The sequence below is a fragment of the Sporosarcina sp. P12(2017) genome (assembly GCF_002743035.1).
In the GTDB taxonomy this organism is placed as follows: domain Bacteria; phylum Bacillota; class Bacilli; order Bacillales_A; family Planococcaceae; genus Sporosarcina; species Sporosarcina ureae.
Map to the genome: position 1 here is coordinate 1 of NZ_PDYL01000007.1, position 115,343 is coordinate 115,343.

The window sequence follows — 115,343 nt, forward strand, 5'->3', positions numbered from 1 at the left end:
CGTTTCCCTGCACTCCGAAAGGCACGCTTTCCGAGGGGCGTGGCTTGAGCCAAGCGAACAACGAAGGGTTCGCTTTGCCGTATTTCTGTGTACTTTGCAGAAATTAAGGCACCTGTCCAGGGTCTCAAGACGCACGCTGATCCCTCAGGAGTCGGCCTTTCTCCGTTTCGGTACACTCTGATACTCTAAAAAATATTTACTGATAAGAACAGAAAAAAGCGTAAAGGACTCATTCCCCTTACGTTTTTTCTGTTCTGTCCCAACCTCTTTCTTTTGCTTCTTTATGGTTAATTCATCTATAAAACATGTGCTGAATCGGTTGTTATTTGACTTGTTAGTATCGTTTCTCTCTCCATCAACCGAACCGGTTAGTCGTTTAAAGCGATCTTTATTGTTCAGCATCAGGCGTTAATTTCACACTAGAAGGTTTGTAAAACTGATCGACTAAGTTATAAATAGTGATCAGTTCATAGAGAACGACAAACTCGGGTGGGAATTGGCTTGGATGTCTTTCCTCACTAGTTGTGATTTCCTTATTGTCATCCCAGAAAAGGTCCGTAACGTTTTTTAATTGTGACGCATGCTTCTTCGGATTGTAGTCAATGGAATGCTTCAAGTCGTTCGCAAGCTCGGTTACAGCGTGCATGATCCGATCGCGTTCTGCCGGCGTCCAGGAAATGCACTGTTCTGGTATGTTCAATAAAGCACCCAAATGATATTCGAGATTATGTAAAAATAACAACTGCTTTTCAGCCATGAGTAGTTCTTTTTCTTTTCCTCTGACCCACGGATACAATTTCGATTCATTACGTTGAAAATGAATCAATGTTTCGGTTTTCCTAATTTCCTTCGTAAGTTGCTTGGTGGTCTCTAGCTCATCTCGACGGTTTGTGTGCACGTCATATAAGATGGTTTGGAATGTTCGTTCCAAAATAGTTCCTGCTCGCTCACTAATATGTTGGATGTTTTCTACAATATCTCTCCTGTAGTTTGGTGGGAAGACCAACATATTCACAGCAGTAGACACTAGCAAACCAATGGTGGTCGTACCGAGTCGAATGAAAAAAGCGATTAAGTAGTTGCTGTGGATGACTTCGACCATGGCGACCGCTGTCAATGTGGCAACGAGTAGACCGGCATGCAAGTTTAGTCGGTAACAGACTAAAATGGTGGCAACCGCTGCTAATGTATAGGTAATCGGGGAATTCCCGAAGAGCGTGATAAAGAATACAGCAAATGCAGAACCGATAGCAGATGCAGGAAATCGAATCATTCCTTTCTTAATGGAATCACTGACAGTGGGCTCAATCGTGACAATTGCCGTGATTACAGCAAATACTGGGGGCCAATTAAACCATTCACAAATAATAGCTGTTAAAAAGATCGCTATGCCTGTTTTCACTATTCGACTGCCGTTAAAATGAAAGGATCGCATACGGTTATAACCTCCAGTTCTTATTACGTATGTTTAGTACTGTAGTACATTATATCATCCGCTACCATCGGAACGTATGAGCGGTACTTTTCGCATAAATATACCTACACAGATTTATATTTGGCGAATACTATGCTGTAACAAGGAATAGATTGCTAATAAGATGTCACTCGATTACTTCATTATCCTGTTCCCAACTTGAGTACTAAATACGTTTGAAAATAGGAGAAGGGGTGTGTGAAATGAGTATCCTTTTATATTTAATAATTGGCGGTGTCATTGGCTGGTTTGCTAGTCTGATCATCGGCAAAAGTGTCCCAGGCGGTATCGTCGGCAATATTATTACGGGAATCATAGGTGCGTGGATTGGCGGGAGTTTATTCGGCAGTTGGGGACCGCGCTTAGGAGAATTTTATGTTGTACCTTCTATTGTAGGTGCGCTGATTTTTGTCATAGTTGTCAGTTACATTATGAAGGCGGCGCGGAAAAGACGATAACTAGATAGGTAAGGGGTTCCTACATTGTCAATATGACGAGAGGGGGCCTTTTTTCATTGATTGGAATACATAAAACGATGAGAGCTGTACTTATTATTCTGCTTGCGTATATAAGCATATCATTATATGCTAGTAGGGAAGTGGAGGGATGGACTATGAATACACTTGTTACGGTTGATCTACAACGCGCATCACGACTATTAAAATTGCTAGGAGACCCCACACGGTTGACGATGATGAAGTTACTCAAGTCACATGAATGCTGTGTTTGTGAATTTGTTGCGATTTTTAAAATGAGTCAGCCAGCGATTAGCCAGCACTTACGTAAACTTCGAGATATTGAGTTGGTTAAAGAAGAACGTAGAGGTCAATGGGTTTTCTTCTCGATCAATGAAGATCATGAAGATTACCCGTTTATTCAAAGCATCCTTGAACATCTTCCAGAACAGAATGAATCTATCGCTGAATTGGAAGCACAAGGGCTTCGAATTTGTTGTGAATAAGGAGGAGAAAGTACGTTGGCTATAACTGCATCATTGATTTTCATCATCACACTTATTTTTGTCATTTGGCAGCCTAGAAACTTATCGATCGGATGGTCTGCCTGTATTGGTGCAATCATCGCATTATTAGTTGGGGTAGTTAACTTCCAAGATGTTATGGATGTAACTGGGATTGTATGGAATGCTACGCTTGCTTTCATCGCGATCATCATTATTTCATTAATCTTAGATGAAATTGGTTTTTTCGAGTGGTCGGCCCTACATATGGCTAGATTAGCCAAAGGCAGTGGTATTCGCATGTTTATTTATGTCACTCTTCTAGGTGCAGTCGTTGCCGCTCTGTTCGCAAACGATGGGGCGGCCCTTATATTAACGCCCATTGTACTTTCAATGGTACGAAATTTGAATTTCAATGAAAAAATGATTTTTCCATTTATTATTGCCAGCGGTTTTATCGCTGACACTACTTCATTACCATTAGTCGTAAGTAACTTAGTGAATATTGTTTCAGCAGATTTTTTTGATATTGGATTTGTTGAATATGCATCTAGGATGATCGTCCCGAATTTATTTGCATTAGTTGCCAGTATTTTAGTGTTGTTGTTATTCTTCCGTAAAAGTATTCCGAAAGACTATGAAGTATCAGATTTAAAAAAACCGAAAGATGCAATCAAAGACCTCAAGTTGTTTCGACTTGCTTGGGTAATTTTAGGTGTATTACTTATAGGATATTTCTCAAGTGGGTTTACGGGATTGCCTGTATCTATTATTGCGGGGCTTACGGCCATATTCTTTATGGCTATGGCGCAAAAAAGTCCAGCCGTTCATACGAAACAAGTGCTTAAAGGTGCACCTTGGGCGATCGTATTCTTCTCTGTCGGGATGTATGTTGTAGTATACGGATTGCGTAATGTCGGTCTAACGGGTGTATTGGCGGATGTCATTCAAACGGCAGCCGATCAAGGACTCTTTGTCGCAACGATTTCGATGGGCTTTATTGCAGCGATACTGTCATCACTTATGAATAATATGCCTACGGTCATGATTAACGCGTTAGCAATATCGGACACAACTACGACAGGTCCTATTCGCGAAGCGTTGATTTACGCAAATATTATTGGATCTGATTTAGGTCCCAAAATCACACCAATCGGTTCATTGGCCACCTTATTATGGTTGCATGTACTATCTCAAAAAGGTGTGAAGATTTCTTGGGGTAGCTATTTTAAAATTGGTATTATTCTAACAGTCCCTACACTCCTGATTACGCTAAGCGGACTGTATCTATGGCTGTCAATTATACAATAAGAAGGAGATTTCATTATGTCTAAAAAAACACTGTATTTCTTATGTACAGGCAACTCATGCCGTAGCCAAATGGCAGAAGGGTGGGGCAAAAAGTATCTAGGGGAAGAATGGCAAGTTCTTAGTGCGGGAATTGAAGCGCATGGTGTGAACCCAAATGCTGTAAAAGCCATGAATGAAGTTGGCATCGACATTTCGAATCAAACTTCGGATATCATTGATCCGCAAATCTTAAACAATGCAGATGTTGTCATCACTCTTTGTGGGGATGCCGCCGACAAGTGTCCGATATCACCGCCTCATGTAAAACGTGATCATTGGGGATTTGATGATCCTGCAAAAGCACAAGGAACAGATGAAGAAAAATGGGAATTCTTCCAGCGTGTACGCGACGAAATAGGTACAAGGATTGCTGATTTTTCTAAAACAGGTCAATAAATATAAGACGCTGTAGATGTCTATCCGGGCTATCCATTGACATGTGCAGCGCTCCTTTTACATATTGTCTTGTCTTGTAAATAGAATAATCAGATAGTTTATGAGATAATAAGATAATGAAAAGGGGGATTCGTCATGGATAGTCGATTTCCGATCGGGGAATTACACGTTCCGGAGCATGTCACGTTGGCAGATATTCAAAAGTGGTTACAAGAAATTGAAACCTACACTACTCGATTGAGAGAAATTGTAGATTCATTGAATGAGGAAGAGTTAAACAAAACGTATCGCGAAGGTGCGTGGACTGTTCGTCAATTGGTGCATCATATTGCAGACTCGCAGTTGACTATGTATCAACGATTAAAGGTTGCGTTAACAGACGACAACCCCATAGCACCTGCTTTTGATCAAGAGAAGTGGGCTGTATTACCTGACACGGAACTACCGGTTGAGCCTTCGATTAAAATGCTCGAAGGGATCAATGAGCGTGTTGTAGCGTTAGGCAATAGTCTGACGGAAGCGCAACTGGATCGAACATTTATACATCAAGTAAACGGCGAGATCGCAGTAGCGAATAAAGTAGCGAAGTTAGCTTGGCATGAAGAACATCATTTAGCGCATATTGAGTTGGCTTTGGCGGAATAAGCGTGTCTTATATCGTATGGACCCCGCCACTTCTTCACTTGAGGAAGTGGCGGGGTTTTATTAATGTCCCGGGGTATCTCTTGAGCGCTTGATTGCACGAACCAATGCCAATTCTGACTGGTGATTGGCATAATCAACCAACTGTGGCACACGAAATAGATCAAGCAATAGCCAAAGGTACGGAATGAGTGGAAGAATGATAAAGTGCGGATGCATGAGTAAAAATAAGATGTAATCGAACGTCATTTGATTGATATATGCATCTCTGATGAAATAGATGATTACACCATTTAGTAATAACGTATAAATTGCACCGAAAATCGCATATGGCGTAATACCGAGATAAAATCTGTGAAGAAAGTAATTGCCAAAGAAAATCAGAAGTACATACGTGATGGCATTTGTTTTCTTGCGGTTATTGTATTCATACTGTAATTGCATTACTTCTTCGTGTGTCATGCCTTTCTTACTTATGTAGTCCATTGTACTGTCATCTCCTATAGTTCTTTATGTTATTTAAACCACTATATCATAAATTTCTTTGGTATAATGAGACTAATTAGGGGATTGTGAGAAAGGTGGCATAAATATATGAAATGTACAAGATGTGGCCGTCATTTGCAGCCTAGACATGAAGACTGTCCGAATTGTGGCGAGCCGATTGTCTATAAATTAGAGAAAAGTCATAATGTAGCGAAGATGCTTTTTTTCGCAGTGTTGACGATTGGTGCCTTAGTAGCAGTAGTTGTTATACTATACAGTGATCATGATTTTACGTTGAAAAAAAAGAGTGTAAAACAGGCGACAGAATCTGTCTTAGGTGGATCAACAACTAATCCAAATTACGATGATGAGTGGGTGGAAGAAGAATACGAACTGGTGGCTGATGATCCTGGGGTGACATCTGAAAGTGTATCCGTACAATCTGATCCGGTTAGAGAGAATACGCAAGAATATGAGGTTGATGAACCGTTACCGATGCGTGAGCTAGTGGAAGAATTCTATCAAGACTATCGCTTGATGTATAGTGAGTCATTGAACAATCTGGATTTCAGTATAGTAGCATCACTTTTAACTCCAAATAGTTCTGCGTACAGTGAGATGTATAAGTACATAGATGATATCAAAAACTCAGGATACTATTTCAACTTCTATGATAACGAGATATTGGACTATTACAGGGACAAAGGGATGCTGTATTTGAAAACATATGAAGCATTCGATTTAATTGATCAGAATGGAATAGTAACTTCTCATCGGCGGAATAAAACCTATGCAATAGTTTTGAATTACAATAATGTACCTGTTCAAATAGATGCAATCGAGATTACAAATTATTATCGATAAACCATATATAATTTTGAGCATGTTTGTCTTTATAAAATACAGACTTATTGAGTATTGGGAAGTCTTTTTTACATTTATCTCCTTCTAACATTTAATAAACCACTCAATGCGTAGAAAACAGTAACTTATGGACGTGGGAGAGATGAAAGTGAAGATGCAAAGAATAGTTGTGCTCGTATCATGGCTAGTAGTCAGTATTCTATTTGGCGTATTGACCAAGATGCTGGATTCTGTCCCTTTCCTTGGAGATGTCTTCACTAGAATGGGCATTTGGGTATTAATTGCGACGAGCATTGCGGCATACAGCCAAACTGCTTTGCGGGCAGCGATTCATACGTTGCTATTTTTTTTAGGAAAGTTGACCGGCTATTATCTATACTCCGCCCATTTATTCGGTGTGTATTCGACGAATGATATGAAGTACTGGGGCATTGTAGCGGTCGTTACGCCATTTCTTGCGTTGGCCGTCTGGTATGCGAAACATGGTAGATGTTTGGCTTGTTTTTTACCCGCGTTAACAATGGGATTGATGTTAAGTCTCTCACTAGGAATCGGATTGTTTTATTTGGATGTGAATTATTTAGAAGAATTTATTATGTACATCATTTTGTGCGTGATCTTCTACCGAAACTCTAAACAACTAACTATCGTGATTGTTCTTTCTGTTATGGTCATAAGTGTAATTGAATTGACGCCGTTGTTTTGGTTCTTTATATTTTGATTTATACTACTTTACGGACCCTTTCCTATCTATGAAGAGGGTCTTTTATTGTAGATCTGCAATCATTGAAAGCTGAATCTTCCATTTTAATTAACTCCACACCAAGTCATCTGTTCAAAATGTAAACAACCTCATATTTAAATTATTAGAATTATGATATGGTGAGTACTAGTTTTCAAGAAAAGATCTTATATAATCCATTTGGTGTGTGCACATTACATGGCTAGGAGCAGTAGTTCGGGCTAGATTATCCGAAGTGAGTAAATGGAGGTTTACTGATGTTGAAGGTTGTGGTGATATTTTTGCTGGCCGGCTTGGCTGAAATCGGCGGAGGTTATTTGATTTGGCAATGGTTGCGCGAAGGGAAATCTGCACTGTTCGGATTATTCGGCGGCATTGCCTTAATTTTATATGGCGTAGTGGTCACATTTCAGACTTTTCCAACCTTTGGCAGAGTCTATGCGGCTTATGGAGGCGTGTTCGTCTTTCTATCCGTATTATGGGGATGGGGAATTGATAAAAAGACTCCTGATTTGTACGATTTCCTAGGGGCAGGTATTTGTCTGCTTGGTGTGTCCGTCATATTGTTTGCACCGAGATCGTAACAGTGAATGGTGGGTTTAAGGGCAGAGTATGAAAATGAAGGACCTCATTAGATAACGGGAGGACGATCACATGACGCAAAATGAAATCTTTCATATTGGCAAACAAGCACTAGAAGCTCAATCTTTCAGTAAACTATTGGGAACAAAATTGATGGAGTTTACTGCGGGGGAAGTAGTTCTGGAAGTTCCCATCACGGAACACGTATTACAACAACATGGCTTTGTACACGGTGGGGTCATTGGCTATGCGGCGGATAACGCATTGACGTTTGTAGGCGGTTCCGTTCTAGGTCCGAACGTATTGACGGCAGAATACAAAATCAACTATGTACGGCCCGCAGTAGGTGAAAAACTCATTGCCCGAGCGACAGTTATTTCAGCTGGCAAGCGACAAGCTGTGTGTCGCTGCCCAAGGAACCATTATGACAGTTATATCAGACTAATGAAATGATAGAAAATACAAAACGCACCCATTAGCCAGCGGGTGCGTTTTGTGTCGTTTCATTCATATACACATGACCGTCTGAAGTGGACGGAATGTGGGTCTGTTGACGTTTCGCCGAGTGATACCAGCTCCTGAACAAAAGGATGATCAACACAAGATCCACCGCATCGCCTCCGTAATACATAAGCATGGCTCCTACCCGCGCCTCTTCAATGGGTACACCGGCAGGCGGATAGGCGTATAGGAATTTGGATAGAATCCCGTGTCCCGCCAGAGCTACAATAAAGACCGCAGTACGATAACGGTAACTGTAGCGGCGAGATACGGGATCGATGTATAAAAGAGAAATGGTAAATAGATATCCCGCAACAAACACATGAATATGGATTAAAATATGCAGCCAGAGATGATGGTGCATGGCCGCAAACAAGCCTGTCGTGTATAACAACCAAAGTCCGCCAATGTTCAAAATAGAAGCAATGATGGGATGTGTAGAGAACCCAGCGAGTCGACTTTTTAGCAATCGGCTTACCTTTCTAGCCTGCCGAACGGGAAGTGTCCGCAGCACCAACGTCATAGGAGCAGCGAGCGCTAATAGAAGGGGCCCGAGCATGCCGAGCAAAAGGTGGCCGAACATATGCCAGGTGAACTGATCATGTGACAGTTCGGCAAGCGGTCCGACAACAGTGCTTACTGAAGCGAGTACGCCTGCTACCCACAACACAATCCGTCTACGTGGCCATTTTCGTAAACGTTTTTGCCGATTGGAATGAAATATTCCGACCCCGTATAACAGGATGGCGAGCAACGCAAGCGTCCCAAACAGCCAATCGGTCGCACTGATATATGCATCATGTGGCATGAAGCACCAGCCTTTCCGCCGAGCGTGCATTCTGTCGCGCTGACTTGATTAGCAACAGGCCTGCCGCAATCATCACAATCGCAGAACCGTTCCAAACGACGTCATATGGAACGATGTCTACATGATAACGAATCTGATGAATACGCATGACCTTGTGTTGAATGGTTCCATCATACAATTGGAACGCTCCACCCCCGAGCAACTTGCCACCCCAGAACATCTTATGCCATAACGCATTCCTCCTACGTAAATCCGCCACCAAAAACAATCCACCGACCGTCGCAAACCAGCTAAACGCATGAAATAAACCATCCGACACTAATCCGACCGCCACTGTAGATTTATCATAAAACTTGTGCCAATGCAGCAACTGATGAAACAGTGTCTCGTCCAAAAACGCCACAAACCCGAGTCCGAATAATATACCCGCCCAGAGATTTCTCTTCTGATAACTTTTTCGATTCGTCCAATTTATCACTTGCGACTCAGCCATTTATTACTGCTCCTTTCCTTACGTAGGTAGTGTTCCCTGAGGGTGCGGTGTTTAATACATGGCGCGTGCTGGTAGATGGGCGAATAGAGCGGCGTGGAACGGGGGTGGGGTCGGGCTCATTGAGCGGTTACGTGGCTTGATAGAGCGCATTACTTCGAAGTATGAGCGGATACAGGTTAACATTGAGCGGATCTACATCGACATAGAGCGCTTTATTGCCAACTATGAGCGGATACGCGACCTGATAGAGCGGATACGCGGCTCGGAGTGAATACTCGGGTTTATAGAGCGGAACCACGTTGTCTTTGAGCGATTTCGTATTCAGATAGAGCGCTTTACCTCGAAGTATGAGCGGATACAGATTAACATTGAGCGGATCCACATCGACATAGAGCGCTTTATTGCCAATTATGAGCGGATCTGCGACCTGATAGAGCGGACGCGCGGCTCGGAGTGAATACTCGGGTTTATAGAGCGGAACCGCGTTATCTTTGAGCGATTTCGTATTCAGATAGAGCGCTTTACCTCGAAGTATGATCGGAACCACGTTGTTAATGAGCGGATCCACGCTCACATAGAGCGCTATACCGCAAACTATGAGCGGATATGTGACTTGATAGAGCGGATGCAAGACTTCATAGAGCGAATAAGCACCTTCATTGAGCAAATACACCTAGCAAAACTATTACCCTGTCCGTCTGCAGAGAAATCTGAAAGCCTTCATTATAAAAATATATGAACCATCCGATATTTTACGGTAACTTTTCCCACATAATCTGCTAGAATACGATTAAAGGGAGTGTGAGCGATGAAAATTGTCATTGCGCCTGATGCATTTAAGGGGAGTTTGCATGCGGAAGAAGCGGCCGACGCTATATGTAGTGGAGTGAAAAAAGTCTATCCACACGCAGAAATAGTACGTTTGCCGGTTGCGGATGGTGGCGAGGGGACGCTTGCTGTTCTCGTTTCATCAACTGGTGGGACGTTGCGAACGGTGTCTGTTCAAGATCCGCTGGGTCGCGCAATCGATGCGTGTTTTGGTGTGCTTGGTGACGGCAAGACAGCGGTCATTGAAATGGCGCAGGCGTCCGGTTTGCTGTTGCTTGAGGATCATGAACTGGATCCAATGAAAGCGTCAACATTTGGCACGGGACAATTAATTCGTCATGCGCTGGATGCGGGGTACAGGAAAATGATTATTGGACTTGGCGGCAGTGCGACGAATGACGGGGGAACAGGTTTGCTCGAAGCGCTGGGTGTACGTTTCCTTGCTGACGGACAGTTGTTGCAGATAAATGGGGAAGCGCTTTCGTTCATCAATGAAATCGATATCTCGCAACTAGATAAGCGTTTGCTGGAGACGGACATTCGCATTGCGTCCGACGTGGACAATCCATTTGTCGGTGAGCAAGGTGCGTCGTTTGTTTTCGGTCCGCAAAAAGGGGCGAATGCGGAAATGGTTCTGCGTTTGGATGAAGGGTTACGTCATCTGGCAGACGAGACGGAAAAGCGGACAGGCGTGAGATTGCATGAGTTACGGGGTGCAGGTGCGGCTGGGGGAAGTGCAGGTGCATTAATTGCCTACTGTGGGGCGCGTCTTGAAAGTGGCATTGATGTCGTGCTCGAGGCGATGAATTTCGCAAAGCATCTATCTTCAGCAGATTTCATTGTGACGGGTGAAGGTAAGACAGATCGGCAGACGCTTGCAGGCAAGGCATTAATGGGGATTGCAAAGCTTGCAAAAGAAGAGGGGGTTCCGGTCATAGTCATTTCGGGGGCTATTGAAGAAGCGGCGCGTCAAGAGCTTCTCGGGTGGTTCTCCGAATTACATTCATTAGATGACGGGAAGATGTCGTTGGCTGAATTGATGGCATATGCAGCAGTGTTGTTGGAGAATAAAGCGTCAACCGTCATGCAAAGTAGAAAATAGTTTTTTATGCCAAGCATAGTAACTAGACAAGTAGGGTATAGCATACACAAGGAGGTGGTCAGATGTTTCAAGATGCGATCGACTGGCTTGTAGGGCCGGCGAATAATTTCATTTGGACATATGTTTTAATTGGACTTTTATTGGCAACAGGTTTATATTTCACGGTTCGCACGAAATTTGTGCAAGTACGCTTATTTCGCGAGATGTTCCGTCTGATTGTAGAGAAGAAAGATAGCAATGACGGGGTGTCTCCGTTTCAGGCATTCACGATCAGTGCCGCATCACGTGTAGGAACAGGTAACGTAGCGGGGGTAGCCCTTGCGATCGGAATCGGTGGTCCGGGTGCGGTATTCTGGATGTGGGTGATTGCTGTTATCGGCATGGCGACCGCGTTCATCGAAAGTACATTGGCGCAAGTGTATAAAGTGAAAGACGGCGATACATTCCGTGGAGGGCCAGCGTATTATATGCAAAAAGCGCTTGGTTGGCGGAAACTCGGAGTGGTCTTTGCGGTTTTATTGACGATGTCTTTCGGATTCATATTTAACGCAGTACAATCTAACACGATCAGTCAATCCTTCACTGACGTATTTGGCATTCCGACCTGGGGTGTTGGAGTTGGCTTAATACTAGTGACAGGGATCATCGTCTTCGGCGGTGTCAAACGTATTGTCAAAGTAACACAGACCATCGTACCCGTCATGGCAACCTTCTATATTTTAGTAGCATTATATATCGTGATTATAAATATCGCGGAAGTTCCAGGCTTGATTGTCTTAATTTTCGAACATGCTTTTGGAATTAAAGAAGTCATGGGTGGCGGAATTGGGATGGCGATGATGCAAGGTGTACGTCGCGGTCTCTTCTCCAATGAAGCAGGTATGGGTAGTGTACCAAACGCAGCCGCTACAGCGAACGTATCGCATCCGGCCAAACAAGGATTGGTACAAAGTCTAGGTGTGTTTTTCGATACAATCATTATCTGTTCTGCCACAGCATTCATTATTTTGCTCGGCGGTTTGTATCAATCAGGTGAAACAAACGGGATCATCTTGACACAAAACTCCATGGCCGTACAAGTCGGCGCATGGGCACCATACTTCATCGCCGTTGCGATCATGTTCTTCGCCTTCAGTTCCATCATCGGAAACTATTACTATGGCGAAACGAATATTGAATTCATCAATGCTAACGTCGTATGGAAACGAATCTACCAAGTTCTTGTACTTGCTATGGTATATTTCGGAGCCATCGCAAAAGTACAAGTAGTATGGGACATGGCCGACCTTTTCATGGGACTAATGGCTATCATTAACCTAATCGTCATTCTACTACTCGGCAAAATCGCCTTCAAAGTACTTGACGACTTCACTAAACAACGAAGAGCCGGCAGAAACCCCGTCTTCAAATCAGCCAGCATTCCTGACCTAAAAGGCGCAGAATGTTGGGAAGAAACAGCTGAAAGAGCGGAAGATCGCTTGTGATATTGAGAGATAATCTAGGGCTTTTTATGTTTTGATCTTAAGACTTTGAATTGGTACTAAAAATACAGTGAATTTTCTAGGTGGTCTACGTTAGAAAGTAGGATTGTAGCGGAAGCAGTTCACTCCGGGAGGATCAGCGTGAGTCTGAGACCCTGGACAGGTGCCTTAATTTCTGCGAAGTACACAGAAATACGGCAAAGCGAACCCTTCGCCGTTCGCTTGGCTCAGGCCACGCCCTCCGGAAAGCGTCCCCCTGCTGAAGCGGAAATCCCTTCCCCTCACTAATTTCACTATCTAATTAAAAACGTTCAGACAAACAATTTAGTCAAGAAGTAAAAAGTTTGATATACTATAAAATATTGAATATAAAAAATCGGATCGTAGTTCAGAAGAAGGATTCTGGACCTCGGTTCGATTTTTGTTTTGCATGTTTGAACACAACATGTTAGGGTTATATATGAATTAACACACTATATATAGTGTTTAACAGCAATTAGATGAATTGGTACCCACGAAGTTTAAAAGGGAATCCGCCACTAACGGAGCTGCCCCCGCAACTGAGGGCACGGACGACTATCTTATGAAAACCACTGCCACGGCGGGAAGGAAAGATGGAAGAACGATGTGCCAGCCAGTAGACCTGCCAGTCATCTCAGCAAAACATTCTTCGGGGTTGGAGAGTGAAAGCACAAAGCAGTCTTTTTTCAGTCTGCCTAAAACTTTCCGCAATCTACTAAGCGTCAATCGACGACTCCCGATTTTTATTGGGAGTTTTTTTAGTACATAACCGAATTAATTCACTAAAGGGAGCGGATATAATGGCTATTATTCAAGAATCTGTGGGACTTAATTTATTGATGGAAAACTTACAAGAGGAATTCGGCAAGAAGCAAATCGAGCCGTTGATCGAAGCGAGTGAGAAATTCCAGGAGCGTCACCCGGCGAGCTCGGCAACTGAGTGGACGAACGCGATGGTGCTAGAGTCTTTAAGCCGTATTGATGAAGCAAATGCGTACTGGACGTTTGTAGCGGCGCGTATTTATTTATTCGACGTCTATGCAAATCAAAAAGCATTGCGTGGAGCGGATGTCTATACCGATTTTGCGAAAAATGTAGAACGCTTGGTGGAAGAGGGTTTATATACACCCGTTCTAACAGAGAAATACAGCCAGGACGAGCTTCAGGAAATCGGTAAGCTACTCGATCCTTCTCGTGACCTATTATTCACATATATTGGATTAAAAACATTAGTAGACCGCTATGTAACGGTAAACTTTAAGAAACAGTCAGTGGAGCTTCCGCAAGAGCGCTGGTTGATCATTGCAATGACGTTAATGCAGGACGAAACAGTAGACCGCATTCATAAAGTTGGCGAAGCGTACTGGGCAATGAGCAATTTGTACATGACGGTTGCGACACCTACATTATCGAACGCAGGCAAGATGCACGGTCAGCTATCGAGTTGCTTTATCGATACAGTGGATGATTCATTACAAGGGATCTATAACAGCAACACGGATATCGCGAACTTGTCGAAATTCGGTGGCGGTATCGGTGTCTATATGGGGAAAGTTCGTTCTCGCGGTGCATCGATTCGTGGATTTGAAGGCGCATCAAGCGGTGTTCTTCCATGGATCAAACAGCTGAACAACACAGCAGTCAGCGTCGATCAACTCGGTCAACGTCAAGGTGCCGTCGCGGTGTATCTCGACGTATGGCATCGAGATATCTTCACATTCCTCGACCTCAAGCTCAATAACGGTGATGACCGTTTGCGTGCACATGACATTTTCACAGGCGTTTGCTTGCCGGACTTGTTCATGGAGAAAGTCGAGTCCCGGGAAGACTGGCATTTATTCGATCCACATGAAGTCCGCACGAAAATGGGCTATTCATTGGAAGATTTCTATGATGAAACAAAAGGCCAAGGAACATTCCGCGAGAAGTATGAAGAATGTGTCCGCAATGAAGATTTATCAAGAGAGACGGTTTCAGCGATTGAAATCATGAAACGGATCCTACGTAGCCAGCTCGAGACAGGAACACCATTCATGTTCTACCGCGACGAAGTAAATCGTATGAATCCAAATAAACATGAAGGTATGATTTATTCTAGTAATTTGTGTTCAGAAATACTGCAAAATATGTCAGCAAGTACACATGAATCGGTCACGCTTGAAGACGATATGGTCGTCACACGCACGAAGCCAGGCGATTTCGTTGTATGTAATCTGTCATCGATTAACCTTGGAAAAGCTGTTACAGCAGACGCGCTAGACCGTTTAATCAAAATTCAAGTACGTATGCTCGACAACGTCATCGATCAGAACCAAATCCCAGTTGTACAAGCGCAACGCACAAATGCACGCTACCGTGGAATTGGACTCGGCACATTCGGCTGGCACCATTTACTCGCATTGAAAAACATTCAGTGGGAATCGGACGAAGCAGTGGATTTCGCAGACGAGCTATATGAAAACATTGCGTATTTAACAATTAAAGCCTCGATGGAATTATCAAAAGAAAAAGGCGCGTATCCATTATTTGATGGATCGGACTGGCAAACAGGCGAATACTTCGAGCAACGCGAATACGATTCAAATAAATGGCGTGAACTGCGCATGGATGTGGCAATGAACGGTATGCGTAACGGCTACTTGATGGCAGTCGCACCGAACAGTTCGACATCGGTTATCGCAGGCTCCACAGCGTCAATCGACCCAGTGTTCAAGCCGTTCTACCATGAAGAGAAGAAAGACTATAAATTACCGGTCATCGCACCGGATTTGAACCACAACACGTATGACATCTACCGTCGTTCCGCTTACATCGTGGATCAGCGCTGGTCTATTAAGCAAAACGCCGCTCGTCAGCAGCACATCGATCAGTCGATTTCATTCAACATCTATGTACCAAACTCCATCCGCGCATCCGTTATTTTGGACTTGCACTTGCAGGCATGGAAGTCAGGAATGAAAACAACGTACTATATGCGTTCAACCGCAGCTGAGATTGAGGAGTGCGAGTGGTGTCATTCTTAATCGCCTATGCATCCTGGAGTGGCAACACGCAGGAAGTAGCGGAATTGATTACGGAAAGTCTACAAAGTGAAGGCGTCGAAGTCGATACTTATCGTATCGGCATCGGTGTCATCCCGAACGTTAAAGAATACGACGCGTTGTGCATCGGTTCATTCACATGGGAAAAAGGGGCAACGCCGGATGAAGTCAAAGATTTCGTGGCGGACGTCGGCTATAAACCCGATCTCGTCTACGTTTTTGGCACAGGGGATACACAGTTTGGCGGCGATGATCTATTTTGCAAGGCAGCAGACAAGCTCGCGAAATTCTATCATTCCCCTTTTGAACCATTGAAGATTGAGCAAAGCCCACGCGGCATGCAAGAACAAAGCGTTACGAATTGGACGAAAGGAGTGCTCGAACATTGGCGACACTTACAAGAGTAAAAGTACTGAATCCTGCAAACCCGAATAAGGCAACAGCTATTTTCGGTGGGGAAGCAAGCGGCATCCTGAATTGGAACGACATCGCGCACCCTCATTTCTATACATTGCGTCAGCGAATCCGTTCTCTTTTCTGGACGGCGAATGAAGTTGATATGACACAAGACGTCAAGCAATTCGCAAGCCTGACAAAAGAAGAGCAATCCGCATTCCTAAAGATTATTGGCTTACTGGCTACACTCGATGGTCCACAAACGGTCATCGCAATGAAAATCGCAGACTTTACAACGGATCCTTCCGTCAAGTCAATTATGGCGACAATTGCAGACCAGGAAAGCGAACATAATCACAGCTACGCATACGTACTTTCATCTGTCACGAACTTGGACAAGCAAATGGAAGCCTTCGAAATGGGCCGTACAGACGAAGTACTAATGAAGCGAAATGAACGAATCGTAGACGTTTACAATGAGTTTGCGGAAAACCCAACAATCGAAACGGTTCTAAAAGCAATGGTGTACACGACATTATTAGAAGGTTTATTCTTCTACAGCGGCTTCGCATTTTTCTATAACTTAGCGCGCCATCAGAAAATGGTTGGTACATCCACGATGATCTCATACATCAACCGCGACGAACTGCAGCATGGTAAAGCAATCAGCGACATCTTCCGTGCAGCGTTGGCTGAAAACCCAGAGTACAACACAGACGAGTTCACGGAATGGATCTATGACCAATTCCGCCACTCCGTCGAGCAAGAAGTCATTTGGAGTCGCTATGTATTAGCAGGAATCGATGGACTGGAGCTGGATGAGATGGAAGGCTACGTCAAGTATCGCGCGAACAAAATGTTGCGCATGCTCGGACTGAGCGAAATCTATCCAGAATTCACCGATAATCCAATGAAGTGGATCCGCGCCTACGTCGATAACTTCGACGACACGAAGACAGACTTCTTCGAACAAACGAGCCGTCAGTATGTGAAGACTAGCGATTTGAATGGCTTTGATGACTTGTAATAAGTAAGGGAGGGGAATCCATGATGGGTTCCTCTTTTTTTTTATGTGTGGGAAGGGGGGCTGTTGATCGACGCTCTTCGTTTACGATCAACTAATGTGTGGTTTTGTTTAAGTGGAGTCGCTCGGACATCTGGCCAAGCGCTCATACTTCCACGTTATCCGCTCATACATCTTCACAATCGCTCAATGAATCCCTAAAAGCGCTCAATCCTCCTAGTTAACCGCTCAATGTCCATCCTGGCGATCAGCTCTATCAATCTTCGGACGGGAGCCGCTCGGACATCTGGCCAAGCGCTCATACTTCCGCGTTAACCGCTCATACATCTGCCCAACCGCTCAATAAATCCCCAAAAGCGCTCTAACCATCCATTTAACCGCTCAATGAACTCTGGCATCCGCTCAATCCCCCCACAAAACCGCTCAATCCCCGCCAGAAAGCACCCACCTAACACCTCAATCAACATAGCCATCCACACACCCCAGCCTCTCCAAGCAAGGAACACAAGAAACACAAAAAAACACAAAAAAACCAAGCAGATCGAAGTCCGCTTGGTCATGTCATTCCTATAAAATTACTTCTGAGCTTCTGCAACCTTGTGCATAGTCTTGTTCTTCGCAAGATTCACGTGCCAAGATAGAGCCTCTTCCAAGATGTGTGGAGTTTGTCCGCCCACTTGTTCGCATGCTCTGTTGTAGTAATCGCGAAGCTCTTCCTTGAAATCAGGGTGAGCACAGTTCTCGATCAACAACTCCGCTTTTTGTCTTGGAGCCAAGCCGCGAAGATCCGCGTAGCCTTGTTCCGTAACAATTACGTCTACGTCGTGCTCTGTGTGGTCCACGTGAGAAGAGAAAGGTACGATAGATGACACGTCTCCGCCTTTTGCGTAAGACTTTGTAACGAAAATCGCGATGCGTGCGTTACGAGCGAAGTCACCAGATCCACCGATACCGTTCATCATACGTGTACCGCTAACATGTGTAGAGTTCACGTTTCCGTAGATGTCTAGCTCAAGCGCTGTGTTGAATGAAATGATACCCAAACGACGGATTACTTCCGGGTGGTTTGAGATTTCTTGTGGACGGAATACAAGCTTATCGCGGTATTTAGCGATATCGTCTTTGAAGCTGTCCAAACGTTTCTTAGATAGAGTCAATGAAGTAGCAGAAGCAAATTTCACTACGCCGTCATCGATCAAGTCGAAGATTGCGTCTTGAAGTACTTCAGAATATACTTCGATATCTTTAAACTCGGAAGTTCTCATACCGTCAAGTACTGCGTTCGCAACTGAACCAACACCTGATTGAAGAGGCATTAGCGTTTCATCCATACGGCCCAATTTGATCTCGTCACGGAAGAAGTTCAACAAGTTGTTTGCGATCTCTTGTGTCTCTTCGTCTGGAGGAACGATCGGGGAAGGGATATCACCTTTCTCTGTAAGTACGATTCCGACAACTTTTTCAGGGTCTACTTTGATTCCAGGAGTACCGATTTTATCTGTAGCGCTGTAGACAGGGATTTCTTTACGTTGGTTTTGAGCATCTGGGATGTAGATGTCATGTAAGCCTTCAAACTCCATAGGCGCGTTGACGTTCAATTCGATGATGACATGCTTCGCTTCTTGAACGAAAATGGGAGAGTTACCAACAGAACCGGTCGGAATAATTGAACCGTCTTCTGTAATAGCTGCTGCCTCGATGATTGCATAGTCAACGGGTCCAATTACGCCTTGGCGAATCCATTCAGATGTATGGGAAAGGTGCTGGTCGATGTAGAATGAGTCACCTGAGTTGATTTTGCCTCGCATTGCCGGGTTGCCTTGATAAGGTACACGTAGATTGATTATATCTGCATTGGCCATCAATTCATCAACGTTCGGGCCCATAGAAGCGCCAGTGAAAACGTTTACTTTAAAGTCCTCAGTTTTTCCTCGTTCTGCTAATGCCAATGGTACGGCTTTCGCGTCTCCGGACAAAGTAAATCCGCTCAGACCTAGAGACATTCCATCCTCGATCCAAGACGCTGCTTCTTCTGCTGTAACAATTTTGTCTTTCAGTGCTTCACAACGAAGTACCTTATTTAATTCGTTTGCCACGGTATCATCCACCTTACCTTTCATTTTGTATATAATTCTATCATTTATATAAATAAAATCAACTTAATATTATGAGAACTATACTAATTTTTCCACTCATTCAAGAAAAAACTTAAAATTATGAAAACTACAGATTAAATACATTAGCCGTCATAGAATGTTTTCCCTACACAGAAATTAAGACAAGGGATCTGTGAAATGAGAATAGGGAATTCCCCCATAGGAATTACTAAGAAAACACCTATACTTGTATAGTATATAGATATTTTATGAGAGTTAGTCGAAAAGTCCTGCAATACACAGTAATTAATAGGGAATTCCCTTAGTTTAAATTCAGACTACTTAGTCTATTTGAGGGTAGAAGAGTAATAAGTCTGATTCATTTACTGCTACATTCTGAGAAGGAGTGGAAATGTTCGATGAAAAAGAGATTCGGATTGAATTATTTTAAACCCGTTGAGAGTTATTCTGGAAGTTGGTCAGTGCTAGAAGAGAAAAATCGTGATTGGGAAAACATGTACCGTCAACGCTGGTCGCATGACAAAGTGGTCCGTACGACGCATGGTGTAAACTGTACAGGCTCTTGTAGTTGGAAAGTTTTTGTCAAGAACGGCATCATCACATGGGAAAATCAGCAAATCGATTATCCTTCCTGTGGTCCGGATATGCCTGAATTCGAACCGCGTGGTTGTCCACGTGGCGCATCATTTTCTTGGTATGAATACAGCCCATTGCGCGTGAAGTATCCGTATATACGCGGCAAACTGTGGCGCATGTGGAACGAAGCGTTGGAGGAAACGAAAGATCCTGTAAAAGCATGGACAGCGATTGTTGAAGATCCTGAGAAATCCAATGAATACAAAAAAGCCCGCGGTAAAGGCGGTCACGTTCGGATTCATTGGCGTGATGCGACGATGCTGATTGCGGCACAACTCATCTATACGGTACAAAAATACGGTCCGGATCGCGTGGCAGGATTCACACCGATTCCTGCGATGTCGATGGTCAGTTATGCATCGGGCGCGCGCTTCATTTCATTGCTCGGTGGCGAAATGCTCAGTTTCTACGACTGGTATGCAGATCTACCGCCATCCTCTCCGCAAATCTGGGGTGAGCAGACGGACGTTCCGGAATCGAGTGACTGGTTCAACGCAGGCTATATCATTATGTGGGGCTCTAATGTTCCGCTTACACGGACGCCAGACGCGCACTTCATGACGGAAGTTCGCTATAAAGGGACGAAAGTTGTCTCGGTTGCACCGGATTATGCGGAAAGCGTAGTGCATGCCGACGACTGGATTGGAGCGAACCCTGGAACGGACGCGGCAGTTGCTCAAGCTATGACGCACGTTATTTTGGATGAATTCTATCAGAAACGCAAAGAACCGACATTTATAAACTACGCAAAACAATACACGGACATGCCATTCTTGATTCTGCTGGATCCGCATGAAGATTCATATAAAGCCGGACGTTTCTTGCGTGCAAGCGATCTTGGACAGCAGTCGGCACACGCCGAATGGAAACCCGTACTATTTGATGAAGCGAAAGATGAAATCATAGTTCCAAACGGCACGATGGGGCAGCGCTGGGAAGAAGAAGTCAAGTGGAATCTGCAACTAGAAAACGCAGATGGCACACGCGTTGAGCCTGCATTATCTATTGAAAAGCAAGCAGAGCAATGGCAAGAAATTCATTTCCCTTACTTCGATAACCGAGGAAATGGCACATTCAAGCGCCCGATCCCCGCGATGAAAGTACAATTTGCAGACGGCACAGAGCGTTTAGTTGCGACAACGTACGATGTCATGCTGAGTCAGTACGGTGTCAACCGGATCGGCAGTGAGCAAGAGGCGACAGGTTATGACGATGTGACTTCTATCTATACACCGGCTTGGCAAGAAGCCATCACGAACGTCAAACCGGAACTCGTTACGCAAATCGCCATGGAGTTTGCACAAAACGCCATCGACACAGGCGGACGTTCAATGATTATTATGGGCGCAGGAATCAATCACTGGTTCAACAGTGATACGATCTACCGTGCGATTCTCAACCTCGTTACGTTGACGGCTTCCCAAGGAGTGAACGGCGGAGGTTGGGCGCATTACGTAGGACAAGAGAAATGTCGTCCAATCGAAGGATGGAGCACGATTGCCTTCGCAAAAGACTGGCAAGGTCCACCACGTCTGCAAAACGCCACATCATTCTTCTACTTTGCGACGGACCAATGGAAGTACGAAGAAGCGGGGACAGATACACTTATGTCGCCACTTGGTGGAGAAGCGAGATACCAGCATCCGGCAGACTATAACGTACTCGCGGCGCGACTCGGCTGGTTGCCATCTTATCCTCAGTTCAATAAAAATAGTTTATTGCTCGTGGAAGAAGCGGCGAAGCTTGGGAAGACGGATACAAAAGAAGTCGTTTCGCATGTCGTGGATCAATTGAAATCCGGTGAATTACAATTCGCAGCAGAAGATCCAGGAGCACCGGAAAATTTCCCGCGTTCATTATTTGTTTGGCGTTCGAATTTGATCTCCAGTTCTGCAAAAGGACAAGAGTACTTCATGCGGCACTTACTCGGTGCTTCAGACGGCTTGCTTGCGACACCGAACGAAGAGATGAAACCGAAAGAAATGGTCTGGCGCGATGATGTAGAAGGCAAGCTCGATCTATTAGTAGCGCTCGATTTCCGTATGACCGCGACGCCACTTTATGCAGATCTCGTGCTCCCAGCTGCGACATGGTATGAAAAAGTGGATTTATCTTCAACCGATATGCATCCATTTGTCCATCCATTTAATCCGGCAGTTAACCCATTATGGGAATCCAAATCAGACTGGGACATTTATCGCGAAATCGCAAAAACGTTCTCGACACTGGCGGAAACGCATTTGCCAGGCGTCTATAAAGACTTAGTCACATCTCCGTTAGCGCATGACTCGGTTCAGGAAATTGCTCAGCCGATGGGCGAGGTGCATGACTGGAGTAAAGGTGAAATCGAAGCCATTCCGGGCAAAACGATGCCGGGTATGACAATCGTAGAGCGTGACTTTACGAAGATCTATGATAAATACATTACGCTCGGGCCTTTATTATCCACAGGGAAAACGGGCGCACACGGTGTCAGTTTCTCAGTAGCGGATGAATATGAAATGATGAAAGGGATCAACGGTATTTATGATGATGATACCGTGAAAGACGGCTTGCCTAAATTGTATACAGCGAAACATGCAGCAGAAGCGATGTTAACATTGTCTTCCGCAACAAACGGCCGCGTGTCACAACGTGCATTTGAAGCAGCAGAACACGACACGGGCGTGGAATTGAAAGATATTTCGGCAGACCGCGCAGCCGAGCGATTCACATTTGCAGGTATTACCGCGCAGCCGCGTGAAGTCATTCCAACACCGGTCTTCAGTGGTTCGAATAAACTCGGTAGACGCTACTCGCCATTCACGACGAATATCGAACGTCTCGTACCATTCCGAACATTGACGGGCAGGCAGCATTTCTACGTCGATCACGAATTATTCCTTGGGTTCGGCGAAGCATTGCCGGTCTATAAACCAACGCTTCCGCCATTCGTCTTTGCGGACCGCGATGCAGAAGTTAAAGGCGGACAAGATGCACTCGTTCTTCGTTATTTAACGCCCCACGGCAAATGGAATATTCACTCGACATACCAGGACAATCAGCATATGCTGACGTTGTTCCGTGGTGGTCCGACTGTATGGTTATCGAATCTCGATGCAGAAGAGCACGGAATCGACGACAATGCTTGGCTCGAAGTGTATAACCGAAACGGTGTCGTCAATGCACGTGCCGTTGTCAGTCACAGAATGCCTAAAGGTACGATGTTTATGTACCACGCACAGGATAAGCATATTCAGATGCCAGGTTCGGAAATCACCGAGCAACGCGGAGGAAGCCATAATGCGCCAACGCGAATTCACATGAAGCCGACTCAAATGGTGGGTGGCTATGCCCAACTCAGTTATGGATTCAACTACTACGGACCGATCGGTAATCAACGTGATGTCTACGTCGCAGTCCGTAAGATGAAGGAGGTCAACTGGCTTGAAAATTAAAGCGCAAGTTGCAATGGTAATGAACTTAGACAAGTGTATTGGGTGTCATACGTGTAGTGTGACGTGTAAAACGACATGGACGAACCGCGAAGGTGCCGAGTATATGTGGTTCAATAACGTAGAAACGAAACCGGGGATTGGTTACCCGAAACGCTGGGAAGACCAGGAACTTTACAAGGGTGGCTGGCAGTTGCGAAAGGGTAAGTTGGAATTGAAATCTGGTTCTAAACTGTCGAAAGTCGCACTGGGTAAAATCTTTTATAATCCGGATATGCCTGAAATGAAAGATTACTATGAGCCATGGACGTACGACTATGAAAAACTGACGTCCGCACCGGATCGAGAACATACACCGGTTGCACGTGCAAAGTCTGTAGTCACAGGCGAATACATGGATCCAGAGTGGGGTCCGAACTGGGAAGATCAGTTAGCTGGTGCACATATTACAGGACCGACTGATCCAAATATTGAGAAAATCGAAGAAGAAATAAAATTCAACTTTGAGCAAGCGTTCATGATGTACTTGCCACGACTATGTGAACACTGTTTGAACCCGAGTTGTGTAGCCTCTTGTCCGTCAGGCGCAATGTACAAGCGTGACGAAGATGGAATCGTTCTTGTCGACCAAGAAGCATGTCGCGGATGGCGTTACTGCATGACGGGTTGTCCGTACAAGAAAGTGTACTTCAACTGGAAAACGAATAAAGCGGAAAAATGTACATTCTGTTTTCCGCGCGTGGAATCCGGTTTGCCGACAGTTTGTTCCGAGACATGCACAGGTCGAATCCGCTACCTAGGTGTCTTGCTTTACGATGCAGACCGCGTGCAAGAAGCCGCATCTACACCGGATCCGAAAGACTTGTACCAAGCACAATGTGATTTGTTCCTAGATCCACATGATCCGGAAATTATCGAACAAGCAATCAAAGACGGTATTTCTGAAGACTGGATCGAAGCCGCACAAAATTCACCGGTGTATAAGTTAGCGATTGAGTATAAACTGGCCTTCCCATTGCACCCGGAATACCGGACATTGCCAATGGTATGGTACGTTCCGCCGCTTAGCCCGATCATGAACTACTTTGAAGGGAAAGATTCCATCAAAAATCCGGACATGATTTTCCCAGCTATTGAAGAAATGCGAATTCCGCTTCAGTATTTGGCGAATATGCTAACGGCTGGAGATGTGGATATCGTTAAAGGAGGCTTGCAGCGTATGGCTATGATGCGTTCGTATATGCGTGCGGTTTCTTCAGGCAAGGACTTCGACGAATCCAAACTAGAGCGTGTCGGATTGACTGCCAAACAGACGAAGCAGATGTATCGCTTGCTTGCTATTGCCAAATACGAAGATCGTTTCGTGATCCCCACATCTCATAAGGAAAGTCAGATGAACGTCTACCGCTCACAAGGTTCAGCAGGTTATGACGGCATGGGCACATACGGCGAACAAGCACCTGCCCAAAATCCGTATTCCTCATTCTCCGTAATGGGGTCAGACGGAGGGTGTGACGGGTGCGGACCTGTAACACCGGGAGCAGCACCAGTGAAAACGGGCAAGCAAATCTACGAAGAGAATTTCTATGGGGGGATCTGGCGTGATTAATCTTGATCTCTTATATGAGAAGAAGCATATCTTCGGCTTTTTCTCCCATCAACTGAACTACCCGGAAAAGCTGACATTCCATCCAGATATGTGGAATGAGTATGTAACAGAAGATGCTGCAGGTTATGAAGACCTGCAGCTGTATTGGCAAACGATGCAAACGTACAGTTTGGATGAAATACAAGAGATGTACACCTACACATTCGATTTCCAAAAAGACGCTACGCTGTTCATGACCTATGTGAAGTTTGCGGACTCGAAGGAGCGTGGTCAGACGCTAGCACAGTTAAAAGTGTTATACGAAATGTTCGGGCTCGAAATGCCGGATGAAGAACTATCTGACTTGCTTCCGTTAATGTGTGAATTTATTTATGCAGCTGAATGGAAGGGAGATCCGCGAGCGCAACAGAGCTTTTCGATGTTGCTCGCAGTCATCGAGGACGGTTCGTACTTTCTAATGAAAGCACTTGAAAAGTATGAAAGTCCGTGGCTACATTTGATCCGTGCACTGCGTGAAACATGTAAATCATGTATTCAACGGGAGGTTTCCGCTAATGACTAGTCAATTTCTATGGGTCATTTTTCCTTACATCTGTATCGCAGTATTTATTGTAGGACATATTTTCCGCTATAAGAGCGATCAATTCGGCTGGACCGCGAAGTCGAGTGAATTTATTGAAAAGAAGCAATTGATGATTGGGAGTTTGTTGTTCCACATCGGAATCTTTCCTGTGATTTTAGGTCATGTGGCGGGACTTGGAATTCCGAAAGAGTGGACGCGGGCAATGGGTATTAGCGATCACATGTACCACATCGGCGCCGTGTGGGGTGGCGGATTCTTTGGTGTGATGACGCTAGCCGGAATGATTATTCTGACGTCACGTCGCTTCACAAAGAAAAATGTTCGCAAGTTATCTTCGAGATCGGATTTAATCGTCAATACCTTTTTGCTGTTTATCGTGTTCATTGGGGTATACAGCTCATTGATCACGAACACGATGACGCCAGGATTTGATTACCGTGATACGATTTCGGTCTGGTTCAGATCCTTGCTACTTTTCCAGCCAGAAGCTGCCTATATGGCATCTGTTCCAATTGCGTTCAAGCTTCATGTTGTAACTGGCTTCCTGATTTTTGCAATGTGGCCATTTACGCGACTCGTTCACGTCTGGAGTGTGCCATTGAATTATGTAGGTAGAAGTTATATCCTATATAGAAAACATCAGCCCACCAAACAATCACCTCGGTAAGCGAATGATGAATAATAGGAGATTAAGCTATGACGGGACAAGCAAATAGTAATTTCCAACTGGCGATCGACAATTTGAAAGAAACGCTTCATGCGGATTTCATTGGCTTAGCGTTAGTGGATTTGAAGAAATATCATCACGACTTTAGATGGCGATATGTAACGGGGAATATAAGTTTACGCTATCGTAGAATCGTCCTTCAATCAGGAAAAGGTGTGGCAGGAATTGTTTTCAAGACAGGAAAGCCAATGAATATCGAGAACGTAGACGTAAGTGTGATGGATGGAGATCTCTATAACTATCCAATTGTCGTATTTGAAAAGCTGAGAAGTTTTGGTGCGATACCATTATTCCTTGATGATCATGTGCAAGGCGTGCTTTTGATTGGCTATCGTGAAGCGGACCGGTTAACGGCTGACAAGTTTGAGCAATTCAAGCATGCGGTAGGACCTCAATTCGGACCGTTTCACATGAAGGAGCGATTGAAAGATGACTTTATTGGACAATGACCAACTAACCACTATGCTGCACAAACTATATGATCGTACGACAGAAGCGATGTTCTTTTTCGGCGCGAACGGCGAGATTCTATCGATGAATGAAGCGGCGAAAGAAATTATAGAACCCGCTCTCTATGAAAAGATGCTGCAAGGCGAGGCTGACGCGATGTGTCTCACATGCCGCGGCTTCACGAGTGAAGACGAACAGATGACGTGTGTCTCGTGTTTCATGGAGAAACCACAACAAACCTTATCTTCATTCCAACTCTATTTGGAGACGAAAGATCTTGGCTTGCAACCATACAGCGCAACGTATCAGGTGTTGGATAAAGACAACCACGTGTCCATGTTGATGTTGCGTAATTTAACACGGCAAACCGAGACGTCCGAAATTCTCCACCAAAAATTGCGCATGCAACAAGTCATTTTGGCGCAGGAAAATGAACGCAAAAGAATTTCACGCGAGTTGCATGACAGTGTAGCGCAGGAGATGCTCAGTTCACTCGTCGATCTGCGCGTATTGAAATATATGGGTATGAACGATAAGGCGCTTGAGAAGTTGCGTCAAACTGAAGGTTCGTTGATGCGCTTACTTGATGAGATCCGTCATCTATCTGTCGAACTGCGACCGGCTGTACTCGATGATTTCGGATTAGAAGCTGCTTTCCGAACGCACATCAAGAATCTTGAAAAGAATTACGGACTGTATGTTCATTTCGAATCCGATTTGAGGGAACGTCGTTATGAAGGCGCAATTGAAACGGTTGCGTATCGTATTGGCCAGGAAGCAATTCTCAACTCCATGAAATATGCCCAAGTAGAAGATGTCTTTTTAACATTGAGCGAAGCAGATGGCCAGCTGCAAATAGAAGTATTTGATGAAGGTGTTGGCTTTGATGTCAATGACTTCACACCGCAAGGCACGGGCCTCGGTCTCTATGGTATGAAAGAACGAGTGGAACTAGTAGATGGTAATTTGACGATCAATTCTAGTCGGCAAGAAGGCACGACAGTCCAAGCAACTATTCCACTGAAGAAGGAGAGAGCAACAAGTGAAAATCATAATAGCTGATGATCATGCAGTCGTCCGCACAGGATTCATGCATATATTGAATTTCCAAGACGATATGGAAGTCGTAGCAACAGCGGCAGATGGATTGGAAGCGTATGAACTAGTTGCGAAGCACAGACCGGATATTATTTTACTGGATCTTAGCATGCCTCCTGGCCAAAGTGGATTGATTACGACAGGCAAAATTCATGAAGATTTCCCAGAAACAAAAATCGTCATTTTAACGATGTACGATGACGAGGAGTATATGTTTCATGTACTAAAAAACGGTGCAGCGGGTTATATTTTGAAAAATGCTCCTGATGAAGAATTGCTACACGCCATTCGTGAAGTATACGACGGCGGGACGTATGTTCACCCGTCCATGGCTACGTCGCTTGTCAGGGAGTTTGTGAAGAAAGGAACGAAAGAGGCAGATGAAGATGATCCGTTCAAGATTTTATCTAAACGCGAAATCGAGATTCTGCCGCTTGTTGCTAAAGGTTACGGTAATAAGGAAATTGCAGAAATGCTTTATATTTCCGTCAAGACTGTAGAAGCGCATAAAGCGAAAATGATGGACAAGTTGCAATTGAAGAGTCGTCCGGAACTCGTCGAATACGCGCTGCGCAAGAAATTTTTAAATTTCTAAATGAAGGGGTGAAGGATGTTGGTCAATACAGGACTTACGCATACGCTACCTGCATTACGCGTGCTCGAAAATGAACATCGTTTCCTGACATCTTTAATGGAGCAGTGGCATGCGATCGTACTGGATTTTGAGAATGATAGATTCACGCGTGACGAAGGCCTCGAAGCGCTCAAGCGATTGCGCGTGCTAGTCGTCGAATTCATTGATCCGCTAAAGAATCATACGGAAAAGGAAGAAGCATTCCTGTTTCCAATGCTCGCGAAATATGTGGGCAGTGATCAAGGACCGGTTCAAGCTGTGCAAGAAGAACACGACGAGATCGATGCGTTTATCGGACATTTCCTTCATCACACAAGAGGGGATCTATCGGAATTTACACTCGCTATGATGCAAGACGTCGTAAAAGACGCAGGCGAGGCGTTTGAAGTGATCATGATTCACTTTGTAAAAGAAGAAAACGTCATTTTTCCAATGGTTCTATCGGTCTTACTTGCCAAAGAGCAAGATGAATTATTCGACCAATTATACACGTCAATTCTACCGGATTAACAAACAATGAAAGAAATGGGTTAGCATTGCTACTAATTTCAGATTGGATGGATTCCTATGACACAAAAGATTCAGTTGCCTCTACAAACGGCAAATCTAGTTGTCGGCTTCATGGTGTGGGTACTGATTTCTTCCTTGCTACCATTTATTAGCGAAGATATCAACATTCCACCAGAGCGTGTGGCCATCATCACAGCAATCCCTGTAGTACTCGGTTCAATTTTGCGAATTCCACTCGGCTACTACGCCAATGTTTATGGCGCACGTATGATGTTTTTCATCAGTTTCATCGTATTGCTATTTCCTGTCTACTACATAAGCGAAACATCAACAGTGACAGGGCTTTTGATTGGCGGTACGTTACTTGGGATAGGGGGCGCGATTTTCTCTGTTGGTGTTACGTCGCTACCGAAGTATTATCCTAAAGAAAAGCACGGACTGGTCAATGGTATTTACGGAATGGGGAACATCGGGACAGCAATCACGACGTTTGCAGCACCCGTACTCGCTATGAAGTTTGGTTGGTCGTTGACTGTCAAAATGTACTTAATTTTACTGCTTGCGTTCATCGCAATGAACTTCTTCTTCGGTGACCGTAAAGAAGTAAAAGTGAAAGCACCCATTGTCGAGCAAATTAAAGGCGTTTATAAGAATGAGAAACTTTGGTTCTTCTCGTTGTTTTATTTCATCACATTCGGATCATTCGTTGCGTTTACCGTGTTCTTGCCGAGTTTTCTCGTCAATTACTTTGAACTAGAAAAGGTCGACGCAGGACTTCGTACAGCCGGCTTCATCATCGTCGCGACGTTATTGCGTCCAGTCGGTGGTTGGTTAGGCGATAAATTCCAGCCGTTATTCTTATTAATGGGTTGTTTCGCAGGTTTGACAATTTCGTCTATCGTCCTGGCATTTTCACCGGGTATCGAACTGTACACAGTCGGCAGTATTATGATTGCAGCAGCTGCGGGACTCGGAAATGGTGTTATTTTTAAACTAGTACCGATGTATTTCAGTAAGCAAGCAGGTACAGTGAACGGTATTGTATCGATGATGGGTGGTCTTGGTGGATTTTTCCCTCCATTATTACTCGCAACGATCTTCTCCATGACAGGTTCTTATTCAATTGGCTTCATGGCGTTTTCACAAGTATCATTAGCCAGTCTTGTGTTGGCTTTCTGGCTCTACTATATGGATCGTACGAGCTTGTCTAAAGAAGTATTTGATTCGACTGGGCAAGGTATTCTCGTGACCAATTCAAAGGGGCTAATTGTTTCGGTCAATCCGGCATTTACGAAACTAACAGGTTATAGTGAAGAGGAAGTACTCGGTAAGAGTCCGAACATCTTAAGTTCAGGCAGACATGCCCGAGATTACTACAATGATATGTGGCGCACTATTAATGAACAAGGCGAATGGCAAGGTGAAATTTGGAATAAGAAAAAGAACGGCGAAGAGTATCTGGAGTTCCTTTCCATCAGTTCAGTAAAAGATGGAACAGGCGATGTCGTTCGCTATGTTGGTTCATTCAGTGATATTAGTCCAGACGTAAACGTAGGCAATCGGTCTTAACCGATTGCCTCGCTTGTGGTTTAATGAAAGGAAGTAGATCCAGTGGAGAATCGTTATTCAAGGCAAACATTATTTCAACCTATTGGCACGTCGGGACAGCGGCAACTATCAAACGCACATGCGGTAATTATAGGCTGTGGCGCACTCGGTTCTTCGATTTCCGAAACGCTCGTACGCGCGGGAATCGGCAAAATAACGCTCGCAGACCGCGATTATGTTGAAGCATCCAATTTGCAGAGGCAACAATTATTTGTCGAAGCAGATGCGAAAAATAGTGTGCCAAAAGTGGTGGCAGCAGCGCGCCGCTTGCATGCTATTCGTGAAGACGTGGACATTACAACTGTGCTCGATCATATCGACGGACCGTTGCTCGAAGAAATGGCGGTCGGCGCGGATATCCTACTCGATGCAACTGATAATTTTGAAACGCGTTTGCTAATCAATGACGTCGCATGGAAACTGAATATCCCTTGGGTCTACGGCGCAGTCGTGAGCAGTTCAGGCAGCGTCTTTCCTTTCATTCCAAGCAAGACCCCGTGTTTCCGCTGTCTACTACCGGTCATGCCGGCAGTCAATGAAACATGTGATACAGTAGGGGTAATTGCGCCCGCTGTACAGATTTCGGCTGCACATCAAAGTGCGGAAGCGATGAAATGGCTAACAGGGAATGAAGAGGCCATGCGCACAAAACTTCTGCATTTTGATGTGTGGAATAATACATCAGTGGAAGCAGGAATTAGTCGGATGAAGAACCCGCAATGCGAAACATGTGGTGAACATCCGACGTACCCTGCGTTGCATCAAGCAGCGGGAACGCAATACGCCGTGCTATGCGGACGCGATACTGTGCAAATCATACCGGATGCAGGACGTAAATTGACGGTGACAGACGGTGTGAAAGTCGCGCAACAACTAGGGTCGAAGTACCGGGAAACGCCGTTTTTCGTAGAGTTTCAAGCGGAAGGCTATCGCTGTATTTTATTCGGCAACGGCAGACTATTAATTCATGGACTGAAAGATATGCGAGAAGGACGAAAAATCTATCATTCATTATTCGGCTAGGAGGAATAGCAAATGGAAGAAGCTCATTTACCAAAGAAAGCGCGAGACAAATCGATTGCGGTCGCTGTGCTGACCATCAGTGATACGCGGACGAAAGCGGACGACAAGAGCGGCAAGGTGATTTGCGACAAGCTGGTTGAAGCTGGCCATACTGTGAAGGCGTATAAAATTTGCTCGGATGAAGCGGCACACATTGTAGAGCAATTGTCCGCTTGGTCGTCCGATTCATCCATTCAGGCAATGATTTTCACAGGCGGAACGGGGATTGGCGCACGGGATATTACAGTGGAAACCGTGTCACCTTATTTCACGAAGCCGTTAGACGGTTTTGGCGAACTGTTTCGCTTTTTGAGTTATACCGAAGACGTGGGATCGAAAGCATTGCTCAGTCGCGCGGCGGCTGGCGGAGTTGGCTTACAGGCCGTGTTTTTATTGCCGGGCTCTTCGAAGGCAGTGACGCTGGCAATGGATAAGCTGATCGTGCCGGAGTTGCCGCATATTGTGCATGAGTTGGGGAAGCATTTGGAGTGAGAGTATGAGCGGCTGCGTGTGTTGATAGAGCGGTTGGCGTGGGGGAATGAGCGTTTGCGTGTGTTGATAGAGCGGTTAGGTTGGAAGTATGAGCGGCTACGCGTGCTGATAGAGCGGTTAGCGTGAGAGTATGAGCGTTTGCGTGTGTTGAGCGGTTGGCGTGGGAGTATGAGCGCTTACGCGTGCTGATAGAGCGCCTAGCGTGATAGTATGAGCGCTTACGCGGCCTGATAGAGCGGATAGCATGAAAGTATGAGCGCTTACGCAGTCCAATAGAGCGCTCAAGCCACTTCATTGAGCGCCACACCACGCCACTCCAATCAGCACTACACCCACCAAACCCAATTAAAAAAACGCGCGACATTTAGTCCGCGCGTTGATAATCTCCATTCTTTCCACCTGATTTATGCTGTAGCATCGTCGGTCCGATGACCATATCTTTGCCGGCAGCTTTACACATATCGTAAATTGTCAATGCGGCGGCAGAAGCGGCAGTCAAAGCTTCCATTTCGACGCCGGTTACGCCTTTCGTTTTGACTTCGGCTTGGATGAGCACGTTATAATGGGAAGATTCTTCATCGATCTCCCAATCAAATCGGACATCAACACCCGTTAAAGGGAGTGGATGGCACATTGGAATGATAGTGGACGTATTTTTCGCGGCCATAATGGCGGCGACTTGCGCGACGGCGAAGACGTCTCCTTTTTTATTTGTGCCATGCGTAATTTGCTCGTGAATCGATTGGTTGACGAGGATGGACGTTGTTGCGATCGCTGTACGTAGTGTAGTTTCTTTTTCGGACACGTCGACCATTTTGGCGCGACCTTGTTCATTGAAGTGTGTAAGTTCGGACATGATGATCACCCTTTCGTTTCATTTCATTGTACTAGTTAGTATAACAAAAGAAAGTAGGAGATGTGCGTGGTAGAAATTCGAAAACCGATTCAAGTGGCGGAAGCTGTGGAGCGTGTGATGAAACATGTACATAAGCTTCGGACGGAAGTTCTTCCGTTAGAAGATACATATGGTCGAGTGCTGGCAGAGCCGATCGTAGCGAAGCATGATGTGCCGCCTTTTGATCGTTCGCCGTATGATGGATTTGCGATCCGTGCGGAAGATTCGACGGGTGCTTCGGGTGATACAAGAAAAGCCTTCCGTGTGATTGGGGAAATTGGTGCAGGGCATGTAGCGGATCGTCCGATTGAGTCAGGCGAATCGTTCCGTATTATGACAGGCGCATTGATTCCGGAACAGGCAGACGCAGTCGTCATGCTGGAGCAAACGATGGAAAACGACGATGGATTTACGCTGCGAAAGTCATTTGAAGCGGGCGAAAATATTTCGCGTCAAGGAGAAGATGCCAAACAAGGTGAGGTATTGATCGAAGCAGGAACGGTTATTCATCCAGGAACAATTGCGCTGCTTGCGACATTTGGCTATGCGGAAGTGCGTGTCGCGAAACGGCCGATTGCTGGGGTGCTGTCGACAGGAACTGAATTGCTAGATGTCGCTGATGAACTTGAGCCAGGGAAGATCCGCAATTCAAATGGGCCGATGATTCGTGCGCAGTTGAAGCGAATGGGGATTACATATACGTCGTACGGCATGATGGAAGACGATTTGGATGCATGTACTGAAATCGTCGAGAAAGCACTTCAAGAGACAGACTTACTTATTACGACGGGCGGTGTGTCGGTCGGAGATTATGATTATCTGCCGGTAATCTATGAACGTCTCGGTGCGGAAGTATTGTTCAATAAAGTGGCGATGCGCCCGGGCAGTGTGACGACGGTGGCGGTTTTAGGGGATAAATTATTATTCGGTCTATCAGGTAATCCTTCTGCTTGCTTCACAGGATTTGAATTGTTCGCGCGTCCTGCCATTTACTCGATGATGGGCTGTACAGCGCCTTATATGCCGCGTATTCAAGCGGTTCTGGGTGAAGACTTCAAGAAAGCGAACCCTTTCATGCGTTTCGTTCGTGCTAGCTGGTCGATGACAAATGAAGGCATCGTTGCAACGCCTGCAGGTTTCAATAAATCTAGCGCCGTGTCTTCTATTGCGCGGGGGAACTGTATCATCGTCTTGCCAAGCGGAACGCGCGGCTTTGAAAAAGGGATGGTAGTGGACGTATTATTGCTAGGAACGGAACAAGGTGTGGAGCGTTGGGAACTGTGAAGACGCTACATGTTGTCGGCTTCAAAAACAGTGGGAAAACGACGCTTGTTTCGCATTGGATTACCGTGCTGAAACGTCTTGGTTGCGAAGTTGCCGTGCTAAAACATCATGGACATGGCGGCGCGCCTGAACTGCCGCCAGCGCATACCGATACGGTGCAATTCTTAGAATTTGGAGCTGTCTCTACTCTTGTGGCAGGCGGCGATATGATACAATTGATACAAAATAAAGAACGTTCATTTGAACAACTAAAGGCATTGGCCGCATCTAGTGAGCCAGATGTTTTATTAATAGAAGGATATAAACAAGAAGCTGGTGAAAAAGTGGTTCTCATCCGAAATGAAGAGGAACGGCAAGAGTTGGAGTCGTTGCCTGGAATTATTCGGACGGTGAAAACAGCCGAGTTGTTCGAAGACATCACACGGCTCGACGACTGGCTGCAAGAATGGGTGGAGGCGAGACAATGAAACGTTATGAAATCATAGACACACCGATTGATGTGCAGAAATACAGTGATCTGGTCTTGCATCCGGCAGCGGGTGCAGTGACGGTATTCACGGGACATGTACGCGAGTGGACGCATGGTGTTCGCACATTGTATCTCGCGTATGAAGCCTACGTACCGATGGCGGAAAAGAAACTTGCTGAAATCGGTGCCGAGATGGAAGCGAAGTGGCCGGGAGTCGAGGTCGCTATGGCGCATCGGATTGGTGAGTTGAAAATATCGGACATTGCTGTAGTGATTGCGGTATCGTCACCTCACAGAAAAGAAGCGTATGAAGCGAATGAATATGCAATCGAGCGTATTAAAGAAGTCGTACCAATTTGGAAGAAGGAAATCTGGGAAGATGGCGAAGAATGGATCGGTGCACAGAAGAAATATCCAGAGAAAGGGAGCGAATCACAATGATTACAGTTCATTACTTTGCGAGGCTACGGGAGTTGACAGGTAAAGGTGAAGAGTCTTTGGATCGTGCGCCTTTGACGGTGGAAGAATTGCTGAACTGGGCGGAAGAAACGTATCCGGGTTTCGGTAAAGAGACGATCCATGTGGCGGTGAATGAAGAGTATGCCTTAAAAGATGATGTCATTCAAGCAGGGGATGTCTGCGCGTTCATTCCACCAGTGAGTGGCGGATGAAGACGGTCGGTGTGTTACTGGCAGGTGGCCAATCGCGACGTTTCGGCTCACCGAAAGCATTCGCGACGCATGAAGGCCACTCGTTCTATCATTATTCATTAGAAGCATTGCGGCCGATTTGCGATAAGATCGTCGTCGTGACGCGTCCTGAATTTCAAGAACAGTTTCCGGACAGCGTTCATGTGACGACGGATCTTGCGTCGTATGCGGGAATGGGGCCTCTTGCAGGGATTTTATCCGCAATGGAATTAATGGAAGCAGACCGCTACGTCGTGTTGCCTTGTGACATGCCGTTTATAGAAGCGGATATCATGGAAAGATTGCTTGAATTGCATGATGGGGATATTTCATCTGTCACGGTAGAAGGCAAGCGACATCCACTCGTTTCGGTTTGGAATGCGACTGTCAAACCGACGATCAAACAAGCGTTACGCGATGGCAATCGTCGGGTGATGCATGTGCAAGGCCAACATAAGGGTCAGTGGATTGAAGGTGCTTTATTAACCAATACGCCCGAAATAGCTTTTAAAAATGTCAACACGCCATGTGAACTGGAAAGGGGTTGAAGAAGATGAATGCCATTGTAGATCAACTCGGACGCCCGATTCGGGATTTGCGGATTTCTGTAACGGACCGCTGTAATTTCCGCTGTACGTACTGCATGCCGAAAGAAGTATTTGGTGATGATTTTGTATTTTTAGCCAAAAATGAATTGCTATCGTTTGAGGAATTGGAACGCTTGGCTCGAATATTTGCTCAGTTAGGAGTTAAGAAACTGCGTTTGACAGGCGGTGAACCGCTAATGCGTCGCAATTTACCCGAGTTGATACAGAAGCTTCACGACATCGAAGGGATCGAAGACATCGGACTGACAACCAATGCAGTGCTGCTCGGTCAATACGCGCAACCGCTTTACGACGCTGGATTGCGCCGTCTGAACATCAGTTTAGATGCACTTGACCCAGAACTGTTCGGCCAGATCAACGGCCGTGGCATTTCACCTGCACTCGTTCTCAAAAATATTCAAAAGGCACAAGACATCGGTTTTACGATTAAAGTGAATATGGTCGTCCAAAAAGGTGTCAATGAAAGCGAAATACTCCCAATGGCTACGTATTTCAAAGAACGCGGCATCACATTGCGCTACATCGAGTTCATGGATGTCGGCAATGACAATGGCTGGAGCTTCAAAAAAGTGGTCACGAAGAAAGAAATCTATGACATGCTAGCTGCTGAATTTGACATGGAGCCTGCGGAAGAAGACTATTATGGAGAAGTCGCAAAACGCTATCGCTATATAGGAACGAATGCACAAGTCGGCTTCATTACATCGGTTTCAGAGTCGTTTTGTTCAACGTGTACACGTTCTCGTCTATCATCCGAAGGGAAACTATACACGTGTCTCTTCGCGTCTGACGGCTTTGATCTACGGGAATTAATTCGTTCGGGTAAAACCGACGAAGAATTATACGAAGTGATTGCCAACGTGTGGAGAGGTAGAAAAGACCGCTATTCCGATGAACGTACGGAGCAAACTGTGAAGAACCGTAAGAAAATTAATATGAACTATATCGGTGGCTAAAGGAGTGTTGTACATGAAACCAACAGTATATATTTGTCGAGAGATGCCGGAAGAAATGATCGCACCAGTACGCGAGCACTACGAAGTACGTATGTGGGAATCAACGAGTGAAGCTGTTCCTCGTGATGTGTTGCTAAAAGAAGTGGCTGATGCGGATGCACTATGGACCGTCATCTCCGATCAAATCGATGAAGAAGTGCTTAACGCAGCTCCTAAATTACAATTAATCGTCAATATGGCAGTGGGCTATAACAATATCGATGTCAAAGCTGCGGTGGCACGGAATATTATCGTAACGAATACACCGGATGTACTATCAGAAACGACGGCAGATTTGGCGTTTGCTTTATTGATGGCAACGGCCCGTGATTTGATTGGCGCAGAGAACACGTTGCGCGAAGGGCGTTGGACGTCATGGGAGCCGCTTGGTTTTACAGGAACGGATGTGTACGGGGCTACACTTGGTATCGTCGGAATGGGCCGGATCGGTGAAGCGGTGATGAAACGTGCGAAAGGGTTCGATATGGACGTGCTGTATCATAATCGTAACCGCAAGTCCGAAATGGAAGACATGTATGGCTGTCGTTATGCCGAGCTTCCGGATTTGCTGGCGTCGTCCGATTTTGTACTGATTTTGGTGCCGTATAGTGAAGAGACAAAGGGAATGATCGGTGCGGAGCAGTTGTCTCAGATGAAAGAGACGGGTATTTTGATCAATGTTGCGCGTGGCGGGATTGTGGATGAAGACGCGTTGTTTGATGCGCTACGCACGAAGAAGATTCATGCGGCAGGGCTAGATGTGTTTGAGACGGAGCCTGTTCCGCTCGATCATCCGTTGTTGACGTTGCCGAATTTGACGGTGTTGCCGCATATTGGCAGTGCTTCGGTGAAGACGCGCAAGGCGATGATGAAGCTGAACGTGGACGCGTTGCTTGCGTTTGCGCTAGGGGAAGAGCCTAATCATCAGGTTCGTGGTTAGTTATTATTGATTGGATAGTACTGAGGTGGGGGCACCGTTGATCGACGTTCCAGGCGGACGTTCCGGAGGGCCCGCGGTGAGCCCACTAGTCGCTGTGCTCCTTTAGTGGTCTCACCTGATCGGGCTGATCCTCCCGGAGTCGCCGCCTTCCACTTACGATCAACTAGTTTATTCCATTATCTATACCGACGTGTAAAGGTTTCCCCACACTACACGAGCGACAATAACCTCCAGTGCTGAAGTAGGTTTCAATATGTAATACACACAAATCTCTAAATTACTTGCACCTATTTTCAACAATTAAAAAAGAGACTAGCAAAGTCATGCTTGGCGACTTTGCTAGTCTCTTTTTGTTCTTATTGAGATTTATTGATGAACAACCAAACCGCTGCGGATAGTTCGATTGCTCGTAGCTGCAGTTCGGAGCCTTCGAAGGCTTCGCGGAATGAGCGTACGACGGATTCAAGTAAATAGAGTCGAGGTTGATCAGATGATAACTCGTCTAATAAAAAATGGCTGTATAACGTTCGTTGACTTTCTTCTTCTGGTAACTGGCTGATGAATTTTTGCAAACTCTCGATCAGTACTTCGCGTGTCATAGGGTAAAAATCTGCAGCCGTTAACATGTCTTCTAGCAAGTTTTGCGACAGGAAGTGTGCGTCTCGTTTTATGATGTCTGGCACGATAACTTCCATTCGTTGCATGACGAACTCGACTAGTTTCATCGTATCGATGCGCTCTGTAGTGGAACTTTTCCAGACGTTGAGTGCGTGTTGGATGAAGCCGAAAAGCAGCGATGCGCAATCATAGGAGTAAGGTTTTATTTCTTCGCCGTAGACGTTAACAAGTCGTTTCGCGATCCATGCCAGTTCCCGGAAATGCATCTGTTTGACGAATTGACGTAGCTCGTCATCGGGGGAATGAACGATAGTTTCAAACAACGGTAGCAAGTTTTGTTCCCGGTTCATCGTTAAACGAATTTCAATTTGTGCAGAAAGCAGGGCGGGGTCTGTAAGATCTTTACCGATCGCCAGCTCATTTCTTCGTAAGTAACTTATATAATAGGCGTCGCGCAAGATTGCCATTAGACATTCGTTTTTAGAAGAAAAGTAATTATAGAACGTTCCCTTTGAAATTTGCGCTGCATCCAAAATGTCTTGAATGGATGTCGAGTGAAAGCCTTTGTCGATGAATAATTTTTTTGCGATAAGTAATACGTGCTTTTTACGGTCGTTCATAGATAATCACCTGTTATTTGAATTTTTTATACTGCATGTATACTTCATATACTATTCTTAAAACATTGTTATATCAAGCTTTTAATTCTCTCGAAATTTATTAGTTGTAATAAATGTACTAGCGGTATAAAATATAAATCTGACATATTTTATACATGTTATAGGAGGATAAAATGGTGGAATCAGTAGAAATTAAAAAAATGCATGAGAAACCGCCTTATGGCATCATTGCTATATTGTTCATTGGTGCATTTGTTGCGATCTTGAATAATACTTTGTTGAATATCGCATTACCGGTCATTATGGAAGAGTTTTCGATTACGCCATCGGCCGTTCAGTGGTTGACGACCGGTTATATGCTGGTCAACGGGATTATGATTCCGGCAAGTGCGTTTTTCATACAGAAGTTTACCAATAGAAGGATCTTCATTACAGCGATGGTGCTTTTCTCGTTAGGGACGTTTATTGCGATCATCGCGCCGACATTCTCTTTACTAGTAGTCGCACGTATGATTCAAGCATCTGGCTCAGCACTGATGATGCCGTTGTTAATGAATGTTATGTTGACAGCATTCCCAATCGAAAAACGGGGAGCGGCACTTGGTATGTTCGGTCTGGTAATGTTCACGGCACCAGCGATCGGACCCACGTTGTCTGGCTGGGTAGTTGAACATTATTCGTGGCGTACATTGTTTGAGATTGTCTTGCCGATTTCATTGCTGACACTGATTCTTGCTATTTTCAAACTCAAGAATATTACGCCGAATCGTGATGTACGCATTAATTTCTTCTCGTTAGTCTTATCGACGATTGGTTTCGGCGGTTTGCTATACGGCTTCAGTTCTGCAGGTGAAAAGGGTTGGAGTTCTCCAATTGTCTATGGCATGATTGCGCTAGGTACCGTTTCGCTCGTATGGTTTATTCTAAGACAATTACGTATGAAAGAGCCGTTGCTTGATTTTCGAATTTACAAGTACCCGATGTTTGCACTCGCTTCCGTCATATCCATGGTGATAGCAGTAGCGATGTTTTCCGGAATGATTTTGACACCGTTATATGTACAAAATGTTCGGGGTATTTCACCGCTAGATGCAGGATTGCTGATGTTGCCAGGTGCAGTGTTAATGGGTATCATGTCGCCGATTACAGGTCGCTTATTCGATAAATACGGTCCGCGTGCCCTAGTCTATACGGGACTGACTATTTCGGTATTCACGACGTATTTACTGAGCCAATTGCAGATGGATACAGGTTATTATTATTTGATGGGCGTATATACATTCCGGATGTTTGGCTTGTCGATGGTCATGATGCCGGTTATGACAAACGGAATGAACTCGTTGCCGATGATCTCGAATCCACATGGTACCGCAATGAATAACACATTGCAGCAAGTATCTGGTGCTATTGGTTCGGCATTGTTATTGACACTCATGACAAAACGGTTGGATGCATCGGCAGTGGCACAAGCAAAGGATTTGGCCGCGTCTGGAGTCGATGTGTCCACTATGACAGAAGAGATTGGACGTTTGGCGATGCTCGACGGTGTCAACCACGCGTTCTTCATCTCAACGATTATTACAGCCATTGCATTGATTCTATCGTTATTCATTAAACGGGTCATGCCGCCGACTTCGCCAACTATTGATGAAGTGAAGGAACAGTCTGAAAAGTGAAATAAGGGGTTTCGTATGCTGCTATGCATGCGGAGCTTCTTTTTAGTATGGTATAGTAAAAAGAAAAGGTTGTGTTCGATGTGATAGGGAATAAAGAGAAATGCCCATGCGGAAGCGGGGAAATTGTAGAGAACTGCTGCGGCAAAACAGATATGCCGGGCACAAATACAGTCCAGGAAGAACTGAAGAAAGTATTAAACAGCTACTATGAAACTTCATTGTCTCCTGCTGAGATTCAATCATTGGAAGGATTATTGAAAGAGTGGGCTGGGCGTCTAGGTGAGTGGATGGAAGAAGAGGAACTTGTGACGAATGTCAGCGATTATTATTTCTTCATCGTCCGCAAAGATCTTTGGAGACGCCACCTCGTAAAAGCGCTGAATCGTACGCAAAATAGAGCGGTACGAGCTATTTTGAAGAGCTGGCAGAATGTTTTCATCACGTTCGCGGAAGTGACGAAGGCGGATAAAGAAGTCTACCATATGAAAGAGATTCTTGGGAGTGGCGAATATTTATTGGCGAGAGAAGCAGGCGAGCCTGAAGATGTACGCGCCATCGTTGCCATCGTCCTGGAAGAGATGCGCAATGAAGAGCGCTGGGTCATGCCGATTTCTGCCATCGCAGTGAATGAGCATATGAGCGATGAACTATTGACGCGTGTGCAGGAACTAGCTGAAACGAGTGAAGAAAAGAATAGCTTCGATTTCTTCACGAAGCATCTAGTCGATATTTACGAAGTCGTTTGCAAACTCGACGTTCAGACGTTATCTGACGTAGTCGAGCAGAACTTCACACCATTACAGCGCGAAGTGATAGAAATTCTGGATGCTCAACTCGAAAAGGAAGAGCTATACCCGGGCGCATATGAAATGGTACTGTCCTTGATGGCGTATTACTTTACCGATCAAGATCCGAAGTTCCGTAAGCCGGAAGTACTCGCCGCAGCAGCTTTCCAATTGGCAGTGGACACGAACATGATGCCGAATACGTACACACAAGCGGAAGTAGGGAAACTGTTCGACGTTTCTGTATCTTCATTCCGAAAGCATACGGATATTTTGCTAGAGAAGATTGAAGAACTCGAGAAGATGATGGAGGAAGGGAAGAAGGATGCTGCGTATCCTATTGGAACCAATCCACTTCCATCTGAGCAAATGAATTGGCAAGTGCATATGTTGACGCAAAAGCATAACTTCGATTCGTTTGAAGAAGCACAAGCATACATTCAAGAAGCAATCCAGCAACCGTTCGAGCCGGAAAATCAGCAACAAGAAGCACAGATGCTTTGTTATATGGCATACAATGCCGAAACGATTGAACAGCGACATGACTTCGCAGTAGGTGCGTATGGCGCTGATTCGACGAACGTCGATGCGTTGTTACTTCAGACGGAGCTGACAGATTCGAAGGACGAGCAGGAGAAATTCTTTAAACAAGCTATATTCTCCGGTGAAAAACAGTTTGACAATCGTGCGGAAGATGCGTGGAAGTTCGCACCGAATCGTCCGTATTTACGTAGTTTGCTGCAGTACGGCGTGTGGTTCTATGAGCAAGGCCGTTTTGTTGAAGCGAGTGAGATGTTTATCCGTCTGCTGTCGCTCGACCTCTTCGACCATCAACGTGTACGGTACTTGGCGATTTCTTCGTTGATTCATCAAGGAGAAATTGATCAGGCGGCGCGGGTGTTGGAGGCGACTGAAGAAGTTTCTGAAGGCGATGCAGTGTATTGGTATTTGTCGTGGTTGGTGGAGATGGAGCGTGCGCAAGGTAAGTCTTCGGAGCGTGCTTTGGAGTTGTATGCTAAGGCGGAGCAATTGAATCCACATGTTAGTAAGTTGATGGAGATGGCTGTGGAGAAGATGAGCTATCCGAAGAGTGTTGCGCTAATACCGGGTAGTCATGAGGAAGCGCATTATATTTGGTATTTGTTGTAATGAATGCAGGCCGTCATGGCGAGTTGGAGTTTCCGACTTGCTGTGGCGGTTTTTTTGCGTGATGAAGCTGGTCGTAGTGTTGAGGAGGGGGCTGTGTATCAATACTCCGAGTTTCCGCTCATACTTTCAGCTAAAGCGCTCATACTTCCACGACATCCGCTCATAAATCTTTATAGGTGCTCTATGATCCCTCTAGAGCGCTCTATCTACCCATTTAACCGCTCTATGAAATGAAGCAAGCGCTCTATACCCGTTACCAATTCTTATCCTTCAAGTTAATTTATCCTGAATATGTCTAGCTTTAAAGGAATAGGATGATATATTGTCGAACAATTCTAATAGGGACAACTTACGAAAACGATATGGAGTAGAGAGGGGTAGTATGGATGAAGCTAACTAATTACATCGATGGTGTTTGGCAGGGGGAAGCTGCTAGTTATGCTGCTGTGCTCAATCCAGCAAATGGGGAAGAGTTGGCGCAGGTGCCTTTGTCGACGGAGGAAGAGGTGCAGCAGGCGGTGGCTGCAGCGAAGAAGGCGCAGAAGAAGTGGGCTTTGGTGCCGGCACCGAAACGTGCGGATTATCTCTATGAAATTGGCCGTATGATGAAAGATAAAAAAGAGCATCTAGCGCAAGTACTGACGAAGGAAATGGGTAAAGTAATAGAAGAGGCACGTGGAGAGGTGCAAGAGGGAATCGACATGGCGTTCTACATGGCCGGAGAAGGTCGACGCTTGATTGGTGAAACGGTTCCGTCTGAGTTGCAGGATAAGTTCGCGATGAGCGTACGTGCACCGATTGGCGTGGTCGGTCTGATCACGCCGTGGAATTTCCCAATTGCGATTGCTACGTGGAAATCGTTTCCGGCAATTGTGGCGGGCAATACATTCATTTGGAAACCGGCGACGGAAACGCCGTTGATGGCGTATGAAATGGCAATGATTTTTGAAGAAGCTGGTTTGCCGCATGGTGTGGCGAATATCGTCTTCGGTTCCGGATCAGATGTTGGTACTGCGCTGATCGAACATCCCGACGTACGCGTTATTTCGTTTACGGGCTCGACGGAAACAGGTCGCCATGTTGCGGAATTAGGCGGTCGTCACTTGAAGAAAATGTCTCTTGAAATGGGCGGCAAGAATGCGGTGATCGTGCTGGAAGATGCAGATATCGAGCTAGCGGTAGAAGGAATTTTATGGAGCGCATTTGGAACGGCAGGACAACGCTGTACAGCTTGCAGTCGGGTAATCGTTCATAAAGACGTCAAAGAAGAGTTGCAGAAGCGTCTGCTAGAGAGCATGAAAGACCTAACGATGGGTGACGGATTGGATGAAACAGTGAAAGTCGGTCCTGTGATCAATGAAAAAGCGCTGGAGAAAATCCAAAGCTATATCGAAATCGGCAAAAGCGAAGGTGCGAATCTAGTGGCAGGTGGACATGTGCTGAATGAAGGCAAATTCGCTACTGGACATTATTTTGAACCTACATTGTTTGCGGATGTCGCATGGGATAGCCGACTCGCGCAGGAAGAAATTTTCGGCCCAGTTGTTTCATTGATTACGGTCAGCAGTCTGGATGAAGCGATCGAAGTGAATAACAGCGTTGCATATGGCTTGTCCAGTTCCATTTTCTCGCAAGATGTCAATAAAGTATTCCGCGCTCAACGCGACCTCGATACGGGTATTGTTTATATCAACGCAGGCACAACGGGAGCGGAAATTCATTTGCCGTTTGGTGGAACGAAGGGGACGGGGAACGGTCATCGTGACTCTGGAGTTGCGGCCCTCGATGTCTTTACGGAATGGAAGAGCATTTATATCGATTACAGCGGCAAGTTGCAACGCGCACAAATCGATACGGAATGAACTCACAGGAAGAAGGGATGAGCAGATGAAAGTTGTTGTATTAGGTGCAGGATTAATGGGAAAAGAAGTCGTTCGTGATTTAGTCAAGCAGGACGAAGTGAGAAAAGTGTATCTCGCGGACCGCGCAATTCGGCAAGCGGAAGATTTCGCCGAAGAACTACTGAATGAAAAGCTCGACATTCTATTGCTCGATGCTACGAATGAAGAGCAACTGAGCGACGTCATCGGGCTTGGGGATATTGTTGTCAACGCCCTGTTTTATACATTCAATGAAGCGGTCGCCCGTTGTGCAGTAGAACGTGGCGTACATGTTGTCGACCTGGGCGGACATATCGGTGGAGCAACGGAAAAAGTGCTCGCGCTAAGTGAACAGGCTGCTGCAAAAGGCGTGACGTTAATTCCAGACCTTGGTGTAGCGCCCGGTATGATTAATATTCTGTCAGGATATGGCGCGTCGTTACTAGATGAAATCAAGTCGATCAAACTGTACGTAGGCGGAGTTCCGGTCAAATCCGAACCGCCACTGAACTATAATGTTGTCTTTTCATTGGAAGGATTATTCGATCATTATACCGATTCATCTCGCGTTATGCGAAATGGTGAAGTGAAGGAGTTACCTTCATTATCGGAAATCGAAACGCTAGAATTCGATGGCTATGGCGAAATGGAAGCCTTCCATACATCAGGCGGTACGTCGACGATGCTTGAATCATTCCCTAACATCGAAACACTAGAATATAAGACAATCCGCTACCCGGGTCATGCAGAAAAGGCGCAGCTATTAGTTGATCTTGGCTTGCTATCTAGAGATTCTACAATTCAAGTAGATGGTAGACCTTTACGTGTGCGCGACGTCATGCTCGCTCATTTGACGCCGCAATTACGCCTTGGAGATAAATCAGACGCTGTCTTACTTAGGGTCATAGTGAGCGGTACGAAAGACAATCAGCCGCAGACGGTGACGTTTAATATGATTACGGAAAAGGATCCGAACACGAATGAAACGGCTATGGCACTCGCAACGGCCAACACTATTTCTGTCGTAGCGCAAATGATCGGCAATGGAATCATCACGAAAAGAGGCGCTTATCCACCGGAAAATATCGTGCCTGGCGAACTGTATATCGCTGAGATGAAGAAACGTGGAGTGGTTATTGACGTACAACAGGCCTGATACGGTATATACTGGTAAGAAAGCGTGGATTTAGATCTCAACAGACCATCTCCTCGTAATTCTAAGGAGTGAAGTGAAATGCAACAACAAACATTGAATACATCACAGATGGGATTACAGCATCTCGCAACGAATCGACGGACATTGAATAGATTATTCAAATTCGTGCTAGTAGACTTCGGATTTCTCGACCATATTCCGTTCCCGATTATGCGCAACGCACTTAAGAAAAACGTCTTGCGTGCAGTCTATTTGACGGACGGTATTAACGTTTACGGCTATGCTATCTATCAGGAAATCCCGAAATATGGAGGTATTCACGTACTCTACTTGGCAATTGCACCGGAATTCCGTTCATATGGCTTAGGCAGCGTTATGCTTCGCCGTTTAGATGCGTTATCACCAGCGGGAATGTTACTAGAAGTGGAAGATCCCGACTTTTCTCGGAATGAAGAAGAATTATCGATTCGGACACGACGTATCGCATTTTATGAACGGAATGGATTGACACTGGATCAAACAGTGAAGCTAACCAATTTTAAGCACCCGTTATTATTAATGACAACTACGGCACTGCCTGCATTGAACGAGCGGCAGTTCCGTAAGTTTTATCGACAGTTATATAACCGTGTATACCGCATACCAGTAGGACAGATTGCGGTGAACGCACGCATCGAAAAAGCCTAGTTTCATTGTAAAGGAGGACACGAAGATGGACTTTACATTTACAGATGAACAGAACATGTTGCGACAGACGGCAAGACAGTTTGTAGATGCGGAAATTATGCCGCATATTGCGAAATGGGATGCTGAGGGAAGTTTTGACAAAGGAATTTGGAAACGGCTCGCGGACCTTGGATTTATGGGCGTCTGTGTCCCGGAAAAATACGGCGGCAGTGGGATGGATTATAATGCTTTGGCGATTTTATGCGAGGAACTAGAACGTGGAGACACAGCTTTTCGCACAGCGGTTTCTGTACACATCGGCTTGAATTGCATGACGTTGATGCAGTGGGGAACGGAAGAGCAGAAGCAAAAGTATTTAGTGCCGCAAGCGAAAGGCGAGAAAATCGGCGCGTTCGGATTGACGGAACCAGGCGCTGGCTCAGATGTTTCCGCCATTCAGACAACAGCGGTTCGTGACGGCGACGACTATGTATTGAACGGTCAGAAAACCTGGATTTCACTTTGTGATTCGGCAGACAACTTTCTCGTTTTTTCTTACACGGATAAATCAAAGAAGCACCACGGCATCAGCGCGTTTATTGTAGAGCGAAGCATGCCGGGATTTTCATCAAAGGCAATCAAAGGGAAGTACGGCATTCGGGCAGGTAACACGGGTGAGCTATTCTTTGAAGACGTTCGTGTACCGGCTGCCAACCTATTAGGTGAAGAAGGCGAAGGGTTCAAGATTTCGATGGCGGCGCTGGATAATGGTCGCTTCACGGTGGCGGCAGGTGCAGTGGGATTACTGTACGCTTGTCTTGAATCGAGTGTACAGTATGCAACCACGCGTGAAACATTCGGTAAGAAAATAGGTGAACACCAACTAGTCCAGCAGATGCTTGCGAAGATGGAAGCGGGTTATGAGATGAGCCGTCTTCTTGTCTATCGTGCGGGTGAGTTGAAGAATAGTGGTGTTCGGAATACACGCGAGACGTCACTCGCGAAGTGGCAAGCGTGTGATTTTGCTAATCAAGCTGCAGATGACGCGGTGCAGATCCATGGAGCGTATGGCTATTCGGATGAGTATCCGGTTGCGCGGTATTTACGCAATTCGAAGGCACCTGTTATTTACGAGGGCACGCGGGAAATCCATACGATCATGCAGGCGGAGTATGTGCTTGGGGAGCGTAGTGATAAGAAGTTGAATCGTATGTTGCCTAAGTGGCCGTTTGAGGAATGAAAGTAAATATGAGCTATCCGGAAAATAACAGAAATTTTGTTATCCGGATAGCTCTTTCTTTTTAAAATACTTATTTCAGTAAAAACATCAGAGATAGAATGTAATTTGGATCCATTCAAAAGAAAAGTATTGAACTTTACGGTATTCATAGAAATGGAAACCTCAGAAAAAATAAAAAACGTCATAAAGTATATTGACAATTTAGAATATAGGATATATTCTTTAATTCATAACTTGCATGTACCATACAAGTTTACAATGTATCAACGTCTCAGAGTTGAAAGCGCTAACAAGTTGATTTAAGGAAGGATGCTAGAAGTTAAGGGGCTCTATTCAAATCGTAAAATCCAGGAGGGCGAATATGACGAGAAGTTATTGGCATTTTATTAGAAGGAAAATTGATTGGCCAGTTTTCTTATTTAGTGGGGGTATATTAGTAGCGTTTGTAATGTTTTCTTTTTTTAAGGTAGATGCGGTCGGTAATTTTGTGAATAGTGGTTTTAACTTGTCAATAAAATATTTTGGAGCATACTGGCAGTTTTTAATGCTAGCAACTTTTATTGTGGGTGCAGTATTAGCCATTTCTAAATATGGAAAGGTCAGATTGGGAGATGCAAAAGGACCTGAGATGAGCTACTTCAAGTGGGTGGCAGTAATCTTAACTACCGGATTAGGTGCAGGTGGAGTTTTCTGGGCGGCAGCTGAGCCTATGTATTACTTTTTAGATGTTCCACCTATGCATAAAGGAATTTCAAGTAGTACGCAGGAAGCAATCGGACCAGCACTTGCACAAAGCTATATGTCATGGGGGTTCACAGCTTGGTCGGTATATGGCGCAATCAGTGCGATTATACTGATCTATGCACATAATCATAAAGGGATGCCTTTGAAACCGAGGACATTATTATATCCAATATTTAAGGAGAAAATATTAACCAGTAAATGGGGAACGGCAGCTGATGTATTCTGTATTATAGGCGCTGCAGCCGGCACGATAGGCCCTATCGGATTTCTTGGTCTGCAAGTTAGTTATGGTGTAAATAAAATTTTTAATGTACCTGATGTGTTTACTACCCAATTAGCAATCATCGTACTTTTAACAGGAGTAGTATTGTTATCTACACTTACGGGAATCGATAAGGGAATTCAATTTTTAAGTAAACTAAACGTAAACATGATCGTTATTATAGCAGCATTTTTATTGTTGTTCGGACCCGGCTTGTTCATTATAAATTCATTTATGTCTTCCTATGGAACGTATGTTAGTGAATTTATTACCATCAGTACTTTTCGTGGAGATGAAGCATGGCTGGGGAGCTGGATGTTGTTCTTCTTTGGCTGGTTTATTGGATTCGGCCCTTTAGTAGCTCTATTTGTAGCCCGTATCTCAAATGGAAGAAAAATACGAGAGGTTTTCCTAGTAGTTGCAGTGTTGGCTCCAATTGCAGCAAACTTTTGGTTCACAGTACTTGGAGGTACCGGAATCTTTTACGAACTGAAAGATGTGGGTTCAGTCAGCGGCCCATTAAATGATGGTGGATTGCCAAGCGCGATTATAGCTATAGCTGAACAAATGCCGTTAGGTGCTATCATGCCTATTGTTTTCTTGTTATTGACTACTCTATTTGTTGTAACAACTGTGGACTCCATGTCTTATTCCATTTCGATAGCTGTAACTGGAGACGGAAATCCACCTAAAATAGTTAGAGTTTTCTGGGCGTTAATTATGTCGGCCATTGCGTTAATTTTGATAAAGATCGGCGGAGGAGGTATTGGTGCGTTACAGTCCTTCGTAGTTATCGCTGCTGTTCCAGTATCCATAGTGTTGTTGCCTGTTGTGTGGTATGCACCAAAAATTGCACGCGAGCTTGCAATTGAGCAAGGGATAGTAGAGGAGCAAAGCAAAGTATTAATTAACAAAGTCGCAGCAGATTATGATCAGGGGATCAAACAAACAGAGATATAGGTTTAATATTCTAAAAACTCATTGACAATTGAATATTTAGATAATATACTTATTTCATATCTTGTATGGTACATGGTAGGGGACGCGTTAAAGATTTTTTTAAGCGAAAAGTTACCATGGTACATGGCATGAAAATATGAAGTGAGGCGATGAACATCACTCAGCTTATACAAACTGTTAGTATAACTGCTCAAGTTACAAGTGCTATAAGAAAGTCCATTATTTCAGGCGAGTACGAACCTGGAAAACAATTATCTGAAGCGGCTTTATCTCAAAGTTATAAAGTAAGCCGAACACCTGTAAGGGAAGCGCTCAAGCAATTGGAAAGAGAAGGATTAGTAGAGATTATCCCTCGAGTTGGAACGTGTGTGCGCAAGCCTACTGAAAAGGAATTAGATGAACTGTTTACAGTCAAAGAAGCTTTGGAAGGTTTTGCTGCAGGGATCTTGGCTGAAAGTAAAGATCCAGAGTCAATCCATTTAGTGCAGGAAGCTGTAGCTTTAATGGAAACTGCGGCAGACAACCATGACGTGGCTTTGTATGTAGAAGCTAATGAACAGTTTCACGCAGCTATATTGAAAGGTGCGAATAATTCAAAGTTAAGTTATTTATTCAATCTTTTATTGAATCAAATTCCTTACAATCAATATGTCTATATCAGCATAGATGATCCAAACCGATTACATGTGTCACTAAAAGAACATCAGATCATCATGAATGCAATTCTTACCGGTAATAAACAGGAAGCAGAAGACACTATGAGAAGACATGTGAAAGCAAGTGCGGAAGGTTTGAAAAATGGTATTGCTAAAAAAATGAATGAAAACGTAGTTAACTAAGGAGGAAAAATTGTATGAAATTTGGAGTGTTTGCTAACTTATCTGGCCCAGGCCGTCACGATGAATATGACAAGGTTTTAGATGAAGCGAGAGAGCAGGCTATTTACTGTGACGAAAATGGATATGACTCCATCTGGTACACAGAACACCACTTCGGTCATGAAGGAAACGAACTAATATCCAACCCACTCATGATCGGTGCGGACATTGCCGCGCGTACGAAGAATATTAGAATTGGCCAAGCTGCAAGTGTTGCTACATTCTGGCATCCACTTCGCTTAGCTGAAGATATTGCTATGTTGGACCAGCTTAGTAAAGGTCGTGTGGAAGTTGGTTTGGCACGAGGCTTGTATGGCCGGGAAGCAGCAAACTTAAATCCTTTATCTGATCCTACTAATAACGATCAAAATCGTGCGGTGTTCCAAGAAACACTGGAAGTACTGAAAAAAGCGTGGTCAAACCGTTTCTTTTCACATCATGGAAAATATTTCAACTTCCCTCCTGAAGGATTAAAATGGAGCCATCCTATGAGTCCTTCTTCATCCGACTTTATGGACATGGAGAAGAATGAAATTAATAAAATTTCATTGATGCCTAATACGTATGAAAATCGTATGCCTAATATCTGGCAAACTATTGATTCTCCTAGCTCAATTAAAATTGCTGCTGAAACGGGAATTAAAGGGATATTCTGGATGCCGACAGTCAAGGAGTTGAAGCAACGGTTTGAATTATATCGTGATACAGCCTCAGCTGCGCGCGGATATGAAGTGCCGCTAGGAGAAGGGATTTCCCTTGTTCGTGATGTATATGTCGCTGAAACGATGGAACAGGCCAGAGCTGATATAGAAGAAGCAGTGCTTAATACGTATCGCTGGATATGCCATTGGCGAGGTCTTGGCAACTTGCTAGATCCAGGAGAAGAATTAAAAGTTGGTCAAGAGCTTACGTATGAGTTTTTAGAATCTAGAAACTTGCTAGTCGGCACACCGGAATTTGTTGCAGAGAAGATTGAAGAGTTGCAAGAAGAACTAAATCTTCAAGAGTTGCTCTTATGGGTAAACCATAGCAACTTACCACATGAAAAAATGATGAAGAGTTTAAAAATGTTTACAGAACAGGTTATGCCAAAATTCACTAAAACTAAAATGGGGGTTAATTAATATGTTAGAAGTACGCAAAGTTTATACAGCAATTGAAGAGACACGAATTGAAGGCGGGAAGCAACTTGAGAATCCTATTAAAATGATCACAACTATGCTGGTTATGAAAAACCCTTGGGTTGATCGCGGGTATGTCGAGGACTTAATGCCTGAAATTAACGAATATGCACCTGAAATCGGTGAGATTCTAGTAGCTGAATTATTCAAACATATCGATTCTGCTGATGATGTAGAAGCCTTCGGTAAAGCTGCGGTAGTCGGTGTAGACGGAGAAATGGAACACGCGTCGGCTTTCATCCATACGTTAAAGTTCGGTAATAAATTCCGCGATTCTGTGGAAGGTAAAAGTATCTTGAGTTTCACAAATAAGCGTGGCGGTGCAGGAACGGCTGTAATGATTCCGATGGTGCATAAAAATGATGAATCTAAACGATCTCACTTTTTGACGTTTGAGGCATCTATTCCTGACGCGCCACGTGCCAATGAAATTGTAGTAGCTATCGGTGCTTCAACTGCGGGTCGTCCATTCCCTAGAACCGGAGATCGTAATCAGGATATGGTGGAGATGGGGCTTATCTAATGTCCATTATAATGTATGATCAAGAAACCACTTATTACGAAGAATCGGGTGTTGGCGAGCCTCTTATCTTCATTCATGGTGTTGGCCTAGATCATGCAATGTGGAAGCAACAGGTGCAAAGCTTGTCTAAATATTATCGTGTAATATCGTATGACTTGCTAGGGCATGGAGGATCTTCGCATCCTCCTAGCCCGTATTCACTTTCACAGTTCGTTGAACAACTGGCTAATCTCGTGGATGAATTGCAACTAGAAAAATTTAATTTAGTAGGTTTTTCAATGGGGGGCATGGTGGCCCAATCGTATACATTATTGTTTCCTGACACAGTAAAGACTTTGACCATTATGAACTCGGTGGCAAATAGAACGAGCGAACAGAGGGCATCCATACTTGCGAGAGTAGAAGATCTCAGACAGTATGGACCACGAGCGACTATTGAGCCTGCGATTCAACGCTGGTTCAATGATGAGTTTCAAGAACAGCAAAAACAAATCGTAGCAGATGTGCGTAAGCGTCTGGAAATGAATAATGCGGAATCTTATATGGCAGCGTATACATTATTTGCAACCGCGGATGAAGAGCTGTGGAATCAGTTACATAAAATCGCTGTCCCTGCCCTCATTATAACGGGAGAACTTGATGTAGGATCTACACCGAAGATGTCGAATCAAATTCATGAGAAAATAAAGGGTTCCGAGTTGTTAATCGTACCAGAGACTCGACATATGTTACCCGTTGAAAAGCCCGATATTATCAATAAAGCCATTCATGAATTTATTAATAATCATAAATCATGAGGCGGAGGAGTGTGTAGATTTGTCAGAAATGAAGACTTATCAGATGTATATTAATGGTGAGTGGGTTGATTCTGTAAGTGGCGAGTATTTTAATAGTTACAACCCTGCTACCGGTGAAGCGTGGTGCCAAGTTGCGAAAGGGACAGAAAGTGATGTGGATCATGCAGTTCAAGCTGCTCATGCAGCGTTTAATAATCCTGAATGGTCTGAAATGACATATACAGAGCGTGGAAAACTTGTTCATAAGCTAGGTAGTCTAATTGCTCAAAACATTGATGAATTAGCCAAATATGAAACAATGGATAACGGCAAATTACTTAGAGAGATGAAAGGCCAGTTAACCTACTTGCCCGAGTTTTTTTATTACTACGCGGGATTGGCTGATAAGATCCATGGCCAAACTCTTCCGATGGACAAGAAAGATATCTTTGCCTTTACAACGAGGGAGCCACTTGGTGTAGTTGCCGCAATTACGCCTTGGAATTCACCACTTTACTTAACGACTTTAAAATTAGCACCTGCTTTAGTGGCTGGTAACACTATTGTAATCAAGCCTTCTGAAATGACATCCGCTTCTATGCTGGAACTTATGAAATATGTGGAAGAGGCAGGGTTTCCTAAAGGAGTCGTCAATGTCGTGACAGGTTTCGGTCAACCAGTTGGCGATTCACTAACAAAGCATCCTTTAGTTAGAAGAATTGCATTTACAGGGGGGAGTGAATCCGCTCGTCATGTTGTACGAAATTCAGCTGAAAACTTTGCACAGGTTTCGCTGGAGCTAGGAGGAAAGTCTCCGAACATTGTATTCGAGGATGCTGATCCCGATAATGCTGCCATGGGAATTATAGCAGGAATCTTTGGTGCGTCAGGACAAAGTTGTGTTGCTGGATCACGTGCACTTCTACACGTTGATATTTACGATGAAGTAATGGAAAAGTTAAAAGAACGGACGAAAACAATCCAAATAGGTGATCCACTTCATGAGGCAACTGAAATGGGACCGCTAGCTACGGAAGCTCAATTGAAGCGAGTGAAAGAATACGTTTCTATTGGAGAAGAAGAGGGCGGAAAAGTTTTATTAGGTGGGAAATCACCTGAACACTTATCAAAAGGTTGGTATTTCGAACCAACTATTATTGAGTTATCAGATAGTCAAGCACGTATCGCTCAAGAAGAAATTTTTGGACCTGTACTTAGTGTGATTCCATTCCGTAATGAAGCAGAAGCTATTGAACTAGCCAATAGTACGGAATATGCCCTTGCTACAGGAATTTGGACCAAAGATGTCGCGCGTGCTCATAGAGTTTCCAAGGCAGTGCGTGCAGGAATCGTATGGGTAAATACGTACCGAAGTGTATCACCTATCGCTCCAATCGGAGGTTCAGGCTTAAGCGGCCATGGAAGAGAGAGCGGATTTGATGCAATTTATGAATATACACAAACTAAAGCAGTTTGGATTAATACATCTACTGAACCTATGCCTGATCCCTTTATTTTACGGTAAGTCTGTATTTAATGATACTAGAGAGGAGAAATCGCATGTCTATTAAACAATCTATTCATTTGCCGGATATAGCATTCGTGCGTCTCTGTATTGAGGAATATGGAGTAAATAAAGGACTTTACAATACAATCGATACGTTTTTTTATGAACGAGGGTTTGAGGAAATTATTGAAAGAAGAAAGTATATCTTAGACTTTTTGGGATTTGTTAAAAAGCAAAGTATTGCGGAAAGCCGAAAAGTGAAATTCGGTAGTGGTGGTTTGAGGATCCAGATGGACGATTATTTAGACAAAAATAAAATTATTAGTATTAATCAATATAAAACAGAGAAACCAATATCCAGCAGAATGCAGGTGTATTAATGGGAAATAAATCGTCGGTAAGTGTACAGAAAAAGAAATTGTTAATTAACGGTGAATGGGTAGGGTCTCAGGAATATAGTGAACTTGTTTCTCCTTTTTCAGAAGAGGTTATTGCAGAAATTGCGGTAGCAACGCTTGAACAAACTGATGAAGCAATTGACGCAGCGATGAATGCCAGGAAATCGATGGCTTCTATGCCTGCCTATCAGCGTGCAGAAATTTTAGAAAACCTTGTAGATTTATTACAGGAACGTGCAGAAGAAGCAGCAGAAATTATTGCAATGGAAGCAGCAAAGCCAATTGTGACAGCTAGAGCTGAAGTGCTCAGAACGGTGGAAACTTACAAGTTCGCAGCAGAAGAAGCAAAAAGAATCCATGGGGAAACATTGCCACTAGATGCAGCACGTGGAGGAGTTAATCGTCTAGCTTATACTGTACGTGAACCAATAGGAGTGATAGGAGCAATAACTCCTTTTAATTTCCCGATGAACTTAGTTGCACATAAAGTGGGACCTGCAATTGCAAGTGGGAATACTATTGTTTTAAAACCAGCCGCACAGACGCCATTATCTTCTATTTTTATTGCCGAATTGCTTATGGAAGCAGGTTTGCCTAAGGGAGCACTTAACGTTGTAACTGGAAGCGGAAGAGTTATAGGGGATAAGATTGTGACTGATCCACGTGTACGTATGATTACTTTCACTGGAAGCCCGGAAGTAGGAATCGGTATACGCGGTAAAGCGGGCTTAAAGAAGGTCACATTAGAATTAGGGTCCAATGCGGCTGTTATTGTAGATAAAGGTGTAAATATAGAAAAAATTATTAGTCGCTGTGTAACTGGTGCATTTTCATTCCAAGGACAGGTTTGTATTTCATTACAACGCGCATATGTACATGAAGATGTATACGATGAGTTTGTTGAAAGGCTTGTACAAGAAACACAAAAACTGGTTATGGGTGATCCGTTAAGTGAAAAGACTGATGTCTCTGCTTTAATTTCATCAAATGATGTAAAGCGTACATTATCTTGGATTGAACAGGCGAAAGATGCGGGTGCATCTATTTTGACGGGCGGAACAGCTCAGAAAAATATTTTGCTTCCAACTGTCATTACGGAAGCGGATAAAGCTCTTAATGTTTCCTGTAATGAAGTGTTTGCACCGATTTTAGTGGTGAGTAAAATTAAAACAGTCGAAGAGGCAATTGAACTCGTGAATGACTCGCGTTTTGGGTTGCAAGCGGGTATCTATACAAATGATATTAATACAGCGTTATATGCTGCTGATGAATTATATGTAGGCGGCGTCATGATTAATGATATCCCAACATTCCGAGTTGATAACATGCCATACGGTGGTGTGAAAGAAAGTGGGAATGGAAGAGAAGGATTGAAATATGCTATAGAAGAAATGACAGAAATGAAGCTCGTTGTCTGGAATCGTGACTAGGAGGTGTACTATGGCATACTATACCGCGTTACTGCACATGATTCAACCAGAAAAAAATGCTGAAGTTTTGCCTAGACATATTGAGTATCTCGACCAGTTGGATGCGAAGGGAAATATATTTGCCCGTGGACCCTTTGCTGATGGAACGGGAGGACTAGTTATCTACATTGCAAATTCATATGAAGAGGCCTATGAAATGGCTACTAGAGACCCTCATGTTATTGAAAAGGTGCGTCGTTTGGAGATGAAAGAATGGCGACCGCTTCTTTAAAGTGAACGAGTACTATTATTTATTATAAAGGAGAGATGAAATATGCAAGTTGCTGAAAAACAAGATTTATTTAAACAAATCATGGGGAATTATCCTACAGGTGTTACAATCTTGACGACTACAACTGAAGAAGGAACCCCTGTCGGTTTAACAGTTAACTCATTTGCGTCGGTCTCACTGGATCCGTTGCTAGTTCTTTGGTCAATAGACCACCGCGTATCTTCTTTGGAGTCATTTACAAAGGGTGGGAAATTCGCTGTTCATGTATTAGCAGGAGAGCAGCAAGAACTTTGCAAGACGTTCGCAAGTAAGGTAGAGGATCGTTTTGCGAATTGCCAATGGGAACTATCTTCAAATAATTTACCGATTTTAGAAGGAACGTTTGGGGTGTTTGAATGCAAGACACATCAAGTAATAGAAGCGGGAGACCACACGATCCTAATTGGAGAAGTTGTAGATTTACAAGTTGACAAAGATAAAGACCCAATGCTTTATCATCGACGAGTATTTGGTTCGGTCCCGCCGGTTTTCTATGATGAGAACTGATTTTCACATATATGAATGAGTAAGAGGCTATCCGTAAAGTATGATCCATACTTTTTGATAGCCTCTTTATCTTCGCGACACGTAGTAGTCTGTACGCAATGAATCAAATGAATATGGATCAGCCGGAAATTCACATCCGTTAATTGATTTACACAAAAAGCAGGAAGTAGCCTGAAGCTGTTAATGACCTAGAAATTAAGACCCAACAAAATCTCCGCCATCGACGTGTATCGTCTGTCCAGTCATATAGGTCGAGTCCTGTGAAGCTAAGAATACATACGCGGGTGCGTTCTCAGCAGGCTGTCCACGGCGTTTCATCGGTGTGTCTGCACCATGTTCATCCACCGTCTTCGCGTCAAATGTAGCGGGGATCAGCGGTGTCCAGATCGGTCCTGGTGCCACTGCGTTGACACGAATTCCTTTGTCCGATAAATTTAATGCCAATGAACGTGTAAAGCTTGTGATCGCCCCTTTTGTCGCGGAGTAATCAAGCAAACCAGGTGATCCGTTATAGGCTGTTATCGAAGATGTATTGACTATGCAGTCGCCTTTTTTCATATGTGTAATGGCTGCCTTGGACATAAAGAACAACCCAAAGAAGTTCGTTTCAAATGTTTCCTTCAACTGCTCTTCCGTAATGTCTTCGATAGATTTTTGCGGGAATTGTTTACCGGCATTGTTAACTAGTATATTGAGTTCGCCAAAGTCTTCTATTACTTGGCGGATCAGTTGTTTACAGTTTTGATCGCTGCTAATATCCGTTTGATATTTCTTAGCTTTACCACCGTATTTCTCGATTAATTCAATTGTTTTATCGGCATCCTCATCTTCCTGATCAGCTAAATATGCGATGGCGACGTTCGCACCTTCTTTCGCATAGGCAACCGCGACGGCTCGTCCAATTCCGCTGTCACCACCTGTGATTAGTGCAGTTTTTCCTTTAAGTTTATCGGCACCTTTGAAATTCGGGTCATCGTAAATTGGCGCGGGGTCCATCTTTTCCTCGACACCGGGCTGTGTAGATTGTGTCTGTCCTGAAATGTTGTCGTCGATTTTTTCGTATGGGTTTTGGCTCATGTAATATCCTCCTCAATACATAGTTACCAAAAGTATTCCCCGATTGCTCATGAACAAACATTCAAATGTCCGGTATAAAATTAATCCAAGCGGTGTTTTTGCGTGTTATAATAAAGTCGTGTAGTACTATATAACAGCTAAGGAGCGTGTCTTCGTGAACTTTCAACCTTCCAAAAAAATGTCCATATTCTCACCAGCAATCTTTGGTGACTTAAAAGCAGCTGCTGAGTTAAAAAAAGCAACAGGCGCGCAAGTCGTCGATTTGAGTCTCGGCAGCCCGGATCTTCCGCCTGACGAGCGTGTACGTCAAGCGTTGTCTGAGCATAGCGCGTTGGCCTCATCTTACGGTTACACACTGGGAGGGACGAAGCGATTCCATGAAGCCGTCGCAAATTATTACAAACGACGCACAGGTGTCATCATCAATCCCGATACAGAAATTCTGCAGACAATGGGTTCGCAGGAAGGTCTCGTTCATTTACCTTTCGCATTCTGTGACGAAGGAGATTACGTCCTAACAACGAATCCTGCCTACGTTGCCTATGATGCAGGAATCAAACTAGCAGGCGCAGTGCCTTACTACATGCCATTACTTGCGGAAAACGACTTCTTGCCTAATCTGAATGAAGTCCCGGAAGACGTGCTGAAAAAGACTAAACTACTTATTCTAAACTTACCAGGAAACCCAGTACCGGCAATGCCAAGTGAAGCCTTTTTCGAAGAAGTCGTAGCGTTCGCAAAGAAACACGAAATCATCGTGCTTCATGACGCAGCGTATTCGGAATACTATTTCACTGGCGACCGTCCAGCAAGTTTCCTCACAACACCTGGCGCAATGGAAGTCGGTTTGGAAATCAACTCGCTGTCAAAAAGCTTCAGCTTAGCTGGCGCACGGATCGCTTACTTCGTCGGAAATGCAGAAATGATCAAAGTACTACGCGAACTGAAATCCAACCTCGACTATGGAACATTCGGACCGATCCAAGAAGCAGCCATTGTGGCACTTGATAATGGTGAAGAAATCACGGATCGCCTACGCGCCGAGTTCTCTAAACGCCACCACGCGTTAATGGACGGACTCGCATCACTAGGCTGGGAAACGACCCCATCTGAAGGCGGTATGTTCGTCTGGGCGAAGTATCCATACGACATCGACGACATAGAATTCGTCTTCGAAGTTATTAAACAAGCGGGCGTCGTCATGGTACCCGGCAGCATCTTCGGTACCGCAGGAAAAGGTTACGTCCGCCTTGCCCTCGTGCAAAAAGTCGAATTGATTGAACAAGCTATTGAACAGCTTAGAAAACTATCGATTGTTAGCGTGTAAATAAAAAAGGAAGAGCGTTTTTTTATGCTCTTCTTTTTTTTATAATCAAAGAAATGGTTCGAAATCAATTCGATACAAGACGTCTACTGCATAGATTAAGTTACTACCGCAAACTATCAATAGAAACGTAACAGAGAGAGGAGGGGATACGATGACCGAACATAAAAAGGACCGAAGCTCCCAGAAAGACAACAGAATTCAACCCCGTAGAAAAAAACAGAGTATTGTAATCTGGAGTGTTGTCGCGACAGCCACCGTGATGTTTTTGCTACTCGTGTTACCATTGTTGCAAGAGTCGAATACGGAAAATGAAAAGGTTGTACCAGCTGTAGGCCTGTATGAAGATCTAGAAAATTTACAACTCAAGGTGTTACAAGAAAGACCGTTAGAAGATGGAAAAATCGAATACTTAATTGAAATAAATAATGACACCAATAGGGTAATTCACCAGCCTACATTAATCTTCAGTTTCGAAGTGAAACTAGAGAAAGGTTGGGCAGAAAACCCCTTCAAGTACTCAACTGATCTTGGACTGGAAATTGAACCGGGGCAAAAAATGAAAGTACCGCTTGCAGTGAATGTTAGTCTACTCAACAAGGAGACGATCGATACTAATCACGTTATGCTTGAATTGAAAGGCTATCTGGATGAACTAGAACTTGAGAATCTATTTCATACGGGACAATCAATCAGTAATGTTAAAGGCGACAGACAATGGAAGAAGCTAAAACCAAGCTGAAATCACTCTATAAAAAGAGTGGTTTTAGCTTTTTTAAATAGGGTGTAACGAAACTAAAAATTTTCAGTCTACTCTATTACATACTAAATAAAAGGAGATGAAAATCATGAATACAGGTAGATGGCTCATTGTGTTAGGTGTAGCTGGAACGATTGGAATCCTAGTGCTAATCAGTTTCCTGTTCTGGCCTAAAGTAGGCATCACATCGACGCAGTCCGTGCTCGCGGGTCAGTCGCTACATGTTTACTTTACGGATCCGGTGAGAGGAAACTTGGATGCTTCGCAGTTTCACGTAACGAAAAGTAATAAGAGAACTCCGGCCAAGCTGGCGTACGGAAATGAAAAGAAATCATTGCAAGTAGAGGAGCTGCAACCGGGAGACTATACATTGCATATTCCAGCGAATAGTTTTGGCGTATGGAAACGCGCAGAAGACCAAGCGCTTTCATTCACCGTACTCGAATCCATACAGCCCGTCACTTCCATGAAAGAAATAGAGAGCTTCTTTGAGCGGGTGAAACCTCAGGGACGCAGTGAAATCATGGAGGAGTCTTCTTCGGAAGATAAAGCTTCTGGAGGTGGTAACGATCATTCACAAACCAATCAACAAGTGGCCGGAGTAGATGAAGCGGATACTGTCAAAACAGACGGTGATTTCCTCTACGATGTCCTAAATGGTGAAGGGCTTATAATCACAGATATCGGCAATCCAAACGAGATGGTCCGTGCCAGCAAGATCGACTTCACGGATGGATTCTATGCGAACCAACTGTATGTAGATCAAGACAAAGTCGTATTAATCGGAGGCCAAAGTCTAGATGCTCCGACGTCCAATATGGATTCGAACATGACTGAAGATCGCATGATGCCAACGCAGCAAATGTCCGTCATTCGTGTCTACGACGTCACAGACCGCACGAATCCGAAACTCATTCGCGAAACAGGTGCAGAAGGGTACGTCATTGGGACACGAAAAATTGGCCAATTCGTCTATATGATCACGAACAATCAACCATTCCTTTGGTATGATCATCCAACTCCGGTAGAAGATCAGCTAGTACCAAAAGTCTATGATTCTATATCCAATCAAAAAGTACAGCCGCTCACACTCGATAAAATCTCGATTTTGCCAGGCGCGATAGAACCTTCCTACTCGGTCATCACGACACTCGATATCGAGTCGGGTGAAAAAGGTGGGGTGAATACGAAAGCTTATCTTGGCAGTGGTGAACAACTGTACATGTCTGAAGATCATCTGTACCTGACGTCTACAAACTACCAAGATAGTCAGCAAAGCACTAGCGAAGTATTCAAATTCAGCCTCGACAAAACGCACGTTCATTTCCAACAAACGGCTCAACTAAAAGGGACTATCTTAAATCAGTTTTCTATGGATGAGCACAACGGCTATTTTCGTACAGTCACAACAGAAGGCAATCTCTGGGACGAACGCAATAAAGCGAAGAACCATTTATTCATCCTCGACGAAAATATGAACCAAGTTGGTTCAGTCGAAAATCTGGCAGTCAATGAACGCATTTATTCCGCACGATTCCTTGGAGACAAAGCGTATATGGTAACGTTCCGTGAAACAGATCCACTATTCGTCATGGACGTTGCGGACCCGAATAACCCGAAAGTACTCGGCGAACTGAAAATTCCTGGCTTCAGCAACTACTTACATCCCCTTGATGAAGGCCATTTAATCGGCTTCGGCTATGAAACAATTGCGAAGAAAAATCCACAAGGCGGCGCGCCCATCATCCAAACAGGCGGCATGAAAATCTCAGTGTTCGACGTAACAGATTTTGCGAATCCAAAAGAAACCGCATCTGAAGTCATCGGAGGGCAAGGGACCTATTCCTCAGTCCAACACGATCATCACGCGTTGTTCATCCATCCACACCGCAACTTATTCGGTTTCCCGATTTCAGTGTATGAGCAATCCAAGCGTGAAAACATTCTAGATCTACAAAGCTCTGGCGCAATGATCTACGAAATTACAGCTGAACGCGGTATTGTTAAGGCAGCTGATCTAACCAAGCGCATGACAAATGACTACATGGACTGGGAAAAAGAAATCCAACGTCTAGTGTATAGTGGCAATTCCCTTTACACGATTTCCGTAAATGAAGTAAACAGCTACACATTAGACCAATTCACACCGCTGGATACGTTAGAAAGAGCTAGCTACACAACGGACAGTGTACTACCCCGTGAATCGATAGAAAAATAAGGCTTGAGCGCTCACTAGTATTGGTGGGCGCTCATTTATTTTGTCGAGCGCTCTATCGTGGCCGTGTTTCGCTCTATGAAGCTGGTCGAGCGCTCTATCGCATTCGCTATCCGCTCAATCCATCCATCCAAGCGCTCTATCACATTCGCTATCCGCTCAATCCATCCATCCAAGCGCTCTATCACATTCGCTATCTGCTCAATCCACCCATCCAAGCGCTCTATCGCATTCGCTATCCGCTCAATCCACCCGGCCAAGCGCTCAATCGCACCCGCCATCCGCTCAATCAACCCATCCAAGCGCTCTATCGCATTCGCTATCCGCTCAATCCATCCATCCACGCGCTCAATCACATTCGCCATCCGCTCAATCCATCCATCCAAGCGCTCTATCACATTCGCTATCCGCTCAATCCACCCAGCCAAGCGCTCAATCGCATTCGCCATCTGCTCAATTCACCCGGCCAAGCGCTCAATCGCACCCGCTATCCGCTGAATCCACCCGGCCAAGCGCTCAATCACACCTGCGATCCGCTCAATCCACTCGGCCAAGCGCTCAATCGCACCTGCGATCCGCTCAATCCACCCGGCCAAGCGCTCAATCGCACCCGCGATCCGCTCAATCCACCCGGCCAAGCGCTCAATCGCACCCGCGATCCGCTCAATCACACCCGCGATCCGCTCAATCACACCCCCACAACCCAATCAAAAAAGGTTGTCTTTTCACCTCCTGTACAGTAAGCTGTAATCAAACGCACTAAGACTTACCACAACTGAACAAGATAGACAAAAATGGAGCCCTTTCTTTATGAAAGGAGCTCCATCTAATTTGATAGCAATACTTTATTTAATTTCGATTTGCTCAGCCGGCATCGGCATTCCGATGAAATGACCTTGCATAGCATCGATGCCCATCTCTTTCAGCAATTCAAATTGCTGTTCATTGCTGACGCCTTCTGCGATCGTGTACAAGTTGATCTTCTTGGAAAGTTGGATCAATCCTTCGATCAATTTCTGCGTCTTCGGATTGCTCAACAACGCATCGATAAAGACGCGGTCAATTTTGACGCTGGAGATCGGCAAATGCTGCAAGTAGCGCAACGATGCATATCCAGACCCGAAATCATCGAGAGTAAACTGTAAACCGAGGTTTTGTAGTTCGGACATTTGTGCCAGCACGGATTGTTCTTCTTCCGCTTTAAGCGCAAATTTCTCTGTAAACTCAAGATGCACTTTATTTGCGGGACAACCTGTTTCATTTAAGATGGAGATTAATCGGTCTTTCCATTGTGGATTCAAAGATTCACGAATAGAAGAGTTGATGGAAATACTCATATCATTCCCGGCGCGATGCCATTTCGTTACGAACGTCATCGCTTCTTCTGCCACATATGCACCGACTTCTTCAATCAAACCGTTTTCTTCTGCAATCGGAATCAATTCGTTTGGACTGATGACGCCAAGATCTTCATCCTCCCAACGAACGAGCGCTTCATAGCAAGTAATTTTCTCGCTAGCCACATCATATTGCGGTTGATAAGCTACATGCAATGAATTGCGATCTAGTGCTGTCAGCATCTTGCGGTCAATTTCCAAACGTCGGTTCAGAATTTTATGGGACTCAGCAGACAGTGAAGCAATCCGTCCACCACCTTGACTAATGACATCATCTGCGGCAGTCATCGCAACTTTGTATAGTTGCGTGTATGTTTTCTGGTCTTCAGGGAAACGTACAATCCCGCCACTGATCGAAAGTGTTTGCGCATTGTGGCTGAGGTAGATCGGTTGTTGCTTTAAGAAATCATAGAAACCTTGAATATACCAATCGCCGAAAGCTGTCAGTACAACAAAGCTATTCGTATCGATACGCGCAATCGGATTATCTTGGAAATAACGTTTTAATCGATTGGTGAATTCTTGAATCAGCTGCGTCTCAGATTCTTGGGATTGCAGCTCTTTCATAGTGAAGTAATGATCGATCGTCAAATAGACAAATGAAAAATGGCTAGCATTTGCGATGTATTCGTTCACTACTTGTTCTAGCTTATGGCGGCTCATGAGTCCTGTTTCTACATCAATGAATGCAATGTCTCCTAAGCGTTCCTGCAAACGAACATCTTCCGTAATATCTAGCTCCAAGAAAAATACGGATTGCAGTTCTCCGAAGTCGGAGAGGGTAGGGACAGCGAGTGTATTCACATAGAATGATTCACCTTTGCGAGACATTTTTTCTATTTTACCCGCCCATGTTTTCCCTGACAGCAAACAATCCCAAATGGAGTTCGCTATTTCCTGGCTTTCAGGTCGATCCGAAAACATTTGCCAGAAAGATTTGCCTAAGATGCGCTTGGGAGTCCAACCACTGACAGTTAGGTAGTTTTGGTTGGCATAGGTGATTAGACCTTCGCCGTCTGTATGTGTAACTAATTGGTATTTACTTAGACTATCGACTAGTGCGTGATGTTCGCTAGTCTCTGGTAACGGAATTGTATGCATAGAGGTACTCCTTTCCAATTCTACTATATGACTATTATAAATGAAGTTTCAGTGTTGTCCATGTCTCATATGTGAATTTTATACTATATGACTAAAAAGACAAGAAATTAGTTAGGGGTGACAAATCATGTTGCGATTAAAAGGAATTATCATGATTATTATAGGTTCGATGTTATGGGGCGCTACGGGACCTATGATGGAGTGGATTTTGAACCATAGTGAAATGTCCGTTTCGATGATGTTAATCCTACGTTTGTCGATCGCGGGTGGCGCGTTGCTATTATTATTGAAAGCAAAAGGCATACAGGTCGGTCGTCCTATGAGGCAAAAGTTGTGGTTGCGCAAAATGGTGATGTTCGGCGTGATCGGAATGCTCGGTGTACAGTTTGGATTCGTTCAAACCATCGCACATAGTGACGCAGTAGTCGCAACATTATTCCAGTTCGTTGCACCTGTCTACATCATCATTCTGCTTTCAATATTTCAGAAATCCTTCCCGCCAGGCAGCCAAGTAATCGGTATGGTCATTGCGTTATTCGGTTTGATTTTACTTTTAACAAACGGTTCATTCTCGAGTATTTCATTGAGTACGACCGCAATTGTGTGGGGTGTGATTGTAGGATTTGCCTTTACTTTCTACACACTATATCCCGTAGTTCTTATGGCAGAGTGGGGTGTATTACTCGTCGTCGGCTGGGGAATGTTCATTGGTGGTATGACTTTATTCATCATCAACTTGCCGATGTTCTTCATGAATCTTGGTTCTTTGCTTGACGGTCCAGCGATGGGTATGTTGTTACTCGTCATCATTATGGGAACACTCGCATTCATCATGTTCCTGCAAAGTATGAACTATATTTCACCTGTTGAAACGAGCGTGCTTTCCAGCTTCGAACCGCTTACAGCGATGATAGTCTCCGTATTCTGGCTAGGTCAGGCAATGGGTGTCTGGCAACTAACTGGCGCGGCGATCATGCTAGTGGGGGTTGTCTGGTTATCCATCGGCGGTAATCGCAAGAAGAAAAGCGCTCCGTTCCCAGATCCTATTCAAGAGTACGACCATAGCGAGGTATAGCTTTTCGCCTGTACACACTGTATTCCTATATGACATAATGAAAGGAAAGTCAGCAAGTAAAGGGTGAATTAGATGAAAACGGTTTTTCGCTATGCACTACCTTATAAATGGCCAATGTTCATCGCCATTTTACTCATGTTACTTGAACTATCGGTCGAATTAATTCAGCCATTGCTGATCGGTAGAATTATAGATGAAGGTATTATGAAAGAAGACTTGAACACGGTTCTGATTTGGGGGAGTGTCATGATGGCACTCGCCTTTATAGCGCTCTTTACGGGCGTCGTCAATTCCTATTTCGCTGCACATGCCGCGCAAAGTTTCGGCTATGATCTTAGACAAGCTTTGTTTCGGCGCGTCCAGACGTTTTCGCTAGCGGCATTTTTGCGCTTTCCGACATCTAGTCTCATTACACGTTTGACAAGTGATGTGACGCTTGCCCAAACCGCACTCTTCATGGGGTTACGGATTATGGCCCGCGCACCGTTAATGGCACTCGGCAGTCTGATTATGGCATTCGTCGTCAGTCCAAAACTCGCAGTATTCTTACTAATCGGTTCACCGTTCCTAGCTGTATTCCTCGTCGTCATGGCGCGCAAAGGTGTACATTTATTCGGGCAAGTTCAACGCCGTTTGGACGGTGTCAATCAACTCGTACAAGAAAATTTACAAGCGGTTCGTCTCATTAAAGCCTATTTACGAGGTGTTTTTGAAACGAACCGTTTTTCCAAAGCGGCAAGTGCACTGAAAAAAGATAGTGTCCATGCGATGCGCTTAATGGAACTAATTTTACCCGTGTTACTGTTCATCATGAACGTCAGCTTTATGGCGGTGCTTTGGTTCGGCGCAGACGAAGTCCGCAACTCAAATATGCCTGTCGGAGACGTCGTAGCAGTCGTCAACTACACGATGAGAATGACAAGCGCTTTTTCAATGTTCTCCTTTTTGATCGTCATTTTCTCGCGCGCAAAAGCGTCTTCCGATCGGATGGAAGAACTGCTAGTTGCCGATGGTGATCTCGAAAAGCTAGAGATAGCCGGCAATTGCCAACATGGTGCTGTTTCAGTTCGTTTTGAGCACGTATCATTCCGTTATCCAGGAACGAATGAAGATGTGCTTAGAGACGTGTCGTTTGAAGTTCCAGCGGGTGAGAAGCTTGTCATTATGGGGGCTACCGGTTCCGGTAAATCCACGATGCTTCAACTACTCCCGCGCATGTTCACAGCGACGGAAGGTACTGTGTGGATCGATGGCAAAAACATAGCCGACTGGCCGCTTGACACATTACGGAACTTGACCGGTTATGTGCCGCAGCAATCAATGCTCTTTACAGGTTCGATCACTGATAATCTTTCATGGGGTAAACCGGATGCCACTGCGAATGAAATCGAAGAGGCCGCTAAAAAAGCACATATTCATTCGTCTGTCATGGACTTTACAGATGGCTATGAAACACGTGTCGGGCAGCGCGGAGTGAATTTATCTGGCGGTCAGAAACAGCGTCTGTCGATTGCTCGCGCATTGATTCGTAAGCCCTCCTTACTGATTTTGGATGATAGCACGAGTGCACTAGACGTCAAAACCGAATCGTCATTATGGGAAGCATTGCAGGAAGAAGATACGACGATGCTAATTGTCACGCAAAAAATCCAAACTGCTCAAATTGCTGATGCGATTTTATTATTATCAGATGGCGAGATTGTGGGCTATGGCGCGCATGAAGAGTTACTTCAAACGTCTGCCTTCTATCGTGAAATTGCGAAATCGCAACAGAATGGGGGAGTGGCGTGATGCGAAAACCATTCGGCTATGAGCCTATTATTCGGAAAGAGGATTTATCAAAAGTACAGCGTAAAAAAGTTCAGAAAGCGGGCGACTGGAAATCTGTACTTGCACGCATTTGGCGTTTGATCGATCAACAACGAGGTTTACTGATCGCAGTCATGACACTCGTTTTAATCAGTTCAGCCCTAGCGCTAATTGGCCCATTGATGATCGGAAACATGATCGACCATTTCATCATTCCGAAAAAAGTGGACGGGCTCAGTATGCAGATTGGTTTATTACTGCTCGTGTATGCAGGCTTCTCATTGTCTACCTATTTCCAAAACTACTGGATGGTCGGAATCGCACAGCAAACGGTTTATCGTCTGCGCACGCAATTATTTGGCCATCTACAGAAGCTGCCCATCCGATTCTTTGATAAGCGGCAGCACGGAGAATTGATGAGCCGCGTGACGAACGATATCGAGAATGTTAGCCAGACGCTGAACTCTTCGTTGATCCAAGTGTTTTCAAGTGTACTGACACTGGTCGGTACGGTATCAATTATGCTGTATCTCAGTCCGTTATTGACGTTGCTGACTATGATTATCGTACCTTTAATGTTTATTGCCATGCGCTGGATTACTCGTCGCACGGGTATATTATTTAAAGAGCAACAGCGCGCAATCGGTGAATTAAATGGGATGATTGAAGAAACCGTTTCTGGTCAACGTGTCGTCAAAGCGTTCTCACAGGAACAGAATGTCATGGAAGAGTTCGCGCAAAAAAGCGAACGCCTTCGTACAGCGGGTTTCTGGGCGCAGACGTATTCAGGCTTCATTCCAAAAGTCATGAACACACTTAATAATATGTCGTTCGCGATAGTTGCGGGGGTTGGCGGACTGCTGGCGGTGACAGGATATGGTGGCGTAACAGTCGGAACGATTGTTATCTTCAGTGAGTACGCACGGCAATTCACGCGACCGCTGAACGATTTGGCCAATCAATTCAATACCGTACTCTCCGCCATTGCAGGAGCAGAGAGAGTGTTTGCCATTATGGACGAGCCTGTAGAAAAAGACGAAGCAACGAAGCAGATCAAAACATTATATGGCGATGTCGAGTTCCGCAATGTGACGTTTGGTTATGAAGAGGAAGCGATTATTAAGAACCTTAGCTTCCATGTTCAATCAGGTGAAACGGCTGCCTTTGTTGGTGCAACAGGAGCAGGGAAGACGACGATCATGCAACTGCTGTCACGCTTTTATGAAGTAGACAGCGGCCAAATTCTACTCGACGGCATCGCGATCGACGAACTGCCACGCCATACCGTACGTAGCCAAATGGCCTTCGTCTTGCAAGATCCGTTCTTGTTCGAGGCGACAGTTCGCGAAAACATTCGCTACGGGAGACTCGACGCAACGCACGAAGAAGTGGAAGAAGCTGCAAAAAAAGCTAACGCCCATAGCTTCATCTGCAAACTATCGTCCGGCTATGACACGGTGCTAACAGCCGGTGGCGAAGAGATATCGCAAGGACAAAAACAACTATTGTCCATAGCCCGTGCTCTAGTAGCGGATCCAACCTTGCTGTTACTCGACGAAGCTACTAGTAGCATCGATACAGTGACGGAGCTCGCGATTCAAGAAGCGTTGGAGCGTCTCATGGAAGGACGAACAAGCTTCGTCATCGCCCACCGTTTGAACACCATTAGACAAGCAGACAAAATCTTTGTACTGGCAGATGGCGAGCTACTCGAATCCGGCAGCCACGAAGGACTGCTGGAACGAAAAGGCGTGTTTTATGGGATGCTGAATAATGAAGGGGAGGAAACTGTTGATCACAGCCTTCCGCTTACGATTGATTAGTGAAGTTTTCTACTGGTGGAGAGTGGAGTTAAAAACCTTACTTCTTCGTCTATGAAATTGAATAATTACAACATGAACGAGCATCGCATGTAGCGGTGCTCTTCTTTTTTTGAATAAACTTAATCAGAATATTTTTGGAAAATTTATGTATGCCTGTAATATAGTAACTGAAAGAGTGGAATCAGAAGGTTTAAACATAGTTAATTGAATTCAGGGTATTGGAGAAAAGTGGACACTCTTACACTTCGTGGACGTATATATAGTAGAACTATAATTGTTCAAGGATCAAGTCAAAGCCAAATAGAAGAAGAGTCATTTTGATAAAAAGGGGGGCTTTTATGAGAAGGTTCTTTTATTACTTCGGTTGGACAATGGTGATAGGAATTATTATTTATGTAGGTGCTAAATATCAGTTCCTGTTGAAACAAGAATACATGAAAAACTACGAAGCCCTATCATTTGTTTTGTTTTCATCAATTTTTCCTATTGGTATTGGAATGCTGCTTAAGTTACCAAAACTTATAAATGAAATTATAGAAAATAGACAATGGACCTTTAATTGGGCTAAATTCATGGGGATTGGGTTGCCATCTCTTGGTGTATTATCTATAAGTATATTAATATTTACACCAGCAGGGGAGAATATTATTCCGTTTGTACCAGAAATAATGTATTCGGGAAATTCAACAATTCAAACAATAGCTGGTGTAGTGTTTGGCTTTATTTTGTTAGATAGTGTAAAGAAATAATGAGTTTTATTTAGATTAACAGGTGTTGTTGTTGAAGAAGTGTTGTGCCTGAAACGGGCCATTTTATTGAATGACCTTTAAAATAAATTAGAAAGGCGAATATGCCTAATTAGGGAGGAGGGAAATTGTATGCTGATTAGCTTGATGCAGGGGATAGGCATTTTTTATTTTTGGACTTGGTTTATCTGGCCATTTGTATTTGTTTTTTCATTGGTTTATGCAATTTCTTCATTAGTGAAAGTCGACAAAACATCAATGAAGCCTGCAATAGTCGCTTCTATATCACTTTTAATAATGCTAGCTGGAGTGACTTCCCCGACATTTAGTTAGTTATTAAACGGGGACGATTGTGGTAAATGGTTTATTCCCAATCGCTTAGTTGATCGGAGTGGAAGCCGGCGACTCCGGGAGGATCAGCGGGACAGGTGAAACACCCGGCGAGCGAAGCGAAGGGGTGTGGTTCACCGCACGCCCTCCGGAACGCGTCCGGCTGCAACGTAGATCAACGGGTTGCAACCACTATCCCGTTGTCGGGGGCGATTGTGTAACATAGTTTATTCGCACTTACTTAGTTGACCGGAGCGAAAGCCGTAACGAAGAACGACTTTTGCGAGTGCAACGCAGATCAAAGGGTTCCAACCATAACTGTCAATTGGTAGTGGGGCTCGTAGGATTTACAAATTAATTTGGTTAGTACAACTTACTTTAATTACATTAAATCATTAATAAAAAGGCATGCAAAAAAACCGCTAATTCATATATGAATTAGCGGTCTGCTTTATTCTGCATTTTGTACTAGTGAACCGAACAGGTTACTAAACCCGTATAAATAGCTGATCCCACGTTATTACTTTTTCTCATCAATATGAAGAGTCTTGTCGTCTGCAAACTCTACATCCAACTTAAACTCATCATACCCATCAAGACCGTACCACTGCAAAATGCGGTCGATCGCTTCTTCTTTAGTAGTCCCACTATCAATCAAAATCTCCATAAACATCTTATGCATATCGTCAATCGCTTCATTGCCTTCGAGATTCACTTCCTGGAACTCATTGACATACTCTGCATCACCAGGCTTTACATCCTCATAATCCGTTTCAATTTTCTTATCGTCTTTCTTGATCGTTAAATCGAAATCCGTGAAGCCGTAGCCGTCACCTGTGTTCATTGTACTGCCTTCATCCTCGCCTTCAATGCTGACCGCAGCGTCATTGTCCGGTGCCTTGTCTTTTGACGAGCAACCTCCGAGAAGTAATATAGATGAAACCCCAGCAATAGATAATATTCGTATTAATGACATAAGCGCCACCCTTTCTAAAGTGTATACTACTTGTATTATCACCTTAAAACAGTAAAGTTAAACAAAAAACGGATCTCTTTGTAGGTAGGAGAGAAGGATAATTAGCGATACTTACGCTCCAAGATCGAACCGAGCATCTGTCGAATAGGTAAGACTTGTCCGCTTGGTAGTCGAACTTTTCCATGATAATAGCCGACATATTGAGTAATCGACATCTTTCTAACAAGATAGTGATCGAGTGTTGGGCATTGGAAGAATGGTTTAAATGTCAATTGGATATTATCCGAAAATTTCGTATGTATTTTCCATGCACTTTTCGGGTCTTTTTTATCGCTCGTGAATACTACATCCTCGTGAAATTTATGCATTGCACCTTCCACAAAGACAGCATTTTCCGTTAACCCCGTACCATCCGTCCAACGGCCGCCAAAATTCAAGCCGATTCGTTTACCGCTTGTCCGTTGAGAGGCCATTGCCCAATCCCAATTCGTTCCCGCATGCCACACACCACGACCATAATCGTGGACCGCGAAACTATAATACGGATTAAAATCATAGCGTCGATCGCCAACGCGAACATATCCGCCAGTCGGCATAATAGAGTGTTTGGAGGTGAAATGGAATGAGTCTCGACTTCTCGGGATGACCACATTTAAAGATTCATCTTTCTCGGGATGAATAATATGCAAATCTGCATGCAATACTTCATTGTCGAAATCAGGAATGACCACGGACAAATGCGTTTCGCCTTGCATATGGACGAGTTGAATTGTAATATCGTCATGCACAAACTTAATACTTTCGAGTGCCTCTTCAGGCATTTTTATACGTCTTCCAAAAGGTAGGGTTACATGTTTTTCATAGAAACGCTGTGTTTCATAGTTGAGTATGTAAACTAGACAAATAACTTTATGATCTAAGTGTACAATCGAGGCAGTCAATAAGACCTCTTCCCCGTAGATGCACCAATTATTCCAGCGCTTCTTTTTCATAAACTGTCCTCTTAGATTGCTCCTCACTAAAGGGCTGCGTGCGTATCCTATTGATTCAGGATTCAGAAGTCCCTTGGAGTCACACAGAGACACAGTTTCAGTCAACTCTCTTTCTTCATGCTGCATGCCGTTAACCACCTTTCTTGCCTATTGTCTTTTAAACGAACAGTTGATATACTCTATATTGTATCAGATATGAGGGGCATTAGCTCAGCTGGGAGAGCGTTGCGCTGGCAGTGCAAAGGTCAGGGGTTCGAGCCCCCTATGCTCCATTAAGATAATCGCGGCAGTTCTTGAGAGAAATCTCCAAGAACTGTTGCTTTTTTTTATTTAAAACGATACTACTCATACTATACTCCCCTTTACCGTGCGCAATAAAACTATTTACTATTGTATAATTATTCATTGTAGCGTATATTAAATAATATAGGAAGTAACCGTTATAAGATCTTGTCCAATATATGTAGTATGCAAGCAAACGTATACATATACTTGTAGACAGTTGTAAGTCAGTATCTTATAATTGTATTAATTTAGAATATTTATACTAGTGAAGAGAGAGAAGGGGAAATGTATGAAGAAGATGTTTACAGCACTATTACTTATCCTAGTCTTGGTCGTTGCGGGATGTAGTAGTAACGATGGAGGAGCAGGATCAACAGAGAAGTCCACGTTAAAGAATATTAAAGACAACAAGAAATTGGTGATCGGAATTGCACCAGGTTATTTCCCTTTTGAAATGAAAAGCATTGACGGCGGATTTGTCGGCTACGATATCGATCTAGCAAACGCGGTAGGTGAAGCGCTAAATACAGAAGTGGAATTTAAACAATTCGCATTTGATGGCTTAGGACCAGCTTTGCAAATAGGTGATGTGGATATGGTCATCGCGGGTATGACGATCCGTGGAGACCGTGCACTATCCATTAGCATGTCGAATCCTTACTATAAAACAGGTCAGGCGATCATGGTGCCAGCTGCGAGCAAAGGTATCAAATCATGGGAAGAGCTTGATGTTAAAGGTAATAAAATTGCTGTAGGTATCGGGACTACGGGCGCACTGCTTGCAAAGTCTCAGTTCAAAAATGCGGAAGTAGTAGATTACGAAGATTTCCCGTTGGCAGCTACGACAATGGGTTCAGGACAGGCTGATGCAGTGGTGTATGATGAACCTGCTATTGCGGTATGGCGCTTAGAACACGAAGGAGAAGTTCATCAGCTCGAAGGTTTGCTTTCAGCTGAAAACTTAGGGATTGCAGTGAAGAAAAATGATTTTGAAACGATTCAATGGTTGAATTCATTCTTGCATAGCTATGTTGATAGCCCGGAAGAATTAGCATCCAGAAGTCGCTGGTTTGAGGAAAGCGACTGGCTAGATAAGGTTTCGGGAGAATAATATGGGCGGCTATGAATATGACTTCAGTGTAATATCGCAAAATATGGATATCTTTATTGAAGGGGCGCTGAAAACACTTGAAATTTCGGCGATCGCATTATTGTTGGCTATTCCGCTGGGTATTATTATCGGAATGGGCCGGATTTCCCGCAATAGATTCATCCGTATTCTTTCCTCAGCCTATGTAGAAGTCATGCGCGGTGTGCCGTTGCTAGTACTGCTGATTTGGATTTTCTTTGTGCTCGGTCAATTTTTAAAACTCGGTTCCTATTGGGCATCGATTATTGGTCTAGCTGTCTTTACCGCAGCATTCATTGCAGAAATCGTTCGTTCAGGAATACAAGGTGTGCCAAGAGGTCAGATGGAAGCGGCTCGTTCGTCAGGTATGACCTACTGGCAGGCAATGCGTTTGATCGTCTTGCCACAAGCATTCCGACGAGTTTTACCGCCACTTGCTTCACAATTCATCATGCTAATTAAAGATTCTTCTTTGATCTCGGTCATTGGTGCGACGGAATTGACGTTGAACGCGAAGAACCTCGTTGCCACTAGTATGCGTTCCATTGAAGTATGGACATTCATAGGTTTCGTTTACTTCGCCATGACGTTCACGTTATCCATGATCATTCGTGCGATCGAACAAAAGTTATTAGCGAGAGAAAATTCATGAAGTTCGATGTGAAGGAGTGCCAGATATGATTTCTATAAAACATGTGAATAAAACATTCGGTATGAACCAAGTGCTGACAGATGTCACGCTTGAAGTGCCTAAATCAAACGTTGTGGCCATCATAGGCCCAAGTGGAGCGGGTAAGTCTACATTAATTCGCACGATCAATGCGCTCGAGCCGATCGATAACGGAGAAATTGTTGTAGACGGAATTTCCATCCACGATAAAAAAGTGAATATCAATAAAGCACGTTCTGAAATCGGATTCGTTTTCCAAAGCTTTAATCTTTATCCTTTCCTCACAGCGTTGCAAAACGTCACGCTTGCGCCCATCAATGTAAAAGGATTAAGTAAAAGTGCAGCGGAAGAGCGAGGGAAGGAGTTGCTGACTTCACTCGGTCTTGGCGATAAATTCGACGCGTATCCGAACCGGTTATCGGGCGGTCAGCAACAACGTGTAGCGATAGCGCGTGCGCTTGCGATGGATCCACAAGTCATGCTATTTGATGAGCCGACTTCTGCACTCGATCCCGAGATGGTCACGGAAGTTCTTGATGCGATCCGTAAACTCGCTGAAAGTGGTATGACGATGGTCGTCGTGACACATGAAATGGGCTTCGCCAAAGAAATTTGCGACGAAATCATCTTTATGGCAGACGGCAAAGTCGTGGAACAGGCAACACCTGCCAAGTTCTTCACGAATCCCGATTCTGAACGCGCCCAAAACTTTTTATCGAAAGTATTACATCATTAATTGTACGTCCCTCGTTGTCATATGATATGGCAAGGAGGGATTTTTTTGTACAATCGACAAGCGGCAGTAGACTATGCAGATAAGTGGTGGAATAGCAGAAACCCTGCTTTCCCGAGTTTTGAAGATGACTGTACGAATTTCATTTCACAATGTCTGTTGGCAGGAGGGGCACCGATGCACGGAGCGCCGAACCGCGAAAAGGGCTGGTGGATGCGTAAAGGCACGTGGAGCTTCAGTTTTACCGTCGCTCACTCGATGCGCTGGTACTTGGCAACTTCTACAAAAGGGTTGACTGCAACTCAAGTAAAAACTCCACAAGAACTGCAGATTGGGGATATTATTACGTACGACTTCCATGGGGATGGCCGTTTCGACCATACAACGATTGTAACTGCCAAGGACGGGGATAACCCTCTTGTCAATGCCCATACGTATAACGCGTATCATCGCACATGGGATTATAAAGACTCCTACGCTTACTCGCCGAATGCGAAGTATATCTTCTTCAAAATTAATGATCATTTCTCATAATTGTCCAGTTCTGCATCAAAGTGTTTCTCATAGCCTCTAGCAACAGACTACCAAGTTAGGGTATAATGAGAAACAGATACTTAGTGCAAAGGAGAAGGTTGAGTGTGAATGAACAAGCATTATCGGTAAGAGAGGCCATCGTCACACGGCGCTCTATCAAGAATTTTAACGGACAACCGATCGAACCAGAGATCATCCCAGAAATTATAGAAGATGCCGTTTGGGCGCCAAACCACGGAAACCGTAATCCTTGGCGATTGATCGTAGCAACAGACGAACAGTATGAAGAGCTTTTGGACGTCTTGAAGGAGTTCGGTGTAGCAAATTGGAAACAGCTTTCTGACGAGGATCTCGAAAAACAAATGAAGAAGTTCTCGACTGCCAGTGCAGCTGTATTCGTCATCGTCCCTGAAGATGTACGCCAAAAAGAGCGTATGGAGGATTTTGCAGCAGCCAGCATACTGATTCAGAATATCCAATTGCTTGCTTGGGATAAAGGAATCGGTACTTGTTGGAAGACGCCGCCGTTCATCGACAACCCGAAGTTCCGAGAGCGTCTAGGTGTAGAAGCGGGCGAGCGCATCATCAGCATGTTGCAATTCGGCTATTTCGACACATCACCAAAAGCTCCACCGCGTAAGCCGGTAGAGGAAATCATCACGTACTTTGGTAGTAGTGAGGACGAAGAAGAGGAAGCGTGAGAGCGGGAAAGTACCGTCCTTAATGTGGATATATTAGTGAAATGAAATACGAAACAGGCTACCCCTTTGTGGAGTAGCCTGTTTTTTGTGTGAGAAAAGGGAGAAGTGCTCATAGTTTCTTGTGGGCGCTCTATCCAGCACCGCAGTCGCTCAATGCAATCTCGTGAGCGCTCTATCCAGCACCGCACCCGCTCAATGCAACCCCGTGAGCGCTCTATTCAGCACCGCACCCGCTCAATGCAATCCCGCGAGCGCTCTATCCAGCACCGTAAGCGCTCAATGTAACCCAGCGAGCGCTCTATCCAGCACCGCAGTCGCTCAATGCAATCCCGCGAGCGCTCTATCCAGCATTGCACCCGCTCAATGCAACCCCCGCAAGCGCTCTATCACCACACACAACCGCTCATTCAATCACAATCCAAGCTTTTCAATCTCTCCATAATAACTGCTGATGACACGCAGTCCTTTATCGAAATTCTCCAAGTGGAAGTGTTCATTCGGCGCGTGGAAGTTTTCTGTATCCAGTCCGAAGCCCATTAAGACGACTGGGATGTTAAGGATTTCATCAAATGCTGCAACGATTGGTATGGAGCCGCCACCGCGTGTGTAAACGGTAGGTACGCCGTATACTTGCTCATACGCTCTGCCAGCCGCTTGAATCACTTCGTGGTCGTATGGCGTTAGGTAAGGTTTCCCTTTATCAAATTCAGTTACCGTTACTTCACAGCCGACGGGTTCGTGTTTTGCAATGTGCGCGCGTAGTTTTTCTACGATTTCATCCGGTTCTTGATCGGGAACTAGTCGACAAGTGATTTTCGCTCCTGCTTCGGAAGGGAGGACGGTTTTGATGCCTTCTCCTGAAAATCCACCGAATACGCCGTTGATCTCAAGTGTAGGACGAGCCCATGTACGTTCTGTGTACGTGTAACCTGGTTCGCCAGTTAGTTCTTTGACACCGACTTCTTTTTTCACAGCTTCCTTATCGAAGCCGAGAGCTGCCCAACCCGCGCGCTCTTCTTCAGTTAGGTCGCGAACTTGATCATAGAATCCGTCGATTGCGATAGTTCCTTCGGCATCACGGAATGAAGCTAGAATTTCGACGAGTGCGTGGATCGGGTTTTGAACACCGCCACCATATAGACCGGAATGCAAGTCACCTTTAGGGCCTTTCACATCGATTTGTACGCCGGCTAATCCGCGCAGTCCGTAGCAAATTGCAGGCTGTCCTGGTCCGTACATGCCTGTATCAGAAATAACGATGAAGTCTGCCGCTAGCTTGTCTTGATTATTTTGGATATATTCCTCAAGGCTCGGGCTACCAATTTCCTCTTCCCCTTCAATAATGAGCTTGACGTTTACAGGAAGTTTGCCTTCGACATTCATTAGCGCCTCGATTGCTTTACTGTGCATAAACACTTGCCCTTTATCATCGCTTGCTCCGCGTGCATATAATTTATTATCACGGATTGTTGCTTCAAATGGAGGTGTTTCCCATAAGTGAAGCGGATCAACAGGTTGCACATCGTAGTGGCCATAGATCAGGATGGTTGGCTGACCTTCGGCATGCAACCAGTCTGCATAGACAACGGATTGTCCAGCCGTTTTTTCAATCGACACGTTTTCCAAGCCGATATTTTCGAATTCATTCGACAGCCATTCCGCTGCTTTTTGCATATCCGGTTGATGTTCGGAAAGTGCGCTGATGCTTGGAATTGCCAGGAAGTTCGTTAACTCTTCCAAGTGGCGGTCACGGTTGTTTGTGAAATATTGGTCCAATGATGGTAATGAAGTCATAGTAAACCCTCTTTTCTTTGGATATTTTCTATTCCACAGTATAGCAGAAATTCGTGATGTAATAAGGTTTAAACGCTTACGGATAAGGGAACCGAATGATAAAAATATACGTCCTACCTGTATGTTGGATTAACGATTCAGTTTATATGTATGATATACTTACGTAATAAGAAATGTTGGATTCATGGCAATATTACATGATGAATGATGACAAATAAATGGGGAAACGTTGGAGGAGACGCAATTGTTTATTGCACTGGGACTATGTTTAATTTTGTCCTTCTTTTTATCGGGAAGTGAAACAGCTCTAACCGCTATCAATCGAATGAAAGTTCAATTGCGTGCGGATCAAGGAGACATTAAATCGATAAAATTACGAAAGTTGATTTCCAAGCCGGACCGTATGATTACGGCCATCCTAATTGGGAATAATGTTGTAAATATTTTGATGCCGACGATTGTGACAATGATTGCAATCGATAAAGGATTGAGCATTGGATTACTGACAGGAATCTTAACTGTCGTTTTGATTATATTCGGAGAAGTATTGCCGAAAACGATTGCTGCAACATTTGCAGATCGTATCGCGTATATTGTAGCGCCACCTATTTCGGTGCTCGTGAAGTTATTGATTCCATTGACGTTGGTTCTATCGTTGTTTACTAATTTCTTCGTTCGCTTGATTTCTAAAGGAACGGTGACGGAAGCAACTCTGACGAAAGAAGATGTGCGTTCGATGGTGGACATTGCGTCTACAGAAGGTACTTTCGGTCAGGATGAATCAATCCGTTTAAAGGGTATGCTAGATTTTCGCGATAAAGATGTGAGCGATGTAATGGAAACACACCGTACAGATATTATTTCATTGCCGCTGGATTCAACGTATGAAGATGTACGTGACGTCGTATTGCAGTATTTCTACACCCGCTATCCAGTATATGAAGAGAGTATCGACAAGGTGGTCGGTATTTTTTATTCAAAAATGTTGATCGAGTGGTCCATGTTTCCCGAGCGGTCGTTTGCGGATGTCATTGATCGCCAGCCTTTGTACGTCGTGCAAACGGCAAGTGTAGAGCTTGTATTTAAACGTATGTTAACGCAAAAGAAACATATGGCGATTGTGCTAGATGAATACGGTGGGACACTGGGGATCGTGACACAGGAAGATATTATTGAAGAAATGATTGGGCAGGATATAGAGGACGAAACGGATGTTGAGGAAGAGTCGATGGTCTTCGAAAAAGAAGAAAATCATTTAGTCTGTCAAGGCCGTTTAGAGATTGAAGACGTTATTGAACTACTCGATATAGAGATACCGACAGATCATGATACTATCGGTGGATTTGTTTTTCAGGAAATAGGACATATTCCAGAAGAAGGCGAAAAGTTCAGTTATAATTCGTTGTTGTTTGAGATTGAAGAAATGGATCGAACGCGGATTTTGCGCCTAAAGATTACCAAGCAGGAACCAAAAGAAGAGGTCATTGAAGCGTAGGATATGTCAAGTAACCTTACACAATTGTAAGGTTACTGAAAGAGAAAGCGATAGTTCGTAATGTGTTTGTCGGTGATAATAAGGGTACCAGTTACAAAACGGAGGCTACTTATTATGAAAAACGACTTAAACGCATTATACGAAGAATATGGACGCTATATATATCATTTATGTCTTAAATTGACTCGAAACAAAGAAGAAGCAGAAGATCTCATGCAAGACGTATGGGTGAAAGTAGTGCGCTACAGAGGTGAAATGAGTGAAGTCAACCGCATGAAGGCTTGGTTGACGACGATTTGTATGAACACATTCCGCGACCGTTATAGAAAAAATGTACGTCACAGTCAATACGTGATGAATCAACCTGATACATTAGACGTTCCGATCTTGGATTTGGTTCCCAGTAATGCGAAAACTCCTGCTGAGTTGATGGAGCAGAGTGATATTTCCGAGCTTGTGCAGCAGAAGATCAGTGAGTTGGACGGTATTTACCGGAAGACGATTGAGTATTTCTATGTGAATCAGTATTCGTTAGTGGAGATTGCAGGTTTGATGAGTGTGTCAATCGGTACCGTGAAGTCCCGCTTGTTCCGCGCGAAGAAGTATCTGAAGGAGTTGCTCGTACAAGACGAAGCAGCCCACGAATATGTAATGGCTTAAGCTCACATTTGCTGTGGGCTTTTTTTAATGGAGCGAAAGCCGTAACGAAGAACGGCTTTTGCGAGTAAAAGCGGAGCGTTAGGAGCACATCTTTGCACTAGGAGGGGCGACTCCCAGAGGATCAACTCGCTGCGTGCCCTCCAACGGCCTAGAGCGCAACCCCCCCCCGACAGCACCTCGAGCCTTAGCAACTCTAAAGACGCTAAAAAACAACCTCTATCAGCTATACCTGGTAGAGGTTGTTCGTATTAATTCGTCGCTTCAGCAAGCTGCTTATTCAAATCCGCTAGGCGCTCTTCCATTTTAGAAAGACGCAACTCTGCATTTTCGATCATCTTCACATGACCCGTCGACTCCAACTTCTCCATATCGCCCTGCAAGCTGATGTAGTCCATCTTAAGCTCTGCGATCTCTTGCTCCAACTGATCCTTTGTCATAAGGGAAAACTCCAATCATTTGTTTTCCCTTAGTGTAACATATTCTGTCTTGTGCGTTTAGGGAACTCCAGCAAATAACGGATCGCCTCAAGCACTTTTTCGTCACTCGCCCCGACATCGATCTGCAACTGCTTTTTGATTGCGCGTTCCTTACGTGCGTCATGAAGCAACGGTTCCATAATTGCGTTCAATAAGTTCGACTGGGTCACTTTACGGCCGAGACCCAGGTGGGTAAAGCCATTTTTTTCAGTCGGAAATCCGAGAGTTGATTCGAACTCGTTTTGAGCAAGTACAATACAAGGAACACCGATAACGGCTACTTCATATGGTGTATAACCAGCATCGCACAGAACCATATCGGCTTTTGAAAACAGTTCTGCACGGTTGTCCGGGGCTTGGACGACTTTCGTGTTCGGTCGGCTCAATGCCATCATTTGAATTTCACTCACATCATGTTTATAATTCGGTCCGAGTAGTACTGTAACGGACAAAGGAATTTGTAGTTGCTTTAAATGTCGCAACGCCCGGAAGGTGAGGTTGCCAGGGTCTTCATCACCGAATGAAATGACGAGTTGCGAAGAAGAGGAGGGAGATTTTCTCTTTAAACCGGCATGCCGGAGTGATTGCAGTGGCGCATCTACCATGAATGTCTGTGGCCCCACGATATAGTGCTCGGCATGTAGTTCTTGAGTTTCGGGATACAGCGTCTGGATCACCCAGTCTGCTAATTGTCCACCATCACCGAAATCGTCAAAATGTAGAATGCTTGGCACTAGTTCATGAATTTTGGAAATTTCCTCTTTATGGCTTGGACCACTGTCTCGAATTAAAAGATCAGGTTGAAGTTTACCTATTAATTTACTTAATGATGAAGGACCGATTACTTTATGACACGTGAAATGGTCACTTGGGACTGGTGTTTCTTGGTCGTATAAAAAGATGACTTGTGCTTCATTTTTTAGTGTGTTTGCCAGTAGTAGTGCACGTCGTAAAGGATAACTTCCTTTACCTTCAGTTATGGAAAGATAAATCACGATTGTTTTTTGGACTTGTTTTTCGATTGGAACCACCCTTTCTGAACCTGCTCGTTCCTCTTACCCTATGAAAAACGGGAATAGTTTATTACAATGGGATGAAAGCAGTTCAGAAAGGCTTGGAAGAGGGAAGGAGGCGACCTACCTAATGTTCAATTCATTGATTATGGATTTGATGTTGGTCGTGTTAATTGGCGTAGCGTCGCAATGGATAGCGTGGCGAACGAGGATGCCAGCGATTGTCGTGATGGCAATTGCAGGGCTATTAATTGGACCGATTTTCGGTTTGATTAATCCACAGCAATCAATGGGCGAATTATATTCACCCATCATTACATTCGCAGTAGCTATTATATTATTTGAAGGCAGTTTGAATCTTGATTTTAAAGAAATTAAAGGATTTGGACGTCCCGTTGCAAGAATCGTAACATTCGGTGCGTTTATCGCATGGATCGCAGGTTCACTTGCAGCTCACTATATCGCAGGATTGTCGTGGGAAGTGGCATTCATCATAGGTGGACTGTTTATCGTCACAGGTCCTACCGTAATCTTGCCTTTGCTTAGACAAGCGCGGTTAAAACCTCGTGCAGCCGCAATATTGAAGTGGGAAGGAATTGTCGTCGATCCGTTCGGTGCACTTCTTGCGGTATTTGCATTTGAAGTCATTAGGTTCCTTAATAGTGAAGTTACGGCCAAAGCGATGTTGCTGTTCGTTGGGGCTTCACTGTTCTCGGTGCTTCTTGGCTGGGGAACGAGCCGAATTTTAGGTACAGCATTTGAAAAAGGTTGGGTACCGGAGTATTTGAAAGCTCCGATTTTATTCGGTCTCGTGTTATTTGTCTTCGTATTATCTGATGAAATTATGCATGAAACGGGCTTGTTGGCTGTCACCGCGATGGGGATGACGATGGCGAATATGCATTTGACTACTTTAGAAGACATCCGCAATTTTAAGGAGAATATTTCAGTATTGCTCATCTCGGGAATTTTCGTCATGTTGACGGCGTCATTGGATCCGCATATTTTGATTGAAATATTGAATCCGAAAATTATTCTATACGTACTTGCGATGCTATTTGTTGTCAGACCACTATCGATATGGGTATCAACAATCGGTACGGATTTGACGAATCGTGAAAAAACACTCATCGGGTGGATTGCGCCACGTGGTATTGTAGCGCTGACCGTATCAGGCTATTTCGCGACCATATTGCTCGAGAACGGCTATAAAGATGCGGAGCTATTAACCGCTTTGACTTTCGCGCTCGTATTTGCGACCGTCGTCGTACATGGTTTCTCGATCGGCTGGCTTGCAAAGAAACTCAATTTGGCCACGCCGGAAGAATCCGGTGTAGTACTGATCGGAAGTACAAGGTTTGTAGCGGAACTTGCGAAGAATATTAGTAACGCTGGCCACAAGGTTTTAGTCGTAGAAGATTCATGGGGCGGTCTGTCCAATGCACGAAAACTTGGCGTACCAACGTATATGGGAGATATTTTATCCGAGCATACGGGCTATCATTTAGACTTGACGCCATACCGTTATATTTTGGCCATGACTAAGACGGATTCCTATAACTCGCACGTATGCGCCGATTTCACACCGGATCTAGGACGGGACTTATTGTTCCAGACGACGACGCATAAACGAAGCGCAGATCAACAGTTCAACCTGGCGACAGGACAATTCCTGTTCACGCCGAACTTATCCATCCACGAACTAGACGATCGTATGAACCAAGGGCATGTATTCCGTAAGACCTTGCTAACGAAACAATACAGCTACACGCAGTACTTACGTGAGCGCGATGACCAATCGGTGTTGTTATACATTATCCGGGCAGATGGGGACATGGAGTTTTACACCGCAGAGAAAGAACTAAAAGCACAAACAGGGGATACGATCGTAGCGCTATCGACGTTGAATAAAACGATCGAACGGACGATTGACCGACTCGAAGAAAAGAACGGCAAAGCGACGATGCCGAAAGAAGTCGTCGAGACAAAGTTCTTGGAAGATATACCGAATGAAAAGCCAGCAATTCCAGGCGAGACGCCGCCGAAGATTATGAAAGATTGAGTGACATTTATCGGTGCTCATTGAAATTGTAATTGTTTCTATATGTGAATTCGACAAGCCCTTGAACCTATCAAAGTTCAAGGGCTTTACTATTTCATATACTATCTACAGTGACGAATTTATGTACCTCCACTCTAAACATAGGATTGAAGCGTCCGCCAGCTGGAGCTTCAATCCCATGCACTCTGTCAAGCAACGAGTAGCCTTGTTTAAACACATGAAAAAAGGGTATCTATACCACACATATTCCCACATTGAAACTAGTAAATTCCCCCCGCCTAGCATATCCATCTAGTATGAAATGCGTAACCAGTGGGTAAAATGAAATTACCATCCCACGCAAATGCAATCTTTTGATGGATTGGCAGTTCACGCGCTACTGCGTAAACTAGTTATACTAGATACACATGTCGAAAATTTCTAATTGGAGGTGGATACCATGAATGCTGTAATAGGGTTTGCGAGCGCCGCCGAACCACTACAGCGGTATGACGCAGTCCGTAGAAAGAATGCCGAAAACGCCTATGAACGCCAGACAGAATTCCGTGAACAAGCGCAAAAGACCAAAGACGATTTAATTGCATTGCTACGCGGAAACTCACAACCGATTGAGAAATCCGAAGAAGCGCAACAAGACTTCCAAAAGCTTGGTGCAGGCCAGATGAAGAATGTTTCAATTCCGCTCGGCAATAACTTGGATGAAACGATTGATCTCTGGCGTCAAGTTCGCAAAGAGGCATACTCTGAATCACCGCCAACGACAGCGGATTATCAGCTAGCCAGTAATGCATCAGCGAAAATAACACAAGCCGAACTACAATTAGCGTTACATAACCGCGCCAAAACTATTCGTGATCAAGTGGATACAATTGACAGCACCTTAGCAACTGACAGACCGAAGCGTATGCAACAGCAATATAGCCATGCATTTTCCATCTATCAAATACAAAATCAAGCTAGAATGAATCAGTACGAAATGGATCAGCCACAAATGAATGTCAGCATTTGATCTGATTTGTTTGAAAATGAAGCCCGTTTTGCTGGAACCCAGTGAATGGGCTTTTTCGGTGATATATATTCTGCTAGCTTTCCATCAAAACGATAAGAAAGGAAGTCCTACATATGTCAAAGAAGAATAAGTTACCAAAAACCAACGCGATTCGCATCATCGAAAGCGAAAAGATTCCATTTGAAATCCGTAGCTATCAAACGGATGATGGACATAATGATGGTGTATCCGTTGCGAATAAAACGAATGAACCGGTCTCTAGCGTCTATAAAACGCTCGTTGCGATGGCGAGCAAAACGGATTTACTCGTCTTTATCATTCCTGTCTCGGATGAGTTAGACTTGAAAAAGGCAGCAAAAACGGCAGGTTGTAAAAAGGTCGAAATGCTTCCGATGAAAGAATTGACGAAAGAAACTGGCTATGTCCGTGGCGGTTGTTCGCCAATCGGTATGAAACGGGAGTTACCGACATTCATTGACCAACAAGCTGAAACGCTCGACTATTTTTATGTCAGTGCGGGCAAAGTCGGTTTGCAAATGAAATTGGCACCACAAGACTTGGCGCAGGTCGTAAAAGCACAATTTAGCGATCTCGTAAAGTAATGCCATAGCAACTTTGTTGATTTCTGTTACAATGAATGATGAGACTGACGATTAGAAGAAAGAAGAATGTATATGCGTAATTTATTAGCTTGGCGATGGATATTTTTCATCGGCGGCATGATGATCATGTCGCTTGGCATCTCGTTGATGATTAAAGGGCAGCGGCTTGGGATTGCCCCTTGGGATGTGCTCCATCTTGGTTTGTATCAAAACTTCGGATTAACGATAGGGTCGTGGAGTATTATATCGGGTTTTGTTATCATTTCGGTGACGTCAATTATTTTGAGAGAATGGCCAAGATTAGGTACATGGCTTAATATGTTGGTCATCGGATTATTTATCGACTTTTTCAACTGGCTGTTACCTGATGTTACTTCATTGACTGTGCAAATTATTTGTTTCATCATTGGTGTATTTGTCCTGTCCTATGGGGTAGGAATATATGTTTCACCGAATCTTGGGGCTGGGCCTCGTGATAGCTTGATGCTGTTGTTTGTTGAAAAGTTTGGTTGGAGTCTTCGATTAGTACGGACTACGATTGAAGCCATTGCAACATTGATCGGATTCTTACTGGGTGGACCTGTAGGGGTCGGTACATTGGTTGTCGTCCTCTTCTCTGGTCAAATCATTCAAATCGCCTTACCGCAATGCAAGAAGATGTTATTGAAGATCACTCATCAAACGGATGAAAAAGTTTTATTACACTATAAAGGAGCATAAGCCCACTCGGCTGTGCTTTTTTTATTTGCCAATACATATAATGAAATGAAGAAAGAAAGGGTGGTCAATATATACGGACATATTACAGAATATATGGGAACGGCTTATACAGGACAAGGCGTGCAGCATAAATATGAGGAGTTGCTCGCGGAATCAAAGAAGACGATATTTTTGAAGTGTTTGCCTACACATTCCTTATCGCAAGTGCTCAATGACTTGGCGGTCTATTTCGTCAACAGGGGCTATAGTGTGGATCGATTTATGAATCCTGGTCATGTGGATAAAACTAATGCGCTTTTTGTTAAAGGACTGGAACTTTTCATCTTGCAGGCATCCCACCCGATTTCATTCGAACCGACAGATCTTGGCAAGCGACATAAAGTTTTTTGCTTCTATGATGTCTATCATCAGGATCAGTTACTCGGACAGCATGAAGAAGTGAGTGCTTTGTTGAAACAGGAGAGAACACACTTCGATCAATCGTTGAAAGAGCTGAAACGAGCAAAAGCGATTCATGACGAATGGGAAGCAGTCAATATCGCACGTATGGATTGGGCCCGCCACGAAGAGATTACGGAAGAATTAAAGCAAGAACTATTCGGTACGATTAAACTAACGAAATCGGCTCACGTCTCGCATCGCATTATCGGTTCATTGTCAGCTGGCAGTGCACATGACTTCATCCCGTCCATCACAAAACGTACGAAACGTCGCTTACTAATCAAGGGCTTACCGGGCACAGGCAAGTCGACGATGATGAGGGCGTTAGGAGACGAAGCACAGCGACGGGGGCTTGATGTGCTATATGGTTGGTGTGGACTGGATCCTGCAAGTATCGACTTAGTCCTGTTCCCAGAGTTATCGGTGTGCCTGTTTGATTCGACGCAGCCTCATGCTTATGATGCAGAAAGTCCGCGCGATGAATTAGTGGATATCGTGCCGTTATGCGCAGAAGATGAAGAAGCAGAAAAGCAAATCGATAATATACGCCGCCGCTATCAAACAGTCATTGGGGAAGCGGGCAGTCAGATGCAAGTCGCTGTGCAATCACAAAACAGCGCAAGAATCCAAATGGACCGTGCGTTAAACGTGGAAGTATTTGAGAAGAAGTTGCAAGATCTCTATGCCTTTATTAAAGCGTTTGAAGAGAAGTAATCTCGTATAAAATACAAAAAAACCGCAGACTCTGCGGTTTTTTACTTGAATTCATGAATATAAAAGGCTTCATTATACAACCAGTCAAGTGCATCCTTGTCGTTTGCAGCCCATCGTTTTTCCATATCGGGTAGCATCCAAACTGTCTGGGAGGCATGTGCGCGTAAAGCGGCAATCTTTTTATCTGCTACATTAGGTGTATGGTGCACAACATGCGGCTCACCTAGTTGGTTCAACGTATCATTATCGAATGCTTTCATGTACAGTACCGGTCGATCCGTTTCCGGCATACGGCTCATCGCTTCAATCACAGCTACGCCTGTTGCGTTGTGGTCAGGGTGTACAGCAAGCGTCGGGTGGAATGAGATGACTACTGAAGGGTTTAATTCTTCAATGAGATCGGTCATCAGTTTAACAAGTTTCTCGGGATCTTCAAATTCTATCGTTTTATCGCGAAGTCCCATCATTCGTAAATCTGTCAATCCCATTGCATTACACGCATCCAGCAACTCTTGTTTTCGGATTTGCGGTAGTGTTTCGCGGTTTGCAAAAGGAGGATTTCCGAGGTTTCGGCCCATTTCGCCAAGTGTCAAGCAAGCATACGTAACGGGTACGCCCATTTCAATATATTGTGCAATCGTGCCAGCAGTGCCGAATGATTCATCATCAGGATGAGGGAATACAACGAGTACGTGTCGTTCTTTTTGTAACATCAAAAAAATCTCCCTTCTTAATAAGCAAATGGCGTTTCGCTGATTTCAAGCGCTACCGCTAGTTTTCCATCAGGTCCAAGTCCCGCCATCAGTAAACGATTATGTTCGTCAAGTGTATAGTGTGTGATTCCTTGTGCGTAAATCCAACCACTCGGCAATTTCAAACCGATGCGGTGAGGGGATTCGCCTGCAACTTTTCCAAGTTCATACCGGATCACGACATTACGAATAAACGCCCCAGCATTAAAAAAACCTTCTTGGAAATGAGAAGCATACGATCCATTTGTCGTTTCCAAATGTATGTAGACATCTTTATTGGCAAAGGAGTCCAGTAACTCCTGTAAATGTTTTACGTCAACAGTTTCCATACTCATCCTCCTAAATCTTGCAGTCATTTCGCTGCAATCTTCCTATTTAATATTATATAGATAGTGCAGTTTGAATGCGATCAGACGGCTCACAAAAAAGTCAGGAATACACCTGACTTGTAAGCATTCGTTATACTTCCTGCAGCTTTACCTGTGGCACGTCGAACTGATTTTTTGCACCGTGCATGACAGGTCCTACATACTCGTTGAGCTTCCAGCCGTGCGAAATGGCCGCTGTGACAAACTGCTTCGCTTCAATGACCGCGTCCTTGATCGACAACCCATTCGCCAAATTTGCTGTAATCGCTGCCGCAAACGTGCAACCGGCACCATGATTATGATACGTTTCGGATCTTTCTGATTTCAGTAACGTAAACGTCAATCCATCGTAGAATAAATCTACCGCTTCTTCATGATCGAGTTGTTTACCGCCTTTGATCACCACATTACGTGCACCGAGTTCATGGATTTTCTGTGCCGCCACTTTCATATCATCAATTGTCTTTGGTGTTTTCATAGAAGCCAATTGTCCTGCTTCAAATAAATTGGGTGTGACGATTTCTGCTTTCGGTACGAGATAGTTAATCATCGCATCCGTATTCCCAGGATTCAATACCTCATCTTCACCTTTACACACCATGACGGGGTCGATGACTACATGATCCAAACCTGATTCATCAATTGCCAGACCCGCTGTCTGAATGACTTCCTCTGTGCTCAACATACCTGTCTTGATCGCGTCAATTCCAGTGGATAATGCCGTTTTCAATTGTGCTTTCACGACATCGATCGGCAAAGAATAGACATGATGTGACCAATTCTGATCGGGATCCATCGTGACAATCACTGTCACAGCTGTCATGCCATACGTACCGTGCTCCTGAAAAGTTTTTAAATCCGCCTGAATACCCGCACCGCCTGATGTATCCGAGCCTGCAATCGTTAAGGTTTTCTTCAATGACATAATAAAACATCTCCTTCGCTTACTAAATTTTCATGTTATTTATAGTATACAACTAATTGTCGAAATACAAACAACTCGGTTATGATGAAAGTCTAGAAAGCTTGTAACGCGAACAAGTCTTACTAATGAAACCTATTATTCGACGGAACGTACAAATAGAAACGGAGTGTTTGATTAAACGAGAGGATGTGAGCCATGAGTAAGCGTGATTCGTCTAAGAGAGGGAAGAAGGGAATGACGGAGGCTGATGCGCAAGCAGCCATAACATTCGCTGGGCGAAAAAAGATCAAACGGAAGCGCAGGGGAGGAATTCTTGAACTCGCCTTCACTTTGTGGTCATCATGGAGAAAAACCTATATTTTATTAATTTTATTATTGGTCGCTGCACTTATTACCCTGCCGATCGCAGGCTTTTATTTAATGCAACTAGGCTCTACTTTTTCAGAACAAAAAACCGCTTTTGTTGAGCGTGTTCAAGAGCTACAGCAACTGACAACCGCGGAAGCTTATACGAAAGTGCTCGTCAAACGTACCGACAATGAATTATTTGGTCAAAGCATTGGTGTTAATTTTCCTGGAACGAAGCGGAATTTATTAGTCGTCATTCCAGGTTCCATCAAAGCGGGAATTGATCTAAGTAAAATCACCGAGCAGGATATGTGGGTGGATGAAGAAGAAAAACGTATTGAGTTGACAATACCGAAAGCTGAATTCCTCGGTGGTGCAGAATTGTATTTCGATAAAGTAGAAGTCTATTCTGTAGAAGGATTATTCCGTGGAAAAGCAGATATAAAAGAAGGCTATGAGCTAGCGAATGAAGCTAAAACGCTCATAATGGAAGAGGCATCCGAACAAGGTGTGCTGGAATCTGCTGAGCAGAATGCAGTAAAAACGCTGAAAGATATGTTTTCATTCGCAGGCTTTCGACTGGATATTGAATTTAAGGAGTGATGCATATGGTAGCAGAATTTCGTAATGATTGGGATCACCTACTAAAAGATGAATTTGACAAACCGTATTATCAGGAATTGCGTACTTTCCTACGAGATGAATATACAAATCACATCATCTATCCGCAAATGACCGATATGTGGACGGCTTTTAAACTGACACCTTTTCAGGACGTCAAAGTCGTGATTTTGGGTCAGGATCCGTATCATGGGCCAAACCAGGCGCATGGTATGAGTTTTTCTGTCCAGCCTGGCGTGAAGGTGCCACCAAGTTTACGCAATATCTTTAAAGAGCTGTCATCGGATATCGGGATCGATGTCCCAACTGAAGGAATGTTGACAGGATGGGCCGAACAAGGTGTATTATTATTGAATACTGTACTGACTGTGCGCGAAGGAGCAGCGGCATCGCATCGCGGAAAAGGTTGGGAACGCTTTACGGACGAAGTCATTCGTAAACTGTCGATGCGCAGCACACCAATTGTTTTCATTTTATGGGGAAGACATGCGCAGGAAAAAACGGCATTGATCAACCGCAGGCGCCATGCGATTATTGAATCACCGCATCCAAGTCCGTTCAGTGCGTCCAGAGGATTTTTTGGCAGTAAGCCGTTTACTAAAACGAATGATTATTTACGGGAGTGGGGAAGAGAGCCGATAGATTGGGCGAAAACTACCAAGTGAATAAGTAGAAAGGAAGTGTGACGATGGCCGTCAATTGCTTCGACTGTATCTTCTTTTATACAACATGGGATCCTGCAAGTCCGCGCGGCTGCAAGGCATATGGATTTAAGACGAAAATGTTGCCATCTATAGTGGTAAAGCGTTCTTCTGGTATGGAGTGTATGAAATTCGAACCGAAAAAGGGGATGAAAATTCGATGATTACAGCTGCACAATTGCTTGGAGAAATCGAGCAACAAGTACGCTTGGCGAAACAAACACAGGATGAAGCGGCACAAAGAGAAGCCATCTATGCTGTGCGAGCGTTATGTAATGTGATGCTCAGTGATGAAAGACCATCTGCGCCGTCCATGCCTCAAGCTATGCAAATGAGTACTGTACATGCGACGCCGATTACGTCGCTAAACGAGCAACCATTGCAGGAAGCGGATGCCAACGGAGAGTCGCTGTTTGATTTCTGATAGCGCCACAAACCGTTCAAACACCTGTCATATCTACGTGTTTTAATATGGTAGACTGGAAACAGGATATACAAGATTCGTTAGAAAGAAGGAATAATCATGCCGTTTTTTATTATCGCAGGAGCTATTAACGCCGCGATCGCAGTTGGATTTGGGGCGTTTGGTGCACACGCATTGAAAGATCGCCTATCCGAACATTACTTAGCCATCTGGGAAACCGCGGTACAATATCAGATGTTCCATGCGATTGCCTTGCTCGCAATTGGTATTTTGATGAGCAGCACATTGCTTGGGCCATCGACGCAACTATCATGGGCTGGCTATTTAATTCTGGCTGGTATCATGATTTTTTCCGGAAGCCTGTATGTACTCAGCTTATCTGGAATCGGGATACTCGGCGCCATCACTCCGATTGGCGGCGTTGCATTCATCGCAGGGTGGATCATGTTGATCATTGCTGCAGTGAAATTTGGAAGATAACAGAGGAAAACCGCTCACACATGATGAGCGGTTTTTTCTTATGGCGTTTGGTCGAAGTAATTTAATTCCTCAGGGAACTCCGCATAATCGAAGTAGATCATAGGGAATAAATAGCGTCGTCCTGTATTAGCTTCACTGAGGATGACATGATCGCGTCCCGCAGCTTCGACCATACCCGTGATAGCTTTCGTGTTCTTACCTGCTTCTACTGCGTGTTCAAATGAAAAGTGAAAGACGCCGGGTTTTCCTCTGTTAAGCCGTAAAATATTCTCGATGTACGACTGCTCTCTAAAAGGCGTAGTTGGTGCGTTCCCCTGTACATTTGTTTGTGGTGGTACCATTTGTTGCTGGGCATAGCCAGGATTCCAATAATATTGAACCATTTCAACATCCTCTCCAGATCTGTTAGTTTTACTCGCGGGCAGTCTTGTTGGACGGGGGAAAGGTGCGTTGCGTTTTGAAGTAGTCTGTGTGGTCGTTTCAGACATTCTTCAGTCTGTATGAGATGAGCAAGCGCATCTATTCCCTTTTTGGTTGTCACGATGACAGCTAAAGCAAAACCCCCTTGGTTGTATCTTATGTTGGAAGGGTGGTGGGTATGAATGATGTTTTTTGGAAGAGGGAGTTCAAAGCTGGGGGAAGGCATCGTTTCGCTGCGTTCCAGGCGGACGCGTTCGGGAGGGCCCGCGGTAAGCCCCCTAGTCGCTTAGCTCCTTTAGTGGTCTTACCTGTCGGGCTGATCCTCCCCGAGTCGCCGCCTTCCACTTCGCTTCACTACTGTCATTTTCTGGAGTTAGAAAGTAAAATTCAAGACCTTATGTTGCGCTTAAATTTAACTAAGTTAGAAGCCAACAATAATTCACTTGCTATTAAATGTAATTGTTCTAAGTAACACCACTTCGTACGTAGGATTGAAGCGGAAGCTGGGGCGACTCCTGGGGAATAGAGTGATCTTGAGACCCCGGACAGATGCCTTAATTTCTGCAAAGTACACAGAAATACGGCAAAGCGAACCCTTCGCTGTTCGCTTGGCTCAAGCCACGCCCTCCGAAAAGCGTCCCCAGCTGGAGCTTCAATCCCGAACCACTAGCCCTATTTCCCCTCTTTCTTCGCAACAAAAAAAGCCGCGAAGTGTTTCATTCGCGGCTTCAGTCTTACGTATTAAACTTCGAAAAATGCTGCGCGCTTGTCGGCGTCTAAAATCGTACCGACGAAGAATGAGCCGAATACGCCGTAGCGTGCGCTAACTTCATCAAAACGCATTTCATAGATGAGCTTCTTAAACTGCAACACGTCATCAGAGAACAACGTGACGCCCCACTCGTAATCGTCAAAACCAACGGAGCCAGAAATGATTTGCTTCACTTTACCTGCATATCCGCGGCCGATCATGCCGTGGCTGCGCATTAAACTCTTACGGTTGTCCATGTCAAGCATGTACCAGTTGTCTTCGCCTTCGCGCTTCTTGTCCATTGGATAGAAACAAACGTATTGGCTACGTGGTAGTTCAGGATACAAGCGTCCGCGTACATATGGGTTCTGATATGGATCTTCGTCAGATTCACCTGCTAGGTAATTCGATAACTCGACTACCGACACATAAGAATACGTCGGGATAGTGTAATCCGCGATCGTTAACTTATTGAATTCTGCTTCTAGTTGCTGAAGTTCATCCATTGTAGGACGTAATGTCATCAGCATGAAGTCTGCCTTTTGACCAACTACTGTATAAAACGCATGACTTCCTGTTTTAGCATCATCTGCCTCTTGCATACGCTCTAAAAATGTTAGAAATTCATTGACTGCTGCCTGGCGTTCTTCTTTTGAAATCAGTTTCCAAGAAGCCCAGTCCATCGTGCGAAAATCATGAAGTACATACCAACCGTCTAATGTAATAGCTGCTTCGTTCACTTGAATTCAGTCTCCTTTTAAATCAAAGTAGTTTCTATTTCAAGTGTATCATAACGGCCTTTACTCGTTAAGGAATAAGGTAAGATCCACGACATGTAGTGTAAAAAACGAATAGCTAGGTGACAGTTATCAGAATATTTCAGAGTTCTTAGTGTAATAATTAAGCTTTTCAGGTATGATGAATAGGAAAATATAACAAAGGGTGGGAATGACATATGGCAGATCTTTTTGAAGGTATTCGTAAAACGTTGGAAGGTAAAGGAAAGACGATTGTATTACCTGAAGGGGAAGATGTGAGAATAATAGAAGCAGCTGTACATCTTCAACAAGAGGGGATTATTACACCAGTTTTATTAGGGAATGAAGAAGCGGTAAATAAAGTAGCAAAAGATAGTGGTTTCGATATTTCTGAAATTAAGTTGATCGATCCTGCAAACGCTTCCTATTTTGAAGAACTGGCGGAAAAATTCGTTGAACGTCGTGCAGGAAAAGCTACAATCGAGCAAGCGCGCGAGCAATTGAAAGATGTAAACTATTTCGGAACTATGCTAATCTATACAGGACGTGTAGATGGTTTAGTGAGTGGAGCTGCACATTCGACGGCAGATACAGTTCGTCCGGCATTGCAGATCATCAAGACAAAGCCTGGCATTTCAAAAACAAGCGGAGCTTTCATTATGATGAAAGAAGATGAGCGTCTGATTTTTGCAGACTGTGCGATTACTGTGAATCCTTCGGCTAAAGAGTTGGCTGAAATCGCTGCGGAAAGTACAAAAACTGCAAAAGCATTCGGAATTGATCCGCGCGTTGCGATGCTTTCATTCTCCACTAAAGGTTCTGCTGTGACTGAAGAGACGGAAAAAGTGGTGGAGGCGGCTAGAATTGCAAAAGAATTGGCACCTGAACTATTAATTGATGGAGAATTCCAATTTGACGCAGCATATGTACCAAGTGTAGCAGCGAAAAAAGCTCCGGAATCTGTCATCAAAGGAGATGCAAACGTCTTTATTTTCCCGACACTCGATGCAGGAAACATTGGCTACAAATTGACTGAACGTCTAGGCGGATACGAAGCAATCGGTCCGATTCTTCAAGGACTGAATGGACCTGTTAATGACTTGTCACGTGGTTGTTCCGCAGAAGACGTGTACAAGCTGTCTATCATTACAGCAGCTCAGAGCCTATAATCACAGGTTCGAAGTTTGTGAACCGTCTACATAAAATCCAGATCAACCACCATAGGAGAGCTAGACATGTCACAAGATAAACATTTATTGAATCAACCAGCTTGGCGTTTCATCGACGAATCGATTTCAGCACGCAATCGTTCTGCACTCGAATCATTCGCTATGGATGATACGTTATGCCAATTAGTTGGACAGCAACAAAGCGTGCCTGTAGTCAGAACATGGGTACATGACAAGACGATCGTGTTAGGTATTCAAGATCATCGCATGCCTTTTATTCAACAAGCAATGGAAGGGATCGAGCAGCACGGCTATCAGTCAATCGTTCGCAACTCGGGCGGTCTGGCAGTCGTTCTAGATGAAGGGGTATTAAATATTTCCTTAATCTTTTCCGAACAAAAGTCTTCGATTGATATTCCGGTAGGCTATGAAGCGATGCTATCACTAGTACAGCTACTATTTCCTGAACTTGGCGAACGGATAGAAGCCTATGAAATTGTCGGATCTTATTGTCCTGGATCGTATGATTTAAGTGTCGATGGTAAGAAATTCGCAGGGATCTCCCAGCGGCGTCTGCGCCAAGGAATCGCCGTACAAGTGTATTTATGCATTGAAGGCAGTGGTTCTGAACGAGCGGAGATCATTCGTGAAATCTATGAGAAGGGCTTACAGGGACAGCCGACAAAATTCAGCTATCCTGTGATCAAGCCTGATACGATGGCGTCGTTATCGGAAATTCTCGATACGCATTTGACGGTCAATGAAGTCGTTATTCGTCTGCAAGTATTATTGCGCTCGTTGACAGAAGATGTGCGACACGGTGGTTTAACAGACGAGGAAATGGAATTATACGGATTTTATTTGAAACGCGTCTTTGAACGCAATCAAAAGATGCTGTCATAGAACGAAAAAAAGCTGCCAATCAGTTATTGATTGGCGGCTCTTTTGATGAGACTAGATTTCCATTAGGCTCCATTTTGAACAACGGTGCTATGTGCTCGCTTTCTTCATTTAAAGCGATTAATCGGCGTGCGCGATTCATGATTTGGACGAATTGCTCATAATCGTCTTTCAATGTTCTGTTCTCTTTTTTCAGATCTTCTATTTGCGATTCCAGCGATTTCATTTGTTCCGTCGCTGTTTTTGCCGTCTGTCTCCAACGAAGTGCATCCGTATCGGCACCCCCGTTATGATGCATGCGAATCAAATATGCAATGACGGTGTCGAGCGATAGGGCGGATAATGGAACCTGTATTTTCTCCTGGCCATCTGCGCCTGTCTCGGGGTTGTACATTTGCTGGTTACGTCTTTTAAAATCTGTACCTAGCACACGTAACGTTTGCTTTCTCTCTTTCTTCGCTTCGGAGAGTTCACTCTCGTAGTCTCTTCGGACGACTGCATTCCATCTGAACCCACAAGCTGCTGCAGTTCGGTTCAGTGCGTCGCCTACTTCCTCAAATGCACCTAGTTGTGTACTTCCTTCTCTTACATGTCGTAGCACCGTCTCTGCCAATAATTCATCGTCCTGTTCTAACCATGCGTCTTGTCTAACTTTCACCATCTCCATGCCTCCTGTCTTGTACTCTCTTTCTACTGCCATTATGACCACGAAATGAGTCTTTTATTCAGAGAGTCACAAAATTCTATCAAGATGGTAATAAAGTGGGCGGGCTTTTTGGGTGAGTAGGAGTTGAATATGGTAGTTGGTAGGGTGTTCGGGAATAGGCTGACGGGCTGTTGGGGTGGGGATTGGTGCTTCGGAGTGGACGCGGTGATCCTCCCGGAGTCGGCTCTCCTAGTGCAAAGATGCGCTTCCAACGCTTCGCTTATGCTCGCAAAAGCCGTCCTTCGCTACTGCTCTCGCTCCAATCCCTGCATTGCAAGTGGGTAATACTTCTTGTTGCGCATTGAACTGTCGCAAACGCTCAACAATCTGTTCAAGCGCTCATATTTCCTGCGTAGCCGCTCATTAAATTGATTAAACGCTCATAACTCAAGTCTAACCGCTCTATCATCAGCGACAAGCGCTCATACTAAGTCGGCAACCGCTCATATAAGCTGAATCTACATGTAGTTACTAATTCCTTCTTCACTAAAAACATGTTTTACTATTTACTGTTTAAAATCCGTCATAGAGTACTATGTCACGTTCGGTCGTTTTTTGTTATACTGGAACGAATGAAGGATGAGGTGACGACATGGCGTACCAAAACGAAAAACTGCCCGAAGAAAAAGTGTTTAAAGATCCCGTGCACCGCTACATACACGTCCGGGACCGCGTAATTTGGGATCTGGTCAACACACGAGAGTTCCAGCGCCTGCGCAGGATTCGCCAGCTTGGCACCACCTACCTCGTGTTCCACGGCGCAGAACACAGCCGCTTCCAGCACTCGCTTGGCGTCTATGAAATCGTCAGACGAATTCTAGACGACGGCTTCAGTGGGCGTGAAGAATGGGACGAAGAACAACGACTTGTCGCCCTTTGTGCAGCACTATTGCATGATCTAGGACACGGTCCGTTTTCCCACGCATTTGAAAAAGTATTCAATCTGGATCACGAACAATTCACCCAGCAAATTTTATTGGAACAGACAGAAGTCCATGAAGTGTTGCATCGTGTGTCGCCAGATTTCCCTCAAAAAGTGGCGGATGTCATAGATAAGACGTATCCGGACAAACTAGTCGTCAGCTTGATTTCCAGTCAAATCGACGCGGACCGTATGGATTATCTTCAGCGCGATGCGTATTACACAGGCGTTTCCTATGGCCACTTCGACATGGAACGGATTTTGCGTGTGATGCGTCCGACTGAAGAACAAGTCGTCATCAAGCACAGCGGCATGCATGCGGTGGAAGACTATATCATGAGCCGTTATCAAATGTACTGGCAAGTATATTTCCACCCTGTATCGCGAAGTGCAGAAGTGATTCTGATCAAAATTTTACACAGAGCGAAACATTTATTCGAAACTGGATATGCGTTTAAGCAAGAACCGCTGCATTTCGTTTCGTTTTTCGCACAAGAATTCAAATTGAAAGAGTACATAGCTCTTGATGAGGGCGTGTTATTGACGTACTTCCAGCTGTGGATGGAAGAAGACGATACAATTTTAGCGGATTTATGCGATCGCTTCGTGAACAGACGGCTATTTCAATATGCCGAGTTCGATCCTGCAGTGCAGTATATGAAATTCGGTGAACTTATTACATTGTTCAAAGAAGCAGGGATCGATCCTGACTATTATTTAGTGACGGATTCTTCATCAGACTTACCTTACGACTTTTATCGTCCAGGTGAAGAGAATGAGCGCGTGCCGATTTATTTACAACTAGAAAATGGCGATTTGCGTGAACTGTCGCGGATGTCCGATGTGGTCGAAGCGATATCAGGAAAACGCAGAACAGACCATAAAATTTATTATCCAGAAGATTTGTTGATAGATGGAAACCCGTTGCATAAGAAGATTTTGGAATTGTTAAGAGGCTAAGAGAGGGGTTGCGGGACTTGCTGCAAGAGCATGCAAAAATCGTTCAGTTTATATCGTTGGCAAATGAAGTGAATGGCCGTAAGAAAATGCAAAAAATGGTTTATATATTAAAGAAAATGAATTTCCCGTTTGCAGAGAAATACGAGCTCCATATGTATGGTCCTTATTCGGAAGAACTGACATTGCGAGTGGAAGAGTTATGTGAAATGGGCTTTTTGGCTGAACGTTTTGAGGACAAGGGTTCATATAAACAATATTGCTATCAAGTGACGGATGAAGGGTCGAAATTCCTTGCGACAGCAGAAGCACCGAAAGAACAGTTGCCCAAATGTATCGAGCGATTGAATGAGAAGTCGTCACGCTTTTTGGAATTGGTCTCCACATTGTTATTTTTCGATCAGCTCGATAAAGAGGATCAAATTGCTAAAGTACGTATCGTGAAAAACAAACTAAACTTTACTGATCAAGAAATGGATCAAGCATTTGCCTTCATCGAAGAGATGCAAGAGAGTTCAGTCAGCTGAATGAATTAAGTAAAAAGGATTCTCGCGATGAGAATCCTTTTGCCGATTTTACTGCTCACTCATAAGTTTGCCTTCTTTAAAAAGATGGTTTTTTGGCATTTCTTCAATGAAAACTGTTACGCTAGCAGTAGTAGCACCAGTCGTTTCCACAACGGCTTGCGTAACTTTTTCACAGAGTGCACGTTTTTGATCGTCAGTGCGGCCTTCAAGCATTTTTACTGTGACGTATGGCATTTTATTTCCTCCTTAGCAGAAAATTCAGGTATAGTACATATAATAACAGAGACGGAGGGCGATTTACATGGCAAGTGAGCAAAATTCAAAACCAAAGTTAGGCTTTACGATAATTAAAAATGATCCCACAGATGGACATAAAGGGTTTGGCATAGGTTCGTTGTCGCTCGAAAACATTTCGCCTGTGATCATCGATGTAGAAGCGGGTACAGCACAAGTGGAAATGGGTGCTATGCATGCTCGTAGTGATACGGAACGAGGAATCAAATTCACCACGGACCGCAAAGATTCTGAAGGCGGTAAACCATACTGGCTCGTTTGGGTGACAATTGATTACCGTGAAGAAGGTCCATATTATGCAGGAATCACAGCGTGTGAAATGGTCGTCAATCGCGAAAAGAGACGTGGCTATAAGTTACTCGCAGACCACGTCAACCGCATGGACAAATCAATGAAACGTCAAATTATTGTAGACGATATGGACGATCGTTCAAAGAAAATTCTAAAAGACTTTCTAAAGTCGCATAACGCAGAGCTTTGGGAACGTAGTACACCTGAATTACACGAAGGTTTGCGTACAGAGTAAGACGTCACACGGCATAATTGAAAAGTACAATTCTCGTCAAATACGTCAAAAATGTGACAATTTGCATAACGTACTCTTTGAGGTTGAATGTCTGCAACAAAGGAAGTAAACTAAATATACAGCTTTGCGCTGTAATCTAGGACACCCGCTATGTAGACAGTCGTTTGATGAAACCACAAACCCAAGCAGTGCGGATTCATTCGATCACTGCATAACGGTCAAAAAAGCCTCGCTCTCCGCGGATACGGAGAACGAGGCTTTTTTATTGGGATTTGAGGGGTGGAATCTAGTTGTGGCGCTCATACTTTGCGGCTGCGCGCTCAATGTTGACGTTCGAGCGCTCATAGTTTGCCGCTATCCGCTCAACCTCGGTAGCTATTCCGCTCATACATCAACGCTACCCGCTCTATCCTGCCCGCGAACCGCTCATACTTTGCTATCCGCTTTATTGCGACCGTCATCCGCTCAATCATCCCGGCTATCCGCTCTATACGAGCGTACATCCGCTCATACTTTGAAGCTATCCGCTCAAAGCCAGCAGCCAACCGCTCATATCCCAAAACTCTCCAATCACTCAAAAAACGAAAACGGGAACAACTCCATTTTAGAATTTTCCTCTTCTCCGGAATGCTGTTCTCTCAACGAGCGATCCGTACATAACTTCTGCGGTACGTCTTTATCCTTCACGTAGATCAATCGCTGCTTAGCGCATTCATTGACTGCAATTCCGCCAGTTTCGATATCTACAATGACACCTTGCACGCCAGAAGGGGGGAGGAATGGTTGTGGCGCTGTACCCTCATGCGCGGCTTCCATAAAATCAATCCAGACTTTTTTCGAGACAGATTTATCTTCCAAATTCTCGAGTTGCTTGCCACGGTCGTAGCCTGTCCAAATTCCCGCTGTTAATGTGGGCGAGAATCCAATCAAATACTGATCCGATATCGTCGTTCCGGACTTTGCAGCATAAGGCCGTGATTGTTTCGGGCGCATGGATAGGCCCGTAGAGGTTAAATAATCATTAAAGACGGGGTCGAACATTCCTGTCATCAAATGTGTCAGCACAAACGCGTCTTGTTCCGACATTGCTTGCTTCGGTTTCTTCGAAGGGTGTTCATAGACCAGTTTTCCGTTCGCATCTGTAATCGATAGAATCATTTGGGGCTCAACCTGTTTCCCTTTTGACGCAATGCGATTATACGCTGTCGTCATCTCGAACAGCGTCAAATCGGAAGTTCCTAGAGCAACTGCAGGCGATTCGGGAAACGTGACGTCGATTCCGAGTCGTTGTGCCATTTTCGTGTACGGCTTGTAACCGACTTGCTCAAGCGTCTTGACTGCATAAATATTATCCGAAATCGCAATCGCCTGTGCCAATGAAATCGGCTTCGCCGCAAACTCCCCGTTAATATTGCTTGGCTCATATGTCGAACGACCGTCATCATACGTAAACAGCGTTTTTTCAGCTGTCATGAACGTTAAAGGATTCATCCCTTTTTCTAGCGCTGCCGCATAGAGGATCGGCTTCATCGCAGACCCTGGCTGTCGTTTCGCTTGAGTCACCCGGTTGAAGGAGCTATCGCCAAAATCCACACCGCCTATCATCGACGTAACAAAACCTGTATCTGCGGCCATTGAAATGAATCCAACTTGCAGATCATTTTCAGGCATTGCTTGTTTAATTGCTTGTTCTGCCGCTTGCTGGTGCTGTTGATTCAACGTCGTTCGGATTTGCCAGCCACCTTCCGCTGGTGCTCGACCTTTCGAAGCGAGGATGTCTTCTGCTTGTTGCCACGCAGCATCCAAAAAGTAAGGTGCCACTTGCTTCATATCTTTCCAACTATCTGTCTTGAGTACAATTTCCTCTTCTATTGCTCGTTCTTTCTGTTCAGTAGAAATATAGTCATAGCGCTCCATTTGATTCAGTACAAGCAATTGACGGTCACGTGAATTTTCAGGATGATCAAGCGGTGAATAAATGGAAGGGCCTTTTGCGATCGCCGCAATCGTAGCTGCTTCCTCTAATGTCAGGTCTTTCGCGGCTTTGGAGAAATAAAACCGGCTCGCCGCTTCCACTCCGTACATTCCGTGACCGAAGTAGACGGTATTTAAATAACCTTCCAAAATCGTATCCTTGTCATAGAAGATTTCCAGTCGATAGGCAAACAGCGCCTCATGGAGTTTCCGTGTCCAAGACTTCTCGTGCGTCAAATACAGATTCCGCGCATATTGCATGGTAATCGTACTCGCTCCCTGTGCCTTACTCATCGTTTTGACATCCTTCAGAACTGCACCCGCAATCCGTTTATAATCAAATCCATTATGCGAATAAAATTTCTTATCTTCGGTTGCAACGAAGGCATCCGAAAGATAAGGGGACATATCAGACAGCTTCATCCAATAACGTCGATGTTGTGAAAAATGATCCCCAATCTGGTGTCCACTATGATCAAGGAACAATGAAGCCTTTGGTACGCTCAATGAAGGGGCACCAAGTACTTGAGCATATATTCGAAGAGCGATTAAGACAGTTAGGATTGCGGCTATTGACGTGATCGACAGAGATAATACGATCTTTTTCCATTTTTTACGATTTGTAGATTTTATATAATCGGTACGTTTCATTGCGCATCACATCCCGTTCCATTCAGTATCTTTTGACAGTATGGGACGGTTATGGACGGATTAAACGGTTCGTAGGAAAAGTTTAGATGTGTAACATTGAAACTAATGCCAGAAGAAGTGTATAATGAGTGAATCTATTTACTTAAGGCGGTGAACGAATGGAAGCGCCAAAAATGGAAGTTCAGCTCCGTTCCGTTATTCAACATCCAGACCAGCAAGCGGAAACGCATACGATGCAGGCAACTGGAGAACTCATTGAGAAAAAAGGACAGGCCTACTTATTGTTTGAAGAACGAACAGAAGGAATGCCATCAGTCCGAACGACCGTGAAATTACATGCTGATGATGCCTTCATCATGCGTAAGGGCGGCGTACAGATGCGATTGCCTTTCAGACAGGACGATGTCCGTTTCGGTACGTACGGTAATGGTCCTGCCGTTATGGATTTAGCCGTTCATACCAATCAACTGGAGTGGATACCAGGACGCTTTACAGTAGCGTACGACTTACATTCAGACGAAAGTTTATTAGGGAAATACCATTTGACAATAACCTACTCGGAGGTAACACAATGAATGCAGTAGAGCAGATTCAACATGAAATTAAAGTAGCATTGCACGAAGCGATTGAAAAAGCACAATTAGTCGAAGGTGCAGAAATTCCGGAAATTAAACTGGAATCACCAAGAAGTAAAGAGAACGGCGACTATGCAGCGAATATCGCCATGCAGTTAACGAAACTAGCAAAAAAGCCACCACGGGCAATCGCGGAAAGTATTTTGGAGCACCTCGATACGACGAACACAGCAATTGACTCCATTGAAATCGCTGGACCTGGCTTCCTCAATATCCGCTTAAAAACAGACAGCCTTGGAGATATCGTGAAGACTGTCCTTGATCAAGGAGCTGACTACGGACGTTCCGACAGTGGACAACAACAAAAAATTCAAGTTGAATTCGTCTCAGCGAACCCAACAGGCGACTTGCACTTAGGGCACGCACGCGGAGCTTCGCTAGGCGATTCATTATGTAATATTCTCGATAAAGCAGGCTATGACGTAGCGCGCGAATATTATATCAACGATGCAGGTAATCAAATAAACAACTTAGCGTTATCTATCGATGTTCGGTATTTCGAAGCACTTGGATTGGAAAAAGAAATGCCTGAAGATGGCTATCGTGGTGCAGATATTATCACGATCGCAAAAGGCCTGGTCGAACAATACGGCGACAAGTATGTCGATGTTCCAGAAGAAGAGCGACTTGCATTTTTCCGTGAGCACGGCTTGAATATCGAACTGGATAAACTGAAGAAAGACTTGGCGGACTTCCGCGTTCATTTTGATAACTGGTTCTCAGAGACGTCCCTATATAACAACGGCAAGATCGAAGTCGCACTTAATAAACTTCGTGAAAACGGCCATGTCTTTGAAGAAGACGGTGCCACTTGGTTCCGCTCCACTACATTTGGTGACGACAAAGACCGTGTACTGATTAAGCAAGACGGTTCATTCACATACTTAACACCGGATATCGCGTACCACCAAGACAAGCTGAGTCGCGGATTCGATAAACTCATCAATATTTGGGGAGCAGACCACCACGGATATATTCCACGTATGAAAGCGGCAATCCAAGCACTTGGCTATGACCGCGATACGCTCGAAGTAGAAGTGGCGCAAATGGTTCAGCTCTATAAAGACGGAGAAAAATTCAAGATGAGCAAGCGCACAGGAAAAGCGGTCACACTGCGTGAACTCGTGGAAGAGGTCGGCTTAGACGCTGTACGTTATTTCTTCGCGATGCGCTCAGGTGACGCACAAATGGACTTCGATCTAGATTTGGCAGTATCCAAATCCAATGAAAACCCTGTCTACTACGCACAATACGCGCACGCACGTATTTGCTCGATTCTACGTCAGGCAAAAGAACAGAACGTAGAAGCGTCAACAGAGAACGTCACGCTATTGCAAGATGAAAAAGAGCTAGAGCTACTGAAGAAACTCGGAGACTTCCCGAAACTAATCAGCGACTCGGCACGCATGCGCGCACCGCATCGTGTAACAACATATATTCAGGAACTAGCAGCTACATTCCATAGTTTCTATAATGCTAACAAGGTGCTTGATCCGGAAAATAAAGACCTTTCCGAAGCACGTTTGGCTTTGATCACAGCGACTAAAACGACGATTGCGAACGCGTTGAAATTAGTTGGCGTGCAAGCACCTGAAAGAATGTAATATATCAAAAATGGCCAAGCAGATTGACTGCTTGGCTTTTTTCTTTATGAATGGGAAAGGGGAAGGCAACGTTTCGCTGCGTTCCAGGCGGCCCCTCAGGAAAGCGTCCCCCTGCTGGAGCCTCACTCCCCATGTCATACCCAAACTCCTCCTATCCCCTGTACAACCAACACTATTATCGCTATAATAAGTCATAATTACATATCTTCTAAAAAGGTTCTCAAAACTTGAGATGAAAAGCGAAATCGGTTCAAATCCGATGCGGTCCCGCCACTGTATGTGCCATGCACAAGCCAGGTCACCTGCCTTTTTAGAAAATGAAGTTCCGCAGCAACCTACGAGGATAGGTACAGTGGAAGAAATCACGTATTGATTTCATCCCACCTGATCCTTCGAACTATCGAAGGTTTTTTTCATGTCTGCGGCTTGCGTAATGCTACACACATATTAAAGGAGGAACACACATGAAGAAGTTTTGGCAACTGATGCTGACGGCAATGCTTGCGGTACTACTACTCGCAGCATGCGGAAGTGACAGTAAAAAAGAAGAAACACCAGCAGATGAAAAACAAGCTGGCGAAGAAACAAACACAGAACAACAATCGACGGATACAACGAGTTATCCATACACCCTGACAGACGCGGCTGGCGAAGAACTTACATTTGAACAAGCGCCGGAAACTGTAATTTCATTAGTTCCAAGCAATACGGAAATTTTATTCGGTATTGATGCAGGAGATCAAGTCATCGCAGTAACAGAAAACGATGACTACCCTAAGGAAGTAACGGAGCTTGATACAGTAGGGGACTTTACGGTCAACGTGGAAAAAGTCATTTCATTGGAGCCGGAAGCAGTATTTGCACATGAAATGATGATGGGTTCAAGTGAAGAAGGATTGAATCAAATTCGTGACGCAGGCATCCCTGTGATCGTCGTACCAAATGCAGAGACATTTGACGAGACATATGAAACAATTGAACTGATTGGTGCAGTCATGGACAAAAATGTGGAAGCGAATCAAATCGTCGAAGATATGAAAACAAAAGTTGCGGATATTGAAAAGAAAGCAGCAGACATAACAGACAAGAAGCGCGTGTTTGTTGAAAACTCCGATGCACCTGAAATTTATACGCCAGGGAAGGGAACATTCCCACAGCAATTTTTGGATATGATCCACGCTGAAAACATTGTGACAGAAGAAGGCTGGATTATGATCAGTCCTGAAAAGATTGTAGATGAAAATCCCGATGTAATTTTGGCTATGTATAGTTATGTTCCAAACGTCGTAGAAAACATTAAAACTCGTGACGGGTTCGATGCGGTTACTGCGATCAAAGAAGATCAAGTCATTCAATTGGATGAAGATATTACAAGCCGTACAGGTCCACGTTTAGCTGACGGATTAGAATTGTTTGCAAAAGCAGTCTATCCTGAGGTATTCGGTGAATAAAACCGCTCTCGCCTATGTCGTGTCGATTGCCACGTTGCTTGTGGCAATTTGGCTCGGCGTATCGATCGGTACAGTGAAAATACCAATAGAGACGCTATGGAATCAATCGGACGCGACCGCAAGTAATATTTTGTGGAAGATCCGTATGCCTCGTGTGCTGCTGGCGGGAATCGTCGGTGCCTCACTGGCTATTTCAGGAGCCGCTTTCCAAGGGCTGTTGAAAAACCCATTAGCTGATCCTTACACCCTCGGAGTGTCATCCGGTGCCTCTGTCGGCGCCGTGATCACACTCTTTTTTGGTATTTCTCTACCGGTTCTTGGCGCATTCACCTTACCTGTATTTAGTATGATCGGTGCCGCAGTGACAATGTTTCTAGTGATCGGTTTTGCCCGTCTCGTCGATCGATCAATGAAAATGGAAACGATTATTTTGACAGGCATTATTTTCGGTTCGTTTCTTGGCTCCGTGCTGTCGCTGATGATCGCGTTAACACAAGAAGAACTCCGTCAGATCGTGGGTTGGCTGCTTGGTAGCGTATCCATGCGCGGATGGAATTATATTCTCATGGTACTGCCGTTTTTCATCATCGGTTCATTCATGCTGTGGCTCAATCGCCGCGAATTGAACGCTTTATTATTCGGTGAAGAACGCGCGCATCATCTTGGGGTCAATGTCAAACAGCGTAAATTAATGATTTTGCTAGGCGGTTCGGTATTAACTGGTTCTGCTGTTGCTGTGTCTGGGACAATCGGTTTCGTGGGCCTAGTTGTCCCTCATATGACACGAATGCTATGGGGTTCTGATCATCGTCACGTGTTGCCGTTATCATTATTCAACGGTGCCTCATTATTAATCATTTGCGATCTCGTCGCACGAACGATTATTTCGCCGGCTGAATTACCGGTCGGCGTCATTACAGCATTCATTGGCGCTCCGGTGTTTGCTTACATATTTTACAAACAACGTAGAAAAGGAGCGATGTGAAGATGTTGCAAGTGGAGAACTTATCAGGAGGCTACGGCAAAGAACCGATTGTGCGAAATGTGTCGTTCCACGTGGAAAAAGGAGAAGTTCTTGGGATTTTAGGGCCGAATGGTAGCGGAAAGTCAACCTTATTGAAAATCATTTCGGGAATTTTGCCGAAACAAAGCGGCAAGGTAATGATTGCAGGAAAACCTTCTGGCGCATATAGCCAAAAGCAATTCGCGCAGCAAGTAGCCGTCTTGCCGCAGCTTCATGCTCATGCTTTTTCCCATAGCGTGAAAGACACCGTCGCTCTCGGTCGTTATCCGTATCAGTCAGGGATTTTCTCGAGCTGGTCGGAGTTGGACGAGCAAGCCGTGCAGGAAGCGATGAACCATACAGGTGTCACGCGATATGAAAATACCGCCATTGAATTATTATCTGGAGGCGAGCAACAACGCGTATTCGTTGCGCAGGCACTCGCCCAGCAAGCACCTATTTTATTATTGGATGAACCAACGAACCATCTGGACATCGCGCATCAGCAGCAATTGCTCGATACGATCCGCAATCAAGCGAGACAGAAGGGGATCACGGTCATCTCAGTATTTCACGACATCAATCTGGCCGCTCTTTATTGCGATCGTTTGTTGCTATTGAAGAACGGGGAAGTAGCATCAATGGGTGTACCGCAAGACGTTGTACTTGAGTCGGAAATTCATCATGTGTACAATGCGCGCGTCAAAACACAGCCTCATCCTGAAATGCCAAAGCCTCAAATGACGCTATTGCCGAACTTGCAAGAAAAGGTAGAACAGTTTTGTGTAAAGAAAGCGGACGTAAAGATTCAAGAAGATCATGTCTTGTTGCAATCAAGCCAACCGTTGAAGACGATTTCTTCCGCTGTCCATAATGCAGGACTTGGTTGGTATCGGACGTTCGTTAATCGAGGTGTGCGTGCGGATTATATGATCGATGATGTCCAACGCGAGAACACGGAATACTTGCGAGCGCTTGGTTATCATCTGACAGATACAGTCGCGATGATGACTGCCGTTAGTCCTGAGCACGTTGAAGTAGAAGAGTATGAAGGAGAATTTGGCTCGATTGTCGTGGCAGTGACAGCAGGTGTTGGAAACGCAGTGGACGTTTCGAAGTCCTGGCAACGTGAAGATATTCCGTACATAGGGACGATCAACACATGGGTATTCATTAACGGCGAATTAAGTGAAGAAGCTTTCGTCCAAGCATTGATTACTGCAACAGAAGCGAAAGTGAAAGCACTGCAGGATGAGCAAGTAAAGGATCCTGAATCCGGCACGGTCGCTACAGGTACTTCGACAGACAGCTTGTTGATCGCATCGACACAGCAAGGGGAATACTTGCCGTATGCCGGACCGATCACGCAACTCGGGAAGTTGATCGGTAAAGGAGTCTATGACTGTACGGTACGAGCTATTCATTCGTATCGATTAGCAGTAGGTGAGTACACATGATCCCCGCACATTTCATAGCGATCGCGATCGGCATGGTGCTCGACCGGCTCATTGGTGATCCGCCTAACTGGCCCCATCCAGTCAAATGGCTAGGTACGACGATTAGTAATTTGACGAAGCTAATGAATAAAGGCCGTATGCGGACAGTAAAAGGTGCGATTTTATGGGTAGTTATTTGCATGACGACGTTTTTTCTCGTCATCTGGCTCGTTAGTATCGCGTATCGTCTGCATCTAGTAGCGGGCATCGCGATCGAAGCGCTACTCATTGCGGCGGGACTTGCGCAAAAGAGTTTGCGTGGTGCGGCTTTGTTAGTCTATGAGCCATTGAAGTCAGGAGACATGGACGAAGCACGTGAGAAACTGAGTTGGATTGTCGGCAGGGATACGAAAAAGCTCGATGAGAATGCGATATCCCGCGCTACGATTGAAACGGTTTCAGAAAATACGTCTGACGGAATCACAGCTCCATTATTTTGGGCATTCTTGCTCGGAGCACCGGGTCTATGGTTGTATAAAGCGGTCAATACACTCGATTCTATGGTCGGGTACAAAGATGAGCGTTATCGTGAATTCGGAAAAGTTTCGGCTCGTATGGATGATCTCTTTAACTGGATACCTTCAAGAATTACAGGATTGCTCATTCTATTGTTCACTCCGAATGAAGGTGGACATTCATTTAAAAAGCGGATTAGCGGCTGGTTAGGCGATGCCAAAAAACATATGAGCCCGAATAGCGGCTATCTCGAAGCGGCAACTGCTTGGCAACTTAATATCCAGTTAGGCGGCAGCAGTACATATCGCGGAGTAGTGTCGGAACGAGCGATACTTGGCCCGGCAGTCATTGCGAATAAAGAACATATCCGCTCCGCTACGTACCAAATGCAAGTCGTGTCTTGGACTTTCTGGTCACTAGGCACAGTATTAGGAGGGATTTTCTATGCGATTGCCTGAACACGGTGCAAACAGCAAACGACTATATGCATCAATGAATATTCCGATGCCTGATGAAGTGCTGGATTTCAGTGAAAACTGTAATCCAGCAGGGCCTCCACCTTCCGTAGTGGAAGCATGGCCTACGTTGATTTCGACCCTCAACGGCTATCCCGATCCAGACGGTCAGCCATTTCGTTCGGCAGTTTCGCTCTTTCATCAAGTAGACGAACAACAAATACTTGTTGGCAACGGTGCGGCAGAAATACTATCTCTATTGGCAGGGAGCTACCGAGGGAAACGCGTCCTCTTAATTGACCCAACCTTTTCTGAATATCGAGCGACGCTTGAAGTGAACGGCGCAGAGGTCGTATCGCTTCAAGCTAGAGAAGCAGAAGGTTTTCAATTGCCTATGCGCCAAATTCTAGAAGCATTACCTGAAGCGGATGCGCTGTATATTTGCACACCTAATAATCCGACAGGCTTGTTGCCTTCAAAGGACGAGCTACTAACGATTATAGAAGCAGCTAAAAATAGTTCGACTGATGTTGTGTTAGACGAAGCGTTCATTGATTTCGTCGATGAATCAAAGTCCTTTATTCCGCAAGTCGCGAACTATCCGAACTTGTTAATTGTGCGCTCGATGACGAAAATGTACGCGATACCTGGTATCCGTCTCGGGTATATAATCGCTCACCCTGAACGAATCAAAACGCTTAAACAACGAGCTTCCCACTGGCATGTTAACGGACTCGCCGCTGAAATCGGGGTGTTATGTCTGCAGGAAGAAGCGTATCGTCAACAGGCGATTTTGCACGCACAAACGGAGCGCTTAAAGATGGCGCAGTTCTTGCGCTCGCATGGCTGTGAAGTACTCGATTCTTCGGCAAATTATCTCGTCATGAAGCCTCTGCAAGATACGAAGAAGCTGTATACAGATTTATTGAAACAAGGCATCGTCCTGCGTCACTCTGAAAACTTCCGCGGGATGGACGGGCGCTGGTTACGGATTGGCATGAAGTCCGAACCGATGATGGATACACTGCGGGAGGCGATGAAACAATGGTTCAAGCAACAATAACATTTATCAGTGGCGGTGCACGCAGTGGGAAAAGTGCTTATGCAGAACGTCTGCTTACGAATCAACCAGCAGGTCGCCTTGTCTATATCGCATCCGGTGTAGCAGCCGATGAAGAGATGAAGCAACGGATTGATCAACATAAAGAAGATCGTCGACATGCGAACTGGCACACGATTGAGCAACCAAAAAATCTCCATAAAGTGTTGCCGTTTCTAAAGCCAGGCGATCTCGTTCTATGGGATTGCCTCACTACGTGGCTCGCGAATGAAATGTATGAAGGATACGAAGAAGGTACACCTTGCGTTTCGCGTTTGGGGTGTTTAGAACAAAAACAGGGAAAATTACTTCGTACGATTAAGCAAATGAAAGAAATCGTCTCCCATTTAGTCATTGTTTCGAATGAAGTCCTCGATGAGTGGCCGCAATACGAAGAGGAGACGGAAATCTACCGCCGAACAATTGGTAGGCTTCATCAACAAATCGTGGAGTGTGCAGACCGTGCGATTGAAATGGATCACGGCATTCCAATCGTCTGGAAAGGGGAACATTTATGAACGGATTAATGATCGTTGGCACGGCGTCAGATGTCGGTAAAACGATGATTTGCACCGCGTTATGCCGACTACTTGCGAATGAAGGCGTTCGTGTAACACCTTTCAAATCACAAAACATGTCCGGCTTCTCTGAAACAGTAGCAGACGGACGTGAAATCAGTCGGTCCCAATTCCAGCAGGCACAAGCAGCCCGCACACAACCGATCGTTGAAATGAATCCCATTTTGATGAAGCCGAAAGAAAACTTGCACGCTGAAGTTCTATTGATGGGCGTGCCGCTTGAAACGATAGACGGGCAGACTTTTCGTGAAGAGTGGTTTGACAAAGGTCTTGAAACGATCCAACAGGCGTTACATTATTTGTCCAATCATTACGACACGCTGATCATCGAAGGAGCGGGGAGTACCGCGGAAGTAAATTTGATGGACCGTGAACTGACGAATATGCGCGTCGCGGAACTAGCAGATGTGCCTGTCCTACTAGTTGCAGACATTTCTAAAGGCGGTGCATTTGCCTCGATTGTTGGCACCCTTCAACTTCTTTCAAAAGAGAGACGTCAGCGTGTCAAAGGGATTATTATTAATAAATTTTACGGTGACGCTTCCTATTTCGAAGATGGCGTGAAATTCATTGAACAATACACGGGGATTCCGGTTGCGGGTGTCATTCCTGTCTTAGAAAACCATGGAATTCCAGAAGAAGATATGGATCGTGCCACGCTTCCTGCAACGGAAGGTGTCGATGTCTACGAACAATGGGCGGCTCACGTCAAGAGACATATCGACTGGCCGTTAATTCAATCTATTTTGGCGTAAAGGAGCGAGAAGATGAATAGCATTTTATTAGCGCTCCAATTTTTCACATCGCTACCTGTTCATAAAGAACTGCCGCTCGGGAAAAAAGAAGTATCCGGCATGTACATCGCGCTGCCGTTCGTCGGTGGTGGAATCGGTCTACTGCTAGCGGGCGTTGCCTATATCATGAGTGATTTCAATAGTTTCCTCGCAGCGGTACTCATTTTGCTTGCGGGACTCATTGCGACTGGCGGCTTGCATGTAGACGGTTTTGCGGATCTTGGCGATGCATTCTTTTCCTATCAAGATCGTGAAAAACGCCTGACCATCATGGATGACCCGCGACTCGGCGCATTCGGCACGTTGTCGTTACTCGTTTTACTCTGTTTAAAAATCGGTCTATTCATTGAAATTCTGCAGCTTGTAAACGGTTGGGCATTGCTCGTGGCGGTGCCGATTCTCTCCCGCGCCGCTTTAGTAGGGTATTACACAGTAACGAAAACTGCGAAACCGAGCGGCATTGCGCACTTTTTCAAACAACACTTCCTGCGCGGGCGGATGCTAGTTGCTGTAAGTACAATCAGCATAGTAACGGTTGTTCTGTTAAGTATTCAAGACCGTTCCATTTTATTACTCCCCGTCGTGCTACTCGTCATGTGCTTGGCCATCTGGCTTTATAATCGCTGGACGATCAAACATTTTGGCGGTGTCACAGGGGATCTATGTGGAGCATTCATTGAAGGAATGGAGGTGCTATTATGGCTCGTCCTTATCGTATATTTCTCGTTCGGCATTTAAAGACGACTGCGAATGCACAGAAGGTATATTGTGGGTGGACGGATAGCGGATTGGTTTCTTTAGAAGGCGAGGCTATTGAGTTTCCAGTGCCTGTCAAACAGGTAGTGGGAAGTGATTTGATCAGAACGCGTCAAACAGCGGCCATTTATTTTCCACAAATCAACTTTACGGCCGATCCGCGCTGGCGGGAATGTAATTTCGGAGACTTTGAAGAACAGACGTATGATCAGTTGAAAAATGACCCCGACTATCGCAACTGGCTAGACGATTCGTGGAACACACCACCGCGCAATGGAGAAACATTGCAACAGGTTAAGTCACGCGTGTTGGATGCGTTAGCTGAACTGCGGAATGAAGCAGTAGTGGTGACACATGGCGGCGTGATTCGTGTAGTGCTCGATACGTTCATGCAAGATCAACGTTCATTTTGGGAATGGGACGTAACGAACGGCTCCATTTGGCAACTCGAATGGGCTAGCGAAAAAGAATTCAAGGAGGGGAAGCCATGCACGTCTTTATCGGAGGTGCCTATAACGGCAAAACGGACTATGTGAGACGTTGGATTGGCGATACGGCGGCATGTTTCTGTACAATGGATACAGCAGCAACCGCTAACCCCGGTGAATCACTCATCATTACCGATTTACACGAGTGGCTGATGACGACAGACATAACAGAAACAGAAGCAAGTAAAGCGGTACGCGAAATTAGTGGACCGAACACCGTCTTCATTTTGACGGAAATCGGGCGAGGCATTGTACCGCTTGACGCACAGCAACGGGAACTCCGCGATCGATGCGGCCGTTTGTATCAGCAATTATTCGCAGAAGCAACAACTGTTACAAGAATTTGGTATGGTATTCCTCAAACAATTAAAGGAGTGAAGTGAAATGAAAATCTATACGAAGACTGGCGATAAAGGAACAACTAGTTTAATTGGTGGACGCGTCGCAAAAGACGATTTGCGCGTCGAAGCATACGGCACGATCGATGAACTGAATTCATTCATCGGTAAAGCGATGACGGAACTTGACGGAGAGAAGTTTGCAGATATCCTAACTGATCTTGAAACAATTCAAAATGAATTATTCGACGGTGGCGGCGACTTAGCGAACGTTATGAAAGAGCGTCATTACAAGCTCGACGAAGAACCTGTCACAGTTCTCGAAAACCGAATCGATAAGCTAATGGAAGAAGCGCCTGAACTAGAACGCTTCATCCTACCAGGTGGCTCACCAGCTGCAGCAACATTGCACATCGCGCGTACCGTCACACGCCGCGCTGAACGTGTAACCGTCACGTTGATGAACGCAGCAGACGACGTATCACCGGTTGTTGGACGCTACTTGAACCGCCTGTCGGACTACCTATTCGTAGCGGCACGCATCGTGAACGCTCGACTCGGCATTTCAGACAATGAATACGTCCGTAGCGCAAAAGTATTCCGCACGAATGAGAAAAAAGATAAGTAATCATGAGTATACAAGGCCCCCCTGGTAGTGCCAGGGGGCCTTGTTTTTTTTGTGGTGTGGCGTTCAATGTTTCTGCATGTTCGCTCAATGTCGAGGCCAAAGCGCTCAATGCGTCCGCGTATCCGCTCAATGTCGAGGCCAAAGCGCTCAATGTATCTTCGTATCCGCTCAATGTCGAGGCTAAAGCGCTCAATGTCCCCGCCCATCCGCTCTATCCACCCCCGCATCCGCTCAATCCCAAAACCACATCAAACCCGAATCACCTCATACAACTCCGTAAACTCTCTCTTACTCAAAATCTTCGGCACAGGATACAGAGGATTCGCTTCTGCCGAGGCGCGTTTAACCATCAACGGAATATCTTCAACCATAATTACATCCACCTGCTCCGGGATATTCATCGCATGATTCAACGCTCGAATTTCCTCGA

At 44.6% G+C, this 115,343-nt stretch carries 117 protein-coding genes, 1 tRNA gene and 2 riboswitches (1 of these 120 running past the window's edge); of the genes, 93 read left to right on the top strand and 25 right to left on the bottom strand.

What is annotated here, in order from left to right; all coding sequences use genetic code 11:
• Window positions 1-388 precede the first annotated feature (388 nt).
• Complete coding sequence (locus CSV80_RS06860; RefSeq protein WP_099670208.1) at window positions 389-1,435, bottom strand: FUSC family protein; 1,047 nt, start codon at window positions 1,433-1,435, stop codon at window positions 389-391.
• Window positions 1,436-1,677: 242 nt separating this feature from the next.
• On the opposite strand from CSV80_RS06860, the gene CSV80_RS06865 reads away from it, so the two are divergent.
• The 5 genes from CSV80_RS06865 to CSV80_RS06885 all read left to right on the top strand — a co-directional run bounded on the left by CSV80_RS06865 (window position 1,678) and on the right by CSV80_RS06885 (window position 4,823).
• Entirely contained in the window at window positions 1,678-1,932 is a 255-nt protein-coding gene (locus CSV80_RS06865) for a GlsB/YeaQ/YmgE family stress response membrane protein (RefSeq protein WP_029053583.1), read from the top strand.
• 155 nt (window positions 1,933-2,087) lie between these two features.
• Complete coding sequence (locus CSV80_RS06870; protein WP_099670209.1) at window positions 2,088-2,435, top strand: ArsR/SmtB family transcription factor; 348 nt, start codon at window positions 2,088-2,090, stop codon at window positions 2,433-2,435.
• A 15-nt stretch (window positions 2,436-2,450) separates the two neighbouring features.
• Window positions 2,451-3,743, top strand: coding sequence for an arsenic transporter (locus tag CSV80_RS06875; protein WP_099670210.1), 1,293 nt, complete (start codon window positions 2,451-2,453; stop codon window positions 3,741-3,743).
• A gap of 15 nt (window positions 3,744-3,758) precedes the next feature.
• Window positions 3,759-4,178 (top strand): arsenate reductase (thioredoxin), encoded by a 420-nt coding sequence (arsC, locus tag CSV80_RS06880; RefSeq protein ID WP_099670211.1) that lies wholly within the window; start codon window positions 3,759-3,761, stop codon window positions 4,176-4,178.
• 135 nt (window positions 4,179-4,313) lie between these two features.
• Window positions 4,314-4,823 carry a YfiT family bacillithiol transferase gene (locus CSV80_RS06885; protein WP_099670212.1) on the top strand — a complete coding sequence of 170 codons (510 nt, stop codon included), beginning with the start codon at window positions 4,314-4,316 and terminating at the stop codon, window positions 4,821-4,823.
• Window positions 4,824-4,883: 60 nt separating this feature from the next.
• Here CSV80_RS06885 and CSV80_RS06890 read toward each other — a convergent pair whose 3' ends face one another.
• The gene (locus CSV80_RS06890; RefSeq protein WP_099670213.1) at window positions 4,884-5,306 is read right to left on the bottom strand and encodes a TM2 domain-containing protein; all 423 of its coding nucleotides are present in this window, start codon (window positions 5,304-5,306) and stop codon (window positions 4,884-4,886) included.
• 108 nt (window positions 5,307-5,414) lie between these two features.
• Here CSV80_RS06890 and CSV80_RS06895 point away from each other — a divergent pair, with 108 nt between their 5' ends.
• The 4 genes from CSV80_RS06895 (at window position 5,415) to CSV80_RS06910 (ending at window position 7,947) form a co-directional block, all read left to right on the top strand.
• On the top strand, window positions 5,415-6,170 hold the full coding sequence (locus CSV80_RS06895; RefSeq protein WP_099670214.1) for a TcaA NTF2-like domain-containing protein: 756 nt from the start codon (window positions 5,415-5,417) through the stop codon (window positions 6,168-6,170).
• 154 nt (window positions 6,171-6,324) lie between these two features.
• Complete coding sequence (locus tag CSV80_RS06900) at window positions 6,325-6,891, top strand: DUF6518 family protein (protein ID WP_233201546.1); 567 nt, start codon at window positions 6,325-6,327, stop codon at window positions 6,889-6,891.
• 278 nt (window positions 6,892-7,169) lie between these two features.
• On the top strand, window positions 7,170-7,496 hold the full coding sequence (locus CSV80_RS06905) for a YnfA family protein (RefSeq protein WP_099670215.1): 327 nt from the start codon (window positions 7,170-7,172) through the stop codon (window positions 7,494-7,496).
• A 70-nt stretch (window positions 7,497-7,566) separates the two neighbouring features.
• Window positions 7,567-7,947, top strand: a complete 381-nt coding sequence (locus CSV80_RS06910; protein ID WP_099670216.1) for a PaaI family thioesterase — start codon at window positions 7,567-7,569, stop codon at window positions 7,945-7,947.
• 22 nt (window positions 7,948-7,969) lie between these two features.
• Here the strand turns inward: CSV80_RS06910 and CSV80_RS06915 are convergent, their stop codons facing one another.
• From CSV80_RS06915 to CSV80_RS06925, 3 genes are all read right to left on the bottom strand, one after another.
• On the bottom strand, window positions 7,970-8,803 hold the full coding sequence (locus CSV80_RS06915) for a cytochrome c oxidase assembly protein (RefSeq protein WP_099670217.1): 834 nt from the start codon (window positions 8,801-8,803) through the stop codon (window positions 7,970-7,972).
• Window positions 8,793-9,296 (bottom strand): DUF2243 domain-containing protein, encoded by a 504-nt coding sequence (locus CSV80_RS06920; protein WP_099670218.1) that lies wholly within the window; start codon window positions 9,294-9,296, stop codon window positions 8,793-8,795. The genes CSV80_RS06915 and CSV80_RS06920 overlap by 11 nt, the downstream gene beginning before the upstream one ends.
• Window positions 9,297-9,423: 127 nt before the next feature.
• Window positions 9,424-9,969, bottom strand: coding sequence for a hypothetical protein (locus CSV80_RS06925; protein ID WP_143560469.1), 546 nt, complete (start codon window positions 9,967-9,969; stop codon window positions 9,424-9,426).
• A gap of 135 nt (window positions 9,970-10,104) precedes the next feature.
• Here CSV80_RS06925 and CSV80_RS06930 point away from each other — a divergent pair, with 135 nt between their 5' ends.
• From CSV80_RS06930 to CSV80_RS06950, 5 genes are all read left to right on the top strand, one after another.
• Window positions 10,105-11,226, top strand: a complete 1,122-nt coding sequence (locus CSV80_RS06930) for a glycerate kinase (RefSeq protein WP_099670220.1) — start codon at window positions 10,105-10,107, stop codon at window positions 11,224-11,226.
• 62 nt (window positions 11,227-11,288) lie between these two features.
• Window positions 11,289-12,710, top strand: a complete 1,422-nt coding sequence (locus CSV80_RS06935; protein ID WP_099670221.1) for an alanine/glycine:cation symporter family protein — start codon at window positions 11,289-11,291, stop codon at window positions 12,708-12,710.
• A gap of 485 nt (window positions 12,711-13,195) precedes the next feature.
• Window positions 13,196-13,372, top strand: a riboswitch (cobalamin riboswitch).
• Window positions 13,373-13,528: 156 nt separating this feature from the next.
• Window positions 13,529-15,751, top strand: a complete 2,223-nt coding sequence (locus tag CSV80_RS06940; protein ID WP_199083941.1) for a ribonucleoside-diphosphate reductase subunit alpha — start codon at window positions 13,529-13,531, stop codon at window positions 15,749-15,751.
• Complete coding sequence (locus tag CSV80_RS06945; protein ID WP_099670222.1) at window positions 15,739-16,176, top strand: flavodoxin; 438 nt, start codon at window positions 15,739-15,741, stop codon at window positions 16,174-16,176. Before CSV80_RS06940 ends, CSV80_RS06945 begins: the two co-directional genes overlap by 13 nt.
• Window positions 16,155-17,192 carry a ribonucleotide-diphosphate reductase subunit beta gene (locus CSV80_RS06950; RefSeq protein WP_029053567.1) on the top strand — a complete coding sequence of 346 codons (1,038 nt, stop codon included), beginning with the start codon at window positions 16,155-16,157 and terminating at the stop codon, window positions 17,190-17,192. The genes CSV80_RS06945 and CSV80_RS06950 overlap by 22 nt, the downstream gene beginning before the upstream one ends.
• A gap of 572 nt (window positions 17,193-17,764) precedes the next feature.
• Here the strand turns inward: CSV80_RS06950 and CSV80_RS06955 are convergent.
• Entirely contained in the window at window positions 17,765-19,285 is a 1,521-nt protein-coding gene (locus CSV80_RS06955) for a succinyl-CoA:acetate CoA-transferase ScpC (protein ID WP_099670223.1), read from the bottom strand.
• A gap of 419 nt (window positions 19,286-19,704) precedes the next feature.
• Here CSV80_RS06955 and CSV80_RS06960 point away from each other — a divergent pair, with 419 nt between their 5' ends.
• The 11 genes from CSV80_RS06960 to CSV80_RS07010 are packed head-to-tail and all read left to right on the top strand — an operon-like array spanning window position 19,705 to window position 32,149.
• Window positions 19,705-23,379 carry a nitrate reductase subunit alpha gene (locus CSV80_RS06960; RefSeq protein WP_099670224.1) on the top strand — a complete coding sequence of 1,225 codons (3,675 nt, stop codon included), beginning with the start codon at window positions 19,705-19,707 and terminating at the stop codon, window positions 23,377-23,379.
• Window positions 23,369-24,985, top strand: a complete 1,617-nt coding sequence (gene narH, locus CSV80_RS06965) for a nitrate reductase subunit beta (RefSeq protein WP_099670225.1) — start codon at window positions 23,369-23,371, stop codon at window positions 24,983-24,985. The genes CSV80_RS06960 and narH overlap by 11 nt, the downstream gene beginning before the upstream one ends.
• A complete protein-coding gene (gene narJ, locus CSV80_RS06970; protein WP_099670226.1) occupies window positions 24,978-25,547 on the top strand; it encodes a nitrate reductase molybdenum cofactor assembly chaperone in 570 nt (189 codons plus the stop codon). Before narH ends, narJ begins: the two co-directional genes overlap by 8 nt.
• Window positions 25,540-26,235, top strand: a complete 696-nt coding sequence (gene narI / locus CSV80_RS06975; protein WP_029053562.1) for a respiratory nitrate reductase subunit gamma — start codon at window positions 25,540-25,542, stop codon at window positions 26,233-26,235. Before narJ ends, narI begins: the two co-directional genes overlap by 8 nt.
• A 29-nt stretch (window positions 26,236-26,264) precedes the next feature.
• On the top strand, window positions 26,265-26,744 hold the full coding sequence (locus tag CSV80_RS06980; RefSeq protein WP_099670227.1) for a GAF domain-containing protein: 480 nt from the start codon (window positions 26,265-26,267) through the stop codon (window positions 26,742-26,744).
• Window positions 26,725-27,807, top strand: coding sequence for a sensor histidine kinase (locus tag CSV80_RS06985; RefSeq protein ID WP_099670228.1), 1,083 nt, complete (start codon window positions 26,725-26,727; stop codon window positions 27,805-27,807). The genes CSV80_RS06980 and CSV80_RS06985 overlap by 20 nt, the downstream gene beginning before the upstream one ends.
• Window positions 27,788-28,438 (top strand): response regulator, encoded by a 651-nt coding sequence (locus CSV80_RS06990; protein ID WP_099670229.1) that lies wholly within the window; start codon window positions 27,788-27,790, stop codon window positions 28,436-28,438. The genes CSV80_RS06985 and CSV80_RS06990 overlap by 20 nt, the downstream gene beginning before the upstream one ends.
• Window positions 28,439-28,453: 15 nt before the next feature.
• Window positions 28,454-28,987, top strand: a complete 534-nt coding sequence (locus tag CSV80_RS06995; protein WP_099670230.1) for a hemerythrin domain-containing protein — start codon at window positions 28,454-28,456, stop codon at window positions 28,985-28,987.
• A gap of 57 nt (window positions 28,988-29,044) precedes the next feature.
• Window positions 29,045-30,556 (top strand): MFS transporter, encoded by a 1,512-nt coding sequence (locus tag CSV80_RS07000; protein ID WP_099670231.1) that lies wholly within the window; start codon window positions 29,045-29,047, stop codon window positions 30,554-30,556.
• A 42-nt stretch (window positions 30,557-30,598) separates the two neighbouring features.
• Window positions 30,599-31,618, top strand: coding sequence for a ThiF family adenylyltransferase (locus CSV80_RS07005; RefSeq protein ID WP_099670232.1), 1,020 nt, complete (start codon window positions 30,599-30,601; stop codon window positions 31,616-31,618).
• 12 nt (window positions 31,619-31,630) lie between these two features.
• Window positions 31,631-32,149 (top strand): MogA/MoaB family molybdenum cofactor biosynthesis protein, encoded by a 519-nt coding sequence (locus CSV80_RS07010; protein WP_099670233.1) that lies wholly within the window; start codon window positions 31,631-31,633, stop codon window positions 32,147-32,149.
• A gap of 364 nt (window positions 32,150-32,513) precedes the next feature.
• Here CSV80_RS07010 and moaC read toward each other — a convergent pair whose 3' ends face one another.
• Entirely contained in the window at window positions 32,514-33,005 is a 492-nt protein-coding gene (moaC, locus tag CSV80_RS07015; RefSeq protein ID WP_099670234.1) for a cyclic pyranopterin monophosphate synthase MoaC, read from the bottom strand.
• Window positions 33,006-33,071: 66 nt separating this feature from the next.
• Between moaC and CSV80_RS07020 the strand changes: the two genes are divergently transcribed.
• Genes CSV80_RS07020 through CSV80_RS07050 form a run of 7 tightly spaced genes read left to right on the top strand, consistent with a single transcriptional unit; the run spans window position 33,072 to window position 38,029 of the window.
• Entirely contained in the window at window positions 33,072-34,328 is a 1,257-nt protein-coding gene (locus CSV80_RS07020; RefSeq protein ID WP_099670235.1) for a molybdopterin molybdotransferase MoeA, read from the top strand.
• Window positions 34,325-34,795, top strand: a complete 471-nt coding sequence (mobB, locus tag CSV80_RS07025) for a molybdopterin-guanine dinucleotide biosynthesis protein B (protein ID WP_158231870.1) — start codon at window positions 34,325-34,327, stop codon at window positions 34,793-34,795. The genes CSV80_RS07020 and mobB overlap by 4 nt, the downstream gene beginning before the upstream one ends.
• The gene (locus CSV80_RS07030) at window positions 34,792-35,238 is read left to right on the top strand and encodes a molybdenum cofactor biosynthesis protein MoaE (protein WP_099670237.1); all 447 of its coding nucleotides are present in this window, start codon (window positions 34,792-34,794) and stop codon (window positions 35,236-35,238) included. Before mobB ends, CSV80_RS07030 begins: the two co-directional genes overlap by 4 nt.
• Complete coding sequence (gene moaD, locus CSV80_RS07035) at window positions 35,235-35,468, top strand: molybdopterin converting factor subunit 1 (protein WP_029053550.1); 234 nt, start codon at window positions 35,235-35,237, stop codon at window positions 35,466-35,468. The genes CSV80_RS07030 and moaD overlap by 4 nt, the downstream gene beginning before the upstream one ends.
• A complete protein-coding gene (gene mobA, locus CSV80_RS07040) occupies window positions 35,465-36,034 on the top strand; it encodes a molybdenum cofactor guanylyltransferase (RefSeq protein ID WP_099670238.1) in 570 nt (189 codons plus the stop codon). The genes moaD and mobA overlap by 4 nt, the downstream gene beginning before the upstream one ends.
• A 5-nt stretch (window positions 36,035-36,039) precedes the next feature.
• Window positions 36,040-37,050, top strand: coding sequence for a GTP 3',8-cyclase MoaA (gene moaA, locus CSV80_RS07045; RefSeq protein ID WP_099670239.1), 1,011 nt, complete (start codon window positions 36,040-36,042; stop codon window positions 37,048-37,050).
• A 13-nt stretch (window positions 37,051-37,063) separates the two neighbouring features.
• On the top strand, window positions 37,064-38,029 hold the full coding sequence (locus CSV80_RS07050; RefSeq protein ID WP_099670240.1) for a 2-hydroxyacid dehydrogenase: 966 nt from the start codon (window positions 37,064-37,066) through the stop codon (window positions 38,027-38,029).
• A gap of 356 nt (window positions 38,030-38,385) precedes the next feature.
• On the opposite strand, the gene CSV80_RS07055 is transcribed toward CSV80_RS07050, so the two are convergent.
• The gene (locus tag CSV80_RS07055) at window positions 38,386-39,267 is read right to left on the bottom strand and encodes a TetR/AcrR family transcriptional regulator (RefSeq protein ID WP_099670241.1); all 882 of its coding nucleotides are present in this window, start codon (window positions 39,265-39,267) and stop codon (window positions 38,386-38,388) included.
• 173 nt (window positions 39,268-39,440) lie between these two features.
• Here CSV80_RS07055 and CSV80_RS07060 point away from each other — a divergent pair, with 173 nt between their 5' ends.
• The 16 genes from CSV80_RS07060 (at window position 39,441) to CSV80_RS07140 (ending at window position 57,295) form a co-directional block, all read left to right on the top strand.
• Window positions 39,441-40,943 carry an MDR family MFS transporter gene (locus tag CSV80_RS07060; protein WP_099670242.1) on the top strand — a complete coding sequence of 501 codons (1,503 nt, stop codon included), beginning with the start codon at window positions 39,441-39,443 and terminating at the stop codon, window positions 40,941-40,943.
• Window positions 40,944-41,095: 152 nt separating this feature from the next.
• Window positions 41,096-42,877, top strand: coding sequence for a tetratricopeptide repeat protein (locus CSV80_RS07065; RefSeq protein ID WP_143560470.1), 1,782 nt, complete (start codon window positions 41,096-41,098; stop codon window positions 42,875-42,877).
• Window positions 42,878-43,263: 386 nt separating this feature from the next.
• Window positions 43,264-44,739, top strand: coding sequence for an aldehyde dehydrogenase family protein (locus tag CSV80_RS07075; RefSeq protein ID WP_099670245.1), 1,476 nt, complete (start codon window positions 43,264-43,266; stop codon window positions 44,737-44,739).
• 25 nt (window positions 44,740-44,764) lie between these two features.
• On the top strand, window positions 44,765-45,913 hold the full coding sequence (locus CSV80_RS07080) for a saccharopine dehydrogenase family protein (protein WP_099670246.1): 1,149 nt from the start codon (window positions 44,765-44,767) through the stop codon (window positions 45,911-45,913).
• 78 nt (window positions 45,914-45,991) lie between these two features.
• Window positions 45,992-46,600 carry a GNAT family N-acetyltransferase gene (locus CSV80_RS17630; protein ID WP_199083942.1) on the top strand — a complete coding sequence of 203 codons (609 nt, stop codon included), beginning with the start codon at window positions 45,992-45,994 and terminating at the stop codon, window positions 46,598-46,600.
• 25 nt (window positions 46,601-46,625) lie between these two features.
• Entirely contained in the window at window positions 46,626-47,819 is a 1,194-nt protein-coding gene (locus CSV80_RS07090) for an acyl-CoA dehydrogenase family protein (protein WP_099670247.1), read from the top strand.
• Between the two features lie 361 nt (window positions 47,820-48,180).
• Complete coding sequence (locus CSV80_RS07095) at window positions 48,181-49,785, top strand: BCCT family transporter (RefSeq protein WP_099670248.1); 1,605 nt, start codon at window positions 48,181-48,183, stop codon at window positions 49,783-49,785.
• A gap of 149 nt (window positions 49,786-49,934) precedes the next feature.
• Complete coding sequence (locus CSV80_RS07100) at window positions 49,935-50,624, top strand: GntR family transcriptional regulator (protein WP_099670249.1); 690 nt, start codon at window positions 49,935-49,937, stop codon at window positions 50,622-50,624.
• 14 nt (window positions 50,625-50,638) lie between these two features.
• Window positions 50,639-51,787, top strand: coding sequence for an LLM class flavin-dependent oxidoreductase (locus CSV80_RS07105; protein WP_099670250.1), 1,149 nt, complete (start codon window positions 50,639-50,641; stop codon window positions 51,785-51,787).
• 1 nt (window position 51,788) lies between these two features.
• Window positions 51,789-52,367, top strand: coding sequence for an amino acid synthesis family protein (locus tag CSV80_RS07110; protein ID WP_099670251.1), 579 nt, complete (start codon window positions 51,789-51,791; stop codon window positions 52,365-52,367).
• Window positions 52,367-53,164 (top strand): alpha/beta fold hydrolase, encoded by a 798-nt coding sequence (locus CSV80_RS07115; protein ID WP_099670252.1) that lies wholly within the window; start codon window positions 52,367-52,369, stop codon window positions 53,162-53,164. Before CSV80_RS07110 ends, CSV80_RS07115 begins: the two co-directional genes overlap by 1 nt.
• A gap of 28 nt (window positions 53,165-53,192) precedes the next feature.
• Entirely contained in the window at window positions 53,193-54,668 is a 1,476-nt protein-coding gene (locus CSV80_RS07120) for an aldehyde dehydrogenase (protein ID WP_233201547.1), read from the top strand.
• Window positions 54,669-54,703: 35 nt separating this feature from the next.
• Window positions 54,704-55,030 carry a hypothetical protein gene (locus CSV80_RS07125; RefSeq protein ID WP_199083943.1) on the top strand — a complete coding sequence of 109 codons (327 nt, stop codon included), beginning with the start codon at window positions 54,704-54,706 and terminating at the stop codon, window positions 55,028-55,030.
• A complete protein-coding gene (locus CSV80_RS07130) occupies window positions 55,030-56,478 on the top strand; it encodes an aldehyde dehydrogenase family protein (protein ID WP_099670253.1) in 1,449 nt (482 codons plus the stop codon). Before CSV80_RS07125 ends, CSV80_RS07130 begins: the two co-directional genes overlap by 1 nt.
• Before the next feature lie 10 nt (window positions 56,479-56,488).
• A complete protein-coding gene (locus tag CSV80_RS07135; protein ID WP_099670254.1) occupies window positions 56,489-56,749 on the top strand; it encodes a YciI family protein in 261 nt (86 codons plus the stop codon).
• A 42-nt stretch (window positions 56,750-56,791) separates the two neighbouring features.
• The gene (locus CSV80_RS07140; protein ID WP_099670255.1) at window positions 56,792-57,295 is read left to right on the top strand and encodes a flavin reductase family protein; all 504 of its coding nucleotides are present in this window, start codon (window positions 56,792-56,794) and stop codon (window positions 57,293-57,295) included.
• 195 nt (window positions 57,296-57,490) lie between these two features.
• On the opposite strand, the gene CSV80_RS07145 is transcribed toward CSV80_RS07140, so the two are convergent.
• Window positions 57,491-58,372: an SDR family oxidoreductase gene (locus CSV80_RS07145; protein ID WP_099670256.1), complete on the bottom strand. Its 882-nt coding sequence runs from the start codon at window positions 58,370-58,372 to the stop codon at window positions 57,491-57,493.
• A 154-nt stretch (window positions 58,373-58,526) separates the two neighbouring features.
• Between CSV80_RS07145 and CSV80_RS07150 the strand changes: the two genes are divergently transcribed.
• From CSV80_RS07150 to CSV80_RS17320, 4 genes are all read left to right on the top strand, one after another.
• The gene (locus tag CSV80_RS07150; protein ID WP_099670257.1) at window positions 58,527-59,699 is read left to right on the top strand and encodes an aminotransferase class I/II-fold pyridoxal phosphate-dependent enzyme; all 1,173 of its coding nucleotides are present in this window, start codon (window positions 58,527-58,529) and stop codon (window positions 59,697-59,699) included.
• A 151-nt stretch (window positions 59,700-59,850) separates the two neighbouring features.
• Complete coding sequence (locus CSV80_RS07155; protein ID WP_099670258.1) at window positions 59,851-60,438, top strand: hypothetical protein; 588 nt, start codon at window positions 59,851-59,853, stop codon at window positions 60,436-60,438.
• 106 nt (window positions 60,439-60,544) lie between these two features.
• A complete protein-coding gene (locus CSV80_RS07160; RefSeq protein ID WP_158231871.1) occupies window positions 60,545-62,674 on the top strand; it encodes a beta-propeller domain-containing protein in 2,130 nt (709 codons plus the stop codon).
• A gap of 23 nt (window positions 62,675-62,697) precedes the next feature.
• The gene (locus tag CSV80_RS17320; protein WP_158231979.1) at window positions 62,698-63,414 is read left to right on the top strand and encodes a hypothetical protein; all 717 of its coding nucleotides are present in this window, start codon (window positions 62,698-62,700) and stop codon (window positions 63,412-63,414) included.
• 102 nt (window positions 63,415-63,516) lie between these two features.
• Here the strand turns inward: CSV80_RS17320 and CSV80_RS07175 are convergent, their stop codons facing one another.
• Entirely contained in the window at window positions 63,517-65,169 is a 1,653-nt protein-coding gene (locus CSV80_RS07175) for a sensor domain-containing protein (RefSeq protein WP_099670261.1), read from the bottom strand.
• 127 nt (window positions 65,170-65,296) lie between these two features.
• On the opposite strand from CSV80_RS07175, the gene CSV80_RS07180 reads away from it, so the two are divergent.
• The 5 genes from CSV80_RS07180 to CSV80_RS07200 all read left to right on the top strand — a co-directional run bounded on the left by CSV80_RS07180 (window position 65,297) and on the right by CSV80_RS07200 (window position 70,955).
• Window positions 65,297-66,244 (top strand): DMT family transporter, encoded by a 948-nt coding sequence (locus CSV80_RS07180; protein WP_099670262.1) that lies wholly within the window; start codon window positions 65,297-65,299, stop codon window positions 66,242-66,244.
• Window positions 66,245-66,316: 72 nt separating this feature from the next.
• Entirely contained in the window at window positions 66,317-68,035 is a 1,719-nt protein-coding gene (locus CSV80_RS07185) for an ABC transporter ATP-binding protein (protein WP_099670263.1), read from the top strand.
• Complete coding sequence (locus tag CSV80_RS07190) at window positions 68,035-69,876, top strand: ABC transporter ATP-binding protein (protein ID WP_099670264.1); 1,842 nt, start codon at window positions 68,035-68,037, stop codon at window positions 69,874-69,876. The genes CSV80_RS07185 and CSV80_RS07190 overlap by 1 nt, the downstream gene beginning before the upstream one ends.
• A gap of 338 nt (window positions 69,877-70,214) precedes the next feature.
• Window positions 70,215-70,625 (top strand): hypothetical protein, encoded by a 411-nt coding sequence (locus CSV80_RS07195; protein WP_099670265.1) that lies wholly within the window; start codon window positions 70,215-70,217, stop codon window positions 70,623-70,625.
• Between the two features lie 129 nt (window positions 70,626-70,754).
• Window positions 70,755-70,955, top strand: a complete 201-nt coding sequence (locus CSV80_RS07200) for a hypothetical protein (RefSeq protein ID WP_099670266.1) — start codon at window positions 70,755-70,757, stop codon at window positions 70,953-70,955.
• A gap of 517 nt (window positions 70,956-71,472) precedes the next feature.
• On the opposite strand, the gene CSV80_RS07205 is transcribed toward CSV80_RS07200, so the two are convergent.
• The gene (locus tag CSV80_RS07205) at window positions 71,473-71,928 is read right to left on the bottom strand and encodes a YusW family protein (RefSeq protein ID WP_099670267.1); all 456 of its coding nucleotides are present in this window, start codon (window positions 71,926-71,928) and stop codon (window positions 71,473-71,475) included.
• A 101-nt stretch (window positions 71,929-72,029) separates the two neighbouring features.
• On the bottom strand, window positions 72,030-73,046 hold the full coding sequence (locus CSV80_RS07210; protein WP_099670268.1) for a DUF2804 domain-containing protein: 1,017 nt from the start codon (window positions 73,044-73,046) through the stop codon (window positions 72,030-72,032).
• A gap of 73 nt (window positions 73,047-73,119) precedes the next feature.
• On the opposite strand from CSV80_RS07210, the gene CSV80_RS07215 reads away from it, so the two are divergent.
• The 6 genes from CSV80_RS07215 (at window position 73,120) to CSV80_RS07240 (ending at window position 76,972) form a co-directional block, all read left to right on the top strand.
• A tRNA-Ala gene (locus CSV80_RS07215) sits at window positions 73,120-73,192 on the top strand.
• 302 nt (window positions 73,193-73,494) lie between these two features.
• Window positions 73,495-74,316 (top strand): transporter substrate-binding domain-containing protein, encoded by an 822-nt coding sequence (locus CSV80_RS07220; RefSeq protein ID WP_099670269.1) that lies wholly within the window; start codon window positions 73,495-73,497, stop codon window positions 74,314-74,316.
• 1 nt (window position 74,317) lies between these two features.
• Entirely contained in the window at window positions 74,318-74,986 is a 669-nt protein-coding gene (locus tag CSV80_RS07225) for an amino acid ABC transporter permease (RefSeq protein ID WP_029053523.1), read from the top strand.
• A 25-nt stretch (window positions 74,987-75,011) separates the two neighbouring features.
• A complete protein-coding gene (locus CSV80_RS07230; RefSeq protein ID WP_029053522.1) occupies window positions 75,012-75,740 on the top strand; it encodes an amino acid ABC transporter ATP-binding protein in 729 nt (242 codons plus the stop codon).
• Between the two features lie 45 nt (window positions 75,741-75,785).
• The gene (locus tag CSV80_RS07235) at window positions 75,786-76,271 is read left to right on the top strand and encodes an amidase domain-containing protein (protein ID WP_029053521.1); all 486 of its coding nucleotides are present in this window, start codon (window positions 75,786-75,788) and stop codon (window positions 76,269-76,271) included.
• 104 nt (window positions 76,272-76,375) lie between these two features.
• Window positions 76,376-76,972, top strand: a complete 597-nt coding sequence (locus CSV80_RS07240) for a nitroreductase family protein (RefSeq protein ID WP_029053520.1) — start codon at window positions 76,376-76,378, stop codon at window positions 76,970-76,972.
• Window positions 76,973-77,383: 411 nt separating this feature from the next.
• Here CSV80_RS07240 and CSV80_RS07245 read toward each other — a convergent pair whose 3' ends face one another.
• Complete coding sequence (locus tag CSV80_RS07245; RefSeq protein WP_099670270.1) at window positions 77,384-78,766, bottom strand: dipeptidase; 1,383 nt, start codon at window positions 78,764-78,766, stop codon at window positions 77,384-77,386.
• A gap of 244 nt (window positions 78,767-79,010) precedes the next feature.
• Between CSV80_RS07245 and CSV80_RS07250 the strand changes: the two genes are divergently transcribed.
• Window positions 79,011-80,261: a hemolysin family protein gene (locus CSV80_RS07250; RefSeq protein WP_099670271.1), complete on the top strand. Its 1,251-nt coding sequence runs from the start codon at window positions 79,011-79,013 to the stop codon at window positions 80,259-80,261.
• A 114-nt stretch (window positions 80,262-80,375) separates the two neighbouring features.
• A complete protein-coding gene (locus tag CSV80_RS07255) occupies window positions 80,376-80,921 on the top strand; it encodes an RNA polymerase sigma factor (RefSeq protein ID WP_099670272.1) in 546 nt (181 codons plus the stop codon).
• A 248-nt stretch (window positions 80,922-81,169) separates the two neighbouring features.
• Here the strand turns inward: CSV80_RS07255 and CSV80_RS07260 are convergent, their stop codons facing one another.
• Both CSV80_RS07260 and CSV80_RS07265 read right to left on the bottom strand, forming a co-directional pair.
• Window positions 81,170-81,358, bottom strand: a complete 189-nt coding sequence (locus tag CSV80_RS07260; RefSeq protein ID WP_029053516.1) for an SE1832 family protein — start codon at window positions 81,356-81,358, stop codon at window positions 81,170-81,172.
• Window positions 81,359-81,387: 29 nt separating this feature from the next.
• A complete protein-coding gene (locus CSV80_RS07265; protein ID WP_099670273.1) occupies window positions 81,388-82,428 on the bottom strand; it encodes a glycosyltransferase family protein in 1,041 nt (346 codons plus the stop codon).
• A gap of 112 nt (window positions 82,429-82,540) precedes the next feature.
• Here CSV80_RS07265 and CSV80_RS07270 point away from each other — a divergent pair, with 112 nt between their 5' ends.
• The 5 genes from CSV80_RS07270 (at window position 82,541) to CSV80_RS07290 (ending at window position 87,958) form a co-directional block, all read left to right on the top strand.
• Window positions 82,541-84,472, top strand: a complete 1,932-nt coding sequence (locus CSV80_RS07270; RefSeq protein WP_233201542.1) for a cation:proton antiporter — start codon at window positions 82,541-82,543, stop codon at window positions 84,470-84,472.
• 439 nt (window positions 84,473-84,911) lie between these two features.
• Window positions 84,912-85,481: a hypothetical protein gene (locus CSV80_RS07275; protein WP_099670274.1), complete on the top strand. Its 570-nt coding sequence runs from the start codon at window positions 84,912-84,914 to the stop codon at window positions 85,479-85,481.
• A gap of 113 nt (window positions 85,482-85,594) precedes the next feature.
• Window positions 85,595-86,083: a Cys-tRNA(Pro) deacylase gene (ybaK, locus tag CSV80_RS07280; RefSeq protein ID WP_099670275.1), complete on the top strand. Its 489-nt coding sequence runs from the start codon at window positions 85,595-85,597 to the stop codon at window positions 86,081-86,083.
• A 72-nt stretch (window positions 86,084-86,155) separates the two neighbouring features.
• A complete protein-coding gene (locus tag CSV80_RS07285; RefSeq protein WP_099670351.1) occupies window positions 86,156-86,803 on the top strand; it encodes a YczE/YyaS/YitT family protein in 648 nt (215 codons plus the stop codon).
• A gap of 45 nt (window positions 86,804-86,848) precedes the next feature.
• Window positions 86,849-87,958 carry a hypothetical protein gene (locus tag CSV80_RS07290; protein ID WP_143560471.1) on the top strand — a complete coding sequence of 370 codons (1,110 nt, stop codon included), beginning with the start codon at window positions 86,849-86,851 and terminating at the stop codon, window positions 87,956-87,958.
• Window positions 87,959-87,999: 41 nt separating this feature from the next.
• Here the strand turns inward: CSV80_RS07290 and bshB2 are convergent, their stop codons facing one another.
• The 3 genes from bshB2 to thiD form a co-directional block, all read right to left on the bottom strand.
• Window positions 88,000-88,674, bottom strand: coding sequence for a bacillithiol biosynthesis deacetylase BshB2 (bshB2, locus tag CSV80_RS07295; RefSeq protein WP_099670277.1), 675 nt, complete (start codon window positions 88,672-88,674; stop codon window positions 88,000-88,002).
• Window positions 88,675-88,688: 14 nt separating this feature from the next.
• Window positions 88,689-89,039, bottom strand: a complete 351-nt coding sequence (locus tag CSV80_RS07300; RefSeq protein ID WP_029053511.1) for a YojF family protein — start codon at window positions 89,037-89,039, stop codon at window positions 88,689-88,691.
• A gap of 130 nt (window positions 89,040-89,169) precedes the next feature.
• Window positions 89,170-90,003: a bifunctional hydroxymethylpyrimidine kinase/phosphomethylpyrimidine kinase gene (gene thiD / locus CSV80_RS07305; RefSeq protein ID WP_099670278.1), complete on the bottom strand. Its 834-nt coding sequence runs from the start codon at window positions 90,001-90,003 to the stop codon at window positions 89,170-89,172.
• Between the two features lie 195 nt (window positions 90,004-90,198).
• Here thiD and CSV80_RS07310 point away from each other — a divergent pair, with 195 nt between their 5' ends.
• From CSV80_RS07310 to CSV80_RS07330, 5 genes are all read left to right on the top strand, one after another.
• Entirely contained in the window at window positions 90,199-90,954 is a 756-nt protein-coding gene (locus CSV80_RS07310) for a DUF4230 domain-containing protein (protein WP_099670279.1), read from the top strand.
• 5 nt (window positions 90,955-90,959) lie between these two features.
• The gene (locus tag CSV80_RS07315; protein ID WP_099670280.1) at window positions 90,960-91,637 is read left to right on the top strand and encodes a uracil-DNA glycosylase; all 678 of its coding nucleotides are present in this window, start codon (window positions 90,960-90,962) and stop codon (window positions 91,635-91,637) included.
• Between the two features lie 23 nt (window positions 91,638-91,660).
• Complete coding sequence (locus CSV80_RS17780; protein ID WP_029053507.1) at window positions 91,661-91,837, top strand: hypothetical protein; 177 nt, start codon at window positions 91,661-91,663, stop codon at window positions 91,835-91,837.
• On the top strand, window positions 91,795-92,097 hold the full coding sequence (locus tag CSV80_RS07325) for a YwdI family protein (protein ID WP_158231980.1): 303 nt from the start codon (window positions 91,795-91,797) through the stop codon (window positions 92,095-92,097). Before CSV80_RS17780 ends, CSV80_RS07325 begins: the two co-directional genes overlap by 43 nt.
• 99 nt (window positions 92,098-92,196) lie before the next feature.
• Window positions 92,197-92,577, top strand: a complete 381-nt coding sequence (locus CSV80_RS07330; protein ID WP_099670282.1) for a DUF423 domain-containing protein — start codon at window positions 92,197-92,199, stop codon at window positions 92,575-92,577.
• 38 nt (window positions 92,578-92,615) lie between these two features.
• On the opposite strand, the gene gerQ is transcribed toward CSV80_RS07330, so the two are convergent.
• Together gerQ and hemQ are read right to left on the bottom strand one after the other, a co-directional pair.
• The gene (gene gerQ, locus CSV80_RS07335; RefSeq protein WP_099670283.1) at window positions 92,616-92,960 is read right to left on the bottom strand and encodes a spore coat protein GerQ; all 345 of its coding nucleotides are present in this window, start codon (window positions 92,958-92,960) and stop codon (window positions 92,616-92,618) included.
• A 778-nt stretch (window positions 92,961-93,738) separates the two neighbouring features.
• Entirely contained in the window at window positions 93,739-94,488 is a 750-nt protein-coding gene (gene hemQ, locus CSV80_RS07345; RefSeq protein WP_099670285.1) for a hydrogen peroxide-dependent heme synthase, read from the bottom strand.
• A gap of 215 nt (window positions 94,489-94,703) precedes the next feature.
• Between hemQ and pta the strand changes: the two genes are divergently transcribed.
• The gene (gene pta / locus CSV80_RS07350) at window positions 94,704-95,675 is read left to right on the top strand and encodes a phosphate acetyltransferase (protein WP_099670286.1); all 972 of its coding nucleotides are present in this window, start codon (window positions 94,704-94,706) and stop codon (window positions 95,673-95,675) included.
• Between the two features lie 66 nt (window positions 95,676-95,741).
• Window positions 95,742-96,578, top strand: a complete 837-nt coding sequence (lipL, locus tag CSV80_RS07355; RefSeq protein WP_099670287.1) for an octanoyl-[GcvH]:protein N-octanoyltransferase — start codon at window positions 95,742-95,744, stop codon at window positions 96,576-96,578.
• A gap of 19 nt (window positions 96,579-96,597) precedes the next feature.
• Here lipL and CSV80_RS07360 read toward each other — a convergent pair whose 3' ends face one another.
• Window positions 96,598-97,236: an RsfA family transcriptional regulator gene (locus CSV80_RS07360; RefSeq protein ID WP_099670288.1), complete on the bottom strand. Its 639-nt coding sequence runs from the start codon at window positions 97,234-97,236 to the stop codon at window positions 96,598-96,600.
• A gap of 637 nt (window positions 97,237-97,873) precedes the next feature.
• Here CSV80_RS07360 and CSV80_RS07365 point away from each other — a divergent pair.
• Complete coding sequence (locus tag CSV80_RS07365; RefSeq protein WP_099670289.1) at window positions 97,874-99,163, top strand: HD domain-containing protein; 1,290 nt, start codon at window positions 97,874-97,876, stop codon at window positions 99,161-99,163.
• Between the two features lie 17 nt (window positions 99,164-99,180).
• Entirely contained in the window at window positions 99,181-99,687 is a 507-nt protein-coding gene (locus CSV80_RS07370; protein WP_099670290.1) for a YwgA family protein, read from the top strand.
• Window positions 99,688-99,735: 48 nt separating this feature from the next.
• Here the strand turns inward: CSV80_RS07370 and CSV80_RS07375 are convergent, their stop codons facing one another.
• Window positions 99,736-99,921, bottom strand: coding sequence for a 2-hydroxymuconate tautomerase (locus CSV80_RS07375; protein WP_099670291.1), 186 nt, complete (start codon window positions 99,919-99,921; stop codon window positions 99,736-99,738).
• Window positions 99,922-99,988: 67 nt separating this feature from the next.
• Here CSV80_RS07375 and CSV80_RS07380 point away from each other — a divergent pair, with 67 nt between their 5' ends.
• The gene (locus tag CSV80_RS07380; protein WP_029053496.1) at window positions 99,989-100,507 is read left to right on the top strand and encodes a YwhD family protein; all 519 of its coding nucleotides are present in this window, start codon (window positions 99,989-99,991) and stop codon (window positions 100,505-100,507) included.
• A 362-nt stretch (window positions 100,508-100,869) separates the two neighbouring features.
• Here CSV80_RS07380 and CSV80_RS17490 read toward each other — a convergent pair whose 3' ends face one another.
• Together CSV80_RS17490 and CSV80_RS07390 are read right to left on the bottom strand one after the other, a co-directional pair.
• Entirely contained in the window at window positions 100,870-101,085 is a 216-nt protein-coding gene (locus tag CSV80_RS17490) for a hypothetical protein (RefSeq protein ID WP_099670292.1), read from the bottom strand.
• Window positions 101,078-103,132 (bottom strand): transglycosylase domain-containing protein, encoded by a 2,055-nt coding sequence (locus CSV80_RS07390; RefSeq protein WP_099670293.1) that lies wholly within the window; start codon window positions 103,130-103,132, stop codon window positions 101,078-101,080. Before CSV80_RS07390 ends, CSV80_RS17490 begins: the two co-directional genes overlap by 8 nt.
• Before the next feature lie 158 nt (window positions 103,133-103,290).
• Here CSV80_RS07390 and CSV80_RS07395 point away from each other — a divergent pair, with 158 nt between their 5' ends.
• The 13 genes from CSV80_RS07395 to CSV80_RS07455 all read left to right on the top strand — a co-directional run bounded on the left by CSV80_RS07395 (window position 103,291) and on the right by CSV80_RS07455 (window position 114,913).
• On the top strand, window positions 103,291-103,707 hold the full coding sequence (locus CSV80_RS07395; protein WP_099670294.1) for a YwiB family protein: 417 nt from the start codon (window positions 103,291-103,293) through the stop codon (window positions 103,705-103,707).
• Window positions 103,704-105,371: an arginine--tRNA ligase gene (gene argS / locus CSV80_RS07400; RefSeq protein ID WP_099670295.1), complete on the top strand. Its 1,668-nt coding sequence runs from the start codon at window positions 103,704-103,706 to the stop codon at window positions 105,369-105,371. Before CSV80_RS07395 ends, argS begins: the two co-directional genes overlap by 4 nt.
• Before the next feature lie 197 nt (window positions 105,372-105,568).
• A riboswitch (cobalamin riboswitch) is annotated at window positions 105,569-105,695 on the top strand.
• Window positions 105,696-105,835: 140 nt separating this feature from the next.
• Entirely contained in the window at window positions 105,836-106,822 is a 987-nt protein-coding gene (locus CSV80_RS07405; RefSeq protein WP_099670296.1) for an ABC transporter substrate-binding protein, read from the top strand.
• Complete coding sequence (locus CSV80_RS07410) at window positions 106,815-107,807, top strand: FecCD family ABC transporter permease (protein WP_099670297.1); 993 nt, start codon at window positions 106,815-106,817, stop codon at window positions 107,805-107,807. Before CSV80_RS07405 ends, CSV80_RS07410 begins: the two co-directional genes overlap by 8 nt.
• 2 nt (window positions 107,808-107,809) lie before the next feature.
• Window positions 107,810-109,282, top strand: a complete 1,473-nt coding sequence (locus CSV80_RS07415) for an adenosylcobinamide amidohydrolase (RefSeq protein WP_099670298.1) — start codon at window positions 107,810-107,812, stop codon at window positions 109,280-109,282.
• Complete coding sequence (gene cbiB / locus CSV80_RS07420) at window positions 109,282-110,235, top strand: adenosylcobinamide-phosphate synthase CbiB (RefSeq protein WP_099670352.1); 954 nt, start codon at window positions 109,282-109,284, stop codon at window positions 110,233-110,235. Before CSV80_RS07415 ends, cbiB begins: the two co-directional genes overlap by 1 nt.
• A complete protein-coding gene (gene cobD / locus CSV80_RS07425; RefSeq protein WP_099670299.1) occupies window positions 110,222-111,295 on the top strand; it encodes a threonine-phosphate decarboxylase CobD in 1,074 nt (357 codons plus the stop codon). Before cbiB ends, cobD begins: the two co-directional genes overlap by 14 nt.
• On the top strand, window positions 111,277-111,849 hold the full coding sequence (locus tag CSV80_RS07430) for a bifunctional adenosylcobinamide kinase/adenosylcobinamide-phosphate guanylyltransferase (protein ID WP_099670300.1): 573 nt from the start codon (window positions 111,277-111,279) through the stop codon (window positions 111,847-111,849). Before cobD ends, CSV80_RS07430 begins: the two co-directional genes overlap by 19 nt.
• Window positions 111,846-112,664: a cobyric acid synthase gene (locus CSV80_RS07435; protein WP_099670301.1), complete on the top strand. Its 819-nt coding sequence runs from the start codon at window positions 111,846-111,848 to the stop codon at window positions 112,662-112,664. Before CSV80_RS07430 ends, CSV80_RS07435 begins: the two co-directional genes overlap by 4 nt.
• A 12-nt stretch (window positions 112,665-112,676) precedes the next feature.
• Window positions 112,677-113,441: an adenosylcobinamide-GDP ribazoletransferase gene (cobS, locus tag CSV80_RS07440; protein WP_099670302.1), complete on the top strand. Its 765-nt coding sequence runs from the start codon at window positions 112,677-112,679 to the stop codon at window positions 113,439-113,441.
• Window positions 113,402-113,995: a histidine phosphatase family protein gene (locus CSV80_RS07445; RefSeq protein ID WP_099670303.1), complete on the top strand. Its 594-nt coding sequence runs from the start codon at window positions 113,402-113,404 to the stop codon at window positions 113,993-113,995. The genes cobS and CSV80_RS07445 overlap by 40 nt, the downstream gene beginning before the upstream one ends.
• Window positions 113,947-114,330 (top strand): bifunctional adenosylcobinamide kinase/adenosylcobinamide-phosphate guanylyltransferase, encoded by a 384-nt coding sequence (locus CSV80_RS07450; RefSeq protein ID WP_099670304.1) that lies wholly within the window; start codon window positions 113,947-113,949, stop codon window positions 114,328-114,330. Before CSV80_RS07445 ends, CSV80_RS07450 begins: the two co-directional genes overlap by 49 nt.
• Window position 114,331: 1 nt before the next feature.
• Complete coding sequence (locus CSV80_RS07455; RefSeq protein ID WP_099670305.1) at window positions 114,332-114,913, top strand: cob(I)yrinic acid a,c-diamide adenosyltransferase; 582 nt, start codon at window positions 114,332-114,334, stop codon at window positions 114,911-114,913.
• Window positions 114,914-115,161: 248 nt separating this feature from the next.
• Here the strand turns inward: CSV80_RS07455 and CSV80_RS07460 are convergent, their stop codons facing one another.
• Window positions 115,162-115,343, bottom strand: partial view of an iron-containing alcohol dehydrogenase gene (locus CSV80_RS07460; protein ID WP_099670306.1) — the final stretch only. 1,018 nt of this gene lie beyond the right edge of the window; the window shows 182 of its 1,200 coding nt (coding positions 1,019-1,200); the start codon falls outside the window, past its right edge; the stop codon is at window positions 115,162-115,164.

Bases quoted from the DNA above. Each gene is read 5' to 3' on its own strand.
- CSV80_RS06860 (WP_099670208.1), bottom strand. From the start codon at position 1,435: ATGCGATCCTTTCATTTTAACGGCAGTCGAATAGTGAAAACAGGCATA.
- CSV80_RS06865 (WP_029053583.1), top strand. From the start codon at position 1,678: ATGAGTATCCTTTTATATTTAATAATTGGCGGTGTCATTGGCTGGTTT.
- CSV80_RS06870 (WP_099670209.1), top strand. From the start codon at position 2,088: ATGAATACACTTGTTACGGTTGATCTACAACGCGCATCACGACTATTA.
- arsC (WP_099670211.1), top strand. From the start codon at position 3,759: ATGTCTAAAAAAACACTGTATTTCTTATGTACAGGCAACTCATGCCGT.
- CSV80_RS06885 (WP_099670212.1), top strand. From the start codon at position 4,314: ATGGATAGTCGATTTCCGATCGGGGAATTACACGTTCCGGAGCATGTC.
- CSV80_RS06890 (WP_099670213.1), bottom strand. From the start codon at position 5,306: ATGGACTACATAAGTAAGAAAGGCATGACACACGAAGAAGTAATGCAA.
- CSV80_RS06895 (WP_099670214.1), top strand. From the start codon at position 5,415: ATGAAATGTACAAGATGTGGCCGTCATTTGCAGCCTAGACATGAAGAC.
- CSV80_RS06900 (WP_233201546.1), top strand. From the start codon at position 6,325: ATGCAAAGAATAGTTGTGCTCGTATCATGGCTAGTAGTCAGTATTCTA.
- CSV80_RS06905 (WP_099670215.1), top strand. From the start codon at position 7,170: ATGTTGAAGGTTGTGGTGATATTTTTGCTGGCCGGCTTGGCTGAAATC.
- CSV80_RS06910 (WP_099670216.1), top strand. From the start codon at position 7,567: ATGACGCAAAATGAAATCTTTCATATTGGCAAACAAGCACTAGAAGCT.
- CSV80_RS06915 (WP_099670217.1), bottom strand. From the start codon at position 8,803: ATGCCACATGATGCATATATCAGTGCGACCGATTGGCTGTTTGGGACG.
- CSV80_RS06920 (WP_099670218.1), bottom strand. From the start codon at position 9,296: ATGGCTGAGTCGCAAGTGATAAATTGGACGAATCGAAAAAGTTATCAG.
- CSV80_RS06930 (WP_099670220.1), top strand. From the start codon at position 10,105: ATGAAAATTGTCATTGCGCCTGATGCATTTAAGGGGAGTTTGCATGCG.
- CSV80_RS06935 (WP_099670221.1), top strand. From the start codon at position 11,289: ATGTTTCAAGATGCGATCGACTGGCTTGTAGGGCCGGCGAATAATTTC.
- CSV80_RS06940 (WP_199083941.1), top strand. From the start codon at position 13,529: ATGGCTATTATTCAAGAATCTGTGGGACTTAATTTATTGATGGAAAAC.
- CSV80_RS06960 (WP_099670224.1), top strand. From the start codon at position 19,705: ATGAAAAAGAGATTCGGATTGAATTATTTTAAACCCGTTGAGAGTTAT.
- narI (WP_029053562.1), top strand. From the start codon at position 25,540: ATGACTAGTCAATTTCTATGGGTCATTTTTCCTTACATCTGTATCGCA.
- CSV80_RS06980 (WP_099670227.1), top strand. From the start codon at position 26,265: ATGACGGGACAAGCAAATAGTAATTTCCAACTGGCGATCGACAATTTG.
- CSV80_RS06985 (WP_099670228.1), top strand. From the start codon at position 26,725: ATGACTTTATTGGACAATGACCAACTAACCACTATGCTGCACAAACTA.
- CSV80_RS06995 (WP_099670230.1), top strand. From the start codon at position 28,454: ATGTTGGTCAATACAGGACTTACGCATACGCTACCTGCATTACGCGTG.
- CSV80_RS07000 (WP_099670231.1), top strand. From the start codon at position 29,045: ATGACACAAAAGATTCAGTTGCCTCTACAAACGGCAAATCTAGTTGTC.
- CSV80_RS07010 (WP_099670233.1), top strand. From the start codon at position 31,631: ATGGAAGAAGCTCATTTACCAAAGAAAGCGCGAGACAAATCGATTGCG.
- moaC (WP_099670234.1), bottom strand. From the start codon at position 33,005: ATGTCCGAACTTACACACTTCAATGAACAAGGTCGCGCCAAAATGGTC.
- CSV80_RS07030 (WP_099670237.1), top strand. From the start codon at position 34,792: ATGAAACGTTATGAAATCATAGACACACCGATTGATGTGCAGAAATAC.
- moaD (WP_029053550.1), top strand. From the start codon at position 35,235: ATGATTACAGTTCATTACTTTGCGAGGCTACGGGAGTTGACAGGTAAA.
- mobA (WP_099670238.1), top strand. From the start codon at position 35,465: ATGAAGACGGTCGGTGTGTTACTGGCAGGTGGCCAATCGCGACGTTTC.
- moaA (WP_099670239.1), top strand. From the start codon at position 36,040: ATGAATGCCATTGTAGATCAACTCGGACGCCCGATTCGGGATTTGCGG.
- CSV80_RS07050 (WP_099670240.1), top strand. From the start codon at position 37,064: ATGAAACCAACAGTATATATTTGTCGAGAGATGCCGGAAGAAATGATC.
- CSV80_RS07055 (WP_099670241.1), bottom strand. From the start codon at position 39,267: ATGAACGACCGTAAAAAGCACGTATTACTTATCGCAAAAAAATTATTC.
- CSV80_RS07060 (WP_099670242.1), top strand. From the start codon at position 39,441: ATGGTGGAATCAGTAGAAATTAAAAAAATGCATGAGAAACCGCCTTAT.
- CSV80_RS07065 (WP_143560470.1), top strand. From the start codon at position 41,096: ATGCCGGGCACAAATACAGTCCAGGAAGAACTGAAGAAAGTATTAAAC.
- CSV80_RS07075 (WP_099670245.1), top strand. From the start codon at position 43,264: ATGAAGCTAACTAATTACATCGATGGTGTTTGGCAGGGGGAAGCTGCT.
- CSV80_RS07080 (WP_099670246.1), top strand. From the start codon at position 44,765: ATGAAAGTTGTTGTATTAGGTGCAGGATTAATGGGAAAAGAAGTCGTT.
- CSV80_RS17630 (WP_199083942.1), top strand. From the start codon at position 45,992: ATGCAACAACAAACATTGAATACATCACAGATGGGATTACAGCATCTC.
- CSV80_RS07090 (WP_099670247.1), top strand. From the start codon at position 46,626: ATGGACTTTACATTTACAGATGAACAGAACATGTTGCGACAGACGGCA.
- CSV80_RS07095 (WP_099670248.1), top strand. From the start codon at position 48,181: ATGACGAGAAGTTATTGGCATTTTATTAGAAGGAAAATTGATTGGCCA.
- CSV80_RS07100 (WP_099670249.1), top strand. From the start codon at position 49,935: ATGAACATCACTCAGCTTATACAAACTGTTAGTATAACTGCTCAAGTT.
- CSV80_RS07105 (WP_099670250.1), top strand. From the start codon at position 50,639: ATGAAATTTGGAGTGTTTGCTAACTTATCTGGCCCAGGCCGTCACGAT.
- CSV80_RS07110 (WP_099670251.1), top strand. From the start codon at position 51,789: ATGTTAGAAGTACGCAAAGTTTATACAGCAATTGAAGAGACACGAATT.
- CSV80_RS07115 (WP_099670252.1), top strand. From the start codon at position 52,367: ATGTCCATTATAATGTATGATCAAGAAACCACTTATTACGAAGAATCG.
- CSV80_RS07120 (WP_233201547.1), top strand. From the start codon at position 53,193: ATGAAGACTTATCAGATGTATATTAATGGTGAGTGGGTTGATTCTGTA.
- CSV80_RS07125 (WP_199083943.1), top strand. From the start codon at position 54,704: ATGTCTATTAAACAATCTATTCATTTGCCGGATATAGCATTCGTGCGT.
- CSV80_RS07130 (WP_099670253.1), top strand. From the start codon at position 55,030: ATGGGAAATAAATCGTCGGTAAGTGTACAGAAAAAGAAATTGTTAATT.
- CSV80_RS07135 (WP_099670254.1), top strand. From the start codon at position 56,489: ATGGCATACTATACCGCGTTACTGCACATGATTCAACCAGAAAAAAAT.
- CSV80_RS07140 (WP_099670255.1), top strand. From the start codon at position 56,792: ATGCAAGTTGCTGAAAAACAAGATTTATTTAAACAAATCATGGGGAAT.
- CSV80_RS07145 (WP_099670256.1), bottom strand. From the start codon at position 58,372: ATGAGCCAAAACCCATACGAAAAAATCGACGACAACATTTCAGGACAG.
- CSV80_RS07155 (WP_099670258.1), top strand. From the start codon at position 59,851: ATGACCGAACATAAAAAGGACCGAAGCTCCCAGAAAGACAACAGAATT.
- CSV80_RS07160 (WP_158231871.1), top strand. From the start codon at position 60,545: ATGAATACAGGTAGATGGCTCATTGTGTTAGGTGTAGCTGGAACGATT.
- CSV80_RS07175 (WP_099670261.1), bottom strand. From the start codon at position 65,169: ATGCATACAATTCCGTTACCAGAGACTAGCGAACATCACGCACTAGTC.
- CSV80_RS07180 (WP_099670262.1), top strand. From the start codon at position 65,297: ATGTTGCGATTAAAAGGAATTATCATGATTATTATAGGTTCGATGTTA.
- CSV80_RS07185 (WP_099670263.1), top strand. From the start codon at position 66,317: ATGAAAACGGTTTTTCGCTATGCACTACCTTATAAATGGCCAATGTTC.
- CSV80_RS07190 (WP_099670264.1), top strand. From the start codon at position 68,035: ATGCGAAAACCATTCGGCTATGAGCCTATTATTCGGAAAGAGGATTTA.
- CSV80_RS07195 (WP_099670265.1), top strand. From the start codon at position 70,215: ATGAGAAGGTTCTTTTATTACTTCGGTTGGACAATGGTGATAGGAATT.
- CSV80_RS07200 (WP_099670266.1), top strand. From the start codon at position 70,755: ATGCTGATTAGCTTGATGCAGGGGATAGGCATTTTTTATTTTTGGACT.
- CSV80_RS07205 (WP_099670267.1), bottom strand. From the start codon at position 71,928: ATGTCATTAATACGAATATTATCTATTGCTGGGGTTTCATCTATATTA.
- CSV80_RS07210 (WP_099670268.1), bottom strand. From the start codon at position 73,046: ATGCAGCATGAAGAAAGAGAGTTGACTGAAACTGTGTCTCTGTGTGAC.
- CSV80_RS07220 (WP_099670269.1), top strand. From the start codon at position 73,495: ATGAAGAAGATGTTTACAGCACTATTACTTATCCTAGTCTTGGTCGTT.
- CSV80_RS07225 (WP_029053523.1), top strand. From the start codon at position 74,318: ATGGGCGGCTATGAATATGACTTCAGTGTAATATCGCAAAATATGGAT.
- CSV80_RS07230 (WP_029053522.1), top strand. From the start codon at position 75,012: ATGATTTCTATAAAACATGTGAATAAAACATTCGGTATGAACCAAGTG.
- CSV80_RS07245 (WP_099670270.1), bottom strand. From the start codon at position 78,766: ATGACTTCATTACCATCATTGGACCAATATTTCACAAACAACCGTGAC.
- CSV80_RS07255 (WP_099670272.1), top strand. From the start codon at position 80,376: ATGAAAAACGACTTAAACGCATTATACGAAGAATATGGACGCTATATA.
- CSV80_RS07260 (WP_029053516.1), bottom strand. From the start codon at position 81,358: ATGACAAAGGATCAGTTGGAGCAAGAGATCGCAGAGCTTAAGATGGAC.
- CSV80_RS07270 (WP_233201542.1), top strand. From the start codon at position 82,541: ATGTTCAATTCATTGATTATGGATTTGATGTTGGTCGTGTTAATTGGC.
- CSV80_RS07275 (WP_099670274.1), top strand. From the start codon at position 84,912: ATGAATGCTGTAATAGGGTTTGCGAGCGCCGCCGAACCACTACAGCGG.
- ybaK (WP_099670275.1), top strand. From the start codon at position 85,595: ATGTCAAAGAAGAATAAGTTACCAAAAACCAACGCGATTCGCATCATC.
- CSV80_RS07285 (WP_099670351.1), top strand. From the start codon at position 86,156: ATGCGTAATTTATTAGCTTGGCGATGGATATTTTTCATCGGCGGCATG.
- CSV80_RS07290 (WP_143560471.1), top strand. From the start codon at position 86,849: ATGAAGAAAGAAAGGGTGGTCAATATATACGGACATATTACAGAATAT.
- CSV80_RS07300 (WP_029053511.1), bottom strand. From the start codon at position 89,039: ATGGAAACTGTTGACGTAAAACATTTACAGGAGTTACTGGACTCCTTT.
- thiD (WP_099670278.1), bottom strand. From the start codon at position 90,003: ATGTCATTGAAGAAAACCTTAACGATTGCAGGCTCGGATACATCAGGC.
- CSV80_RS07310 (WP_099670279.1), top strand. From the start codon at position 90,199: ATGAGTAAGCGTGATTCGTCTAAGAGAGGGAAGAAGGGAATGACGGAG.
- CSV80_RS07315 (WP_099670280.1), top strand. From the start codon at position 90,960: ATGGTAGCAGAATTTCGTAATGATTGGGATCACCTACTAAAAGATGAA.
- CSV80_RS17780 (WP_029053507.1), top strand. From the start codon at position 91,661: ATGGCCGTCAATTGCTTCGACTGTATCTTCTTTTATACAACATGGGAT.
- CSV80_RS07330 (WP_099670282.1), top strand. From the start codon at position 92,197: ATGCCGTTTTTTATTATCGCAGGAGCTATTAACGCCGCGATCGCAGTT.
- gerQ (WP_099670283.1), bottom strand. From the start codon at position 92,960: ATGGTTCAATATTATTGGAATCCTGGCTATGCCCAGCAACAAATGGTA.
- pta (WP_099670286.1), top strand. From the start codon at position 94,704: ATGGCAGATCTTTTTGAAGGTATTCGTAAAACGTTGGAAGGTAAAGGA.
- lipL (WP_099670287.1), top strand. From the start codon at position 95,742: ATGTCACAAGATAAACATTTATTGAATCAACCAGCTTGGCGTTTCATC.
- CSV80_RS07360 (WP_099670288.1), bottom strand. From the start codon at position 97,236: ATGGTGAAAGTTAGACAAGACGCATGGTTAGAACAGGACGATGAATTA.
- CSV80_RS07365 (WP_099670289.1), top strand. From the start codon at position 97,874: ATGGCGTACCAAAACGAAAAACTGCCCGAAGAAAAAGTGTTTAAAGAT.
- CSV80_RS07375 (WP_099670291.1), bottom strand. From the start codon at position 99,921: ATGCCATACGTCACAGTAAAAATGCTTGAAGGCCGCACTGACGATCAA.
- CSV80_RS07380 (WP_029053496.1), top strand. From the start codon at position 99,989: ATGGCAAGTGAGCAAAATTCAAAACCAAAGTTAGGCTTTACGATAATT.
- CSV80_RS07390 (WP_099670293.1), bottom strand. From the start codon at position 103,132: ATGAAACGTACCGATTATATAAAATCTACAAATCGTAAAAAATGGAAA.
- CSV80_RS07395 (WP_099670294.1), top strand. From the start codon at position 103,291: ATGGAAGCGCCAAAAATGGAAGTTCAGCTCCGTTCCGTTATTCAACAT.
- argS (WP_099670295.1), top strand. From the start codon at position 103,704: ATGAATGCAGTAGAGCAGATTCAACATGAAATTAAAGTAGCATTGCAC.
- CSV80_RS07405 (WP_099670296.1), top strand. From the start codon at position 105,836: ATGAAGAAGTTTTGGCAACTGATGCTGACGGCAATGCTTGCGGTACTA.
- CSV80_RS07415 (WP_099670298.1), top strand. From the start codon at position 107,810: ATGTTGCAAGTGGAGAACTTATCAGGAGGCTACGGCAAAGAACCGATT.
- cobD (WP_099670299.1), top strand. From the start codon at position 110,222: ATGCGATTGCCTGAACACGGTGCAAACAGCAAACGACTATATGCATCA.
- CSV80_RS07430 (WP_099670300.1), top strand. From the start codon at position 111,277: ATGGTTCAAGCAACAATAACATTTATCAGTGGCGGTGCACGCAGTGGG.
- CSV80_RS07435 (WP_099670301.1), top strand. From the start codon at position 111,846: ATGAACGGATTAATGATCGTTGGCACGGCGTCAGATGTCGGTAAAACG.
- cobS (WP_099670302.1), top strand. From the start codon at position 112,677: ATGAATAGCATTTTATTAGCGCTCCAATTTTTCACATCGCTACCTGTT.
- CSV80_RS07445 (WP_099670303.1), top strand. From the start codon at position 113,402: ATGGCTCGTCCTTATCGTATATTTCTCGTTCGGCATTTAAAGACGACT.
- CSV80_RS07450 (WP_099670304.1), top strand. From the start codon at position 113,947: ATGCACGTCTTTATCGGAGGTGCCTATAACGGCAAAACGGACTATGTG.
- CSV80_RS07455 (WP_099670305.1), top strand. From the start codon at position 114,332: ATGAAAATCTATACGAAGACTGGCGATAAAGGAACAACTAGTTTAATT.